Source organism: Burkholderia sp. Bp8992, assembly GCF_003853705.1.
Classification (GTDB): Bacteria; Pseudomonadota; Gammaproteobacteria; order Burkholderiales; family Burkholderiaceae; genus Burkholderia.
Genome location: NZ_QTQI01000008.1, coordinates 110,096 through 222,207, shown reverse-complemented (window position 1 = coordinate 222,207; position 112,112 = coordinate 110,096). Strand labels below are relative to the sequence as shown.

At 66.5% G+C, this 112,112-nt stretch carries 110 protein-coding genes (2 of these 110 running past the window's edge); 78 read left to right on the top strand and 32 right to left on the bottom strand.

What is annotated here, in order from left to right; translation table 11 throughout:
- On the top strand, nucleotides 1–274 hold the 3' portion of the coding sequence (locus tag DIE03_RS14965; protein ID WP_260434889.1) for a hypothetical protein. It extends 242 nt beyond the left edge of the window; the window shows 274 of its 516 coding nt (coding positions 243–516); the start codon falls outside the window, past its left edge; the stop codon is at nucleotides 272–274.
- Between the two features lie 17 nt (nucleotides 275–291).
- Here the strand turns inward: DIE03_RS14965 and DIE03_RS14960 are convergent, their stop codons facing one another.
- Nucleotides 292–1,239: a LysR family transcriptional regulator gene (locus DIE03_RS14960; protein WP_124451537.1), complete on the bottom strand. Its 948-nt coding sequence runs from the start codon at nucleotides 1,237–1,239 to the stop codon at nucleotides 292–294.
- A 226-nt stretch (nucleotides 1,240–1,465) separates the two neighbouring features.
- On the opposite strand from DIE03_RS14960, the gene DIE03_RS14955 reads away from it, so the two are divergent.
- Nucleotides 1,466–2,494 (top strand): DUF1338 domain-containing protein, encoded by a 1,029-nt coding sequence (locus tag DIE03_RS14955; protein ID WP_124451535.1) that lies wholly within the window; start codon nucleotides 1,466–1,468, stop codon nucleotides 2,492–2,494.
- Nucleotides 2,495–2,862: 368 nt separating this feature from the next.
- Here DIE03_RS14955 and DIE03_RS14950 read toward each other — a convergent pair whose 3' ends face one another.
- The 3 genes from DIE03_RS14950 to DIE03_RS38275 all read right to left on the bottom strand — a co-directional run bounded on the left by DIE03_RS14950 (nucleotide 2,863) and on the right by DIE03_RS38275 (nucleotide 3,690).
- Nucleotides 2,863–3,060, bottom strand: coding sequence for a CsbD family protein (locus DIE03_RS14950; protein ID WP_096475163.1), 198 nt, complete (start codon nucleotides 3,058–3,060; stop codon nucleotides 2,863–2,865).
- 53 nt (nucleotides 3,061–3,113) lie between these two features.
- Nucleotides 3,114–3,464 carry a BON domain-containing protein gene (locus DIE03_RS14945; protein ID WP_124451533.1) on the bottom strand — a complete coding sequence of 117 codons (351 nt, stop codon included), beginning with the start codon at nucleotides 3,462–3,464 and terminating at the stop codon, nucleotides 3,114–3,116.
- Nucleotides 3,465–3,525: 61 nt separating this feature from the next.
- Entirely contained in the window at nucleotides 3,526–3,690 is a 165-nt protein-coding gene (locus tag DIE03_RS38275; RefSeq protein WP_185658161.1) for a hypothetical protein, read from the bottom strand.
- Between the two features lie 383 nt (nucleotides 3,691–4,073).
- Here DIE03_RS38275 and DIE03_RS14940 point away from each other — a divergent pair, with 383 nt between their 5' ends.
- The 4 genes from DIE03_RS14940 to DIE03_RS14925 all read left to right on the top strand — a co-directional run bounded on the left by DIE03_RS14940 (nucleotide 4,074) and on the right by DIE03_RS14925 (nucleotide 8,876).
- Nucleotides 4,074–5,630: a PAS domain S-box protein gene (locus DIE03_RS14940; protein ID WP_124451531.1), complete on the top strand. Its 1,557-nt coding sequence runs from the start codon at nucleotides 4,074–4,076 to the stop codon at nucleotides 5,628–5,630.
- Nucleotides 5,631–5,770: 140 nt separating this feature from the next.
- The gene (locus DIE03_RS14935) at nucleotides 5,771–5,962 is read left to right on the top strand and encodes a CsbD family protein (protein WP_124451529.1); all 192 of its coding nucleotides are present in this window, start codon (nucleotides 5,771–5,773) and stop codon (nucleotides 5,960–5,962) included.
- Between the two features lie 425 nt (nucleotides 5,963–6,387).
- Nucleotides 6,388–7,539, top strand: a complete 1,152-nt coding sequence (locus tag DIE03_RS14930) for a branched-chain amino acid ABC transporter substrate-binding protein (protein ID WP_124451527.1) — start codon at nucleotides 6,388–6,390, stop codon at nucleotides 7,537–7,539.
- Between the two features lie 164 nt (nucleotides 7,540–7,703).
- Entirely contained in the window at nucleotides 7,704–8,876 is a 1,173-nt protein-coding gene (locus DIE03_RS14925; protein ID WP_124451525.1) for an FAD-binding oxidoreductase, read from the top strand.
- Nucleotides 8,877–8,972: 96 nt separating this feature from the next.
- On the opposite strand, the gene DIE03_RS14920 is transcribed toward DIE03_RS14925, so the two are convergent.
- On the bottom strand, nucleotides 8,973–10,154 hold the full coding sequence (locus tag DIE03_RS14920; RefSeq protein WP_124451523.1) for a serine hydrolase: 1,182 nt from the start codon (nucleotides 10,152–10,154) through the stop codon (nucleotides 8,973–8,975).
- Nucleotides 10,155–10,430: 276 nt separating this feature from the next.
- Here DIE03_RS14920 and DIE03_RS14915 point away from each other — a divergent pair, with 276 nt between their 5' ends.
- Entirely contained in the window at nucleotides 10,431–11,558 is a 1,128-nt protein-coding gene (locus DIE03_RS14915) for an aminotransferase class V-fold PLP-dependent enzyme (protein WP_124451521.1), read from the top strand.
- A 252-nt stretch (nucleotides 11,559–11,810) separates the two neighbouring features.
- Here DIE03_RS14915 and DIE03_RS14910 read toward each other — a convergent pair whose 3' ends face one another.
- On the bottom strand, nucleotides 11,811–12,269 hold the full coding sequence (locus DIE03_RS14910; protein ID WP_124451519.1) for a GNAT family N-acetyltransferase: 459 nt from the start codon (nucleotides 12,267–12,269) through the stop codon (nucleotides 11,811–11,813).
- Nucleotides 12,270–12,521: 252 nt separating this feature from the next.
- Between DIE03_RS14910 and DIE03_RS14905 the strand changes: the two genes are divergently transcribed.
- Together DIE03_RS14905 and DIE03_RS14900 are read left to right on the top strand one after the other, a co-directional pair.
- Entirely contained in the window at nucleotides 12,522–13,388 is an 867-nt protein-coding gene (locus DIE03_RS14905; RefSeq protein ID WP_124451518.1) for a helix-turn-helix domain-containing protein, read from the top strand.
- Between the two features lie 87 nt (nucleotides 13,389–13,475).
- The gene (locus DIE03_RS14900; RefSeq protein ID WP_124451516.1) at nucleotides 13,476–14,390 is read left to right on the top strand and encodes an alpha/beta hydrolase; all 915 of its coding nucleotides are present in this window, start codon (nucleotides 13,476–13,478) and stop codon (nucleotides 14,388–14,390) included.
- A gap of 39 nt (nucleotides 14,391–14,429) precedes the next feature.
- On the opposite strand, the gene DIE03_RS14895 is transcribed toward DIE03_RS14900, so the two are convergent.
- On the bottom strand, nucleotides 14,430–14,858 hold the full coding sequence (locus tag DIE03_RS14895; RefSeq protein ID WP_124451514.1) for a VOC family protein: 429 nt from the start codon (nucleotides 14,856–14,858) through the stop codon (nucleotides 14,430–14,432).
- Here DIE03_RS14895 and DIE03_RS38745 point away from each other — a divergent pair.
- The 7 genes from DIE03_RS38745 to DIE03_RS14865 all read left to right on the top strand — a co-directional run bounded on the left by DIE03_RS38745 (nucleotide 14,847) and on the right by DIE03_RS14865 (nucleotide 18,612).
- Complete coding sequence (locus DIE03_RS38745) at nucleotides 14,847–14,975, top strand: hypothetical protein (RefSeq protein WP_260434888.1); 129 nt, start codon at nucleotides 14,847–14,849, stop codon at nucleotides 14,973–14,975. The genes DIE03_RS14895 and DIE03_RS38745 overlap by 12 nt on opposite strands.
- 422 nt (nucleotides 14,976–15,397) lie before the next feature.
- Nucleotides 15,398–15,772, top strand: coding sequence for a VOC family protein (locus DIE03_RS14890; RefSeq protein ID WP_124451512.1), 375 nt, complete (start codon nucleotides 15,398–15,400; stop codon nucleotides 15,770–15,772).
- A gap of 30 nt (nucleotides 15,773–15,802) precedes the next feature.
- Nucleotides 15,803–16,009, top strand: coding sequence for a hypothetical protein (locus tag DIE03_RS14885; RefSeq protein WP_124451510.1), 207 nt, complete (start codon nucleotides 15,803–15,805; stop codon nucleotides 16,007–16,009).
- 83 nt (nucleotides 16,010–16,092) lie between these two features.
- Complete coding sequence (locus DIE03_RS14880; protein ID WP_124451508.1) at nucleotides 16,093–16,602, top strand: hypothetical protein; 510 nt, start codon at nucleotides 16,093–16,095, stop codon at nucleotides 16,600–16,602.
- Nucleotides 16,603–16,768: 166 nt separating this feature from the next.
- Complete coding sequence (locus tag DIE03_RS14875) at nucleotides 16,769–17,218, top strand: hypothetical protein (RefSeq protein ID WP_124451506.1); 450 nt, start codon at nucleotides 16,769–16,771, stop codon at nucleotides 17,216–17,218.
- An 87-nt stretch (nucleotides 17,219–17,305) separates the two neighbouring features.
- Nucleotides 17,306–17,854: a GNAT family N-acetyltransferase gene (locus DIE03_RS14870; RefSeq protein ID WP_124451504.1), complete on the top strand. Its 549-nt coding sequence runs from the start codon at nucleotides 17,306–17,308 to the stop codon at nucleotides 17,852–17,854.
- 80 nt (nucleotides 17,855–17,934) lie between these two features.
- Nucleotides 17,935–18,612, top strand: coding sequence for a hypothetical protein (locus DIE03_RS14865; protein WP_124451502.1), 678 nt, complete (start codon nucleotides 17,935–17,937; stop codon nucleotides 18,610–18,612).
- 4 nt (nucleotides 18,613–18,616) lie between these two features.
- Here DIE03_RS14865 and DIE03_RS14860 read toward each other — a convergent pair whose 3' ends face one another.
- Entirely contained in the window at nucleotides 18,617–19,588 is a 972-nt protein-coding gene (locus DIE03_RS14860; protein ID WP_124451500.1) for a LysR substrate-binding domain-containing protein, read from the bottom strand.
- Between the two features lie 135 nt (nucleotides 19,589–19,723).
- Here DIE03_RS14860 and DIE03_RS14855 point away from each other — a divergent pair, with 135 nt between their 5' ends.
- From DIE03_RS14855 to DIE03_RS14845, 3 genes are all read left to right on the top strand, one after another.
- Complete coding sequence (locus tag DIE03_RS14855; protein ID WP_124451498.1) at nucleotides 19,724–22,024, top strand: NADP-dependent malic enzyme; 2,301 nt, start codon at nucleotides 19,724–19,726, stop codon at nucleotides 22,022–22,024.
- A 129-nt stretch (nucleotides 22,025–22,153) separates the two neighbouring features.
- Nucleotides 22,154–22,723 (top strand): GNAT family N-acetyltransferase, encoded by a 570-nt coding sequence (locus DIE03_RS14850; RefSeq protein ID WP_124451496.1) that lies wholly within the window; start codon nucleotides 22,154–22,156, stop codon nucleotides 22,721–22,723.
- A 102-nt stretch (nucleotides 22,724–22,825) separates the two neighbouring features.
- On the top strand, nucleotides 22,826–23,317 hold the full coding sequence (locus DIE03_RS14845) for an SRPBCC domain-containing protein (RefSeq protein WP_185658160.1): 492 nt from the start codon (nucleotides 22,826–22,828) through the stop codon (nucleotides 23,315–23,317).
- A 17-nt stretch (nucleotides 23,318–23,334) separates the two neighbouring features.
- Here the strand turns inward: DIE03_RS14845 and DIE03_RS14840 are convergent, their stop codons facing one another.
- Nucleotides 23,335–23,745 (bottom strand): GNAT family N-acetyltransferase, encoded by a 411-nt coding sequence (locus DIE03_RS14840; RefSeq protein ID WP_124451492.1) that lies wholly within the window; start codon nucleotides 23,743–23,745, stop codon nucleotides 23,335–23,337.
- A 326-nt stretch (nucleotides 23,746–24,071) separates the two neighbouring features.
- Between DIE03_RS14840 and DIE03_RS14835 the strand changes: the two genes are divergently transcribed.
- The 8 genes from DIE03_RS14835 to DIE03_RS14800 all read left to right on the top strand — a co-directional run bounded on the left by DIE03_RS14835 (nucleotide 24,072) and on the right by DIE03_RS14800 (nucleotide 31,028).
- Nucleotides 24,072–25,334 (top strand): DUF6402 family protein, encoded by a 1,263-nt coding sequence (locus tag DIE03_RS14835; RefSeq protein WP_221623689.1) that lies wholly within the window; start codon nucleotides 24,072–24,074, stop codon nucleotides 25,332–25,334.
- 8 nt (nucleotides 25,335–25,342) lie between these two features.
- On the top strand, nucleotides 25,343–25,987 hold the full coding sequence (locus DIE03_RS14830; protein ID WP_260434887.1) for a hypothetical protein: 645 nt from the start codon (nucleotides 25,343–25,345) through the stop codon (nucleotides 25,985–25,987).
- Between the two features lie 340 nt (nucleotides 25,988–26,327).
- Nucleotides 26,328–26,687, top strand: a complete 360-nt coding sequence (locus DIE03_RS14825; RefSeq protein ID WP_124451488.1) for a hypothetical protein — start codon at nucleotides 26,328–26,330, stop codon at nucleotides 26,685–26,687.
- A gap of 30 nt (nucleotides 26,688–26,717) precedes the next feature.
- Nucleotides 26,718–27,245: a pyridoxamine 5'-phosphate oxidase family protein gene (locus DIE03_RS14820; protein ID WP_124451486.1), complete on the top strand. Its 528-nt coding sequence runs from the start codon at nucleotides 26,718–26,720 to the stop codon at nucleotides 27,243–27,245.
- On the top strand, nucleotides 27,232–28,707 hold the full coding sequence (locus tag DIE03_RS14815) for an NAD(P)/FAD-dependent oxidoreductase (RefSeq protein WP_124451484.1): 1,476 nt from the start codon (nucleotides 27,232–27,234) through the stop codon (nucleotides 28,705–28,707). The genes DIE03_RS14820 and DIE03_RS14815 overlap by 14 nt, the downstream gene beginning before the upstream one ends.
- A 226-nt stretch (nucleotides 28,708–28,933) precedes the next feature.
- Nucleotides 28,934–30,133 (top strand): PLP-dependent aminotransferase family protein, encoded by a 1,200-nt coding sequence (locus tag DIE03_RS14810; RefSeq protein ID WP_124451593.1) that lies wholly within the window; start codon nucleotides 28,934–28,936, stop codon nucleotides 30,131–30,133.
- A gap of 12 nt (nucleotides 30,134–30,145) precedes the next feature.
- A complete protein-coding gene (locus DIE03_RS14805; protein WP_124451482.1) occupies nucleotides 30,146–30,340 on the top strand; it encodes a hypothetical protein in 195 nt (64 codons plus the stop codon).
- A 100-nt stretch (nucleotides 30,341–30,440) separates the two neighbouring features.
- Nucleotides 30,441–31,028 (top strand): pyridoxamine 5'-phosphate oxidase family protein, encoded by a 588-nt coding sequence (locus DIE03_RS14800; protein ID WP_124451480.1) that lies wholly within the window; start codon nucleotides 30,441–30,443, stop codon nucleotides 31,026–31,028.
- 25 nt (nucleotides 31,029–31,053) lie between these two features.
- Here DIE03_RS14800 and gcvA read toward each other — a convergent pair whose 3' ends face one another.
- Nucleotides 31,054–31,947, bottom strand: coding sequence for a transcriptional regulator GcvA (gene gcvA / locus DIE03_RS14795; protein WP_124451478.1), 894 nt, complete (start codon nucleotides 31,945–31,947; stop codon nucleotides 31,054–31,056).
- Nucleotides 31,948–32,081: 134 nt separating this feature from the next.
- Between gcvA and DIE03_RS14790 the strand changes: the two genes are divergently transcribed.
- Entirely contained in the window at nucleotides 32,082–32,786 is a 705-nt protein-coding gene (locus DIE03_RS14790; RefSeq protein WP_124451476.1) for an SDR family oxidoreductase, read from the top strand.
- A gap of 202 nt (nucleotides 32,787–32,988) precedes the next feature.
- Complete coding sequence (locus DIE03_RS14785; protein ID WP_124451474.1) at nucleotides 32,989–34,266, top strand: epoxide hydrolase family protein; 1,278 nt, start codon at nucleotides 32,989–32,991, stop codon at nucleotides 34,264–34,266.
- A 105-nt stretch (nucleotides 34,267–34,371) separates the two neighbouring features.
- Here the strand turns inward: DIE03_RS14785 and DIE03_RS14780 are convergent, their stop codons facing one another.
- Complete coding sequence (locus DIE03_RS14780) at nucleotides 34,372–35,205, bottom strand: alpha/beta fold hydrolase (protein WP_124451472.1); 834 nt, start codon at nucleotides 35,203–35,205, stop codon at nucleotides 34,372–34,374.
- 108 nt (nucleotides 35,206–35,313) lie between these two features.
- Between DIE03_RS14780 and DIE03_RS14775 the strand changes: the two genes are divergently transcribed.
- From DIE03_RS14775 to DIE03_RS14730, 10 genes are all read left to right on the top strand, one after another.
- A complete protein-coding gene (locus DIE03_RS14775; RefSeq protein WP_124451470.1) occupies nucleotides 35,314–35,850 on the top strand; it encodes a MarR family winged helix-turn-helix transcriptional regulator in 537 nt (178 codons plus the stop codon).
- Between the two features lie 91 nt (nucleotides 35,851–35,941).
- On the top strand, nucleotides 35,942–36,895 hold the full coding sequence (locus tag DIE03_RS14770; RefSeq protein ID WP_124451468.1) for a LysR family transcriptional regulator: 954 nt from the start codon (nucleotides 35,942–35,944) through the stop codon (nucleotides 36,893–36,895).
- A gap of 208 nt (nucleotides 36,896–37,103) precedes the next feature.
- A complete protein-coding gene (locus DIE03_RS14765; RefSeq protein ID WP_124451466.1) occupies nucleotides 37,104–38,033 on the top strand; it encodes a TauD/TfdA family dioxygenase in 930 nt (309 codons plus the stop codon).
- Nucleotides 38,030–39,505, top strand: a complete 1,476-nt coding sequence (locus DIE03_RS14760) for an AMP-binding protein (protein WP_124451463.1) — start codon at nucleotides 38,030–38,032, stop codon at nucleotides 39,503–39,505. The genes DIE03_RS14765 and DIE03_RS14760 overlap by 4 nt, the downstream gene beginning before the upstream one ends.
- Before the next feature lie 13 nt (nucleotides 39,506–39,518).
- Nucleotides 39,519–40,145 (top strand): thermostable hemolysin, encoded by a 627-nt coding sequence (locus tag DIE03_RS14755; RefSeq protein ID WP_124451461.1) that lies wholly within the window; start codon nucleotides 39,519–39,521, stop codon nucleotides 40,143–40,145.
- A 57-nt stretch (nucleotides 40,146–40,202) separates the two neighbouring features.
- Nucleotides 40,203–41,393, top strand: coding sequence for a multidrug effflux MFS transporter (locus DIE03_RS14750; protein ID WP_124451459.1), 1,191 nt, complete (start codon nucleotides 40,203–40,205; stop codon nucleotides 41,391–41,393).
- A complete protein-coding gene (locus tag DIE03_RS14745) occupies nucleotides 41,390–41,824 on the top strand; it encodes a DoxX family membrane protein (RefSeq protein ID WP_124451457.1) in 435 nt (144 codons plus the stop codon). Before DIE03_RS14750 ends, DIE03_RS14745 begins: the two co-directional genes overlap by 4 nt.
- A gap of 166 nt (nucleotides 41,825–41,990) precedes the next feature.
- Entirely contained in the window at nucleotides 41,991–43,088 is a 1,098-nt protein-coding gene (locus DIE03_RS14740; RefSeq protein WP_409364422.1) for an efflux RND transporter periplasmic adaptor subunit, read from the top strand.
- A complete protein-coding gene (locus tag DIE03_RS14735) occupies nucleotides 43,085–46,171 on the top strand; it encodes an efflux RND transporter permease subunit (RefSeq protein WP_124451453.1) in 3,087 nt (1,028 codons plus the stop codon). The genes DIE03_RS14740 and DIE03_RS14735 overlap by 4 nt, the downstream gene beginning before the upstream one ends.
- Before the next feature lie 47 nt (nucleotides 46,172–46,218).
- Nucleotides 46,219–47,700 (top strand): efflux transporter outer membrane subunit, encoded by a 1,482-nt coding sequence (locus DIE03_RS14730; protein ID WP_124451451.1) that lies wholly within the window; start codon nucleotides 46,219–46,221, stop codon nucleotides 47,698–47,700.
- 72 nt (nucleotides 47,701–47,772) lie between these two features.
- Here the strand turns inward: DIE03_RS14730 and DIE03_RS14725 are convergent, their stop codons facing one another.
- Complete coding sequence (locus DIE03_RS14725) at nucleotides 47,773–47,967, bottom strand: hypothetical protein (protein ID WP_124451449.1); 195 nt, start codon at nucleotides 47,965–47,967, stop codon at nucleotides 47,773–47,775.
- A gap of 82 nt (nucleotides 47,968–48,049) precedes the next feature.
- Between DIE03_RS14725 and fabI the strand changes: the two genes are divergently transcribed.
- From fabI to DIE03_RS14650, 15 genes are all read left to right on the top strand, one after another.
- Nucleotides 48,050–48,859, top strand: coding sequence for an enoyl-ACP reductase FabI (fabI, locus tag DIE03_RS14720; RefSeq protein WP_124451447.1), 810 nt, complete (start codon nucleotides 48,050–48,052; stop codon nucleotides 48,857–48,859).
- Between the two features lie 61 nt (nucleotides 48,860–48,920).
- On the top strand, nucleotides 48,921–51,269 hold the full coding sequence (locus DIE03_RS14715; protein WP_124451445.1) for a DUF3141 domain-containing protein: 2,349 nt from the start codon (nucleotides 48,921–48,923) through the stop codon (nucleotides 51,267–51,269).
- A 19-nt stretch (nucleotides 51,270–51,288) separates the two neighbouring features.
- The gene (locus tag DIE03_RS14710) at nucleotides 51,289–52,227 is read left to right on the top strand and encodes a phosphate acetyltransferase (protein WP_124451442.1); all 939 of its coding nucleotides are present in this window, start codon (nucleotides 51,289–51,291) and stop codon (nucleotides 52,225–52,227) included.
- A gap of 4 nt (nucleotides 52,228–52,231) precedes the next feature.
- Nucleotides 52,232–53,410, top strand: coding sequence for an acetate/propionate family kinase (locus DIE03_RS14705; RefSeq protein ID WP_124451440.1), 1,179 nt, complete (start codon nucleotides 52,232–52,234; stop codon nucleotides 53,408–53,410).
- A gap of 33 nt (nucleotides 53,411–53,443) precedes the next feature.
- Nucleotides 53,444–53,698, top strand: a complete 255-nt coding sequence (locus DIE03_RS38270) for an RNA-binding protein (protein WP_185658158.1) — start codon at nucleotides 53,444–53,446, stop codon at nucleotides 53,696–53,698.
- 279 nt (nucleotides 53,699–53,977) lie between these two features.
- Entirely contained in the window at nucleotides 53,978–55,021 is a 1,044-nt protein-coding gene (locus DIE03_RS14695) for an alpha/beta fold hydrolase (protein ID WP_124451436.1), read from the top strand.
- Nucleotides 55,021–55,563 carry a cytochrome P460 family protein gene (locus DIE03_RS14690; RefSeq protein WP_124451434.1) on the top strand — a complete coding sequence of 181 codons (543 nt, stop codon included), beginning with the start codon at nucleotides 55,021–55,023 and terminating at the stop codon, nucleotides 55,561–55,563. The genes DIE03_RS14695 and DIE03_RS14690 overlap by 1 nt, the downstream gene beginning before the upstream one ends.
- A 279-nt stretch (nucleotides 55,564–55,842) precedes the next feature.
- Nucleotides 55,843–56,190 carry a DUF4148 domain-containing protein gene (locus DIE03_RS14685; protein ID WP_124451432.1) on the top strand — a complete coding sequence of 116 codons (348 nt, stop codon included), beginning with the start codon at nucleotides 55,843–55,845 and terminating at the stop codon, nucleotides 56,188–56,190.
- A gap of 89 nt (nucleotides 56,191–56,279) precedes the next feature.
- On the top strand, nucleotides 56,280–57,071 hold the full coding sequence (locus DIE03_RS14680) for an alpha/beta fold hydrolase (protein WP_124451430.1): 792 nt from the start codon (nucleotides 56,280–56,282) through the stop codon (nucleotides 57,069–57,071).
- Between the two features lie 76 nt (nucleotides 57,072–57,147).
- Entirely contained in the window at nucleotides 57,148–58,548 is a 1,401-nt protein-coding gene (locus DIE03_RS14675) for an amidase family protein (RefSeq protein WP_124451428.1), read from the top strand.
- Nucleotides 58,549–58,926: 378 nt separating this feature from the next.
- A complete protein-coding gene (locus DIE03_RS14670) occupies nucleotides 58,927–59,397 on the top strand; it encodes a rhodanese-like domain-containing protein (RefSeq protein ID WP_124451426.1) in 471 nt (156 codons plus the stop codon).
- Between the two features lie 29 nt (nucleotides 59,398–59,426).
- A complete protein-coding gene (gene epsC, locus DIE03_RS14665; RefSeq protein ID WP_124451424.1) occupies nucleotides 59,427–60,368 on the top strand; it encodes a serine O-acetyltransferase EpsC in 942 nt (313 codons plus the stop codon).
- Nucleotides 60,369–60,376: 8 nt separating this feature from the next.
- On the top strand, nucleotides 60,377–60,598 hold the full coding sequence (locus tag DIE03_RS14660; RefSeq protein ID WP_011356215.1) for a helix-turn-helix domain-containing protein: 222 nt from the start codon (nucleotides 60,377–60,379) through the stop codon (nucleotides 60,596–60,598).
- Nucleotides 60,599–60,734: 136 nt separating this feature from the next.
- The gene (locus DIE03_RS14655; protein ID WP_006479760.1) at nucleotides 60,735–61,667 is read left to right on the top strand and encodes a family 2A encapsulin nanocompartment shell protein; all 933 of its coding nucleotides are present in this window, start codon (nucleotides 60,735–60,737) and stop codon (nucleotides 61,665–61,667) included.
- Nucleotides 61,642–63,651, top strand: a complete 2,010-nt coding sequence (locus tag DIE03_RS14650; RefSeq protein WP_124451422.1) for a family 2A encapsulin nanocompartment cargo protein cysteine desulfurase — start codon at nucleotides 61,642–61,644, stop codon at nucleotides 63,649–63,651. Before DIE03_RS14655 ends, DIE03_RS14650 begins: the two co-directional genes overlap by 26 nt.
- 63 nt (nucleotides 63,652–63,714) lie before the next feature.
- Here DIE03_RS14650 and DIE03_RS14645 read toward each other — a convergent pair whose 3' ends face one another.
- The 8 genes from DIE03_RS14645 to DIE03_RS14610 all read right to left on the bottom strand — a co-directional run bounded on the left by DIE03_RS14645 (nucleotide 63,715) and on the right by DIE03_RS14610 (nucleotide 70,665).
- Nucleotides 63,715–64,608 carry an acetylglutamate kinase gene (locus tag DIE03_RS14645; RefSeq protein WP_124451420.1) on the bottom strand — a complete coding sequence of 298 codons (894 nt, stop codon included), beginning with the start codon at nucleotides 64,606–64,608 and terminating at the stop codon, nucleotides 63,715–63,717.
- Nucleotides 64,609–64,656: 48 nt separating this feature from the next.
- The gene (locus tag DIE03_RS14640; protein ID WP_124451418.1) at nucleotides 64,657–65,178 is read right to left on the bottom strand and encodes a PTS sugar transporter subunit IIA; all 522 of its coding nucleotides are present in this window, start codon (nucleotides 65,176–65,178) and stop codon (nucleotides 64,657–64,659) included.
- A 132-nt stretch (nucleotides 65,179–65,310) separates the two neighbouring features.
- On the bottom strand, nucleotides 65,311–65,529 hold the full coding sequence (locus DIE03_RS14635) for a hypothetical protein (protein WP_260434886.1): 219 nt from the start codon (nucleotides 65,527–65,529) through the stop codon (nucleotides 65,311–65,313).
- Nucleotides 65,530–65,592: 63 nt separating this feature from the next.
- Nucleotides 65,593–65,964, bottom strand: coding sequence for a DUF6697 family protein (locus DIE03_RS14630; RefSeq protein WP_124451416.1), 372 nt, complete (start codon nucleotides 65,962–65,964; stop codon nucleotides 65,593–65,595).
- A 546-nt stretch (nucleotides 65,965–66,510) separates the two neighbouring features.
- Nucleotides 66,511–67,125: a LysE family translocator gene (locus tag DIE03_RS14625; RefSeq protein ID WP_124451414.1), complete on the bottom strand. Its 615-nt coding sequence runs from the start codon at nucleotides 67,123–67,125 to the stop codon at nucleotides 66,511–66,513.
- Nucleotides 67,126–67,295: 170 nt separating this feature from the next.
- Nucleotides 67,296–68,936 (bottom strand): chaperonin GroEL, encoded by a 1,641-nt coding sequence (groL, locus tag DIE03_RS14620; RefSeq protein WP_124451412.1) that lies wholly within the window; start codon nucleotides 68,934–68,936, stop codon nucleotides 67,296–67,298.
- Between the two features lie 12 nt (nucleotides 68,937–68,948).
- Complete coding sequence (locus DIE03_RS14615) at nucleotides 68,949–69,239, bottom strand: co-chaperone GroES (RefSeq protein WP_011356207.1); 291 nt, start codon at nucleotides 69,237–69,239, stop codon at nucleotides 68,949–68,951.
- A gap of 142 nt (nucleotides 69,240–69,381) precedes the next feature.
- Nucleotides 69,382–70,665, bottom strand: coding sequence for a lipase family protein (locus DIE03_RS14610; protein WP_124451410.1), 1,284 nt, complete (start codon nucleotides 70,663–70,665; stop codon nucleotides 69,382–69,384).
- Nucleotides 70,666–71,043: 378 nt separating this feature from the next.
- Between DIE03_RS14610 and DIE03_RS14605 the strand changes: the two genes are divergently transcribed.
- Together DIE03_RS14605 and DIE03_RS14600 are read left to right on the top strand one after the other, a co-directional pair.
- Nucleotides 71,044–71,724, top strand: coding sequence for a class II aldolase/adducin family protein (locus DIE03_RS14605; protein WP_124451408.1), 681 nt, complete (start codon nucleotides 71,044–71,046; stop codon nucleotides 71,722–71,724).
- Nucleotides 71,725–71,844: 120 nt separating this feature from the next.
- Entirely contained in the window at nucleotides 71,845–72,963 is a 1,119-nt protein-coding gene (locus DIE03_RS14600) for a sigma-54-dependent Fis family transcriptional regulator (RefSeq protein WP_124451406.1), read from the top strand.
- Here DIE03_RS14600 and DIE03_RS14595 read toward each other — a convergent pair.
- The 4 genes from DIE03_RS14595 to DIE03_RS14580 are packed head-to-tail and all read right to left on the bottom strand — an operon-like array spanning nucleotide 72,954 to nucleotide 76,794.
- The gene (locus tag DIE03_RS14595; RefSeq protein WP_124451405.1) at nucleotides 72,954–73,742 is read right to left on the bottom strand and encodes an ABC transporter permease; all 789 of its coding nucleotides are present in this window, start codon (nucleotides 73,740–73,742) and stop codon (nucleotides 72,954–72,956) included. The genes DIE03_RS14600 and DIE03_RS14595 overlap by 10 nt on opposite strands.
- A gap of 22 nt (nucleotides 73,743–73,764) precedes the next feature.
- The gene (locus DIE03_RS14590) at nucleotides 73,765–74,580 is read right to left on the bottom strand and encodes an ABC transporter permease (RefSeq protein ID WP_124451403.1); all 816 of its coding nucleotides are present in this window, start codon (nucleotides 74,578–74,580) and stop codon (nucleotides 73,765–73,767) included.
- On the bottom strand, nucleotides 74,580–75,686 hold the full coding sequence (locus DIE03_RS14585) for a PhnD/SsuA/transferrin family substrate-binding protein (protein ID WP_124451401.1): 1,107 nt from the start codon (nucleotides 75,684–75,686) through the stop codon (nucleotides 74,580–74,582). Before DIE03_RS14585 ends, DIE03_RS14590 begins: the two co-directional genes overlap by 1 nt.
- Before the next feature lie 31 nt (nucleotides 75,687–75,717).
- Nucleotides 75,718–76,794: an ABC transporter substrate-binding protein gene (locus DIE03_RS14580; protein WP_124451399.1), complete on the bottom strand. Its 1,077-nt coding sequence runs from the start codon at nucleotides 76,792–76,794 to the stop codon at nucleotides 75,718–75,720.
- Nucleotides 76,795–77,233: 439 nt separating this feature from the next.
- Here DIE03_RS14580 and DIE03_RS14575 point away from each other — a divergent pair, with 439 nt between their 5' ends.
- The 8 genes from DIE03_RS14575 to DIE03_RS14540 all read left to right on the top strand — a co-directional run bounded on the left by DIE03_RS14575 (nucleotide 77,234) and on the right by DIE03_RS14540 (nucleotide 86,344).
- A complete protein-coding gene (locus DIE03_RS14575; protein WP_124451397.1) occupies nucleotides 77,234–78,406 on the top strand; it encodes an LLM class flavin-dependent oxidoreductase in 1,173 nt (390 codons plus the stop codon).
- Between the two features lie 50 nt (nucleotides 78,407–78,456).
- Nucleotides 78,457–79,503 carry an ABC transporter substrate-binding protein gene (locus tag DIE03_RS14570; RefSeq protein WP_124451395.1) on the top strand — a complete coding sequence of 349 codons (1,047 nt, stop codon included), beginning with the start codon at nucleotides 78,457–78,459 and terminating at the stop codon, nucleotides 79,501–79,503.
- Between the two features lie 33 nt (nucleotides 79,504–79,536).
- Nucleotides 79,537–80,358: an energy transducer TonB gene (locus DIE03_RS14565; RefSeq protein ID WP_124451393.1), complete on the top strand. Its 822-nt coding sequence runs from the start codon at nucleotides 79,537–79,539 to the stop codon at nucleotides 80,356–80,358.
- A gap of 41 nt (nucleotides 80,359–80,399) precedes the next feature.
- Nucleotides 80,400–81,116, top strand: a complete 717-nt coding sequence (locus DIE03_RS14560) for a MotA/TolQ/ExbB proton channel family protein (RefSeq protein WP_124451391.1) — start codon at nucleotides 80,400–80,402, stop codon at nucleotides 81,114–81,116.
- A complete protein-coding gene (locus DIE03_RS14555; RefSeq protein WP_124451389.1) occupies nucleotides 81,116–81,526 on the top strand; it encodes a biopolymer transporter ExbD in 411 nt (136 codons plus the stop codon). Before DIE03_RS14560 ends, DIE03_RS14555 begins: the two co-directional genes overlap by 1 nt.
- Before the next feature lie 34 nt (nucleotides 81,527–81,560).
- Nucleotides 81,561–82,625 carry an ABC transporter substrate-binding protein gene (locus DIE03_RS14550; RefSeq protein WP_124451387.1) on the top strand — a complete coding sequence of 355 codons (1,065 nt, stop codon included), beginning with the start codon at nucleotides 81,561–81,563 and terminating at the stop codon, nucleotides 82,623–82,625.
- Nucleotides 82,622–83,839: an MFS transporter gene (locus DIE03_RS14545; protein WP_124451385.1), complete on the top strand. Its 1,218-nt coding sequence runs from the start codon at nucleotides 82,622–82,624 to the stop codon at nucleotides 83,837–83,839. Before DIE03_RS14550 ends, DIE03_RS14545 begins: the two co-directional genes overlap by 4 nt.
- Nucleotides 83,840–84,031: 192 nt before the next feature.
- Nucleotides 84,032–86,344 carry a TonB-dependent receptor gene (locus DIE03_RS14540; protein WP_124451383.1) on the top strand — a complete coding sequence of 771 codons (2,313 nt, stop codon included), beginning with the start codon at nucleotides 84,032–84,034 and terminating at the stop codon, nucleotides 86,342–86,344.
- A gap of 67 nt (nucleotides 86,345–86,411) precedes the next feature.
- On the opposite strand, the gene DIE03_RS14535 is transcribed toward DIE03_RS14540, so the two are convergent.
- Nucleotides 86,412–87,431, bottom strand: coding sequence for an NAD(P)-dependent alcohol dehydrogenase (locus tag DIE03_RS14535; protein ID WP_124451381.1), 1,020 nt, complete (start codon nucleotides 87,429–87,431; stop codon nucleotides 86,412–86,414).
- A gap of 126 nt (nucleotides 87,432–87,557) precedes the next feature.
- Here DIE03_RS14535 and DIE03_RS14530 point away from each other — a divergent pair, with 126 nt between their 5' ends.
- Nucleotides 87,558–88,487 carry a LysR family transcriptional regulator gene (locus tag DIE03_RS14530; RefSeq protein ID WP_124451379.1) on the top strand — a complete coding sequence of 310 codons (930 nt, stop codon included), beginning with the start codon at nucleotides 87,558–87,560 and terminating at the stop codon, nucleotides 88,485–88,487.
- 122 nt (nucleotides 88,488–88,609) lie between these two features.
- Here the strand turns inward: DIE03_RS14530 and DIE03_RS14525 are convergent, their stop codons facing one another.
- Together DIE03_RS14525 and DIE03_RS14520 are read right to left on the bottom strand one after the other, a co-directional pair.
- On the bottom strand, nucleotides 88,610–88,813 hold the full coding sequence (locus DIE03_RS14525) for a hypothetical protein (protein ID WP_124451377.1): 204 nt from the start codon (nucleotides 88,811–88,813) through the stop codon (nucleotides 88,610–88,612).
- Nucleotides 88,810–89,274, bottom strand: a complete 465-nt coding sequence (locus DIE03_RS14520; protein ID WP_124451375.1) for a hypothetical protein — start codon at nucleotides 89,272–89,274, stop codon at nucleotides 88,810–88,812. Before DIE03_RS14520 ends, DIE03_RS14525 begins: the two co-directional genes overlap by 4 nt.
- A gap of 424 nt (nucleotides 89,275–89,698) precedes the next feature.
- On the opposite strand from DIE03_RS14520, the gene DIE03_RS14515 reads away from it, so the two are divergent.
- The 6 genes from DIE03_RS14515 to DIE03_RS14490 all read left to right on the top strand — a co-directional run bounded on the left by DIE03_RS14515 (nucleotide 89,699) and on the right by DIE03_RS14490 (nucleotide 95,785).
- Nucleotides 89,699–90,418 (top strand): SDR family oxidoreductase, encoded by a 720-nt coding sequence (locus DIE03_RS14515; RefSeq protein WP_124451373.1) that lies wholly within the window; start codon nucleotides 89,699–89,701, stop codon nucleotides 90,416–90,418.
- Nucleotides 90,419–90,554: 136 nt separating this feature from the next.
- A complete protein-coding gene (locus DIE03_RS14510; protein WP_124451371.1) occupies nucleotides 90,555–92,513 on the top strand; it encodes an arylsulfatase in 1,959 nt (652 codons plus the stop codon).
- A gap of 16 nt (nucleotides 92,514–92,529) precedes the next feature.
- Nucleotides 92,530–93,579: a formylglycine-generating enzyme family protein gene (locus DIE03_RS14505; protein WP_124451369.1), complete on the top strand. Its 1,050-nt coding sequence runs from the start codon at nucleotides 92,530–92,532 to the stop codon at nucleotides 93,577–93,579.
- A gap of 11 nt (nucleotides 93,580–93,590) precedes the next feature.
- Nucleotides 93,591–94,388, top strand: a complete 798-nt coding sequence (locus DIE03_RS14500; RefSeq protein ID WP_409364421.1) for a MetQ/NlpA family lipoprotein — start codon at nucleotides 93,591–93,593, stop codon at nucleotides 94,386–94,388.
- Entirely contained in the window at nucleotides 94,382–95,380 is a 999-nt protein-coding gene (locus DIE03_RS14495) for a YkgJ family cysteine cluster protein (RefSeq protein ID WP_124451365.1), read from the top strand. Before DIE03_RS14500 ends, DIE03_RS14495 begins: the two co-directional genes overlap by 7 nt.
- A gap of 78 nt (nucleotides 95,381–95,458) precedes the next feature.
- Nucleotides 95,459–95,785 carry an antibiotic biosynthesis monooxygenase gene (locus DIE03_RS14490; protein ID WP_124451363.1) on the top strand — a complete coding sequence of 109 codons (327 nt, stop codon included), beginning with the start codon at nucleotides 95,459–95,461 and terminating at the stop codon, nucleotides 95,783–95,785.
- Between the two features lie 10 nt (nucleotides 95,786–95,795).
- On the opposite strand, the gene DIE03_RS14485 is transcribed toward DIE03_RS14490, so the two are convergent.
- Both DIE03_RS14485 and DIE03_RS14480 read right to left on the bottom strand, forming a co-directional pair.
- Nucleotides 95,796–96,662, bottom strand: coding sequence for a hypothetical protein (locus DIE03_RS14485; RefSeq protein ID WP_124451361.1), 867 nt, complete (start codon nucleotides 96,660–96,662; stop codon nucleotides 95,796–95,798).
- 154 nt (nucleotides 96,663–96,816) lie between these two features.
- On the bottom strand, nucleotides 96,817–97,749 hold the full coding sequence (locus DIE03_RS14480) for a LysR family transcriptional regulator (RefSeq protein WP_124451359.1): 933 nt from the start codon (nucleotides 97,747–97,749) through the stop codon (nucleotides 96,817–96,819).
- Between the two features lie 206 nt (nucleotides 97,750–97,955).
- Here DIE03_RS14480 and DIE03_RS14470 point away from each other — a divergent pair, with 206 nt between their 5' ends.
- The 4 genes from DIE03_RS14470 (at nucleotide 97,956) to pdeR (ending at nucleotide 106,444) form a co-directional block, all read left to right on the top strand.
- A complete protein-coding gene (locus DIE03_RS14470) occupies nucleotides 97,956–98,729 on the top strand; it encodes a putative hydro-lyase (RefSeq protein ID WP_124451355.1) in 774 nt (257 codons plus the stop codon).
- Between the two features lie 82 nt (nucleotides 98,730–98,811).
- Nucleotides 98,812–100,110: an MFS transporter gene (locus DIE03_RS14465; RefSeq protein WP_124451354.1), complete on the top strand. Its 1,299-nt coding sequence runs from the start codon at nucleotides 98,812–98,814 to the stop codon at nucleotides 100,108–100,110.
- Nucleotides 100,111–100,239: 129 nt separating this feature from the next.
- Nucleotides 100,240–103,878, top strand: coding sequence for a hydantoinase B/oxoprolinase family protein (locus tag DIE03_RS14460; RefSeq protein WP_124451352.1), 3,639 nt, complete (start codon nucleotides 100,240–100,242; stop codon nucleotides 103,876–103,878).
- 562 nt (nucleotides 103,879–104,440) lie between these two features.
- Nucleotides 104,441–106,444, top strand: a complete 2,004-nt coding sequence (pdeR, locus tag DIE03_RS14455) for a cyclic di-GMP phosphodiesterase (protein WP_124451350.1) — start codon at nucleotides 104,441–104,443, stop codon at nucleotides 106,442–106,444.
- Between the two features lie 48 nt (nucleotides 106,445–106,492).
- Here pdeR and DIE03_RS14450 read toward each other — a convergent pair whose 3' ends face one another.
- Nucleotides 106,493–107,356 (bottom strand): crotonase/enoyl-CoA hydratase family protein, encoded by an 864-nt coding sequence (locus DIE03_RS14450; RefSeq protein ID WP_124451348.1) that lies wholly within the window; start codon nucleotides 107,354–107,356, stop codon nucleotides 106,493–106,495.
- A gap of 402 nt (nucleotides 107,357–107,758) precedes the next feature.
- Between DIE03_RS14450 and DIE03_RS14445 the strand changes: the two genes are divergently transcribed.
- Both DIE03_RS14445 and DIE03_RS14440 read left to right on the top strand, forming a co-directional pair.
- Entirely contained in the window at nucleotides 107,759–109,729 is a 1,971-nt protein-coding gene (locus DIE03_RS14445; RefSeq protein ID WP_124451346.1) for an APC family permease, read from the top strand.
- Nucleotides 109,730–109,758: 29 nt separating this feature from the next.
- Nucleotides 109,759–110,283 (top strand): OmpA family protein, encoded by a 525-nt coding sequence (locus tag DIE03_RS14440; RefSeq protein ID WP_260434883.1) that lies wholly within the window; start codon nucleotides 109,759–109,761, stop codon nucleotides 110,281–110,283.
- Nucleotides 110,284–110,395: 112 nt separating this feature from the next.
- Here DIE03_RS14440 and DIE03_RS38265 read toward each other — a convergent pair whose 3' ends face one another.
- Both DIE03_RS38265 and DIE03_RS14435 read right to left on the bottom strand, forming a co-directional pair.
- Nucleotides 110,396–110,554, bottom strand: coding sequence for a hypothetical protein (locus tag DIE03_RS38265; RefSeq protein ID WP_185658157.1), 159 nt, complete (start codon nucleotides 110,552–110,554; stop codon nucleotides 110,396–110,398).
- A gap of 165 nt (nucleotides 110,555–110,719) precedes the next feature.
- Nucleotides 110,720–110,908 (bottom strand): hypothetical protein, encoded by a 189-nt coding sequence (locus DIE03_RS14435; RefSeq protein ID WP_124451344.1) that lies wholly within the window; start codon nucleotides 110,906–110,908, stop codon nucleotides 110,720–110,722.
- Nucleotides 110,909–111,203: 295 nt separating this feature from the next.
- Here DIE03_RS14435 and DIE03_RS14430 point away from each other — a divergent pair, with 295 nt between their 5' ends.
- On the top strand, nucleotides 111,204–112,112 hold the 5' end (the start) of the coding sequence (locus DIE03_RS14430; RefSeq protein ID WP_124451342.1) for a DUF3857 and transglutaminase domain-containing protein. It continues 993 nt past the right edge of the window; only the first 909 of its 1,902 coding nucleotides appear in the window; its start codon is at nucleotides 111,204–111,206; its stop codon lies off the right edge, out of view.

Sequence of the window (112,112 nt, the reverse complement as noted above, 5' to 3'; positions counted from 1 at the left end):
CGTCGAGGACGACACATCGGCGCGGCGCTTGCCCGACCCTTCGCAGCGCGCCGGTGTGATCCGGTTCATGAACCAGCGCGATGCACTGCGCTGGCTGCGGTTGCCCGCCGCGCAGCCCGACGGCATGTGCCGGTTCGAGGGGCGCGCGACGCTGGTGATTCGCGACCTGGACACGGTGTGCCCGGGGCTGGAGGAGCCCGATCACGCACAACTGGTGAAGGTCGTGAAGGCCAGCGTGCCGGTGCGGCACGCGTGCGACGCGACCACGCCCTGACGCGCGCGACGGCGCCGTTACTCGACGTCTTCGTCGTCTTCCCCATCGGTGTCGTCCTCCGCGCGCTCCGGCGCCGCATACGCGCTCGCCTGTTCGAGCAGCCAGCCGCGGAACAGCTCCAGCGGCTTGCTGTGGCTGAGTTCCGTCGGATACACGAGGTAGTACGCGGAATCGCCGACCGTCGCCGCGTCGCACGGCACGATCAGGCCGAGCTGCTGCAGCTGTTCCTCGACGAAGAACTTCGGCACGAGCGCGATCCCGAGCCCCGCCGCGGCCGCGCTGATCAGCATCGTGTGCAGTTCGTAGCGCACGCCCTGCATCGTGCGGATGTCCTCGACGCCGTGCGTCTCGAACCACTGCGCCCACGCGCCGGGGCGCGTCGTCGAGTGCAGCAGCGGATATGCGAGCAGATCCTCGACGCGCTCGACGGGCCCGTCGAGCAGTGCGGGCGAGCAGATCGGCACGACTTCCTCGCCGAACAGGTAGTCGGACGACGTACCGGGCCAGGTCGGCTTGCCGTAGTGGATCGCGGCCTCGAAGTGCGTGTCCTCGAACGAGAACAGGTCGGTGCGGCCGCCCATGTTCACGCGCACGTCGGGCGTGCGGTCGTAGAAGCTCTTGATGCGCGGGATCAGCCAGTGCGACGCGAAGGTCGGCAGCACCGCGAGCTCCAGATAGCCGCCGCCGCTGCCGTGCGCGATGATCGACAGTGTGTCGCGGTCGAGCGTTTCCAGCGCACGCCGCACCTGCGTGCCGTACAGCTTGCCGGCGCGCGTCAGCACGACGCGCTGCTTCACGCGGGCGAACAGCCGCACGCCGAGGCTTGATTCGAGCGTCGCGATCTGCCGCGATACCGCGCTTTCGGTCAGGAACAGCTCCTTGGCCGCGTGCGTGAAGCTCTCGTGGCGTGCGGCGGCTTCGAAGGCCACGAGCGCACCCATGTTGGGGATCTTGAATTTACGCATGATGTTCGATTCGTCTGACGATCAGGCCCGCACGGCACAAGGCGGAAGGCGGAGCAGGGGAGCGGCTAATAATTCCAAAAACTCATCACATGTCAATTTAATCTCGCTTTACGCCCGGCTGCAACCCTTTGAATAATGCTCCCCACGCAAGGTCAGGCGCCCGTGGGGCGGCCGGCCGACGAGTTGCCGGCACGTTTGCCGGCGGTCCCCCGAGACGAGAATCCTGATGCGCAATCCGAATATCGAGAGCTTGCTGACGAAGCTGCTGGGACAGGCGAAGACCGACGCCCTGTTCTCGACCCTGAACATGCCGGCCATCCTCGAAGAATGGGAAGACGGCGTCGTGACGCGTGCGGAAATCGCGCAGGCGATGAACATGGCGCTGTTCGAAGGGCTGCTCGAGCGTTCGGCGAACGGCCGCGCGTACACGGCCGAAGCGATCGAAAACGGCGGCTCGGTCTATTTCGACCACGGCGCGCTGCGCACGGTGCGCTGGCCGCACACGGGCGCGCTGCCGCCGGGCGAGGCCGCGTTCACGCGCATCCTGCGTCCGCTCGGCTTCCGGCTGAACGGCCGTTACCCGCTCGACAAGCTCGGCATGACGGGCCGCGCGTATGCGCATGAAGACGCACCGGACGAAATCGCGCAGTTCTTCGTCAGCGAACTGCATCCGGAACGTTTCTCGAAGGAATTCCAGCAGGCCGTGACGAACGTCGTCAGCTCGTCGCGCGATCCGCTGTCGCCAGCGGCCGTCGCGCTGCTGTGGGAAGTCGAGCGCGAAGGCTGGCTGCCGCTGGACGCCGCGCACGCGCTGCTGCCGGAAATCGTCGGCGCGTTCGCGCGCCAGCACGACCTGCCGAACGAACTCGACTACGAAACGCTGCTGATGGAATCGGCGGAAATGGCGTGGATCTCGACCGAAGGCAACGCGTTCAACCACGCGACCGACCGCGTCGCCGACGTGTTCAAGCTGTCCGACGACGAGAAGGCGAAGGGCCGCCCGATGAAGCCGGAAGTCGAGCGTTCGCGCTCGGGCCGCGTGTTCCAGACCGCATATCGCGCCGACACCGTCGAGCGCGAGTTCCGCACGCGCGACGGCGGCACGGTGAAGCGCAACGTGCCGGGCTCGTTCTACGAGTTCATCACGCGCAAGCGCACGTTCGACCAGGCGGCGCGCCGCTGGGTGACCGACCTGCGTTTCGATGCAGGCAACGCGCAAGGCATCTTCAAGATGACGGCGAACGCGGCGAAGTAACGAGCCAGGGGCGGTGCGACGTGCACCGCTGAAGTTGAAGCAGGGGCGAACGGATCGGGCAGGGCGTGCATGCGTCCTGCCCGATTTGCGTTGGGTGGCCGCGATGCGGCGCAACGCGCGTGCGTTCGCGCGCAGCGGCGGTTCGCCGTGTCGCGGTCGATTGCGGAGTCGGGGAAGATGAGCGGGATGCGAAGGCGGCGGGCGCGTGCCGTGCGCCTCGCCGTCAGAAGACGTGCGTGATCAGATAGAACAGCACCAGCAGCCCGAACGGCACGCCGAGCAGCCAGGCGATCAGGTATTTGCCCATGTCGTGGTCCTGATGGCCGCGACGCCAGGAGCGCCGCGGCGGGTTGAGATGGCCGGTTGCGTTACAGCTCGCGATCGAATTCCTTCAACTGCTTCTCGGCTGCGTCGCGGGCGATTCCGTAACGCTCCTGGATCTTCCCGGCCAGATAGTCGCGATTGCCTTCGGCGACCGCGAGGTCGTCGTCGGTCAGCTTGCCCCACTTGGCCTTCAGCTTGCCGGTGATCTGCTTCCACTGGCCCTTGATCTTGTCCTCGTTCATGGTTTGCTCCTTTCGTAAGGGGAGAAAAGCGCGGCGGTCGGCCGCGGGGTAGCTCAGGCCTTCGCCTTCAGGCCGGATGCGTCGACGTGCTTCACGCCCTTCACGGCGCGCGTCACGGCGATCGCCTTCTTTACAGCGATCTTCGTCGGCAGCACGCCCGTGAGCGTGACGACGCCGTCGACCGTCTTCACGCTGACGTCGACGCTCTTCACGCCGTCGGTGGTCGCGAGTTCACCCTTCACCTTGGTCGTGATCCAGGTGTCGGTGACGGGCTGGTTCGATTCGGCCGTCATGCCGCTGTCGGTCGACGAGGCCTGTGCGTGCGCGTTCGTGAGCGGTGCGGCGGAAAGCAGGAAGGCCGCGCTGACTGCGAGCAGCGTCGAAAGGTGCGAGGTCTTGTTCATTGGTGTTCTCCTTCGATTGGCGTGATGGATGGATCAATCGTCGAGCACGGATCGTGCCGCGCTACCGGGCGATCGGCGTGTCGTAGCCGGGTTCGCGCGGCGGCATGTCCGGGCGCGGCACGTCGGGTGGCAGCGGCACCGGCGGATCGGTGCCGGGCGGCGGCTCGGGCGGGTTGTCCGGGGCCGGCTCGGGCCGCGTCGGATCGGGTGTCTGATGCTGCTTCATCCGGTTGTCCTCCTCTGCGGTATGAAAGGGCAGCGCATGAGCGCCGATGCAGTACCAGCGTACCGACGCGAACGCGAGCGGACATCGCGCAAATTCACCGGATCGCCTAGTGCGTTTGCACGGGGACGGAACGGACGGGCGGGAACGGGAAATGCATCATGACCCGGGCAACGCGGGGCGACCGGCGCGCAGGCCGCGCTGCGCCGCTCGGCGGGGCACCGCACGATGCCGGCGCGGCATGCGAATGTACTATCGGGGGTAGTGCATCCGCGTCTGTCGCGCCCTTGCGTGGTACGCAATCATCGCGGCACGCACCGGCGGGGTCTTGCCGGTGCAACGGGCGATCGGCCGGCGGTCATGTTGACGACAGGGACAACGATTCGATGAACGAACAAGTAAACGAACAGGCGCTGAAGACGCATACCGACCGGCGCCAGCTGCATCAGATCATCGCGGGGCTCACCGAGGGCGTGATCCTGGTCGAGCCCGACCAGCGGATCGTCTGGGCGAACGAGGCCGCGCTCGCGATGCACGGCGTGACCGAGCTGGAGGCGCTCGGCGCGGACGTCACCGAATACCGCGAGCGCTTCCGGCTGCGCTACCGGAACAACCATCCGGTGCGCGACGGCCACTATCCGATGGATCGCGTGATCGCCGGCGAGGAGTTCAGCGACGTGACGGTCGAAGTCGAATCGGCCGCCGACGAAACCGTGAGCTGGGTTCACCGCATCCGCAGCCTCGTGCTGACGAACGCGGCCGGCGAACCCGATTGCCTCGCGCTCGTGCTGCACGACGCGACCGAATGGGCGAGCGCCGAGGAGCGCTTCGAGCGCACCTTCAACGCGAACCCGGCGCCGGCCGTGATCTGCCGGCTCGACGACTTGCGCTACGTGAAGGTCAACCAGGGCTTTCTCGACCTGACGGGCCATGCGCGCGACGACGTGCTCGGCCGCTCGGTGTACGAAATCGACGTGCTCGAACAGGCCGAGCGGCGCGACCTCGCGATCGAGCGGCTCGGCGAAGGCGCGACGATCCCGCAGATGGAAGCCGTGCTGAAAGTCGCGGACGGCAGCACGAAGGCCGTGGTCGTCGCCGGGCAGCCGATCGACATGAACGACGAGGCATGCATGCTGTTCACGTTCATGGATCTCGAGCCGCGCAAGCAGGTCGAGCGCGCGCTGAAGCAAAGCGAGGAACGCTTCGCGACGGCCTTCCGGATGGCGCCGGTCGCGACCGCGATCGTCACGGCCGACCGCTTCGAACTGCTCGACGTGAACGGTGCGTTCGCCGCGATGACGGGCCATGCGCAGGACGACCTGCTCGGCAAGTCGGCGGACGAGATCGGGCTGTGGGCCGAGCACGGCGCGTGGCCGCGCATCGAAGGCCGGCTCGCACGCGACGGCAGCGTGCGCAACGCGGACGTGCAGATCCGCACGCGCGATGGCGACGTACGCGATTGCGTCGTGTCGGCCGACCCCGTCGCGATTCACGGCCGCGACTGCCTGCTCGTCGCGCTGCTCGACATCAGCGATCGCAAGCGTACCGAGATGGAACTCGTCTATGCGATCGAGACGGCGATGCAGGATGCGTCGTGGTTCAGCCGCACGCTGATCGAGAAGCTCGCGAACGTGCGGCGCGCGAATGCGCCGGACGCGGGCGCGCAGCTGTCGGACCTGACCGCGCGCGAGCGCGACGTGTTCGACCTGCTGTGCCACGGCCTCGCCGACAAGGAGATCGCGGGCCGCCTCGGCCTCGCGCCGAACACCGTGCGCAACCACGTCGCGACGATCTACGCGAAGCTCGACGTGCACAGCCGCGGCGAGGCGATCGTGTGGGCGCGCGAGCGCGGGATCGTCGGTGCGGCCGAGGTGAACGGTGCGCGCGGCGAGAAGGGCGCCGACAAGGGTGCCGACAAGGGCGGCGCGAAGGGCAAGGACTGACGCCGACGGTACGAATGCACCACGCACATTGGTGCATCCGCATCTACCGCCTGCGGCATTCGCTTGCGATCCTGTCCACTCGGCGGTGCGGCGCAGGCCGTCACATCGCCGGCTCTCCCCAACCATCGCAGGAGACGACCATGGACAGGAATCGCATCGAAGGCAAGCTTAAACAGGTCAAGGGTTCGGTCAAGGAAGCGCTCGGCAAGGTGACGGGCGACCGCAAGGCGGAAGCGGAAGGCATCGCCGAACAGCAGGCCGGCAAGATCCAGGAAAAGGCCGGCGAGGCGGCCGATGCGGTGCGCAAGCACACGGGCACCGATCGGCATTGACCGACGACGCGGCGCCTGCGCGGGCGCATCGCGAAGGCCGGTCGGGCCGTCGGCGCAGCGATGATGCGCGATCGGCATGACCACGGCCGGCCTTTACCCACGGGCGCCGCCGCCGTTTCCCATTCAAGCTTTCGACCCACGGCCCGCCGCTGGGTAGCCGTGGGCCGCCCGCGAACACGGAACTTGATGATAAATCCTCACAACATAGTTCCGATATTTCGTTTGCTGCACGGGTATTGGCTACTCACAATCCATTCACCTCTTTCGCGATGAAAGGTTCTTCGGAGACGGAATCGCGGTGATCGGCCGGCCGGTCGGGCGCATCGAATGGCGCCCCCGGCCGCGCAAGACGTCACCGGCGCGCAAGAGGTCGCCGACGCGCGGCAGGCGCGCGTCGCACCCCGACCCACATAAGAAGGATTGCCATGACGTTCCGCATTCGTTCGCTTTCCGGCGTCGCATTGACTGCCGCGCTCCTCGCAATCCACACGGGCCCGGCCCATGCGCAGGAAACGGTCGTGAAGGTCGGCGTGGCCGGCCCGCTGACGGGCGGCGGCGCCGCATACGGCAAGGACATCGAGAACGGCGTACGCATGGCGGTCGACGAAGCGAATGCCGCGCACACGACGGTCGGCGGCAAGCCGGTGAAGTTCGTGATCGCGTCGCAGGACGACCAGAGCGATCCGCGCACCGGCGTGCAGGCCGCGCAGCAGCTCGCCGATGCGCAGGTCGCCGTCGTGATCGGCCATTTCAATTCGGGCACGACGCTGCCCGCGTCGAAGATCTACGCGAAGGCCGGCATTCCGATGATCACGCCGTCGGCGACGAATCCCGACATCACGCGCGCCGGGCTCGGCACCGTGTATCGCGTGATCGCGACCGACACGCAGAACGCGGGCAACGCCGGTACGTACGCCGCGAGCGTGACGAAGGCGAAGCGCATCGCGATCATCGACGACCGCACCGCGTTCGGCCAGGGCGAAGCCGACGAATTCGAGCAGGCCGTGAAGGCGAACGGCGGCACGATCGTCGCGCGCGAATTCACGAACGACAAGGCCGTCGATTTCAGCGCGCAGCTCACGAAGATCAAGAGCACCAACGCCGATCTCGTGTTCTTCGGCGGCCTCGACGCGCAGGCCGCGATGCTCGTGAAGCGCATGCGCCAGCTCGGCATCCGCGCGCAGTTCCTGGCAGGCGGCGGCGTGATGAACGCGAACTTCATCAAGCTCGCCGGCAATGCGGCGGAAGGCGCGTCGGTGTGGGAATACGGGCAGCCGCTGTCGCGTCTCGCGAAAGGCAAGCAGTTCGAAACGAAATTCAAGCAGAAGTACGGCGTCGACATGCTCGCGTACGCGCCGTTCGCGTACGACGCGACGTGGATCGCGATCAACGCGATGCAGAAGGCGAATTCGACGAAGCCGGCCGATTTCAACGGCGCGCTGAAGGGCACGCGCTACGACGGCATCACGGGCACGATCGCGTTCACGAACACGGGCGACCTGAAGAACCCGAGCTCGACGCTGTATGAAGTGAAGAACGCTGCATGGCAGCCCGTCACGACGAAGTCGGCGGACTGAACGCAACACGCGCGAGCGGACTTTCGCGGCGATGCCGGACGTGCTGAAATAGCCGAAGCGGTCGCCGGGGAAGCCTGCCCGCGCAAGGCCGCGCACGACGCGGCGCAAACAACCCACGGGCGCAGTCGGCAGGCCGCGCCTTTCATGTGCAACCGGAGTCAGTCGTGAGTTCTCAAGTCGTCATCGTCGGCGGTGGTGTGATCGGCAGCTCGATCGCTTATTTCCTGCGCGCCACCGATCCCACGGTCGCCGTGACCGTCATCGAACGCGACCCCACCTATGCGCGCTCGTCGTCGGCGCTGTCGGCCGCGTCGATTCGCCAGCAGTTCTCGACGCCGCTGTCGATCGAGATGTCGCTGTTCGGCATCGACTTCCTGCGCACGATCGGCGAGCGGCTCGAAGTGGACGGCAACAAGCCGTCGATCGACCTGCACGAGGGCGGTTACCTGTTCCTCGCGACGCCGGCCGGCGATGCGACGCTGCGCGAGAATCATGCATTGCAGACGAGCCTCGGCGCCGATATCCGGCTGATGGACGCCGATGCGCTGCGCGCGAAGTTTCCGTGGCTGAACGTCGACGATCTCGTGTCGGGCGCGTACGGCGTGAGCGGTGAAGGCTGGTTCGACGGCTACGGGCTCGTGCAGGCGCTGCGCAAGAAGGCGCAGGCGCTCGGCGCGCGCTACGTGCCGGCCGACGTGAAGGACGTGGTGCGCGACGGCCGCAAGATCACGCATGTCGTGACGGGCGACGGCGAGCGTCATGCATGCGACACGCTCGTCAACGCGGCCGGCGCGTGGACGCGCACGCTGTCGTCGATGATGGGCATCGACATCCCCGTGTTTGCGCGGCGCCGCAGCATCTTCAACGTGTCGTCGCCGGCGAAGCTCACCGACTGCCCGCTGCTGATCGATCCGACCGGCGTGTATTTCCGGCCGGAAGGGCGCACGTATATCTGCGGCACGTCGCCGAGCCCCGATCGCGATCCGGACGACCTGCCGCTCGACGAAGTCGACCACGACCTGTTCGACGAGGTGATCTGGCCGACGCTCGCGAATCGCGTGCCGGAATTCGAGGCGCTGCGTGTCGAGAATTGCTGGTCCGGGTACTACGAGTACAACGTGTTCGATCACAACGCGATCATCGGCTATCACCCGGAACTCGACAACGTCGTGTTCGCGAACGGCTACAGCGGCCACGGGCTGCAGCAAGGGCCGGCGACCGGGCGCGGCGTCAGCGAACTCATCCTGGGCGGGCGTTATGACACGCTCGACCTGTCGTCGCTCGGCTGGGCGCGTGTGCTGGAAAACCGGCCGATCGTCGAAAAGAACGTCGTGTAGCGCGGCGTAACCGCCCGGAAGCGAGATGGGCGGGATTCTCCTTGTGTCTCAAACCCGTTGGCCCGACGCTTGTCGGGCCTTTTTTCGTTTCGCGGGCTATCCGACGCCGTAGACGGCATCGCGCAGGTCGAGCGTGTACTGGCCGTTCATTCCTTCGTAGAGCGTATTCGACAGCGACACGACGGTCAGCCCGCGCGCGCGATCGACGAACCACGAGTGCCCGTAGACGCCGCCCCAGCGCCACGTGCCGACGGACTCCGGCGACGCAGCCGCCTGCGGGTCGCGCAACACCGAGAACCCGATCCCGAAGCCCGCGCCGGGCAGGTCCGCCAATTCGAAGTCGCCGGTCTGCACGCGGCCCATCTCGTCGACCAGATCGGGCGGCAGGATGGCGCCGCCGCCTGCGCGCAGCGTGTCCAGCACCGTCAGCACGTCGCCGGCCGTGCCGACCATTCCGGCACCGCCCGATGCGAACGCCTGCGCATCGAGCGCGCGCGACGGCGAGTACGTGACACCGACGAACCCTTCGTCGATGGGCACGGTTTCGTTCTCGGCGAGCCGGTGCGGCTGCGGCGTGTCGTTGACGTAGGGCGTAGCGAGCCGCGCGGGATCGCGTGCGACGAAAGCCGTGTCGCGCGCACCGAGCGGGCGGAGCACGAGCGCATCGATCGCGTCGGCGAGCGGCACGCCGCAGACAGCTTCGATCAGCGCGCCGATGACGTCGATCGACAGCGAGTAGTTCCAGTTGGTGCCGGGCGCGAACAGCAGCGGCACGTTCGCGATCCGGCGCAGGTTTTCCGCGAGCGTGATCGATGCGCCATCCAGCCCGTCGGACACGCCCGCTCGCGCATAGGGGCCGTTCGCATCGGTCTCGTTGAAGCGATAGTCGAGGCCGGCGGTATGCACGAGCAACTGGCGCACCGTAATCACCGGCACGCGGCCGTCGGGCAGCGCCGGACGGAACTCGGGCAGCCAGCGCGTGACGTCGTCGTCGAGCGACAGCTTGTGTTGCGCGACGAGCACCATCGCGGCGGTCGAGACGATAGGCTTCGTCACCGACGCGAGGCGGAACAGCGTGTCCTCGCGCATCGGCGTGCGCGATTCGCGGTCCGCGAATCCGGCCGCGCGACGGTAGACGAGCTCGCCGTGGCGTGCGACGAGGACCACCGCGCCGACGAGGCGCTGCGTGTCGAGCTGGCGGGACAGGACCGCATCGATGCGCTCGGCGAGCGCGGGATCGGTGGACGGCTGCAGTGACGAAGCTGAAGAGGAGGTCATCGAGGATTCCGTCGCGAGGAGCCTGATCGACATGTTATGGGCTGTCCGCCGCACGCGTCGTTAACCCTTACTCGGAACAGGGCTACGTGCGCTGCACGGGGCGGCGTTGGTGCGCATCGAACCGGACGGCGGACAAAATATGCCCCAATCGGCCGGCGGCGTTCGTTAGAATCTGCTTTCGTCGAAGAGTGACGCATTTGCATTGGTGCAGAGCAGTATCGAGTCGCAGGCGCTGCGCGCCCTGATTCCATCGTTCATTTTTCACCGGAGGCGAGCATGCCAGGTTTACTTCCCGATGTTGACCGCGAGGGCCTCCTCGAATATTCGGTGGTGTACACCGATCGCTCGGTCAACCACATGTCGCAGCGCTTCCAGGGCGTCATGCGCGACATTTCCGCCACGCTGAAAAAAGTCTATAACGCGAAGTCGGTCGTGATCGTCCCGGGCAGCGGGACGTTCGGGATGGAAGCCGTGGCGCGCCAGTTCGCGACGAACAGGAAGTGCCTCGTGATCCGCAACGGCTGGTTCAGCTTCCGCTGGTCGCAGATTTTCGACATGGGCAGCATTCCGTCCGAAACGACGGTGCTGAAGGCGCGTCCGGTCGAAGCGGGGCGGCAGGCTGCGTATGCGCCGGCGCCGATCGACGAAGTGGTCGCCGCGATCAGGGAGAACAAGCCCGACCTGGTGTTTGCGCCGCATGTCGAAACGGCCTCGGGGATGATGCTGCCCGACGGGTATCTGCGTGCAGTGGCCGATGCCGTGCATGCGGTCGGTGGGATGTTCGTGCTGGACTGCATCGCGTCGGGCACCGTGTGGGTCGATATGCAGGCCAGCGGCGTCGACATCTTGATCAGCGCGCCGCAGAAAGGGTGGAGTGCGTCGCCGTGTTGCGCGATGGTGATGTTGAGCCCGCTTGCGCGCGAACGCATCGATTCGACGACCAGCACCAGCTTCGCATGCGATCTGCGCAAGTGGCTGCAGATCATGGAAGCCTACGAGGGCGGCGGGTTCGCGTATCACGCGACGATGCCGACCGACAGCCTCACGACGCTGCGCGACGTGATGAAGGAAACCGAGGCTTACGGTTTCGAGAAGGTGAAGGCCGAGCAGCGCGAGCTTGGCGAGCGCATTCGTGCCCTGCTGGCCGAGAAGGGATTCAGGAGCGTGGCGGCGGCTGGGTTCGAGGCGCCGGGTGTCGTGGTCAGTTATACGGACGATGACGGGATCCGAACCGGGAAGAAGTTCGCGGATGTCGGGTTGCAGATTGCGGCCGGTGTGCCGCTGCAATGCGACGAGCCGGAGGACTTCAAGACTTTCCGGCTCGGGTTGTTCGGCCTCGACAAGCTGCATGATGTCGATGGCGCGGTCAAGCGGTTCGCGGATGCGTTGAATCGGATTCTTTGAGGCGGTTTGGCGGAGTGGGTGCGCGGCGGATCGTTGCCGGGACGGTTCGCGTTGTGATGCATTGCTCTGGTGGCCATCGCTCATTGCAATGAGCGGTGGCCTTTGTACTTGATGGCCGAAGCGTGGGCGCGAAAAATCGCGGAATTCATCGACATGCTGAGTTTTGGCGAAATGTTCCATCCGTAGATACTGCGCTTCTGACGGCGAGAATCCGTAACGGCTGCTTGCCATGCGAGCCAGCGAATGGAAGCCTTATCGCGTCCAGCAATACAAAACATCAGGGCAACCTTCCTCGTTTCTGCTCCCGTCGCTGTATGCAATGGCAACGAACCCGTGTTGCTCATAAAACGCAGCGGCATCGCGGTTCATCTGGAACGTATAGAGCTGGAGCTTGCCATTGGCCTGCGACTTCACCGACTCCAGCAGGGCCGTGCCTATTCCTTGCCGCTTGAACTCAGGGCACACATACAACTGTTCGAGCCATGTCACGCCGTCAGTGACAGCGTGGGCGGCGATGCCGACTATGCGATCGTCGTTCACGGCGACGGTAACGTTGCCCGACGGGACGAGCACGTCGGTAACCCAATCCCGGACGGCAGCATCAGCGTGCACGAGTGGCGCATACGATGCCAGCGTTTTGCGCGACCGCAGATAGACGTCGGCCACCTCTGAAGCATCGGCCGTGGTCGCTCGACGCAAGATCAAGGGCATGTATCGTTCACTCCGAAATCGTCGAAAGGTGCACAACGATAGCAGCACGAAATCGAACGTCCAAGATCGCGCGGAAGGCGGGTGGAGCGGCGAGTTCGGAAAGTCTGCGCAACGTATCGAGTTTGTGGCACGAAGAATCGGCGGTGAGCTTCCACAAACGATTCGCGGCTTCGTCCCGCCATTCCCGTATCATCTGTCCGATTCGCCGGGATCGCATCACCTGACTGTCCCGAACAAGTGAAAGGATGAGCGATGAAGGACGAAGGGAACGGCCACGGTGACGCGATCGAGCGCAACGCGACAGCCAACCCGAAGCGTGCCGGCATCGCATCCATTCAAAAGAGCACCGACCCGCGCGATTACCAGAACGCACCGGGTATCGCAGCGGTCATGCCGAAAGCATTTCCCGACGGTTTCGTCGTCGCAGAGCATCAGCATCCGCGCGCACAACTCGTCTACACGACGACGGGCATAGCCGAAGTCTTCGCCTCCCAGTCGCTCTGGTTGATCCCGCCTCATCGCGCGCTGTGGATCCCGCCGGACCTTCCGCATGCGATGCGCGCACACGGCCTCCTCGAAATGAGAACCGCGTACGTCGACCCGTACGCGTACCCGTCGGCCTATCCGAATCAACCAAGACTGATAGAGGTGTCGCCGCTGCTGCGTGAACTGATTGTGCGCGCATCGTCCCTGCCGATCGACGCGAGTCCCGCCGGACGCGACGCTCTCGTCATCCAGCTCATGCTCGCTGAAATCGAGTGGTCGCCCGAGCAGCCATTAAGGCTTCCGTCGGGCCAGGATCGGCGCCTTGCCCGCGTTTGCGATGCGATTCTGTCGAATCCGGCCGATCAACGCACGCTGACGGAATGGGCCGGTGAAGTCGGTGCGTCCAGTCGAACGTTGGCCCGGCTGTTCACCGCCGAAACCGGCTTGTCGTTCAGCCAGTGGCGACAGCAGGCGCGGATTTCAGCCGCACGCCCGTTGCTGGCATCGGGATGTTCCGTGATCGCCGTCGCGGCCGAACTGGGTTACGAAACGACGAGCGCATTCTCGACCGTGTTTCGCCGCTTCACCGGCATGACGCCGAGCGCTTACGCGAAACTGTCCGATTCCACGTAGCAAACGTCTTACCGGAACACGCGGGATTTGGCGTGCGGGCATATCGTGTCGGTCATCGACCCCACCGACAGAATGAGGCAAGCCGACATGACACGCCACGACATCGAATTTTCGTCCGAATCCACGACGCTGCGGGGCTGGTTCTACGAACCGGCGCAGCGCACCGCCAACGGGAAGGCCCATCCCGCCATCGTGATGGCGCACGGCTTCTCGGCCGTGAAGGAGCAGTATCTGGACCGCTACGCCGAGGTGTTCGCCGCCAGCGGCTTTGCCGTGCTGCTCTACGATCACAAGAACTTCGGTGCGAGCGACGGGCTGCCCCGTCAGGAAATCGATCCCGTGCAACAGAAGCGCGGCTATCGCGACGCGATCAGCTATCTGCTGACGCGCGCAGAGGTCGACGCCGAACGCATCGGTATCTGGGGCACCAGCTACAGCGGCGGCCACGTGCTCGAAGTCGCCGCGATCGACCGGCGCGTCAAATGCGTGGTGTCGCAGGTGCCGACGATCAGCGGGTATCAGTCGGGCTTGCGCCGCACGCGTTCCGATCTCGTACCGGCAATGCTGGCGCGCTTCGATGAAGATCGCAGGCAGCGCTTCGCGGGCGGCGCGCCTGCCATGATGCCGGCCGTCAGTGCCGACCCGTCGGCTGCTTGTGCGATGGCCGGCGCGGATGCGTACCGGTTCTTCACCGAATCGGCCGCGCAGTTCGCGCCGCGCTGGCGAAATGAAGTGACGTTACGCAGTGCAGAGATGTCCCGCGAGAACGAACCGGGCCAGTACGTCGACCGCATCTCGCCGACGCCACTGCTGATGATCGTCGCCGACCAGGACGTGCTGACGCCGACCGACCTTTGCCTCAAGGCATGGGAAAACGCGCTGGAACCGAAGCGGTTGCTGCAGATCAAGGGCGGTCATTTCACGCCGTATATCGAGCACTTCGACGCAACCAGTCGGGCGGCCGTGGAATGGTTCACGCAGCATCTGGGTGGCGCGTGCTGACTTGAGCCCGCGCGCGTCCGACTTGCGCAGCTGCTCGTGCTATGCGTGTCGCTTCGGGTTCCATGCCTTGTGGACGAACTCGAGGCGATTGCCATTGAAGTCGGCGACGTTCGCTGCGTAGTAGCCGCGAGCGAAGTAGGTGCGATCCGCTGGTTTCCCCTCGTCGATGCCGCCGGCCTGGATCGCGGCTGCGTAGGCGGCATCGACCAGTTCGTTGGAATCGCAGACAATCCCGAGGTACAGCCCCGTCTCGCCGGGTTTGCGTTGGCGCAGCCAGATACTTGATCCGACCGCGTTGCCCTTGCCGTACACGTCGTCGCCGATGCCATAGAGATCGGGGACACCCTCGGGGCCCGACGCGGAGTCGTAGTTGCCGAAGATGCGCCAGCCGAGCGGTTTCAACGCTTCGGCGTAGAAGGCCAGCGACTTGTCGATGTCGGTGACGGAGAGGTAGACGTGGTCGATCATTGGGCCGCCTTCTTCGATGTGGGTGAGGAGGGTTGGAGCATCATGCCATCGGACGATAGCAAACCCGGCGATGCGGTGCACGGCGTCGACGATGCCAGCCGTTGCTTCGTCATATGAAGTAATAGCTGTAATCCCGTATGAAATTTACTCTCCGATGGATCGGGCTAGACTGGTCTCGCCTTGTCCCCCCCAAGGTGTTTGGTGACTTCCGCTCGGCCCGCGCTTTCCGGCGCGGGCCAATTTTTTCGAGCGGGTGCTGGCGGCGATCGAATGATCGCGAGCCGGATGCGCGTCGCAGGAAGCCCGGCGTGGCAGTGCTCACTGGCATTTCGAATCCTTTCAGATAAGCAAGCTGACAGACATGCGATCGTCAGGTATCCAACGGATCTCGACAATTTCACGTAGCGCGACGTGACGGCCCGGTATGGGGTGAGCGGGTGAGAGAAGAGGTGTACTGCCGCCGGCAGGGTATGGCACCATCGCGGTGGTCTCGACATCACACCCGGGTGCAGGCCAGCCCATCTATCCGAGGGGATCTCATGTTTGACCACGTCAAATTCGGCGTCAGCGACTTTGCCGCCAGCAAGGCGTTTTTCCTCAAGGCGCTTGCGCCGATCGGTGCAGTGACGGTGGGCGAGGGCGAGCCGTCTTACGGGATCGAAATCAGTACGCCCGCCAAGGCTTCGCTGTGCCTGTTCCAGACGGACGAGAAACCGGCGCATCTTCACATCGCGTTCGTGGCCGACAATCGGCAGCAAGTCGATGCGTTCTACCGCGCGGCGCTGGAGGCGGGCGGGAAGGACAACGGCGCGCCCGGGGTGCGGCCGCATTATCACGCGAACTACTACGCGGCGTTCGTCATCGGGCCGGATGGGCACAATATCGAGGTGGTGTGTCATCAGGTGGTGGGGTGACGCACCAAACACACAAGAGAGCGTGTCGCGATGAGCGAAATGACCATCGAATGGCCTTTCTACATGGTGGTGCTTGCCGCGGGTGTTGAATACTGGCCAGTGACGCTTTGTGTCGGCGTGGCTGGATTGTATTTCGGGTCGGCTCGCCTGCGCAGTGTCCGGCGAGTTGTTTGCCTGGTCATTGCGCTTTTGTTCATCCTCGTTGCTGGCGCCGGGATTTACTTATCCCTCGGTTAGGGGGCCGCGAGTCACGCTTGCACTCGGAATCGAGTCTGCGCCTGACTGACTCGACAGCGCATTTCGAATCGGAACACTTGGTCTTGCGAAAATACCTGCTGCTTTGGATTCTGGTGATGCACACGGTTGATGCGTCTGCGCAGTTTCCCTTTGCTCAACGCCCCTTCTTCGGCGAGCCACCATTTCGTTTTGGTCTTGGGATGATTTTCAGTTTTCCGGCTCCATCCCCCGACGAATCGCCCGAGGCCGCCTACGAATATTGCACGCAGGCGGCGGTATCCGCGTTGATTCGCTTTGACGATTTCCTCGTTGCGAGTACGTCGTCGGTCCTGCCCAGTTCGCCGATCGCACCGCAGCAATTACCGAGGGCCTTTCCGGTGTTTCCTGTTCTGAAACACTCGCCGTCGACATACGAGCTGGATCGCAACCAGTGTATTCGGGGATATGACAGATTGCGAGCGGTGAGGATCGGCATGCCGACGATCGAACATCTCTATGCGGGCTTGTCGACATGCGAGCAAATCTACGGTCGCGATCAGATCGCTGATCATGCGCTGTGCGTTGTCACGATCGCGGAGCATCAAGGGCGGTGAGTCTTGTTGTTGCGAATGATCGGACGCTTCAGCTTCGGACGATCTTTCGAATCGGACAGCGGGTACGCTACACTCAGCCGAAACACACAGAAGAGTGATGTCGGCATGCGGTGCAGACAATAGAAGCACATCCCGGGGCGGGGGCCGTCGGCCTCCCGAAAACACAATGCCAATCAGCAAACTGAAGGCCATGCCGGCGTTTCACGCGGACGCGCCGCCGCAGATCCGTCATGCCGTCGCGCTTTTCGCGATTGTCTGGCTCATCGAGGTCGCGTTTACAGTCTGGCTTCAGATTCAGATAGTGGGTTACAGCCAAATTGGCGAAGTGTCCGCGGAAAAGGCGACGCTTATGCGTCACGGGAGTGCGTTTCTCGCCGTGGTCCAGGCCTTCTGGCTTTTCCTGAACGCCATCCTGATCATCGGCCTTTGCCAACGACAAAAGCTGGCGCGAACGCTGGAGCTGATGCTCACGATTGTCACGACGCTGGCCTTCATCGTGGTGAAGTTCCCGTTCAGGGTGAACCTGATCGAAGTGTCATTTTTCGCTAATGCGATTGCGACCGTGCTGATTTATACGGGCCCGTGTTCGCGATGGTTCCAGGGTACGACTTCTTAAGATCGTCACGTTTGCTATTGCGAATGCTGGGCTGGCGAGATGAAGGCTGTGGTGCCACACCGCGACGACTCAACGGAAAGACAAGCGATGAATTCGAAAAGCATCCGCAGAGCGACAGCAGACGACGTACCGGCGCTTACGCAGATCCGGAACGATGCACATGCAAAGAAAGTCGCGCATGGCGATTATGTGTGGGGCAAGGAGGGCGACGGTTTCTCCGAGCGGTGGGTACGAAACAACGTCGCCGAGAAAGCAGTGTATGTCGTCGAACAGGATGGCACGTTGGTCGGGACGTTCTCGCTCAGTTTCGGCGATGACCAGCACTGGGGGCCTCAAGAACCGGTCGCCGGTTACGTGCACGGGCTATGTGTACGGCAAGGTTTCAACGGGAACGGCATTGGCCGCTTCGTGCTTGACTGGTGCGCTCACGAGGTGAGCGCCTTGAACCGGCGTTTCGTTCGTCTCGACTGTGCAGCGGAAAACACAAAGCTTTGCGCCTATTACGAATCGCTTGGCTTTGTCCGCGTCGGGTTGAAGTCGGACGGCCGTGACTGGTCGTTGTACGAGAAGCCGGCGGATCAACTGTCGACTGGATCACTGACGGGTTTCTCGCAGGCGTCTCGTCAAACGAAGTGAAACCGGCAATGATTTTCGGCACAAGCTTGCCGAATCGTCGACAATCCGCGTCATTCAAAAAATCAAAGAGAGGGTGGTGTATGCGCAGGACCGGTAAGACGCTCGTGGTGATCTTGAGCTTTGCAGTCGTCGGCATCGCCGACGTCCAGGCAGCCCCCAGCGAATCCGCATTCCCGCGCTTCACGCAGACGGAAGGCAAGCTCGACAGCGATGGTCTCCCGCTGTCCGGCGTCAAGCTCTGCATCCTCCCCGACCACGCCCCGTGCTTCGAGATGCCGCCGGCGCCGCTTCCCCATTCTTCGAAGGAACTGTACCAGTTCGGCCTGGATCCGAAGTCCGAGCGGTTGCCGATCGCATCGGGCGGCTCGTGGGTCTTCTTCTCGGGAATGTTCTCGGGCGGCGGCAGCGGAATGCTGGAGCGCGTGGCGATCTTGCGGATCGGCGCGAACGGCAAGATCGAAAACCTGATGCCGAAAGTCACCCAGACGGAGATGGCCGACCGCGCGATGTGGAAGCTGCCGGATGTGTCGCCGTATCCGCTGTTTGTCCGGGCGGACGCCGAGTGGCAAGAGGGCGAAGTGCATTTCGACAAGCACTTCTTCCAAGTCGACGCATGGGTGTTCGATCCTGTCGCCAATCAATACGCGAAGCGCTTTTCTTACCGCACGAGCAAGCGCTACGACAACGGCGAGGGCGGGGACCACGTGCTGGCCTCTGAGCGTCCGGAAATCCTGCGTCGCCTCACCGCCGGCAAGTAGCGCCTTATCGCTGCATGTCCCCGTACGTCTCCTTGCACACTGCGCGAAGCGCCTCGACGAGCAGATCGCGCGCGGGCGAACGCGAATCGGCGGAGCGCGTAAACAGCGCAATCGGCGGAAGCGTCCACACGAGCGAATAAGGCACGATCGCCACGCCGGCGATCCGCACCAGTTCTTCCGCGATATCGGCCGGCACGATCGACACGGCCTCGTCGCTCGACGCGATCATTTCGCCGATCAGCTTCGACGAGTAGCTTTCGACGATCGGCACGGGCGGCGCGATGCCGGCCGACAGGAACAGGTCGGTCACCTGTTCGCGCATCGGCGTATGCGGCGCGCCGAGAATCCAGTCGAGCGCGTGCAGCTTGTGCCAATCCAGCGGCGTGCGCGCGAGCTTGGCCGCAAGACGCCGGCTCGCGATCATGCGCGGCTGCTGCTGATACAGCACTTCGAACGACACCTGGCCCAGATCGATCGCCGACGACGCGCGCCCGATCACGATGTCGACACTGTGGTCCCTGAGCTGCAGCAGCAGCTGATCGCTGGTGCCTTCGTGAATCGTCACGGTCAGCCGCCGCTCCATCCGCGCCTGCAGCCGCTTCAGTGCGGCCGACAGCATCTGCCCGGAGATGAACGGAATCACGCCGATATGCAGATGGGCTGCATGCCCGGCGGCGACGGCCTCCATCTCGCGGGCGAGGTGGTCGAGATCCTTGATCATCGCCTTCGCCCGCTCGAGCACGACCGCGCCGAGCGCGGTGGGCCGCATGCCGCGAGACGAGCGCTCGAACAGCGGCGTGCCGAACATGCTCTCGAGCTCGGACAGCGCGTTCGTCACGGCCGGCTGGCTGCTGGCCATGTGCTCGGCGACGCGCGTCAGCGACCCGTGCTGCTGGATCTGCAGCAACAGCACCAGATGCCGAATCTTCAGACGAGCGCCGAGCCGCCTGACCACGTCGTTTGCGTCAAAATTCATTGACTGGTCATGTATTCATCAGGAAAAAGTGATGGACCGATATTAAAACAGAATCATCACGTTATGGCGGATCCCTAGAATCACCCTCATGGATCGCGCCGGGACTGGCCTGGCGCCCACGCCGGGACCCAAAACATGAAACAGACAGAGACACAGCAGCAGGCCGCGTTCGACTATCACGAGTTTCCGACCCCCGGGAAAATCTCGGTCGTGGCGAGCAAGCCGCTGGTGACCCAGCGCGATCTCGCGCTGGCCTACACGCCCGGCGTGGCGAGCGTGTGCGAGTCGATCGCCGCCGATCCGCTGCAGGCGCACCGCTTCACGAGCCGCGGCAACCTGGTCGGCGTGATCACGAACGGCACCGCCGTGCTCGGCCTCGGCAACATCGGCCCGCTCGCGTCGAAGCCGGTGATGGAAGGCAAGGCCGTGCTGTTCAAGAAGTTCGCCGGCATCGACGTGTTCGACATCGAGATCAACGAGACCGATCCGGACAAGCTGGTCGACATCATCGCGGGCCTCGAGCCGACGTTCGGCGGCATCAACCTCGAGGACATCAAGGCGCCGGAATGCTTCACGGTCGAGCAGAAGCTGCGCGATCGCATGAAGATTCCCGTCTTCCACGACGATCAGCACGGCACGGCCATCACCGTTTCCGCCGCGTTCATCAACGGGCTGAAGGTCGTCGGGAAGTCCATCAAGGAAGTGAAGGTCGTGACGTCGGGCGCCGGTGCGGCCGCGCTGGCGTGCCTGGACCTGCTGGTCGACCTCGGGCTGCCGGTGGAAAACGTGTGGGTGACCGACATCGAGGGCGTCGTCTATCGCGGCCGTACCACGCTGATGGATCCGGCCAAGTCGCGTTTCGCGCAGGAAACCGATGCGCGCAAGCTCGCCGAAGTGATCGGCGGCGCGGATGTGTTCCTGGGGCTGTCGGTCGGCGGCATCCTCACGGCGGAGATGCTGAAGGCGATGGCGGCGCGTCCGCTGATTCTCGCGCTGGCCAACCCGACGCCGGAAATCTTCCCGGAACTGGCGCACGAGACGCGCGACGATGTCGTCATCGCGACGGGCCGCTCGGACTACCCGAACCAGGTCAACAACGTGCTGTGCTTCCCGTACATTTTCCGGGGCGCGCTGGATGTGGGCGCGACGACGATCACGCGCGAGATGGAAATCGCCGCGGTTCACGCGATCGCGGGGCTGGCCGAGGAAGAGCAGAATGAAGTCGTCGCGGCGGCCTACGGTGCGTACGACGTGTCGTTCGGCGCGCAATACCTGATTCCGAAGCCGTTCGACCCGCGCCTGATCGTGCGGATCGCGCCGGCCGTGGCCAAGGCGGCGATGGAAGGCGGCGTGGCGACGCGTCCGCTCGCGAACCTCGACGCGTATGTCGAGCAGCTGCAGCAGTTCGTCTATCACTCGGGCGCGTTTATGAAGCCGCTGTTCGCGACGGCACGCCAGCTGGTGCGTGACGGCGGCAAGGCGCGGATCGTGTTCACCGAAGGCGAAGACGAGCGTGTGCTGCGCGCGGTGCAGGTGATCGTCGACGAGAAGCTCGCGCGGCCGATTCTGGTCGGGCGTCCGGAGGTGCTGCTGGCGCGTATCGAGCGGTTCGGCCTGCGCCTGCGACTCGGTCAGGATGTCGAAGTGACCAATCCGGAGTATGACGAGCGCTTCCCGCAGTACTGGACGAAGTATTGGGAACTGCGCTGCCGCGACGGTATCTCGAAGGAAATGGCGCGCGTGGAGATGCGCCGCCGCCTGACGCTGATCGGCGCGATGATGGTGCAGCTCGGCGACGCGGACGGGATGATCTGCGGGACGGTGGGCGAGTATCACAATCACCTGCGGTTCGTGGACGAAGTGATCGGCAAGAAGCCCGGTGCGTCGACCTACGCGGCGATGAACATCCTGCTGCTCGATCAGCGGACGGTCGCGCTGGTGGATACGCACGTCAACGACAACCCCGATGCGGAGCAGATCGCGGAATTCACGATCGCGGCGGCGCGGCAGATGGAATGGCTGAACCTGACGCCGAAGGTCGCGCTGCTGTCGCGGTCGAATTTCGGGTCGGGGAGTGCGGCTTCGGGCGTGAAGATGCGCCGGGCACTGGAGATCGTGCGCGAGCAGGCGCCGGATATCGAGGCGGACGGCGAGATGCATGGCGACTGTGCGCTCGACGAAGGGCTGCGGGCGAAGCTGCTGCCGATGTCGCCGTTGAAGGGGGCGGCGAACTTGCTGGTCTGTCCGAACGTGGATGCGGGGAATATCGCGTACAACCTGCTGAAGACCGAGGCGGGGAGCAATGTGGCGGTGGGGCCTTTCCTGCTGGGCGTCAATGCGCCGGTGAATATTCTTACTTCCAGCGCCACCGTGCGGCGGATCGTGAATATGGCTGCGCTGACGGTGATCGAGGCTAATCGGGGTGTGGCGGGCTGATTGATTGGTTGTTATGGGGCGGCTAAGGCCGCCCCCTTGTTTATCGGCATTCGGCCATTTTGAAACGCTCGACGCTGCCGATTGAACGGTCGACAATCATCTTTCCCAGACACGCTTCGATCAATCGGCATGAGCGCAATCAAACTGTTGAGGCCTACGACCGCTTTGTTGCCGAGCTACGTTTCAGCGCTTGAGGCCGGATGGTCACCTGACAATGTCCGTAAGGAGATCGCTGCGCGCGAACAATTGGATGCGATTGACGTAGATGCCGAGCGATTCGTGGACGGACTGGACGATCCAACTGCATCTGGCGGTCCGATTCCTTTACCCGATGGCTCGACTATCGCGCGACTCCCGAGCATTGTCCGCTGGATATGGGACGGTGATTTCAGCGGCGCAATCGGATTGCGTTGGCAGGTCGGAACCGCCGAATTGCCATCTTACGTACTCGGACATATCGGCTTCTCGGTTGTGCCGTGGAAGAGGGGCAATGGCTACGCCACGCAGGCGCTCAACTTGATGTTGGGCGAAGCAAAGGTACAAGGTCTGCCCTATGTCGAACTGACCGTCGATCCGGAGAATATCGCCTCGCAGAAGGTAGTCGTTGCGTGCAAAGGTGTATTGATCGAGCGCTTCAGAAAACCGGCAGCCTACGGATTCGCTGAGACGCTTCGCTATCGCATTCAGTTGAACGACTGAGCAAGTTGGCGGACCCTGTTCGGCCGCGGATTCAACCGGTCGAGCGGCGCAGGGCGGCGGCTGGCGACCTCCGGCCAGAGACTGCCCTCGGTGGCCATGCCCATGCCGAACACGAAATATCTCCGAGGCCATATGAGCGCGACATCCGATCATCTGTGTGATGAGCCCGTTGAACGTGCGATCTTCGTCGCCGCGCCCATCGAGATCTTGGCGAGCAGCCTTGCCGAGCCGTCGCGGATGGCCGAGTGGATGGGCGACGACGCCATGCCGGTGTCTGTCGAGCATGAGGGGCGCGCTGGTGGCTCGATCGTCGTACGCGGCCGGCAGCACGTGCCGTTCGAGAACCGTGGCCGCATTTTGCTCTGGGACCCGCCGCGGCGTTTTAGCTGGACGCATCTGAGCACACTGTCAAACCTGCCGGACGAGCCGGCCAGCTACACAACGCTGGATTTCGCGCTGGAGCCCGTTTGCGGCGGCACGACGCTCTCGTTCACGATGCACGGTTTCCCGACGCTCACCATCCGCAAGCATCTGGTGCTCTATTGGGACGTGACGCTGGACGTCATCCGGCGCCATGCAGAGGCCTACGTTTGATCTGACACGAACCCGCGTCATTCAATGCGAAGAAACATACCCGCTTTCTCGGGAAGTACCGACGGCTGGAAGCCATAGCGTTCATAGAACTTCGGCGTCCCGTGATCCGCCATCAGACTGACATAGGCAGTCGGCGGCGCATTCTCGTGAATGTAGTTCATGAGTGCCCGCATGATCAGATCGCCTACGCCCTTCTTCTGGTGAGTCGGCAATACTGCGATATCCACGACCTCGAAGAAACAACCACCGTCACCGATCACCCTGCCGATTCCGACCGGAACGCTACCCCAGTACGCTACGACGCTGAAAAGGCCATTCTTCAATCCGATCGTTGCAGCTTGCTCAGACTTTCGGCTCAACCCCGCAGCAAGACGAATCTCGATATATGTCGATACTGAGGGTACTTCTCGATGGATGTTGTATTCCATGTGAACCCTTCAAGGTGGATGTGCAGGGGATGTGCGGTGCTCGATGAGCATCGCCAGGTCAGACCAACGTGATTGAAGAGCGGCATGCGTGTCCGCATCCAGTCAACGATCGTTGGAGGGAAGGATATCTTGTGCTCCTTGCCATCGCTAGTGTTGCAGCACCAAGGCGGAATAGGCCAATACGGCAACATGCCTTTTGAGAATTGTCCCAATTTTCACGACTTTCGCGTACTTGGACCGATTTAACAGTTTTTTTCATTGCTATTGTGGACTTGCTTGGGTATCGATTATTTTTGCGCCGATTCATTCAGAGGTGCTATCTACCCATGCCAGTTTTCAAGAAAGTCCCGTATTACCAGATGGAACCGCGACTTTTATATTCCGGCAAGCATTGGAAATGCTACTCCGGCGCCGTCGGGTGCGTTCCCATCGACACGCAGCAAAAGATCTCGTTCGCCAGGCTTGCGCCAAATGAGCAGCCACTGCCGCCTCCGCCCAAGGTAGCCGATCCAGTTGCAGCGAAGAAGCCGCCAGCCCGTGCTCCAGCACCGGCCAAACCGCCGGATAAGCTAAAGCCGAGCGACAAGCCTCAAGACGCCGAGCAAGTCGACAAGCTGCCCGAGTTCGATCTGCAGGACATCCCCAACGCGATGGACAAGAAGGGCTGGCCAATTTCGGCCAAGTTGGCGCGAAAGTGGTTGGCGAGCCCCAAGCATGTCTACAACAACAAGCTCAACTCACCGCAGCCGATCGACGACACGACAGTCACTCTGGAATGGGCGTTGAGATTTCGCGGTGCATCCTGGCGATTCAAGCAACTCGTGCGACAAGCGATTTACACGCCGCTCGCTGCGCTAGAAGCCACGAAAACCTTGGTACCCGTGATCGAGACGAGTTTCGCGGCCGGGCAGTTGAACGCGGCAGGTATCGCCGTCGACACTTCACCCTTTCTCAAGGATCTACTCCAGTTTCACATCGCGTGGGGATTCCAATTCCAACCGGTATCCTCCTTCGATACGCTCGATGGTATCGCGGTGACCGATCTGACCGGCGCTCTGGCGAACTTCAGCTTCTACGCCGCCATCGGGAAGGCGACCGTTACTGGCGAGCGCTATTACAAGTACGAGGGCGAGAGCAAGATATTCTGTCTCGATCCGGTGGCGCAGATTACCCACGTCTATGTCTACATCAAGGACAGCTACTCGTTCAACGATGACTCGCCTTCCAAGAGCCAGTACCTCGGTCATTGGAACAAGAACGGAATGGTTTTGTCCTACGTCGCGGTCGCCAACGACCTTTTCGAGAGCAGCAACTTGAACGTTGGAAACTCGAACATTGAGCGGTCGCGTTATCTCCCTGAGGGAGAAGAGGTCGATAAGCCGATCGACAAACGAACCAGTCGCTTTCGGAAATTTCGAGCGAAGGATGTCTACTGGCCGGTGCATAACAAGACGTACCGGGACTGGAGGTCGGTGCATAATCGTGGCGGCGACTTCATGGTCTACAGCCAGCCTAAACTCATCAAGCTGGACAAGCCGATCATTCTGAAAATTGACACCGTATGCAGAACCATTCCGGCCGAGCAATGAAAGCGGCCATGACCATCCTCAAAGTAGTCTTGTCCGTGATCGCCATATACCTTGTGGTCGATATTGGGTGGACGTTCGTGCCGGTTGATGTGCATAACGCGATCACGATTTTCGCGCTCCTGCATACGAAGCTGGCGATCTTCGCCATCCCGTCGATCATCTTCGGGTTCTACCTGTACCGGCTCGTCAGAAATTTCAACCGTTTCAGCCGAGCGAAGCGCGCAGGCGTCGCGATCGTCACGCTCGTTTTTTTGGTGTTCGTCTACTTGGTCGGCTTTCGCGGAATCATGATTGACGGTACCGATTGTCAGCGCTTTGATTACAACGCCGAGCTGAACGGCGGTATCAAACAGGTCGACGGCAGGACCTACATCGTGAACATCTGCGGAAGCGGTAGCCAGCATGGTGGCTTTTTCGCGGATCAAAACGAGCAGATCAAAATCGTCGTAGCCGATGCTCACGGATCGACATTGGCCACTAGGTTGTCGTTCGTTTTCTGGGGCGGGCGACCGGGCGACGAGCCGATCGAAGTCCGCAATGGCAAGTTGACCTACTTCGACGCGTCGGATCGGTATGACGGCATGCGGTCGATCTCGCTGCCGCCCACCACGCTCGATTGGATCGCGGCGAGAATTCCGATTTGGCTTCGCTGAGAACGGTCCCGCTGCAGGGTGGTCGTCGCGTTGATGCGGTGCTGCCCCCGTCCTGGTTTCGCGTATGGCGCATTGCCCTGCGCGCCGCAACTCATCCCCCCTCCGCCATCTTCTATAACTGCCACGGCCGCAAGATCCGTGAGGCCGAACCGCGTCCCGCGAAACGGCGTGCATGGAAATGCAAGAGAACATCACCGACACGTGTTGCCAAATTAATGCACGACGTATACAGTTGCTCGAAGTGCATTAAATGATTGCCTGCAGAGCCGGCCGATATCCATGACGGGCCGCCGCCGCTCGGAACCTTCGACGTTCAACACCCGCCATAGGAGTGACGCTGATGCATCACACGCTATCGCTCTCGCTCAGCGCGGTGTACGACCTCGGCTTCGCGTTGTTCCATTTGACCTTCTGGCGCTGGTTCAGGTGGCCGGAGTCTCTCGAGAAAAGCGGGAGACTCAATCAGGGCATTACGCAGACGCTGAACGTGATGTTGAGCTACGTGTTCGTCGTCTACGCGGTGTCGCTCGTCTCGGCCGCAGTACAAATCCAGAGGCCGCTTGCATTGGCAGGAAGCGGGTTTTGGTTGCTGCGAGCAGTTGTACAACCCGTGCTCTTCGCCAGAACGCGCCTGAGCTGGATCATGGTGGCGGTGTTCGCACTTGGCGCGGGCCTGCACGCCGCGCTTTACTGGTTTTAGAGCTTTTCCCGAAACGCTATCCAACCCACCATGAACGCCGACCAGCTCTTTCAACAAGCCCATGAAATCGTCAGTAACTGCGCGCTCTGTTTCGTGTCGTCGAACGACGCATCCGGTCAGATCAACTCGCGAGTCGTCGAGATCCTCGAAATCGGGCAGGACCTCACGATTCGTTTCATGACCGATTCGAGAACGCGCAAGGCGCTTGAGATTTGCCGTGGAAGTGCGATCAGCCTGTCCTTCCTCAGCATGGCTGATCGTGGATACGTGACGATCGGAACCGTTCCGGTGGTTTCCGCCGACACGGCGTTGAAACAACGTATCTGGAAAGAGTCGCTGTTCACGTGGTTTCCCGACGGGCCGGACGATCCTTACGTGATCGCCGTCACCTGCAAGCCGGTCTGGGTGGAAATGTGGTCGCGCATGCGGGGAATTGCGCCCGATCCGCTGGGCCTCAATTCGGTTCGGCTGATCCAGAAGGACGGCAACTGGCACGTCAATCATACGTTTCCAGCCATTCGCGAATCATCGCGCGAGGGATCGTATGGCGCGCAATGACAAGCAGCCCGTCGTCGTCATCGGCGCCGGCCTGGCCGGCCTGTCTGCTGCGCTGCTGCTGGCGCGCAATGACAGACCGGTCGTCATCGTGGAAGCATCGGACGAAGCCGGCGGCTGCTGTTCCACCACGACGAACGACGGCTTCACGTTCAACAACGGCGCGGTGTATGTCGCGGTGCCGTCGCTGATTCGCGCGTCTTTCCGGCGCCTCGGTCTCGACTTCGATCGCGAGGTTCCGATGGTGGCCGTCGCCCACCCTCACGTTACGCATCTGGAGAATGGAACGGCCGTTCATCTGTCCAGCGTCGACATGTCCCATGTGGAAGGCGACCGGGCGGATTCGCGGACACGGCAACTGCGCGACGGCCTTGGCAGGCTTCATCAGCAATGGGGGCCTGTCTATCGCACGCTGGTTGATGAAGTGCTGCCGCAGGAGCCTTCGCTTCTGCGGACGTTGAGCAAACTGTGGCGCTATCTGCCACGCATGAGCGGGCATGCGAGCCGTCTGATCGAAGCGCACTTTGCCGATGCAGACCTGCAAGCGGCGGTGGCATCGACGTTGCTCTACACCGGGCAAGCCCCCGATCGTCTTCCGGCAACGCAGATCATTGGCCTGATTGCCATGCTGGAGGAGGGATTCCATTTGCCGCGTACAGGGATGGGCGCCATCAGTTCCGCGATGACGCGCGAGCTGTCGAGGCGATCGGTGCCGATCCGGTTCGGTGCCCCTGTCCGCGAAATCGTCGTGGAGAACGGGGCCGCACGCGGCATCGTGCTTGCAGACGGCGAGCGTATCGCGACGGATTGCGTCGTCGCGACGTGTTCGGGTTTCGAAGTGGTGCGCCATTTGTTGCCCGACCACGCGGTGCCACGGCGGCTGGCGCACAAGGCACGCACGGCACCGCTGTCGCATCGCGCGATTTCGATTCAGGTTGGCGGCTCGGGCGCCACGTTGCCACGCGCCTTCATCACCAATCGCGTTCCGCCGATGCGGCAGCAGGGGGCCTTGCATGCATCGACGCCTGGCGTGCCTCAATGGCTTGCCTATACCTGTCCGTCGCTGGTGTTGCCGGAGCTTGCGCCGAACGGCAAGGCCGTACTGGAGTTGTATGCGCCGGCGACGGGCATCCACTCCGCATCGGAATGGACGAGCGCGATGACAGAGGCTGCGGTCAGCGACCATCTCGGCGCAATACGGGCACATCTTCCCGGCCTTTGCATCGAAAGTGTCCGCGTATCGGATCCGCGGGATTTCGCGAACGGGCGGCATTTGTACGAAGGGGCGCTTTACGGGATTGCGCCGGGCACGACACCTGACAAGTTCTTTCCGCATCGCGCAGGGTTGCGCGGCCTCTATCTCGGCGGACAAACGACGTTCCCGGGGTATGGCGTACCGACGGCGATGCTCTCCGGCATCCAGGCTGCGGAAGCGGCGGTGCAGGACATGCGCGGGAATGCGTGACCTCGGGTAGCGCACCCGAAGTCCGCATCCAATCGGCATACCATGCCGCCCCCCAACCCCCATTTAATGACCAAACCGCAAGACCTAGTGCATAGATATCGTTTGCCGAGCCCTTAATGACTATCGACAATCGTGGCTCGAATTCACCGCCGTGGCGCCAGAAGCGCCGCAGCGGCCGGCACTCGACGGCTATCCCGGCCGCCCGCGCCTTCCAGCTCATGACGACATGTACGCGTTCACGCCCTCATTCCAAAATCCTGCCGGCTCGCCGATCCGCGAGTTGTTCAAGTACCTGTCCGAACCGGGCATGATTTCCTTCGCGGGCGGCTATCCGGCCAGCGACCTGTTCGACGTCGACGGCCTGAACGCAGCCGCCGAACGCGCGTATGCACAGCCCGTCCGCTGCCTGCAATACGGCCCGACCGACGGCCTCGCTGAATTGAAGCAGCAATTGATCGCGCTGATGGCGCGTCGCGGCGTCGCGTGCACGCCGGCCGAACTGCTCGTCACGACCGGCTCGCAGCAGGGTCTCGACCTGCTGCTGCGGGTAATGGTGTCGCCTGGCGACGTCGTGCTGACCGAACAGCCGGCTTACCCGGCCACGCTGCAGGCGATGCGTCTGCAGCAGGCGCGCATCGTGACGATCCCCGTCGATGGCGCAGGCCTCGATGTCGATCGTCTCGGCGAACAACTCGCGTCCGGCGCGATCGCGCAGCCGAAGCTGCTCTACACGGTCCCGACCTTCGCGAACCCGACGGGCGCGACGCTCACGCGCGAGCGCCGGCTGAAACTGCTGCGTCTCGCGGTGCAATACCGCTTCCTGGTCATTGAAGACGACCCATACGGCGACCTGCGTTTCGCGGGCGAAGCCGTGCCGTCGATGCTCGCGCTGGCCGGCGAAGTGGACGGCGCGCGCGACTGGATCGTGCATTTCGCGAGCCTGTCGAAGATCGTCGCGCCGGGGCTGCGCGTGGGCTGGACGATCGCACCAGCCGAGATCGCGCGGCGCTGCGTGATCGCGAAGCAGACGGTCGATCTGTGCAGCGCGCCGTGGACGCAGGCCACCGCCGCCGAATACCTGGCCGGCGGCGCGCTCGAACGCCATCTGCCGCGCATCACGGCCGCGTACCAGCGCAAGTGCGACGCGATGTGCGACGCGCTGCGCGACGGGTTCGGCGATGCGATCGAATTCCATCGTCCGGAAGGCGGGATGTTCGTGTGGGCGCGGATCGGCGCGGTGTCGTCGGACGTGCTGCTGCAACAGGCGATCGCCAACAAGATCGTGTTCGTCCCCGGCAAGGCGTTCTTCGCGGACAACGTCGACGCAGCGTCGCTGCGCCTGTCGTTCGCCGCGCCGGACGTCGATGCGATCCGGGAAGGCGTCGCGCGCCTCGTGCGTGCGTATGGTGCGGCGCTCGCCGCGTAAGGAGACATCAACGTGAATCTCACCACCGTCAACGAAACGGTATCGAAGGGTGCAGCGTCAGGCGCGGGCGACCAGCGGCCCGCCAAGCATCGCTCGTCGCAGATCAGCGCGGGGCCGCAGTATGTGGCCGACGTGCTCGGCCGCTTCGGCACGGAGCCGGCAACCGATGCCGGCGACGCCGCGCCGGTCGTGCTCGGCTACAACTGAGCCGGGTAGCGCATACGCGGCGGCCGCATTGCATGCGAGTCGCCGTCGCGGCAAACGGTTAAGCTTGCGTGATCGAAACACTGACGATCGCTGCTGCCTCATGTCCGACTCGACTTCCGAATCGCTCACGCAAACGTACGACCGCGTCTGGTCCAGCCTCGAATCCGGCGTGAGCGAAAGGCGCTCGCCGTTCACGATGCTGCAGGCGGCCACGCTCGGCCTCGATGGCGCGCCGAAGGTTCGGACGATCGTGTTGCGTCAGGTGAGTCGAGCCGATCGCGTGCTGTCGTTTCATACCGACGTGCGTTCGGAGAAAGTCGCGGAGTTGCGTCGCGATTCGCGCATCTCGATCGTCGCGAACGATCTCGACGCACTCGTGCAGATTCGCGCGGAAGGCGTTGCGTCGATCTGCGAAGACGAAGCGCAACGGCGTGCGATCTGGGCGTCCAGCCGTCCGCATACGCTGCTGCTGTACCGCGCGTCGTTGTCGCCCGGCACGTCGATCAACTCACCGGAAGAAGCCCATATCGACAGCACCGCGCCATCCGGCGACGGCTACGAAAATTTCTGCCTGGTCAACATGACGGTCACGCGCATCGACTGGCTCGAACTCGCGCGTGCGGGCCATCGTCGAGCCGCGTTCGACCTGAGCGAAAGCGGCTACGAAGGCCGCTGGATTGCGCCCTGACGCCGACGAAGGACGCTCAAGCCGCTCAAGGCCGCCCGTCCGACGCTGCCTGCCCGGTCATCCACTCGCGCATCACCGCGATCGCATCGTCATCGCGGCGCTCGGCCGGATACACGAGATAGAACCCCACCGACAGCGGAAACGCGAAATCGAACGGCTTGCACAGCCGGCCGGCGGCGATGTCGCGCTCGACGAGCGGATCGGTCGCGAGCGCGATGCCCTGGCCGGCGACCGCCGCATCGATCGCGAGCGACGTCTGGTTGAAGCGCAGCCCTTTGTGCGGGTCGATGTCGACCGGTTCGGGCATCGCTTCGAGGAACTCGGGCCACAGGTCGTGCGCGTCATGCAACAGCACCTGACCGGCGAGCGCCCGCGGCGAAGCCGGCGCGGCCAGTACCGCCGGGCTGCATACCGCACACACGTCGAGCGGGAACAGCGCATGCGCGACGAGATGCTTGCCGAACGGCGGCTTGCCGTAGCGGATCGCGAGATCGACGCCGTCGTGGCGGAACGTCGCGATCTGCGGGTCGGCGATCACGCGCACGTCGTAGTCGGGATGCGCTTCGGTGAACAGCGCGAGCCGCGGGATCAGCCATTTCGACGCGAACGACGGCGTCGTGCTGATCGTCAGCGCGGCGCGGCGCTTCACGAGCTTGTCGGTCGCGTCGGCGATCGCGTGCAGCGCACGCTGCACGTCGGAGAAATACGCAGCGCCGTCGTGCGTGAGCGCGAGGCCGCGCGGCAGGCGCTCGAACAGCTTCAGGCCGAGCACGTCCTCGAGGTGGCGCACCTGCTGCGCGACGGCGCCCTGCGTGACGCCGATCTCGTCGGCGGCGGCGCGGAAATTGAGGTGCCGTGCGGACACCTCGAACGCACGAAGTGCATTCAGCGGCGGCAGGCGGGAAGGGCGTGGCGGCATCGTCAGGCTGTAGAAAAACTATCGGCTGGCGGCAGAAATACTGGTTCGACAGCCGGAATCGATACGCCTACATTACCACCATGGCGCGCCGAATGGCGGCTGCGCGGCGGCAGAACCGGAACGAGGAGCACATCGTGACTGTAGAAAAAGTGGCGTTGATCACGGCGGCGGGCAAGGGCATGGGCGCGGCGATCGCGCGCGAACTGGCGGCGACGGGCTATCGCGTCGCGCTGATGTCGCCGTCGGGCAGCGCGGTGGCGCTCGGCGAGGAGCTGGGCGGCTTCGGCATCAAGGGCTCGGTGACGGAAGAAGCCGATATCGACAAGCTCGTACAGGAAACGGTCGCGCGCTACGGCCGGATCGACGCGGTCGTGAACAACACGGGCCATCCGCCGAAGGGCGATCTGCTGGCGATCACCGACGACAACTGGCATGCGGGGCTCGACCTGATCCTGTTGAACGTGGTGCGCGTGATGCGCCGCGTGACGCCGATCTTCCAGAAGCAGGGCGGCGGCGCGGTGGTCAACATCTCGAGCTTCGCGGCCGACGCGCCCGAGCAGCCGATGCCCGTGTCGTCGGCGCTGCGGGCGGCACTGAGCGCGTGGACGCGCCTGTACGCGGAACGCTATGCGGCCGAGAACATCCGGATGAACGCGGTGCTGCCGGGCTTCATCGACAGCTGGCCGGAAACGCCGGAGATCGTCGCGCGCATTCCGGCCGGCCGCTTCGGCAAGACGGGCGAGATCGCGAAGACGGTCGCGTTCCTGCTGTCGGACGGCGCGGGCTACATCACCGGGCAGAACATTCGCGTCGACGGCGCGATCGTCAAGGCGCTCTGAGCGTCTCGATCGACGAGCGAGCGGCGGCGCGGGCCGCTCGCCGGGCACGGCTACAAACGCGTACAAATCAGACAAATCCGGGATACATCAGACCTTTCAAATGGGCGACGCCGCGTGACGAGGGCGCGCCGGACGGAAAGCCTGGGCGCGATCCCGCGCGCGGCATGTTCACTTTCCACTTCACGAAAGGAGATGCCGAACGATGTCTTCCACACCGTTTTCCCCGATGCGTCGCCACCTGCTGGCCACTTCCGTGGCCGCCGGGGTCTCGGCGATGCTGCCCACCGCGCTGCACGCCGCATCCGGCGCGAGCGGCATACGCCCGTTCACCGCGCACATTCCCGATGAAGCCGTCGCCGACCTGCGCCGCCGCATTGCGGCGACACGCTGGCCGGGCCGCGAGACCGTCGCCGACGAATCGCAGGGCGTGCGGCTCGCGCGCATGCAGGCGCTGCTGCGCTACTGGGGCACCGACTACGACTGGCGCAAGGGCGAGGCGCGCCTGAACGGTTTCCCGATGTTCATCACGGAAATCGACGGGCTCGATATTCACTTCATCCACGTGCGTTCGCGACACGAGAACGCGATGCCGATGATCATGACGCACGGCTGGCCCGGGTCGATCTTCGAGCTGCTGAAGGCGATCGGCCCGCTGACCGACCCGACCGCACACGGCGCGAGCGCGGACGATGCGTTCCATGTCGTCGTGCCGTCGCTGCCGGGCTTCGGTTTTTCGGGCCGGCCGACGAAGACCGGCTGGGGCTCGGACCACATCGCGCGCGCGTGGGGCGAGCTGATGGCGCGGCTCGGCTATACGCGCTTCGTGTCGCAGGGCGGCGACTGCGGCTCGGTGATCTCGCACCGGATGGCGATGCAGCGCGTGCAGGGGCTGGCCGGGATTCACGTGAACATGCCGGCGACGGTGCCGCCGGACATCGCGACGCTGCTCGCGACCGATGCGCCCGCGCCGGCTTCTCTGTCGCCGAAGGAGAAGGCCGCGTACGAGAAGCTCGCGACGTTCTATCGCGACAATTGCGGCTACTCGGCGATGATGGTCACGCGGCCGCAGACGGTCGGCTACGCGCTGGCGGATTCGCCGTCCGGGCAGGCCGCGTGGATGTATGACAAGATCTCGCAATGGACGTACAGCGGCGGCGTGCCGGAACGCTCGATTCCACGCGACGAGATTCTCGACGACATTTCGTTGTACTGGCTGACGAACACCGCGACGTCGGCCGCGCAGATCTACTGGGAGGACCACTCGAACAACTTCAATGCGGTGGATATCTCGTTGCCGGCCGCGATCACGGTGTTTCCGGGGGAGATCTATCAGGCGCCGCGCAGTTGGGCCGAGCGCAGCTATCACAACCTGATCTACTTCAACGAAGTCGACAAGGGTGGCCACTTCGCGGCATGGGAGGAGCCGGAATTGTTTGCGCGTGAAGTGCGTGCCGGGTTCCGGCCGTTGCGGCGCGTGTAAGCGCGAGACGGGCGAGCGAACGCAGGCTGGCGGTCATGCGGCCGGCGTTCGCTTTCGTGGGTGTGACGCGTGGTGTCGAGTATCGGATGGGCCGCGGCAACCGTCTCAATGAGATGCAACAGGGGCGGCATCCAGCTCATTGTGATCCGACAGGAAGCGCAAGAGCGTCCAGTTGAATGTCCTGGCGCTGTCGAGATTCGGATGATGCCCGCTTCCCGGCAGTGCACCGAATCGTGCCCCCGGGATCATGGCGGCAAGCCGCTGGCCCTCGATCGCCGGATGAACGCCATCGTCGTCGCTTTGCAGAACCAGCGTCTCGCTGCGGACGAGGTTCAGTCTTCTCCGCACGTCGTAATTCGCGATTCCCGCGCAAAGTCGGGCGAGGAACGCCGGATCGGTTCCTGCCGCATGGGCATGGCCGATCTGATAAGCGATCTCGCCATCTTCCGTTTGAGCGTAGTCGGCGCTCACCAATAACGGCCACATTTCCTCGAACCAGCGCGTCGCGCCGTCGCCGCGCTGGAACCTTGCCTTCCAGAGTTCGAACCGGCGCGCGACATCGTCGGCAACCAGGCTCGAGAATCCGTTGCAGACAATCAGCTTGCCGACACGCGACGGCGCGTCGATCGCCACCGATAGTGCAATGGCTCCGCCGAGCGACAGGCCGACCAGGTTCGCGCTTTCGAGCCCGAGATGATCCAGCAGGCATTCCAGGCCGCCGGCGAACGCCTGAATGTCGAGCGTGCGATCCGGATAGGACGACGCGCCGTGACCGGGAAGGTCCGGCACGATCACGCGAAAACCGGCCTGACGCAGGAACGACATCTGGCGCGCCCATGCGCGCCCGCAACTGCCTAGATCGTGAATCAACACGACAGGCGTACCACTGCCGACATCAGCGTAGTAGAGATCATGGTCTCCGAATGATAGTTTTGTCATGGGTCTGCTCCGTAGTCGCGCCCAACATGCGCTCTCGCGATTATCTTAATATTGAGATATATTGATGACAAGCACTCACCGAGAACCCCTTCAAATGCGAGGACATTCATGATTGCGTGGGCCAAGGAGGATCATGTCGACCGTGTGGTGGCTCAATGGCGCCACGAACGCCCCGAGCTCGACGTCGCGTCGATGGAGATCTTCGGCCGGCTCGCGCGGCTGACGAAGCACTGCGAGAAGGCGCGGACGGAGGCGCTGTCGCCGTTTGGATTCAAGGAAGGCGAATTCGACGTGCTGGCGACGCTTCGGCGTGCCGGCAAGCCTTACGAGCTGTCGCCGACGCAACTTTATCGCTCGCTCATGATCACGTCCGGCGCGATCACCAACCGGTTGATGCGCCTGGAGCAGGCCGACCTCGTCGAGCGTGTGCCGAATCCGCAGGATGGCCGCGGCCTTACCGTGCGGTTGACGCCGGCAGGCCTCCAGCTGATCGATCGGGCCGTGCACGTGCACGTGGATACGCAGAATCTGCTGCTCGGCGGGCTCGAGGCCGATGACCGGACGATGCTTGCGGCGCTCTTGAAGCAGGCGCTGCTCGCCTTGCCGGGAGAGGCGCTGCCGCAGGACGACGCCGACCAGGCGTGACGGAACAGGGCGATCGACGATCGCCGCGGCATGACCGGGGTATTGCGCGGTACCGGGAAACAGTCCAATGACAACAACAACGAGGAAAATCGTGCTCAACAGCAACGTATTGCGCCAACTCGATCTGCAAGACGTGATGGTGTTTCTGTGTCTGTACGAACACAAAAGCGCCCGCCGCACCGCCGAGGTCATGAGCATCAGCCAGCCCACCGTCAGCTATTGCCTGAAGCGGTTGCGCAATTGCTTCCACGACGTGCTCTTCGATGTCGATCACGGCAGCCTCGTCGCGACGGCCAAGGCCGAGGCGATCGAGCCCTATCTGCGAAACGTGATCGATGCGGTGAACCACTGCGCCGACATGGATGACGACCAGGTGGTCGCAACGACCCGCCGCGTGATGCGCGTCTGCGCGCCGGAGTACTTCGAGCTGCTGCTGCTGCCGGGCGTGCTCGAGTCGTTCATGAAGCGCGGCCGCGAAACCTCGCTGATCGTCGACCGCCTCGGCCGCGAACTGCCGGTAGAGCGGCTGCTAGCCGGAGAAATCGATTTCGCGATCGGCTTCGGTCCCGGCTATCACCGGCTGCATCCCGACCTGCAATGGGAATCGGTCCTTTCCGACACCTTTGTGTGTCTGACCGCGTCGCGCAAGCTCGCGCCGTCGACGCGCGTCTCGCTCGACGAATTCTGCGACATGGACCACGTGTTCCCGACGCCGTGGGTATCCGAGCGCAACATGATCGACGGCTGGCTCGAGAAGCTCGGCCGCTCGCGCAGTATCGTCGCGCGCGCCAACACGTATCAGGCCTGCGTGAACATCGTCTCGCGGCTGCCGGTTGCCTTGACGTTGCCGCGGCGGCTGATCCCGTACCTGTCGATTCCGTCGACCGCGCAGATCTGCGAGGTGCCGCTCGGCTTCCCGACCTTCACGCTGGACGTGATCTGGGCGACGCCGATGGAAAAGAACCCCGACATCCGCACCATGCGCACGCTGTTCAAGGATCTCGCGAGCGCCAACGCGCTCGAGCCGGGGGAGTTGCCCGCATAGCCGCAATCGGCCCGCTCCGGCCGGCGATTGCCGCCGTCCGGTTTATTGCCGGTGAGGAAGCAAAGCCGGGTTTCCTTGCAGTACCCTAAACAAAATTTACATCCACCATTTAATTTTTAAAACGGTGTGCCCAGCCGTGTCGGTAGATTGGTCAGTGTTCGACGAAGCCGTGCTTCGAACGCAAAACTAACCACACTGAGAGGCAACCATGATGGATGTTGTTGACGTAGTCACCGCGCAGGTTCAGCACAAACCGTTGCCGCGTTTCGGCTTCGAGTTGATCGAAAGCCTCGAGCCCGGTCAAAAGGCGATCGACCTTGTCGATACCGACCAGTTGTACGAGCAGCTCGCCCATTCGGGTGTCGTGATCTATCGCAATTTCGCGGATACGCTCGACGATTTCAACCGCTTCGTCAGCCAGCATTCGGCGCGCGTCACGTTCGATCCGGCGCGCAAGACCTCGACGGAAAACACCGCGGAAATCGATGCCGGCGAGCTCGAAATGGGCCTGCACCGTGAGAACGGCAACCTGCCGTTCACGCCCGACCTGCAATGGTTCTACTGCCTCGAGCCGGCTCGCGTCGGCTCCGAGACGACGATCTGCGACGGGCAGCGCGTGCTGCACGAACTGACGCCGGCCGTGCGTCGCCTGTTCGAGCAACGCCAGATCAAGTATTCGCGCCGTATTCCCTGGCCGAACGTGCAACGCTTCCTGAGCGTCGAGCTGCAGGTGCCGGCGCACGAGGTGAACGACTCGCATCTCGAGATCGTCAACCAGCGCGTGCGAGGCCAGCACTATCGCCGCCTCGACCCGTTTCTCGTGTCGTCCGAGCGCGTGACCGATGCGATCACCGCCAGCTGCTTCTCCGGCCGTCGCGCGTTCTGCAACTCGCTGCTCGGCCCGAGCGTGAACTACGAGCCGCCGCTGATCACGTGGGCCGACGGCACCGACATCGATTTCGAGGTGTGGGACGAAATCAAGGACGTGACCGCCCGTTATACGTATGACCTGTTCTGGAACAAGGGCGACATCGTCGCGATCGACAACAGCCGCGTGATGCACGGCCGCCGCCGTCTCGCGGACACGGGGCGCCGCATCTTCGGTGCACAAAGCTATCGCAAGGGAGCAATTGCATGATCAGCGCACTCATCGAACGTCATTTCGCCGAAGCACCGAACCGCATTGTCGTGCGGGAAATGGACGGCCGTGAATACTCGCTGGACGAACTGCGCGCGGACGTGACGCGGATCGCCGGCAAGCTGGAAGATGTATACGGCGATTGCAGCGGTCTCGTGTTCGGTATTGCCGCGCGCTCCAGCTACACGTGGGTGGCGACGATGCTCGCGATCTTCCGCGTGAAGGCCGTGTTGTTGCCGGTGCCGATCGAGTTCTCCGACGAGCAGATCGGCAGCCTGCTGCACAAGGCAACCGCGATTTTCGCGCAGGATGCGAAAACCGCCGCACGCATCGGTTCGATCCTGCCCGGCATCTCATGCATCAACGCCGCGAGCGAGCACGACGGATGGCCTGCGGCGGGTGCACCCACCGGCGAGCGGATCGAGCCGGGCATCTGCGGGATCATCCATACGTCCGGTACGACGTCGAAGCCGAAGGGCGTGAAGATCCGCGACGAGGCCGTCGGCCTGCTCGTGACGAACGTGCTGAAGCGTGTGCCGGCCGGCCCGCTCGACTACCTGTCGATCGTGCCGATGAGCCTGCTGATCGAACAGGTGCTCGGCGTGTTCCTGCCGGTGCTGTCCGGCGGCTCGCTGACGCTGATGCCCGCGAACTACGCCGAGTACGGCGCACGCAGCGGCAATGCGCGCGACTACCTGGACCTGATCGCCCGCGTCGATCCGAATTTCCTGTACCTGCCGCCGAAGCTGCTCGAGGAGGCCGACGCATTGCTGGACTCGACCAGTACGACGCAACTGTTCGGCCGCCGCAATCCGCACATCATCACGGGCGGCGCGAAGATTCCGGCCACCGTGCTCGAATCGCTGGACAAGCACGGCGTCCAGGTCTACGAGGCCTACGGGCTCAGCGAGAACAGTTCGATCATCTCGCTGAACTATCCGGGGCAGCGCCGCATCGGCTCGGCCGGCACGCTGCTCGACGGGATCGTGCCGGTGATCGTCGACGGCGAGCTGCGCGTGCGCACGCCGACGCTCTGCGCGGGCTACTACAACTCGGACGATACGTCGTGCGAACTCACCGACGGCTACCTGCACACCGGCGACATCGCGGAGATCGTCGATGGTTTCCTGTACATCACCGGCCGCAAGAAGCACGTGATCATCCTGTCGACGGCGCGCAACATCTCGCCGGAATGGGTGGAGACGGTCTACAAGGAAAGCGCGCTGATCGACGACATCGTGGTGTTCGGCGAAGGGCGCGAGGAGCCTGCGGCGATCGTGCTGTCCGAGCACGGCGAAGCGGCGGTGCGCGACGAGATGGCGCGGCTCGAACCGCGGCTGGCGGATTTCGCGCGCGTGCGGCGGGTCCGGGTCGTGACGGACATCGAGCGTTTCCGCAAGGATTACTACACGGTCACCGGGCGGCCGCGCCGTCAGCTGATCGAGCGTGATCATGCGGCGTCGCTGTACTGACCGGGAGCCGAACGTGCACATCGTACGAAGCTTTCATCCGGGCCAGGGCGCCTATCGCGAGATGCAGCTCGCGGTCTCGCAGCACTACTACCAGGCGCACGGCGCGCGGCCGGAGCCTCGCCCGGACCAGTTCTGGTGCCTGACCGACCGCGCGATGACGTTGCCCGGCTACGCATGCCTGGGGCTCAGCTGGGGCGACAGCGCCCCGCTGTTCTCCGAGCACTACCTCGACGAATCGCTGACGAGCCTTTACGGGCTGTCGCGTGCGGAGCTGGTCGAGCTCGGGCAGTTCTCGTCGTTCGGCTCGAAGGGCGCGGGGCGCTACCTGATCGCGAACGTGTTCCGCACACTGGCCCAGCATCACTACCGGTACGTGCTGATGACGGCGACGGAGCGGGTGCGTCACATCGTGCAGTCGTTGCAGATCGCCTATGACGACCTCGGCCGCGCCTGCGTGAGCCGGGTACGTGACAGACATGTCGACTGGGGTACGTACTACGACAACGCGCCGCGCGTCATCATGGTGAAGATCGACGACATGGCCAGGCGCAACGATTTGCCGATGTGGAGCCCGCTCGACGATCCGCCGCCGGCACGTATGCCGCTGAGGCAGGTTGAATGCATCGCAAACGGTCACTGATCCCGACGGGCCGCACGCACTCGCGTCGGCCTGTCCCGTCATTTCAGGAACGTCCCCATGTCCGACTCAAACAGATACGAAAACTTCCTCGTGTTCCTGGCGCCGCTGATCAACAGCGTCGGCGGGATCGCGATCGACCTCTATTCGCCGAGCATCCCGGCCATCGGTCGAGAACTCAACGTCATGCCGAGCATGATGCAGAACACGATCACGATCACGCTCGTGTTCTATGCGATCGGCCAGCTCGCATTCGGCATGCTGGCCGACTGGTGGGGCCGACGCCCGTCGGTACTCTTCGGCCTTGCGCTGTTCATCGCCGGTAGTGCGATCGCGGTCGTCGCGCCGTCGTTCGAGGTGCTGATGGCAGGACGCGCGATCCAGGGCTTCGCGATCGGCTCATGCCAGGTCGTCGCGCGCGCCGTGCTGGTCGACCGGCTCAAGGGCGACCGCTTCCGCGTCGCGATCGTCTACCTCAGCCTGGCGTTCGGGCTCGGCCCCGTGATCGCGCCGTATATCGGCGGACACGTTCAGGAGTGGGCCGGCTGGCGCTGGAACTTCGTCGTCTACTGCGGCTACGGGCTCGTCGTGCTGTCGTTCGCGTTCGCGGGCCTGCGCGAGACGCTGCGGCCGGAGTTGCGGCGCACGCCGCGGCAAACCATCGCGGGCTATCGCGAGATCCTGTCCGATCCGCAGTTCCAGTCGGCCGTCGCGTTGCTCGGGATGAGCTTCTCGGCGTTCCTGATGTGGAACGTGATCGGGCCGTACATCGTGCAGTTCCGCCTCGGGCATTCCGCGTCGTACTTCGGGTCGACCGCGCTCGGCGTCGGGCTGTGCTACCTCGGCGGCACGACGCTGAACCGCAGCCTGATCCGGCGCTACAGCGGCGAGCAGCTGATGCGCGGCGGCATTGCGACCTTTGCGCTCGGGGTGGCCTGCGTGGCGTCGAGCGGCGGTGAACTGATCCTGGTGACCGCACTCGGCGGGATCATGCTGATCGCGTTTGCGCAGGGCTTCATCTTCTCCAACGCGATGGCGCGCTCGATGGCCCTGTTCCCGGGCCGCGCGGGCGCCGCCGCGAGCCTGCAGGGGTGCCTGATGCTGGCGCTCGGCTCCATCGTGTCGGGGGTCGTCAGCGCATTGCCCATGGAGACGAACGCGGCGATTGCCATCATGTTCGCGTGTTTGCTGGGCGTGACCATGATCGGTTTCAGGCAGCTGCATCGCCTGCATCCGCAGGTGGCGCGATGAAGACCGCCGTCGCACTCGTGCTGCGGCTCGTACTGGGCGCATTCTGGATCTGGGCCGGCCTGACGAAGATCGTCGGGCACTTCGATGCGGAGCCGTTCCTGACAGCTGCCGTCGCGCGATCCACGGCGGCGCCTGAAGCCGTGCGGCTCGCGCTGACCAGCGCGATCGGACACGTGGCGCTGCCGCACGTCGCCGCGGTCAACCTGGCCGTGCCCTGGCTCGAACTGGCGGCAGGGCTGTCGATCCTGCTCGGCATCGCAACCGCATGGGGCGTTGCCGGCGCGGCGGCGATGTCGGTGCTGTTCCTGATGTGCGGGGCGGTCAGTACCAATCCATTGCTGCTGTTCGGTGCCGTCCTGTTGGCCATGTCACACCCGTATGCGCGCGCATGGACCCTTCATGCGTCGCGTTCGCCTGCCGCGACCATCTGACTTCGTGGCGGGTGTCTTTTCACCGCATGTCCCGTTCGTCCCGGGCATGCGGTTTTTTTTCGTGTCAGGCATGCGAAATATTTAAACAGGGATTCAAAAAATTGACATCCCGGCCGGGCCGCTCCACACAAACTGACGTCATGACTGATTCATTGGGGAGATATCAGTGAGACGCTCAATGTTTTTTACCGCAGGCGTGTTGATTGTCCTGTTCGGCGCGTTGTTCCTGTGGCGCACCGAACGTGTATCGGCCGCCGATCGGCCTGCACCGCCACCGGCGCCATTGCCGGTCGAGACCGTCGTCGTGAATCCGCAGGCGACGGCGCCGACGCTCGATGCGGTCGGCTCGCTCGAAGCGGTGCGGCAGGTGACGATCGCGCCGGAAGTCGCGGGCCGCATCGTCGGCATCCAGTTCGTCGCGGGCTCGCGCGTGAGTGCCGGGCAAACGCTCGTGCAGCTTTACGACGCGCCCGAACAGGCGAAGCTCGCCGGGCTGCAGGCGAAGGCCGACTATACGCGCCGGCAGTTCGCACGCGCCGAGCAGCTCGTGCCGAACGGGGCCGAGCCGAAGGCGGCATTCGACGCACGCCGCTACGAGCTCGACGCCGCGCGCGCCGATATCCGCGAGACCCAGGCGGTCATTACGCAGAAGTTGATCCGCGCGCCGTTTTCCGGCGTGATCGGCCTGCGCCGCGTCAACCTCGGGCAGTACCTGAACTCGGGCGATGCGATCGCGACGCTCACCGATCTCGACGAGTTGCACGCGAACTTCACGGTGCCGCAGAAGGCATTGAGCCGCGTGGCGCTCGGCCAGACCGTGCGCGTGACGGCGGATGCGTATCCGGGCCGGGCCTTCGAAGGGCGCGTGACCGCGATCGAGCCGCAGGTCGGCGACGAGACCCGCAACATCACCGTGCAGGCCACCGTGGCCAACACCGGCCAGTTGCTGCGCCCGGGGATGTATATCGACGCGCACCTGGCGCTGCCGGGGCGCGACGCGGTGATCAGCGTGCCGGATACCGCGGTGCAGACCTCGCAGGCGGGCGACACCGTGGTCGTGGTCGAGCAGCGCGACGGGCACGGTGTCGGCATTGCGCGCGTGCGCCAGGTGCGGACCGGTGCGCGCGAGCGTGGCCGCATCGTCATCGACGACGGGCTGCGCGCGGGCGACGTGGTCGTGACGACGGGGCAGTTGCGCGTTGCGCCGGGCGCGAAGGTGCAGGTGCTGGCCGATGCGTCCACGCAACGGGAGACGGTGCGATGAGCCAGACCACGCAAGGCGCGCGTTTCACCGACATCTTCGTGCGGCGGCCGGTGCTGTCGCTCGTCTGCAGCCTGCTGATCCTGCTGGTGGGCCTGCGCTCGCTCGGCGCGCTGCCGGTGCGCCAGTATCCGATGCTGGAGAGCGCGACGATCAGCGTCGAGACGGCCTATCCCGGTGCGTCGCAGGCGTTGATGCAGGGTTTCGTGACGACGCCGATCGCACAGTCGATCGCGACCGCGGACGGCATCGAGTATCTGACCTCCACGTCGACGCAGGGCAAGAGCGTCGTGAAGGCGCGGCTGCGCCTGAATGCGAACGCCGACCGCGCGATGACGGAAATCATGGCGAAGGTGCAGGAGGTCAAGTACAAGATGCCCGAGGGCGCGTACGACTCCGTGATCACCAAGCTGACCGACGCGCCCACGGCCGTCATGTATCTCGGCTTCTCGAGCGATACGTTGTCGATCCCCGAGATCACCGACTACGTGGTCCGGGTCGCGCAGCCGCTGGTCACCACGGTGCCGGGCGTCGCGTCGGCCGAAATCGTCGGCGGGCAGAATCTCGCGATGCGGGTCTGGCTCGACGCGTCGCGGCTCGCCGCGCACGGGCTGTCGGCCGCCGATGTCGCGGCCGCGCTGAAGGCGAACAACGTCCAGGCCGCACCGGGCCAGTTGAAGGGCGCGCTGACCGTTGCCGACATTTCCGCGAACACCGACCTGACCGACGTCGGTGCGTTCGGCAACCTCGTCGTGAAATCGGCTGCGAACGGCAGCTTCGTGCGCTTGCGCGACGTCGCGACGATCGAGCTGGGCAGCCAGCAATACAACGCGAGCGCGCTGATGAACGGGCACCGCGCCGTCAACATCGCGATCAACGCGACGCCGTCGGGCAACCCGCTCGACATCGTGCGCGGCGTCCAGGCGCTGCTGCCGACGATGGAGCGCAGCAAGCCGGCCAGCATCAGGATCGGCGACGTGTTCGACGTCGCGCGCTTCGTCAACGCGTCGATCGACGAGGTGCGCGAGACGATCATCGAGGCGATCGCGATCGTCGTGGTCGTGATCTTCCTGTTCCTCGGCTCGTTCCGCGCGGTCGTGATCCCGGTCGTGACGATTCCGCTCGCGCTCGTCGGCTCCGCCACGCTGATGCTGGCCGCAGGCTTCTCGCTGAACCTGCTCACGCTGCTCGCGATGGTGCTGGCGATCGGTCTGGTCGTCGACGACGCGATCGTCGTGGTCGAGAACATTCACCGGCACATCGAATCCGGCGAGCCGCCCGCGCGCGCGGCGCTGCTCGGCGCGCGCGAGATCGCGTCGCCGGTGATCGTGATGACCATCACGCTCATTGCGGTGTATGCGCCGATCGGGCTGATGGGCGGGCTGACCGGCTCGCTGTTCCGCGAATTCGCTTTCACGCTCGCAGGGGCGGTGTGCGTGTCCGCGGTGATCGCGCTGACGCTTTCGCCGATGCTGAGCTCGCTGCTGCTCGACAGCCGGATGTCGGAGGGCCGCGTCGCGCGGGCGATCGAACACACGCTGTCGCGCGTCACGCACGGGTACCGCCGCCTGCTGCACGCGAGCCTCGCGGCACGGCCGGCGGTGCTGGTGTTCGGCGCGGGCGTGCTGCTGGGTATCGGCGTGCTGTTCAGCGGCGTGAAGCGGGAACTGGCGCCGCAGGAGGACCAGGGCTCGATCATGCTGCAGGTGAAGGCGCCGCAGTATGCGAACCTCGACTACCTCGAACGCTACGCGCCGCAGGTCGAGAAGGTGTTCCGCTCGTTGCCCGAAGCGGATACGAGCTTCGTGCTGAACGGCGTCGGCGGGGCCAATCTCGGCTTTGCCGGCGTGAACCTCGTCGACTGGTCGAAGCGCACACGCGGTGCGGCCGACCTGCAGGCGCTCGTGCAGGCGCGCGCGAACGCGATCGCCGGCGACCAGGTGTTCACGTTCCTGTTGCCGTCGCTGCCCGCGTCGAGCGGCGGCCTGCCGATCCAGATGGTGCTGCGCGCGCCCACGGACTTCAAGGACATCTTCGCGACGATGGACAAACTGAAGGCCGCCGCGTCGAAGAGCGGGCTGTTCGCGGTGGTCGACAGCGATCTGACGTTCGACAGCCGCGCGGTCGGCGTGACGATCGACCGCAACCAGGCGAATGCGCTCGGCGTGACGATGAAGGACATCGCCGATACGCTCGCGGTGCTCGTGGGCGAGAACTACGTGAACCGCTTCGACCACAACGGCCGCTCGTACGACGTGATTCCGCAGGTCGCGCGCGCGGAGCGCCTGTCGTCGGAGATGCTGAACCGCTACTACGTGAAAACGCGCGGCGGCAAGATGGTGGCGCTGTCGACCGTCGTGCGCGTGTCGAACGGCAGCCAGGCGAACGCACTCACGCAGTTCAACCAGTTGAACTCGGCGACCCTGTCGGCGGTGGCCGCGCCCGGCGTGACGATGGGACAAGCGGTCGAGTTTCTGCAGAAGCAGCCGCTGCCGGCCGGCTATGACATCGACTGGCTCGGTGAATCGCGGCAATACGTGCAGGAGGGCAATCGGCTGACGGTCACGTTCGTGTTCGCGCTCGTCGTCATCTTCCTGGTGCTTGCCGCACAGTTCGAGAGCCTGCGCGATCCGCTGGTGATCCTCGTGTCGGTGCCGCTGTCGGTGTGCGGTGCGCTGGTGCCGCTGTACCTCGGCTTCGCGACGCTGAACATCTATACGCAGATCGGGCTCGTGACCCTGATCGGCCTGATTTCCAAGCACGGGATCCTGATGGTGAGCTTCGCGAACGAGCTGCAACGCACGCAGCACCTCGACCGGCGCGCGGCGATCGAGCACGCAGCCGCGGTACGGCTGCGGCCGATCCTGATGACGACGGCCGCGATGGTCGCCGGGCTCGTGCCGCTGATTTTCGCGCGCGGCGCGGGTGCGGCCAGCCGCTTCGCGATCGGGATCACGGTGTCGACCGGCATGCTGGTCGGTACGCTGTTCACGCTGTTCGTGCTGCCGACCGTGTACACGCTGATCGCGAAGCGTCATCGCGAGGCGGCGACCAGCGAGCGCGCTCGCGTGCTGGAGGCCGTATGAGCGTGCAATCTGAAACGCGTGCCGCGGCGGTGCGCAACGGGAGCAACATGAGTCGAATTCGCATGGCGGCGGTTGCGGCGGCCGCGCTCTTCGCCGCGGGCTGCACGATGGCGCCGCACTACACGCGGCCCGACGCACCCGTCGCGCAGGCGTACCCGTCCGGCGGCGTCTATGCGACGCAGCCGGGCGCCGCAGCGGGTGCGCGCAGCGCGAACGGCCAGGCGGCGACCGCCATCGGCTGGCGCGAATTCTTCGCCGATCCGCGCCTGCAGCGGCTGATCGAGATCGCGCTGTCGAACAATCGCGATCTACGTGTGGCGGTGCTGAATATCGAGGCGGCGCGCGCGCAGTACCAGATCACGCGCGCGGCACTGTTTCCGACGCTGGACGGTATGGCGACGGGAAACATTCAGCGCTATCCGCAGGGTGTCTCGCCGACCAGCCAGGCGATCATCTCGCGCACCTATGACGTCGGCCTTTCGGCATCGTGGGAGCTCGACCTGTTCGGCCGCGTGCAGAGCCTGAAGGACCAGGCGCTTGCACAATACCTGTCGACTGCATACGCACGGCAGGCATCGGAAATCTCGCTGGTGTCGCAGGTGGCCGATCAATACCTGACGCTGCTGTCGACCGACGATCTGCTGCAGGTCACGGAGAACACGCTGAAGACCGCGCGGGCATCGTATGGCCTGACGAAGCTGCAGTTCGACAACGGCACCGGCACGGAACTCGACTTGCGTCAGGCGCAGACGGTCGTCGAAACGGCGCTCGCGAACCAGCAGGCACAGGCGCGTGCACGCGCACAGGCGCTGAATGCGCTGGTGCAACTGGTCGGCGAACCGCTGCCGGAAGACTTGCCGCCGGGCTTGTCGCTCGATGCGCAGAACCTGCTCCCGGACGTGCCGGCCGGTTTGCCGTCGGACCTGCTGACGCGTCGTCCGGACGTGATGCAGGCCGAGCAGGCGCTGCTGGCCGCGAACGCGAACATCGGTGCGGCCCGCGCGGCGTTCTTCCCGAAGATCTCGCTGACGGCCGCGTTCGGCACCGCGAGCCCGACGTTGGGCGGTCTGTTCAAGGCCGGCACGGCGGCGTGGTCGTTCGCGCCGAACATCGCGCTGCCGATCTTCGAAGGCGGCTCGAACATCGCGAACCTCGATCTCGCGCACGTGCAGAAGCGCATCGAGATCGCCAACTACGAGAAGGCGATCCAGTCGGCGTTCCGCGAAGTGGCGGATGGCCTCGCCGCACGCGGCACGTACGACCAGCAGATCGCGGCGCTCGAGCGCAACGAGCACGCGCAGCAGCGACGTTTCGACCTGTCGGACCTGCGCTACAAGAGCGGTGCCGACAGCTACCTGTCGGTGTTGACCGCACAAACCGACCTGTACGCGGCGCAGCAGTCGCTGATCAATGCGCGTCTGGCGCGCTGGACGAACCTGGTCGACCTGTACCGTGCGCTAGGGGGCGGATGGATCCAGCATCGTGGCGAGATGCCGCGTCCGGCAGATCAGCCGATCGCATTCAGATAGCCGGGGATGTCCGGGCGCGGCCCGGACGCAACCAGCCGGAGGCATGACATCGACGAACGCAGGCCCGCGCAGTCAGGCGGCTTGCGTTCGTTTCTGTTTTACGGCGAAAACAGCGGTGACATGAATGATCGCTGTCTGCGGAAGCACCACGCGCTTTCGCACACGATTGAATGACATATCGATGAAATGCGCCATCCCGCGTTGAAACATTTCGCCGTAATTATCTGATTCAAAAGCGATTTTGATAAAAATCAAAATATGTCGCATGAATGATCGGGCGTAATTAAACCCTCAATACAATGATTCGCGACGGAAAGACCAATTCAAAAATACGACCCGAGGTTTCGCGATGACGAACAACGACGTGCGCGAGTCGCGTGTGTCTTGCAATGGCACGCGGTTGCTTGAAGGCAAGAGGGGAATCGTCGTCGGACTGGCGAACGAGCAGAGTATCGCCTGGGGATGCGCGCGCGCCTTTCGCGCCGCGGGTGCCGAGCTGGCCGTGACCTGGCAATCCGACCGCGCGTTGCCGTACGTCGAGCCGCTGCTGGAACAACTGGAGCCGGCGATTGCGATGCCCGTCGACGTGAGTCGCGCCGACCAGATGCGCGAGGTCTTCGACACGATCGGCGAGCAGTGGGGCAGCCTCGATTTCCTGCTGCATGCCGTTGCTTATGCACCCAGGGCCGATCTGCACGCGCGGGTTGTCGACAGTTCGCCGGAAGGGTTCGCGCTCGCGATGGACACCTCCTGCCATTCGTTCATCAGGATGGCGAAACTTGCCGAGCCGTTGATGACCTCCGGCGGCAGCCTGATGGCGATGACCTACATCGGCGCCGACCAGGTGATCGCCGAGTACGGCGTGATGGGGCCGGTCAAGGCGGCGCTGGAAGCCGCCGTTCGCTACCTGGCCGTCGAGCTTGGGCCGGCAGGCATTCGCGTGCATGCGGTCTCGCCCGGCGCATTGCCCACGCGGGCGGCCTCCGGGCTGCCGAACTTCGATCGCCTGCTCGACGACACCGCCCGGCGTGCGCCATTGCGCCGGCCGCTCGACATCGACGATGTCGGCGCGTTGTGCACCTTTCTTGCCAGCGACGCCGCCCGCGCGATGACCGGCGGCGTTCACTACATCGACGCGGGGATGCACATGCTCGGCTGACGCGAGGCGGCCGCTCCCGGAATGCGTCGAGATTCACCTTGCCCCTCTGGAGAACAGTGTTATGGATGCTGCCACGCAACTGGCGCGCAGTCACGAGATCGCCGCGGAGATTGTCCATGTGCTGCAAAAGCGCACGCAGCACGCGATCGAACAGTACGGGAAGCGGCTGGGCGAAGCACTCGACGGCAGCGATCGCGACAGTCGCGACCCGGGTGCCGCTCTCGTCGGCACGCCTTTCTCGCCGCTGAGCGCATGGCATTACGCGGTCGACGCCGTGCAGCGCTCGCTGCTGTTCTGGGACACGCTGCGCGAGCGCGGCACGCAATACGTCGAGCGCACGGCCCGGGGGCTCAAGCCGGTGCTGCATTTCGACTACGAGGTCGTGCTCGACGGCCGGCAGTTCGCGCAGCCCGTCAATTACGCGCTCGTTCACATCCAGCCGCCGGACGGCGTGATCGTCGATGCCGCGAAGCGGCCTTACCTGATCATCGATCCGCGCGCGGGGCACGGCCCCGGCATCGGCGGCTTCAAGGACGATTCGCAAGTGGGTGTGGCGTTGCGCGCGGGCCATCCCGTGTACTTCGTCGTGTTTTTCCAGGAGCCCGAGCCCGGCCAGACGTTGCTCGACGTGTGTGCGGCGGAACAGGCGTTCGTCCGGAAGGTGCGGGAACTGCATCCGGACAGCCTCAAGCCGGCGATCGTCGGCAACTGCCAGGGCGGCTGGGCCGCGATGATGCTCGCGAGCTCGTCGGCGGACGATACGGGCCCGATCGTGATCAACGGCGCCCCGATGTCGTACTGGAGCGGTGCGTGGAGCGAGGGGCCCGGCGACAATCCGATGCGCTATGCCGGCGGCCTGCTCGGCGGTACCTGGCTCGCATCGCTCGCGTCGGACCTGGGCAACGGCAAGTTCGACGGCGCCTATCTCGTGCAGAACTTCGAGAACCTGAACCCGGCGAACACGTTGTGGGACAAGTATTACCACGTGTACGACAACATCGACACCGAGCCGCCGCGCTTCCTCGAGTTCGAGCGCTGGTGGGGCGGTTACTACCTGATGAACCGCGAGGAGATCGAATGGATCACGCGCAACCTGTTCATCGGCAACAAGCTCTGGTCCGGCGAGGTGCGCGACGGCACGGGCAAGGCGTTCGACCTGCGCGAGATCCGCTCGCCGATCATCCTGTTCGCGTCGATGGGCGACAACATCACGCCGCCGCAGCAGGCATTCAACTGGGTCGCGGACATCTACGGCAGCACCGAGGAGATCAAGTTGCGCGGGCAGGTCATCATCGGGTTGATGGAAGAGGACGTGGGGCATCTCGGCATCTTCGTGTCGGGCAAGGTCGCCAAGAAGGAGCACGCACAGATCGTCAGCGTGCTGGATGCGGTCGAGACGCTGCCACCCGGCCTCTATGCGATGTCGATCGAGGAGGTGAAAGGCGCCGACGGGAAGGTCGCCTACGACGTCACCTTCGCCGAGCACCGTCTCGAAGAGATCGCGCAGCACTTCAACCGCTTCGGGCGCAAGGACGAACAGGCGTTCGAGGCCGTCGCCGAGCTGTCCGAATTCACGCAGCGCGCCTATGAACTGTTCTTGCAGCCGTTCGTGCAGCAGGCGTCGAACGAAACCACGGCCCGCCTGTTGCGCGATTTTCATCCGCTGCGCTTTCAGCGCTGGGCGTTTTCGGACCTGAATCCCTGGCTTGGCTGGCTGAAGCCGGCTGCCGACACGGTCAAGGCCCAGCGTCAGCCGGCCGACGATATCGAGCCGTGGCGCAAGCTCGAACGCCGCGGCTCGGACATCGTCAGCGCGTCGCTCGATTTTTTCCGCGCGATCCGCGATGCAAGTACCGAGTCGCTGTTCTTCTCGCTGTACACGCAGCCGTTCATGCTTCATTTCGCGGAGCAGTATCACGATCGTCACGCGGCTTCGCCGGTCGTGACGGACCCTCGCGACCTGCCGTTCGTGAAGGATGCGCTCGCATCGATCGACCAGGGTGGCTACACCGAGGCGGTGGCGCGCGCGGCATTCCTGCTCGAACGTAGCGGCGAACCGCTTCCGCTGGCGCAGCTCGCGACCGAGCGTGAACTCGCCGAAGCCTACGCCGAGTATCTGCCGGACCTGCCGCCCGACCAGTGGCGCCGCATCTATGGCGAGCAGGAGCTCATCGCGACCTACGCGCCGCACCAGGCCGTCGCCACGCTGCCGGCGCTGCTGGCCCGGCCGGAGGATCGCCTGCGGCTGCTGACGCTGCTGGACAAGCTGCTGGGCGATCCGCGCGTGCAAAGCGCGTCGGTGAGCGAGCCACAGTGGGCGGCCCTGCAACGGATCCGCGCGGTGCTGGGTGCGCCTCCTGCAATACGGCCGGCCACGGGGCCGGTAGCAGCACTCGATCGTGTGCAGTGACGGACAGCAAGGAACCGCGATGGAAACCAGACACGAGAAATACCGCCGTCTCATCGAACACTGCGAGGCGCTGGCGCCGATGCCGACTGCCGTCGTCCACCCGTGCGATCGAAGCTCGCTCGAGGGGGCGCTGGAGGCGGCGCGCAAGCGGCTGATCGAACCGATCCTGGTCGGCCCGCGTGCACGGATCGAAGCGACCGCCGCGGGGTTCGGGCTGTCGATCAGCGATCACGAGATCGTCGATGCGCCGTACAGCGAGGCATCGGCGGCGGCCGCGGTGCGGCTCGTCCGCGATGGCCGGGCTTCCGCGCTGATGAAGGGCAGCCTGCACACCGACGAGCTCATGGCCGAAGTGGTGCGGCACGATGCCGGATTGCGCACCGGCCGGCGCATCAGCCATTGCTTCGTGATGGACGTGCCCGCGCATGCCGATCCGCTGATCGTGACCGACGCGGCGATCAATATCGCGCCGACGCTCGAGGAAAAAGCCGACATCCTGCAGAACGCGATCGATCTGGCACATGCGCTGGCATTTCCGCAGGTCTACGTGGCGATTCTCTCCGCCATGGAGACGGTCAACCCGAAAGTGCCGTCGACGCTCGAAGCCGCCGCGCTGTGCAAGATGGTGGATCGGCGGCAGATTACCGGCGCGCTCGTCGACGGCCCGCTCGCGCTCGACAACGCGATCGATCCCGAGGCCGCACGCATCAAGCAGATCGATTCGCCGGTGGCCGGGCACGCGAACGTGCTGATGGTGCCGGACCTCGAAGCGGGCAACATGCTCGCCAAGAGCCTGTCTTTCCTGGCCGGCGCGGACGCGGCCGGGATCGTGCTCGGCGCGCGCGTGCCGATCATCCTGACGAGTCGTGCCGATTCGTTGATTACCCGGCTCGCTTCATGCGCGGTCGCGATGCTTGTCGCGAACGGCCAGCGTGAAGCGGCCAGCCGCGCGGGGTGACGCCATGGCAGACGTGATCCTGGTGCTGAATGCCGGCTCGTCGAGCATCAAGTTTTCCGCGTTCGACGTGCAGCGCGATACGCTCGGGCTGATCGTGCACGGTCAGGTCGATGGTCTCTATACGGCCACCGCGCACTTCAGCGCCGTCGACCATCACGCGGAGCGTCACGAGCAGCAATGGGCCGGCGGCGACACGTTCGGCCATCAAGAGGGGCTCGCGCAGATCGCCGCGTTCCTGGAGGCCCACCAGGAAGGGCACCGGCTCGCGGCGGTGGGCCATCGTGTCGTGCATGGCGGGCAGCGCTTCAGCGGCCCGGTGCGCGTCACGCCCGAGATCGTGGCCGAGCTGGAAAAGCTCACGCCGCTCGCGCCGTTGCATCAACCGCACAACCTCACGCCGATTCGGATCCTCGAAGCGGTGCAGCCCGGTATCGAGCAGGTCGCCTGCTTCGACACGGCGTTCCACTGCACGCAGCCCGCGGTGTCCCAGGCGTTCGCGCTGCCCGAGTCGATCACCAGCCAGGGTGTGCGCCGCTACGGTTTCCACGGGCTCTCGTACGAGTACATCGCGAGCGTGCTGCCCGACGTCGCGCCACGGGCGGCGCGCGGGCGCACGGTCGTCGCGCATCTCGGCAACGGCGCGAGCATGTGTGCGCTCGTTGCAGGCAAGAGCGTCGCGAGCACGATGGGGTTCACGGCGGTCGACGGACTGCCGATGGGCACGCGGTGCGGCAACCTGGATCCGGGCGTCGTGCTCTTCCTGATGGAACAACTCGGGATGGACGTGCGCGCGGTCGAGGATCTGCTTTATCGGCGCGCCGGACTGCTCGGCGTATCCGGCATCTCGAGCGACATGCGGACCTTGCTCGCGAGCGACGATCCGCATGCGCGCTTCGCGATCGAGCTGTACGTCTACCGCATCGCGCGCGAACTCGGGTCGCTTGCCGCCGCCATGGAGGGCATCGACGCCATCGTCTTCACGGCGGGGATCGGCGAGCATGCGCAGGCGATTCGCGAAGGCGTGATGCGCCGTGCGGCGTGGCTCGGCGTCGAGATCGACGTCGAAGCGAACAGCACGGGCGGGCCGCTCGTCACGACGGCGTCGAGCCGCGTACCGGCGTGGGTGATCCCGACCAACGAAGAACTGATGATCGCGCACCATACGCGCCGGTTGATCCGCTGACGGACGGACGAACACACAACGAAAGGAGCCGTCATGGCCGAACTGTTGCTGGTCAATGTCGAAGAACACGCACGCGACGACGAGGTCGGCGCGTTCCTGACGCGGCATGGATTCCCGCTGTTCGATTCGATCGAACGCGTGCCGGCCGGGATCGGCGACCCCATCGCGCTGCTCAGGTTCAGTACGCTGTCGTCGGTGGGGCTCTACACGCTGCGCGCGCGGATCGACCACATTTCGTGGCGGGGGCGATCGATTCGTGCGCATATCCTGCCGGATCGGAAGGCGTGAACGGATTCGCGCGTCGGTGTGGTTCGAACGTCGATTGCGGGCCGACCGTCATGCGGCCCACCGCCGATACGCGTTTCCCGCACGATTTTTGAATCGCCGTGTGTCGTGTTCGCACCTGGATACGTTGGGATACAAAGCCTCCAGATGGTTCGGATATAAATCCGGTGAAGCGATTCACACGGCGGCGCGGTGCCATGCGCCGCCGCTGCGAACGGCGAAACCGGACTGCCCGCACGTGCGCGGGCCCCTTCCTTAGCGATCGACACTGGAGAACGAGTCATGCCTGATACCGTGAATACCCGCCGCCGCCTGATCCTGGGCTCGACGCTGGCGAGCCTGAGCCTTGCCGACCGTGGGTTCAGCGCGCTCGCGCATGCGCAGTCGGCCCCCGATGCCTCGACTGCGAAGCGCGCGGCCGGCGTCGCGTCGCTGGGCACGATCCACCAGATCGACGCGGGCGTGCTCAACGTCGGGTATGCCGATCTCGGCCCGAAGAAAGGCCCCGTCGTGTTCCTGCTGCACGGCTGGCCGTACGACATCCATAGCTACGCGGAAGTCGCGCCGCTGCTCGTCAAGGCCGGCTATCGCGTGATCGTGCCGTACCTGCGCGGCTACGGCTCGACGACGTTCCGCTCGGCCGACACGGTGCGCAACGGCCAGCAGGCCGTGACGGCCGTCGACATCGTCGCGCTGATGGATGCGCTGAAGATCGACAGCGCCGTGTTCGGCGGCTACGACTGGGGCGCACGCACGGCCGACATCATCGCGGCGCTGTGGCCGCAGCGCGTGAAGGCGCTGGTGTCGGTGAGCGGCTACCTGATCGGCAGCCAGGCGGCAAACGCCAAGCCGCTGCCGCCGCAGGCCGAATTCCAGTGGTGGTATCAGTTCTACTTCACGACCGAGCGCGGCGAACTCGGCTACGCCGCGAACCGCGATGCGTTCAACAAGCTGATCTGGCAGCTCGCGTCGCCGAAGTGGCAGTTCTCCGACGAAACCTATGCGCGCTCGGCCGCGTCGTTCCAGAACCCCGATCACGTGGCCGTCGTGATCCACAACTATCGCTGGCGCCTCGGGCTCGCGAAGGGCGAGGCGCAGTACGACGACATCGAGCGGCGCCTGGCGGCCGGGCCCGCGATCACCGTGCCGACGATCACGATGGAAGGCGACGCGAACGGCGCGCCGCATCCGGAACCGGCCGCGTATGCGAAGAAGTTCACGGGCAAGTACCAGCACCGGACGATCTCCGGCGGCATTGGCCACAACCTGCCGCAGGAAGCGCCGCAGGCGTTCGCCGACGCGATCCTGCAAGTGGAGCATCTGTGATGCGGGCACGCATGGGGGTGTGGCGGCGCGGTGCGCGCCGTGCGCTCGTCGCAGGCGTGTTGCTGGGCGGCGCGTTGTCGGCCAGCGGCCCGGCCGCGTTTGCGGAGCAGCCGAAGCCGGCTGCAGCCGCATCGCCGATCTACGGCGTGACGATCCCGCCCGGCTACCGGAAGTGGGAAATGGTCGCGCCGGCCGAGGAAGCCGTGCCGCTGGATGAATTGCGCGTGGTGCTCGGCAACCCCGTTGCGATTCGCGCGCTCGAACAGGCAACGCTGCCGTTCCCGGACGGCACGATCCTCGTGAAGCTCGCGTACAAACGCAAGCAGTCCGACGAGTTCGCGCCGGCGACGGTGCCCGGCCAGGCGACGACCGTGCAGGTGATGGTGAAGGACTCGCGCCGCTATGCAGCGACGGGCGGCTGGGGCTTCGGGCGTTTCATCAACGGCGTGCCGGCCGATATCGGCCAGCATCAGACGTGTTTTGCGTGTCACCAGGCGCGCGTGAAGAACCACGACTACGTGTTCACGCGGCTCGCGCCCTGACGCGCGAGGGCCATGTGAAGTGGAAGGAAAGGCGTGCCTTGCGAGGCACGCCTTTTTTCATGGTGCGTGGGGTGTGGCGAAACGCATCGGCAAGCGGGTTTGTATCGCACTGTATCTGCGGCCGTTCCTGAAAAACTGGCATGCAGAAAGCACCGGTTCCGGAAACATGCCGGATACGTGGGCGGGTTCTACTGTCGACATGCAGCAAACGTTCGGTGCCAGACGTTCGCACCGGATGCCAGGTGATCGATACCCCAACTTCCTTCCAGGAGAACTGTCATGAAAGCCGCTCGAATCCTCGCCGTTGCCGTCCTCGCCGTCGCTCCCGCGTTGTCGTTCGCCGATACCGGTCACGGCCTCACGCGTGCCGACGTGCGCGCAGAACTCGTCCGTCTCGAGAAGGCCGGCTACAGCCCGGCCGGCAGCGAAGCGCATTACCCGGACGATATCGCCGCCGCGCAGAACGCCGTCGCGGCCGCCGAGCAAGTTGCGCGTTCCGACCAGAACGGCCCGTCGAAGTCGCAAGGCGACAACGTGGCCGATGCGTCGACGCCGGCCGGCCATCGCGATGCCGCGCAATCGCGCGCCGCACGCAACGCCGCCGACGACCTGTACGCGCATTCGTGATTCCATGCCGCGCCGCGCCTGCCGCATGCAGGCGCGGCCGCCCAGGCAACACTTCACTTCAACGACACGATAAAGAAAGGAGCATGATGATGGCCGGTTTGATGAAACGCGTCCTGGTATCCGCCGTGGTGATCGGCGGACTGTTCGGTGCAGCCGCGGCGCAGGCCGCGCCGAAGGAGGACCTGAAGGGCACGAACGTCGTGCTCGTGCACGGCGCGTTCGCCGACGGGTCGAGCTGGAACCGCGTGATTCCGCTGCTCGAGGCGCGCGGGCTGCACGTGGTGTCGGTGCAAAATCCGCTGAGCTCGCTCGCCGACGATGCTGCCGCGACGAAGCGCACGATCGACGAGCAGAAGGGGCCGGTCGTGCTGGTCGGCCATTCGTGGGCCGGCGTCGTGATCAGCGATGCGGGCAACGACGACAAGGTGAAGTCGCTCGTGTACGTCGCGGCGTTCGCGCCCGACAACGGCCAGTCGATCGCCGACGTCACGCAAGGGCTGCCCGCGCCGGCCTGGGCCGGTGAACTGCGCAAGGACGCGGGCGGTTTCACGCGCCTGTCGGACAAGGCGATCGCGCAGGATTTCGCGCCGGACCTGCCGCCTGCGCAGCAGCGCCTCGTTGCGGCGACCCAGGGGCCGTGGTATGGCGGTTGCATCTCGGAGAAGGTCACGCAGGCCGCGTGGCACGCGAAGCCGTCGACGTTCGTCGTCGCGACGCAGGACAAGATGATCGACCCGAAGCTGCAGGAAGCGATGGCGAAGCGGATTGGCGCGACGGTTGCTCGCGTGAACAGCAGCCATGTCGCGATGCTGAGCCAGCCGAAGGCCGTGGCCGACGCGATCATCGCGGCGGCCGAACGCGCGAAGCAGGATACGCAGTGAGTGAATGCGGTGCCGTGGCTTCGCGAGGAAGCGCGGCGCCGTGAGCGTTTGTGATGCCTTTCCACCAGGAGAAGTCATGACCGAACTCTGGCAACTGTCGGCAACCGAACTCGCGAAACGCGTGCGTCAGCGTGACGTGTCTGCGCGCGACGTGGCGGACGCCGTGCTCGATCGTCTCGATGCGGTGAATCCGGCGATCAATGCAGTGGTCGAACACCGCCCCGACGACGTGCGGCGGCAGGCCGACGAAGTCGATCGCGCGATCGCGCGCGGCGACGATCCGGGGCCGCTCGCGGGCGTGCCCGTCACCGTGAAGATCAACATCGATCAGGCAGGATTCGCGACGACCAACGGCACCCGCCTGCAGGAAAACCTGATTGCGCACGCCGACAGCCCGGTGGTCGCCAACATCCGGAAGGCCGGCGGGGTCCTGCTCGGCCGTACCAATTCGCCGGCGTTCGCATTGCGCTGGTTCACGTCGAATCGCGTGCACGGCCGCACGCGCAATCCGCGCAACGCGTCGCTGACGCCGGGCGGATCGAGTGGCGGTGCGGCCGCCGCAGTAGCTGCCGGGATCGGCCCGCTTGCGGTCGGTACGGACATCGGCGGCTCGGTGCGTTACCCGGCTTATGCGTGCGGCGTGCACGGGATCCGGCCGTCGCTCGGCCGCGTGCCGGCGTTCAATGCGTCGTCGCCCGAGCGCGCGATCGGTGCGCAGCTGATGTCGACGGCGGGGCCGATCGCGCGCACGATCGACGATCTGTCGCTCGCGCTGCGCGCGTTCGCTGCGCCGGATCCGCGCGATCCATGGAACGCGGCCGTGCCGTTCGACGGCCGCGAGGTGCCGAAGCGCGCGGCGCTGTGCGTGCGCCCGCGCGGCCTGGAGGTCGTGCCCGAAGTCGAGGCCGCGTTGCGCGACGCCGCGCGCCGGCTGGTCGATGCAGGCTGGACCGTCGACGAGGTCGACGATACGCCGCCGATGCGGGAGGCCGCGCTGTTGCAGGAACAACTGTGGCTCGGTGACGGGTTCGATGCGTTGGCGAATGCGGTCGAGCAGGATGGCGATCCGGGTGCGGCCGCGGTGATTGCCGCCGTGCGCGGGAAGGTGCGCGACCTGCCGGCCGACGTGATCAGCCGCGCGCTCGTTCGGCGCACGACGCTGACGCGGCAATGGCGACTGTTTCTCGACGAGTATCCGGTGTTGCTGCTGCCCGTTTCATCGGAATTGCCGTTCGCCGATGATCTCGACCGTCAAGGGCTGGACGGCTTCGACCGCGTGTGGGAAGCGCAGCTCACGTTGCGCGCGCTGCCCGCGATGGGGCTGCCGGGGCTGGCTGTCACGACGTCGCTCGCGAACGGCACGCCGGTGGGCGTGCAGGTGGTGGCCACGCATCATCGCGAGGATCTGTGTCTGCTCGCAGGGCGCGATATCGAGGCGCGTGGCGTGCCGATCGTGCCGGTCGATCCGGTGCCGTGACGGGCTGACGGCGTGTGCATCGGCGATGCACGCGCCATTCGCGCCTGCCCATGCCTGCCTGGACATTCCATTTCGGATTCCATGGCAACGCGGCTCGCGCCGGGTTGATCATCTCGCCCCCTTTCCTTTCAACTCCCTTCGATGCATGCCATCGAACGGCCCCCTCCCGCCTTTCCCACCCGCCAGCGACCGCGCCCCAATAGCGCGCGTCTGCTATTGCATTCCCCGCGGCGCTGATTAGGAAATGAATTTTTATTGGTTCAGCTTCCCCGACCGCACTCGCATAGTGGTGCTGACGGCTATAGACAGCACGCAAGCTGCAACAGCCGCATTCCCGGTGTTTTTGTTCATACGAATCTACGAAAACAAGGAAGTGTCATGACGGTTGAACTGCAAGAACGAACCGCTGCACAGCAGGCGCTTGAAGACGCGCGCGCGGCGGCAGCGGAGGCCGGTACGCCTTATGCGGGCGGCGTTGCGCCGGAAGCCGCGTGGGCGCTGTTCTCGGCGGGAGACGCATTGCTGGTGGACGTACGCACGGCGGAAGAACGGAAATTCGTCGGCCACGTGCCGGAGTCGCTGCACGTACCGTGGGCGACCGGCACGAGCCTGACGCGCAATCCGCGCTTCGTGCGCGAGCTGGAAGCGAAGACCGGCAAGGAGGCCGTCGTGCTGTTGCTGTGCCGCAGCGGCAACCGCTCGGCACAGGCGGCCGAGGCCGCGACGAAGGGCGGTTTCACGCAAGTATTCAACGTGCTCGAAGGGTTCGAGGGCGACCTCGACGAGCGGCAGCATCGCGGTGGCCAGAACGGTTGGCGCTTCCGCGGCCTGCCGTGGGCGCAGGACTGATTCACGGCCGTTACGGGGAGAACAGCAGCATGGCCGCATTCGACATCGACGACATCGTTCAATCGCTGCAGACGGTGCGCCGCGCATGGCGCGAGAAGCAGCGGCGCTCGCTCGAACCGGGCGGGCGCGACCTGCCGGCGCGCGAGGCGCTTGCGCAGATCATCGGCGCGCTGAAGGGCGTGCTGTTCCCGATGCGTCTCGGGCCGCCCGATTTGCGGCAGGAGAGCGAGAACTTCCACGTGGCCCATGCGCTCGACGCGGCGCTGAATGCGCTGCTCACGCAAGTGACGCTCGAGTTGCGCTATGCGGCGCGCCAGCGTAATGCCGACGGGCCGCCGCCCGACAACCTCGACGAAGTCGCGTCGAAAGCCGTGCAGGCCTTCGCCGCGCGGTTGCCCGAGATCCGCCGGCTGCTCGACAGCGACGTGCTGGCCGCGTTCCACGGCGATCCGGCGGCCGGCAGCGTCGACGAGGTGCTGCTGTGCTACCCGGGCATCCTCGCGATGATCCACCACCGGCTCGCGCACGAGCTGTACGGGCTCGGGCTGCCGTTGCTCGCGCGGATCATCGCCGAGCAGGCGCATGCGGAAACGGGCATCGACATTCATCCGGGCGCACGCATCGGCGCGGGTTTCTTCATCGACCACGGCACGGGCGTCGTGATCGGCGAGACGGCGATCATCGGCGAGCGCGTGCGCGTGTACCAGGCCGTCACGCTCGGCGCGAAGCGCTTCCCGCGCGATGCGGCCGGCCATCTGGAGAAAGGGCTCGCACGCCATCCGATCGTCGAGGACGACGTCGTGATCTATGCGGGCGCAACGATCCTCGGCCGCGTGACGATCGGGCGCGGCGCGGTGATCGGCGGCAACGTGTGGCTCACGCAGGACGTGCCGGCCGGCGAAAACGTCACGCAGGCCGTGCTGCGCAGCGAAGCGAACGCCGTGCCGCGTGCAGCGGCGCGCGTCGCCTAGGAGGCGCGATGAGCGACCTCATCCATCACTTCGGCGCCAACGTGCGCAAGCTGCGCGAAGCGCGCACGTGGTCGCAGGAGCAGCTGGCCGAGCATGCGGGGCTGAACCGCTCGTATGTCGGCGAGATCGAGCGCGGCGAGGCGATCGCGTCGATCGTCACGGCCGACAAGATCGCGCGCGCTTTCGACGTGTCGATCTCGACGCTGCTGCCGGGCGCGTACGTCACCTGAGGCCGCTTCGCGACATTTCCCTTTCGGTTGCATGACCTGACGGCTATAGCATGTTGAGCCGGCAGGCGCGTGCTTCCGATAATCACCCAGCGTCATAAGCAATCCCGTTTTTCATCTTAAGAACCCGGAGCCACACATGTCGACCGTTGCAAGCGGCACGGCCGCGCTGAGCGATCACGCCGCCCGCCAACTAGCGAACGCTACCAAGACCGTCCCCCAGCTTTCCACGATCACGCCGCGCTGGCTGACCCATCTGCTGCAGTGGGTGCCGGTCGAGGCCGGCATCTATCGGCTGAACCAGGTGAAGAACCCGGAAGCCGTGCGCGCCGCGTGCACGCAGCTCGAGGACGAAAGCGTGCTGCCGCAGACCTTCGTGCCGTACGAGGAACAGCCGCGCGAGTACTTCCTGAATGCGGTCAGCACGGTGCTCGACGTGCATACGCGGATCTCCGACCTGTACAGCAGTCCTCATGACCAGATCAAGGAACAGCTGCGCCTGACGATCGAGACGATCAAGGAGCTGCAGGAAAGCCAGCTGATCAACAACCCCGACTACGGCTTGCTCGCGAACGTGACCGACGAACAGCGGATCTTCCCGCTGACGGGCGCACCGACGCCGGACGATCTCGACGAACTGCTGACGAAGGTGTGGAAGGAGCCGGCATTCTTCCTCACGCATCCGCTCGCGATCGCCGCGTTCGGCCGCGAGTGCACGCGGCGCGGCGTGCCGCCGCCGACGGTCAGCCTGTTCGGCTCGCAGTTCCTCACGTGGCGCGGCATTCCGCTGATTCCGTCGGACAAGGTGCCCGTTGCGGACGGCAAGACCAAGATCCTGCTGCTGCGCGTCGGCGACAAGCGCCAGGGCGTCGTCGGCCTGTATCAGCCGGGCGTCGCGGGCGAGCAGGGGCCGGGCCTGTCGGTGCGCTTCATGGGGATCAACAACCAGGCGATCGCGTCGTACCTGATCTCGCTGTATTGCTCGCTCGCGGTCCATTCGCCGGATGCGCTGGCTGTCCTCGATGACGTCGAAATCGCCAAGTTCCATGACTATCCCGACACCTACCGTTAATCCCGGCCTGGCCGGCGGCGACGCGCACGCGCTGCCGCACGCGCCGCTGCCGGCAGGGTTGCCGGACCCGGCGACGCTCGCGCGGCTCGCGTCCGAGTTCTTCGCGACGCCGCCCGGGCAGGCCACCGCGCCCGGGCTGTCGGCCGGCAGCGGCGCGGTCGGCGGCGTGCCGTCGGCATTGCCGGCGGCCGCGCCGATCCTCGCGTCGGTGAGTAACCCGGTGCCGGGCGGTTCGCCGCTCGCGGGCCCGGGCGGCGCGGGTACCGGCGTGCCGGGGCTCGCGCTGCCGCAGGGCAAGGTGCCCGGCGCGAACCTCGCGCCGTCCGCGCCGACGCACGTGCTGTCGCTCGGCAACCGCGCACCCGCGCTCGCGCCGCATGCGGCCGCGCAGAACGGGCTGCCCGACAACGCCGTGTCGATCGCGCCCGCGCTCGAACCGCGTGTCGGCGGCGCGGCGCTCGGCGTGCCGCAGGTGAATGCGCCGGCACCGGAAAGCGCGGCGAAGGCGTCGCCGTACTACTTCACCGACGGTTCGCTGCAAGGCTGGCAGGCGACGCCGCAGGACATCGTCGTGCCGTCGAACGGGCTGGCATCGCCGGAAGCGTTCGGGCTGCCGGGCGACGATGCGCTGCGCGAACTGCTCGCCGTGCATCGCGACGTGCCGGTGTCGCGCGCATCCGGCGCCGACGTGCCGCGTTACTTCATCGACGACTCGCACGCCACGCACGCAGCCGAGCCGCAAGGCCAGCTGTATCGCGGCGCGCACCCGCCGTTCGACGTCAATGCGATCCGCCGCGATTTCCCGATCCTGCAGGAGCGCGTGAACGGCAAGCAGCTCGTCTGGTTCGACAACGCGGCGACGACGCACAAGCCGCAGGCCGTGATCGATCGTCTCGCGTATTTCTATGCGCACGAGAACTCGAACATTCACCGCGCGGCGCACGCGTTGGCCGGCCGCGCGACGGATGCGTACGAGCATGCACGGGAAACGGTGCAGCGCTTCATCGGCGCATCGTCGCCGGACGAGATCGTGTTCGTGCGCGGCACGACCGAGGCGATCAACCTGATCGCGAAGTCGTGGGGCGTGCAGAACGTCGGCGAAGGCGACGAGATCATCGTGTCGAATCTCGAGCATCACGCGAACATCGTGCCGTGGCAGCAGCTTGCTGCGCTCAAAGGCGCGAAGCTGCGCGTGATTCCGGTCGACGATTCGGGGCAGGTTTTGCTCGACGAATACCGGAAGCTGCTGAACGACCGCACGAAGATCGTGTCGGTCACGCAGGTGTCGAATGCGCTCGGCACGGTCGTGCCGGTGAAGGAGATCGTCGATCTCGCGCATCGCGCGGGCGCGAAGGCGCTCGTCGACGGTGCGCAGTCGATCTCGCACATGCGCGTCGACGTGCAGGCGCTCGATGCGGATTTCTTCGTGTTCTCCGGGCACAAGATCTACGGGCCGACCGGGATCGGCGTCGTGTACGGCAAGCGCGCGATCCTCGACGACATGCCGCCCTGGCAGGGCGGCGGCAACATGATCGCGGACGTGACGTTCGAGCGCACGGTGTTCCAGCCGCCGCCGAACCGCTTCGAAGCCGGCACCGGCAACATTGCGGATGCCGTGGGGCTCGGCGCCGCGCTCGACTACGTGAACCGCGTCGGCATCGAGAACATCGCGCGCTACGAGCACGATCTGCTTGCGTATGCAACGAGCGTACTCGCGCCGGTGCCGGGCGTGCGGCTCGTCGGCACCGCGCGCGACAAGGCGAGCGTGCTGTCGTTCGTGCTGAAGGGCTATGAAACCGAGGAAGTCGGGCAGGCGCTGAACGAAGAGGGCATCGCGGTGCGCTCGGGGCATCACTGCGCGCAGCCGATCTTGCGGCGCTTCGGGCTCGAGGCCACGGTGCGGCCGTCGCTCGCGTTCTACAACACGTGTGACGAAGTCGATGCGCTGGTGCGTGTCGTGAAGCGGCTCGCCACGCGGCGTTGATGGCGATGTTGTCCGCTTGCGGCGGCCCTCGCGGGTCGCCGCAAGCGTTTTCCTGCTACCCGGTCAGAACCGCACGACCGGCTTCTTCTCGACGCTGAATCCGTCGCGCAGCACGCACGCGGAATCGGCGAAGTAGCGGCGCGTTTCCGACAGCAGGTCGGTGTTGCCGCGCCGGCAGAACACCACGCCGGATCCTTCCTCCGTCAGCAGTTCGTCGATCAGCGATTCGGGTTGCCCGAGATCGGCGAGGTGGACGTTCTGTACGCCGTGCGCGAGCGCATCGAGCGCTTCCCGCACGCAAGGCGCCGCATCGGCGGCCGGATGTTCGGCAAGCCATTGCTCGAGTTCCGTGATGCCGTACAACCCTGCAAGCTCGCCGAGTTCGTGCAGCAATGTGCTGTCGACCATCATCACCAGCGTGACGGCGCCCGTGCGTTGCGCCAACAGGCTGCCGACGCGTTCCGGGCGCAGCAGATGGTCGTGGCCCGCGTCGTCCGGTGCGACCGGCATCACGACGGGCACCAGTCCGTTTTCCAGAAATGCATTCAGCGCGGCGCCGTCGAATCGTGCGACCGCGCTCGTGCGGGTGCGGTCGGGTTCCGCGCTGGCGACCAGCAGGCCGCCGTCGTGACCGTCGATGCCGATCGCCTTGGCACCGTGACTGCCGATCAGGCGCACCAGTTCGTGATTGACGGCGGCCATCGCGGCGTGCGCGGTGTGAACCGATTGCGTATCGGTCGCGGCCGGCCCGGCCTGGACGACGATCGGACGAACGCCGGTGAGTGCGAGCAGTGCGACATCCTGCGCGAAGGTGGCGCGGGTGCGCGCATCGTTCGCGGCGCCGCCGTCGACGATGACGACGGTCTGGCCGTGCAGCGCCTGCATGAACGGCAGCGAGCGGGCCAGGCCGGCGACGCGCCGCGACGTGAGAGTGGGACTTTCAGGGTCTGGGAACATGGGAATCCGAAAGAGTGAAGGGAGTGCCTGTCGCCGCGCGGTGCGGCGTCAGTGCGTACGTTGCATCAGCCGGTGAATCTCGTCGGGCGTGCGCGCATCGCGCGACGCCTGCCGGAACGGACGTTCGCTGAAGCACCGCGCCGCGTCGGCGAGCAGTTCGAGATGCGCGCGGTCGTCCGCTTGCGGCAGGACCAGCACGATGAATTCGTGCACGGGCTTGCGGTCCGGCGCATTGAACGCGAACGGGTATAGCGCGCGAACGAACAGTGCGACGGCCGTGTCGAGCCCGTCGACCCGCGCATGCGGAATCGCGACGCCCTGGCCGAGGCCGGTCGAGCCGAGCTGCTCGCGCTTGACGAGTTCGGTCCGGATCCGTTCCGCAGGCACCCTGCTGCTGCGCTCGATATGGCGCGCGACGAGATCGAACAACTGGATCGCGCTTTCCACCGGCACGTCGAGCAGGATGTGCTCGGGCGGACAGGCGTCGGCCAGCCGGGTCGCGAACGGTGTGCCGCCGCGTTGGTGGGGAAGGTCGGGTTGGCCGCCGACGGCGGCCTGCTGCGTTTGCATGCGGATCTCTCCGTGTCGGGATGACAGGGAAATCCTAGACAAAGCCGCGTAAAGACGGTGTCAGAGACACGGGGGCCCGGTATTAAAATTTCGTATCGATCGTCGATGGAACCGGGCCCGACACGTGTGCCCTCAGGTACCCGACAGCACGAACGGCAGTGTCGTCAGCAGAAAGACCGAAATGCCGACGACCGGCGCACCGAACGCGATCGCCGCGAATGCCACCGCGGCGCTGGTCAATACGAGCGTTCTCGACACCCGGCGGTGCCGGTCGTGCGCGATCGTCCTGTTGTCGCGGTTTGCATCGGTTCGCGCACCGATCACATGTTTCCAGAACGTCAGGCCAAGCATGATTGCTCCTGTATGAAAGAGGACCACGGCACGGCACGGCGCGCGCCGTGCCGTGCAAGCGTGTCAGGTGCGTTTGAGCTTGAGCACGCGCGAGATCTGCGCGGCCGTGAAGCCGCTGTTGCGCACGTAAGGTGCGCAGTCGAGCGGTGCCGTGAGCGATTCGCTGACGACGTACCGGCCGACGAAGCGGTAGGCATCGGTTGCCATCCTGATGAATACCGGAATCGCATCGCGTTGCGCGGCGAGCGTCCTGCCGGCCGAGCGCGCAGACGCGCTGCCGTCGCAGAGGATCACGTCGGGTGCGTGCGGGTTGAGGTCCGTGCGCAGGCAGGCGGCCACGACCTTGCCGTTCTTCGTCGGCAGGAATCCCTGCTTGCTCCCGCCGCAGGCGCTGTGGATGAATTCGCGTGTGTACTGCTTGTCGATCTCGAACATGACCGGGCTCCGGTATCGGAAATTTCCGTGAATGAAATCAGGTATGCAAAATAAATGGATTGGATCGGCGGGTCGATGATGCGTCGTTACACGGGATGTGCCGCGTGCACACGATCCAGCACACGCGTTGCGATGCGCGATGGGCGCATCGACATCGTGTTCAGGCATGCACGGGAATGACTACGGCGCGCACCGTCCGCCAGGTGGCAGGACGGTGGCTCGGGGAAAGCGAGACGCAGGCGTCCTGCCCGTCAGGCAGAGAAGCAACTCGGAGGACGAGGACTTCGGATGCGCATGTCGCGTGCTCGGTGGTGGATGGCGAACCCATTCTAGTGAACGTATTCGCGGGCGCAAGTAAAAAGGTCGTAAAGGCGTGCGAATGGCCCGTTACGTGCACTGCCAGGGATGCGCGCTGGTGCGGCGGGGTGGGCACCGGAACGTGTAGCACCGCTGCCTCACGACGATCCTCCGTCGTCGACAATGGTTTGCACGGCTGGTTTGACGACGAGCGGAGAGGATTCGACGGAAGCGGGGGCGTGCGGCGGATCAACGTCCGGCCAGCATCCGACCGCCCACCCCCATCAGCAGCAGGCCGGCCGTCGTATCGAGCACGGCCTTGCGCCGGACCAGCAACCCACGCACGGAAGGATGCGACGCGAGCAGCGCCATCGCGCAATACCACGCGGCCGAGATCGAGACCGACAGTACGACGACCACGAGATCGAGCCACGCCGGCGCATGGGCTGGCACCATCAGCGCGAAGATACTGCCGTAGAACGCGACGGATTTCGGGTTCGTCATGCTGACGACGTAGCCCTTTTTCGCTGCGTTCCAGTCGGACGCAGCAGCCGGCGCGGAAACGGGCAGCGGCTTGCGTGCGGTCACGATCATTTTCAGGCCGAGCCAGATCAGGTACGCAGCGCCTGCGAGCCGCAGCGCGGTGTGGACCCATGCGACGTGCGTCACGAGCAGGCTCAACCCGGCGATCGCGATCGCGGCCCAGGTGCCGGACGCGGCAGCGAGGCCGAGCCCCGTCATCACGCCCGCGCGGCGCGACACGACGGCGGTCGCCGTGACGATCACGAAGTTCGGGCCCGGGCTGGCAACGCTCAGCAGCAGGACGCCGGCGAGCGGAAGCAAGGTGTTGAGGGTGGTTGACATGGCGTGGCCGGCGGCGCGGGTGGACGGGCTTTCATCTTACCCGAGCGCGGTAACGGCCCCGCATACGGTCGATCCCAAAGAAAAACGCGTGACGACTTCCGTCGCCACGCGTTCCCTGTTCCTGCAGGAGACCGTACGCACGCCGGCGAACCGACGCGCGCAGGCCGGCCTCAGAAGTCGAACCCAGGCCCGCCCGCACCCGGGCCGCCCGGCCCGGTGACCGGCGCCGCATCCTTCGGCGCTTCGAACACGGTCGCATCGGTCGTCAGCAGCAGGCCGGCCACCGACGCCGCGTTCTGCAGCGCCGTGCGCGTGACCTTGGTCGGGTCGAGCACGCCCGATTCGACGAGGTCGCCGTACTCGCCGGTCTGTGCGTTGTACCCGAAGTTGCCCGTGCCTTCCGCGACCTTCGCGACGACGACGCTCGCTTCCTCGCCCGCATTCGTGACGATCTGGCGCAGCGGTTCCTCGAGCGCGCGCAGCACGATCTTGATGCCTGCGTCCTGGTCGGCGTTCACGCCCTTCAGTTCGCGGATCGCCTGCCGCACGCGGATCAGTGCGACGCCGCCGCCCGGCACGATGCCTTCCTCGACGGCCGCGCGCGTGGCGTGCAGCGCGTCATCGACGCGATCCTTCTTCTCCTTCACTTCGATCTCGGTCGCACCGCCGACCTTGATCACCGCCACGCCGCCCGCGAGCTTCGCGACGCGTTCCTGCAGCTTCTCGCGGTCATAGTCGGACGTCGCTTCTTCGATCTGCACGCGGATCTGCTTCACGCGCGCTTCGATGTTCTTCGCATCGCCCGCGCCGTCGATCACCGTCGTGTTTTCCTTGCCGACCTCGATGCGCTTCGCCTGGCCGAGTTCGGCGAGCGTCGCCTTTTCGAGCGTCAGGCCCGTCTCCTCGGCGATCACCTGGCCGCCGGTGAGGATCGCGATGTCCTCGAGCAGCGCCTTGCGGCGATCGCCGAAGCCCGGCGCCTTGACCGCGACCGTCTTCAGGATCCCGCGGATGTTGTTCACGACGAGCGTCGCGAGCGCCTCGCCTTCGACGTCTTCCGCGATGATCAGCAGCGGGCGGCCCGACTTCGCGACCTGTTCGAGCACCGGCAGCAGGTCGCGGATGTTCGAGATCTTCTTGTCATGCAGCAGGATGTACGGGCTCTCGATCTCGGCGACCTGCTTGTCCGGATTGTTGATGAAGTACGGCGACAGGTAGCCGCGATCGAACTGCAGCCCTTCGACGACGTCGAGTTCATCCGCGAGCGACTTGCCGTCCTCGACGGTGATCACGCCTTCCTTGCCGACGCGGTCGATCGCTTCGGCGATGCGCTGGCCGATCGATTCCTCGCCGTTCGCGGAGATCGTCGCGACCTGCGCGATTTCCTTGCTCGTGGTGGTCGGCTTGCTGATCTTCTTCAGCTCGTCGACGGCCGCGGCGACGGCCTTGTCGATGCCGCGCTTCAGGTCGAGCGGGTTGAGCCCGGCCGCCACGTATTTCTGGCCTTCGCGGACGATCGCCTGCGCGAGCACGGTGGCCGTCGTCGTGCCGTCGCCGGCTGCGTCGCTGGTGCGCGACGCGACTTCCTTCACGAGCTGCGCGCCGATGTTCTGCAGCTTGTCCGCGAGTTCGATTTCCTTCGCGACCGACACGCCGTCCTTCGTGACGACGGGGGCGCCGAAGCTGCGTTCGAGCACGACGTTGCGGCCCTTCGGCCCGAGCGTGACCTTCACCGCGTTCGCGAGGATGTTCACGCCTTCGGTCAGCTTCGACCGCGCGATGTCGCTGAAAATGATTTCCTTGGCTGCCATGATTGCGCTCCGTTATTGATTGACGACCGCGACGATGTCTTCCTCGCGCAGCACGAGAAACTCGTTGCCGTCCACTTTGACGGCTTGCCCGGCGTATTTGCCGAACAGCACGCGCTCGCCGACCTGCAGGTCGGGCACGATGCGCTGGCCGTCCGCATCCTTGCGGCCGGGGCCGACGGCAATCACTTCGCCCTGGTCGGGCTTTTCGGCGGCGCTGTCGGGGATCACGATGCCCGACGCGGTGGTGGTTTCCTGGTCGAGACGCTTCACGATCACGCGGTCGTGCAAGGGGCGTAGGCTCATCTTTTCGTCCTGTGCTGATCTGTCGGATTGGGCTGGCACTCTTTAACAGAGAGTGCTGACGAGTATAAAAATGCGCGGCGGCGCGATCCAATAACGGATTTGCACAAGCATTCGCGCCGTGGTGCAAAGCGCCGGAAGCCGGCTATTGCGACACGGCCTGCTGCGCGACCGGCGAGCAGACCGGGCGAATCGTCTCGCCGGCCAGCACGCGCTTCACGAACGGAATCGAATCGGCGAGCGATGCGTTCACGGTGCCGTTATGCTCGCGGCCGGCATACAGGTGCGCCTCGACGGTCGTGCCGGCCGCGCACGCATCCTTCGCGAGCGCGAGTTCGAGCGGCGCCAGCCCGTCGTCGGCGCCCGCGCCGATGAAGACGGGCGTGGCGATCTTCAGCGTCGGGTATTTCAGGAAGTCGTCCCACCATGCCTGCAGCCGCGCATCGCCGCCCGGCTTCACGGTGCTCGCGTGCGTGAGGTGGGCAAGTGCCGCGTCGTCCTCGAGCGATGCAAGGCAGCTGATACGCGCCTGTTCGAGAATCGGCAGCGCGCGCTCGGTCAGCACGTCGTCGGCGCGCACCGACGGGTCGACCTGCTGCGCGGACAGCACCGAATAGAACTGGTACGCGAGCGTCGGATCGACGCGCTCGGGATCGCGCCGGTACGTCGTCTCGAACTTCGGCAGCGATGCGAGCGTGGCGCGTGAAGCGTTGTAGATCGTGCCGGTCGCGACGGTCGCACGGATCGCGAGTTCGGGCGCATAGGCGGGCGCGTAGCCGGCTGCCGCGATCACGGCCGAGCCGCCTTGCGACTGGCCGACGAGCACGACTTCGTTCGCGAGGCCCGGCACGCCGCCGAGCACCGCGCGCACGCTGTCGAGCAACGTGTAGCTGTTCGAACGATTGTTGAGCTGCGGGTTCGGGCCGGGGGTGCCGAGGCCCTGGTAGTCGGTCGCCACGACCGCGAACCCTTGCTGAAGCCACGCATTCAGGTAGCGCACGTCGCGATACGATCGGCCGAACCAGGACGGCGCGCAGATGTCGGCCATCCCGAACGTGCCGTGCGCCCATGCGACGATCGGCCAGCCGCCGGCCGGCGGCGTGCCGCGCGGCACGAACAGCGCGCCCGACACGGCGATCGGCGTGTGGCCGCCGACACCGTCGGTCGATGCATACAGGATGCGCAGTTGCCGCGCGGCGCTCGCGAGCCCGAGCGTCGCGGGCAGCGGTTCGGAACGCAGCAGCGCGCCTGGCGTGGCCGGAATGTCGCGATCCCATGTGTAGAACGCGGACACGCGGCCGTCGCCCTGCAACGGATCGGGTGCGGGAACACGGCCGGGTGAAGCCGCGTGCGAAACGACGGAAGGCACGGCGAGCGCCGATGCGAGCAGCGTGCGTGCGGCGAGGCCGCGCAGGGGAAGGAGCGTCATGATCGGAAGGAGGTCGGTGAGAGCGAATGAGCCAGCCATGCAGGGCCGGCGCGGGCCGACCACGATGCAAGTTTCGAACCAGCGTGCTCGTTGCATACGCCGCACGCGGCGTGGCGGGCAATCGATCGGTGCGGCGCGGGGCGTGCACGCGCACCGGCTGCGCGTCGTGCAGCAATCCCGGCCGGCACGTTGTTGCTCCCGCAACAGACGCACGCGTCCGGTCGGCACCGCGCGTGTCGTCCGGGCGCGCCCGCGCTGCGTCGGCCGGCCTGTGCCGCCTGCATCGCCGGCTGGCACGATTGCTGCTGATCCGGTGGTCGTGCGTCGCTGCGTTGCGACGCGAGTCCATCCGTCCACCCGATCAAGGAAACCGTCTTCATGTCCGTCACCCAAGCCATTGACAGCGGCGAACTCGTGGCATTCGTCGAGCGCGCGACGCGCGAATTCACGCAGGCCGAGCGTGTGCTGAAGGAAACGCGCACGCTGTCCGCGACCAACACGTTCCAGGCGTTCCAGCGCGTGCCGGGCACGGAACTCGTCGTCGCGCTGTCCGCACCGAGCCCGTGGGCTGCATCGCAGGAGATCCAGCCCGTCGTCGTGACGCTCGACGGCGACGTACTGCACGGCGACGCGCGCGCGGGCGGCAACGGCCCGCGCTACGCGGGCGTGTTCCGCGAGGCGCCGGAAGTCGACGTCGTGATTCACGTCCACGGTCCGTACCTCGGCGCATGGGCGAGCGCGCATCGTCCGCTGCCGATCCGCTACGCGCCGGCCGCGCGCTACACGCGGGCCCGCGAAATCCCGGTCTATGTCGATCGCCGTCCCGGCGAGCCGCGCTTCATCGTCGATACGATCCGGCGCGATCCCGACGTGCCGGCGATCATCGAGGCGAACGGCGGTGCGACGTTCTGGGGCAAGTCGATCCTCGACGTGTCGAAGTACATCCTGATCCTCGAGGAAGCCGCGTACTTCCAGGCGCTCGCCGAACCGCTCGGCGGCTCGCTCGACTTCGGGCCGGGCGCGCTCGAACAGCAGTGGAAGATGACCGGGCTGGCATGACGCCCTGCTGCGGCCGGCGCAATCCGGCCGCCGTCATACCGATAGCTCGATGAATTGGTTCGTGGCCGGCGCGCGTCTTGCTATCGTCGAACCTTCCCCGTTCAACACGCCGGTCGTGCCATGGCCATCTTCAGCTTGCCGGACCCGACTTCGCACGCGATCACGATCCGCGCGAAGGCACTGACGTTCGACGACCCCAAATCGCGGGTGCTGCTCGAACGCATCCAGCTCGTCGCCCCGAGCGATGCGACGGTGCTCGTCACCGGCGAAAGCGGCACCGGCAAGGAGCTGATCGCGCGCCTCGTGCATTCGCTGAGCGAGCGCCGCGACGGACCGTTCGTCGCGGTCAACTGCGGCGCGTTCTCCGAGACGCTGATCGAAAGCGAGCTGTTCGGCCACGAACGCGGCGCGTTCACCGGCGCGATCAACAGCCAGCCCGGCTGGTTCGAATCCGCGAATCGCGGCACGCTCTTTCTCGATGAAGTGGGCGACCTGCCGCTGTCCGCACAGGTCAAGCTGTTGCGCGTGCTGCAGGAGCGCGAGGTGACGCCGGTCGGCTCGCGCAAGACCGTGAAGATCGACGTGCGGCTCGTCGCGGCGACCAACGTGAATCTCGAAGCCGCGGTGCGCGCGGGCAATTTCCGCGAGGACCTGTACTACCGGCTCAACGTCGTGAAGCTGAGCCTGCTGCCGTTGCGCGAGCGGCCCGGCGACATCGCGCCGCTGATCGAGCATTTCATCGACACCTACGCGAAGCGGCTGCGCGTGAGCGCGCCGACGCTGACCGACGCCGCGCGCGCCCGGCTGCACGCGCACGCGTGGCCCGGCAACATTCGAGAACTCGAAAACGTGATCCACCACGCGGTGCTGATCTGCGCGGGCGGTGCGATCGACGTCGGCGACCTGCAGTTCTCGGCGCTGTCGCTTGCGCCCGACATGGCCGATTCACCGGGCGTGGCCGCCGCACCGCCGCGCCGCGCGCGCGACGTCGCCGAAGCAACCGAGGCGCTGCGTCACGCGGTGATCGAGCTGCTGGATCTCGGCACGCCGGCGCTGTGGCAGCACATCGAGGACACCGTCTACCGCAGCGTGTTCGACTACAGCGAGCACAACCAGCTGCGCATGTCGCGCCTGCTCGACCAGTCGCGCAACATCGTGCGCGCACGGCTCGCGCAACTCGGCATCCTGAAGCCGCGCGACGCGGGCGATGCCGACGCGCGCCTGCGCCGTCAGGCGTGATCGCGCCAGCGCAGCGCGCGCTGCGCGACCCGCTCGCATAACGCGCTCATCGCGACGGCCAGTGCCGTCACACCCAGCACACACACCAGCAGCACGTCGGCGCGCGCGCCGGCCTGCGCGTTCTGCATCAGGCTGCCGACCCCGGCGCCCGTATTGAACAGCAGCTCGCTGCTGGTCGCGGTGATCCACGCGAACGGCACGGCCTGCAGCACGCCCGCGAACAGGTCGGGCAATGCGCCCGGAATCAGCACGTCGCGCCACAGGCCGGCACGCGTCAGCCGATACGACTGCGCGAGTTCGACATAGCGCGGATCGACGCGGCCCAGCCCGTCGAAGCTGGCGGTGGTCATCGGATAGAACGCGGCGAGCGCGATGATGAACACCTTCGCGAATTCGCCGGTGCCGGCCCACAGGCTCAGTAGCGGAATCAGCCCGAGCAGCGGCACGTAGCGCAGCGCCTGGAACGCCGGTTCGGCGAGCTTGCGTGCGAGCGTCGAACGCGCCATCGCCGCGCCGAACACGAGCCCGGACGCGACGCCGAAGCCGAGCCCGAGCGTCGTGCGGCGCAGGCTCGCGCCGAGATCGGTCATGAGTTCGCCGCTGCGGGCGAGTTCGACGAGCGCCGCGCCGACCTGCTGCAGCGGTACGAATGCGTATTGATGGGCCGCGTCGCCGGACGACGCGACTTGCCACGCGGCAACCAGCAAGGCCGGCACGACGAGGCCGCGTGCGCGACGGCGCAGCGGGGCGAGCGAGAAAGCGCGGGATGCGAAGGTCATGCCGAAGCGGTTCCAGTCAGGGTCAGCGCGAGGGTGTCTGCCAGCGCAATGCATAGCGCTGCACGAGCGCGATCGATCGGTCGAGCGCGAAGCCGATCAGCCCGATCACCGCGACGTCGACGAGCACCACGTCGAGCCGCAGCATCTGCCGCGCGAGTTCCATCATCTGGCCGATCCCGCTGTCGGCACTGAGCAGCTCGACCGCGACGAGTGCGAGCCACGCGCGCGCGAGCGCGATTCGCACGCCCGTCAGCAGCGGCGGCAGCGCGGCCGGCAGCAGCACGTCGCGCAACAGCGCGAAACGGCCGAGCCCGTAGTGACGTGCCATTTCGACGAGATCGCGCGGCGCATCGTGTACGCCCGTGTACGCGGCCAGCGCGACCGGGAAGAACACGGCCTTGCCGACCACGACGAGCTTCAGCGGCTCGTCGACGCCGATCAGCAGGATCAGCAGCGGGATCAGCGTGAGCGTCGGCACTTGCCGCAGGAGGTCGAACGTCGGCCGCAGATAGTCGGCGAACAGCCGGCTGCGCGCGAGCAGGATGCCGAATGCGGCGCCGCCGGTTGCGCCGATGGCGAAACCGAGCACGAGGCGATGCAGCGTGATCAGCAGGTTGTCGCGCAGTTCGCCGGTGTCGAGCAGCGTGCGCAACGTCGCCGCGAGGCGCTCGGGCGGCACGACGAGCTGCGGCGGAAACCAGCGCTGCGCGCTCGCGAGCCACCACAGCGCGGCGAATGCGACGGGCGTGACCCACCACAGCGCATGCTCGCCGAGCCGCGCGACGCCAGGCAGGCGGACTGCGCGCGAGCCGTTCGGCGTGAGGGCGCGTGCCGCCATCAGCGGCTCGCGACGCGCGCGGCGTCGGCGCGCCAGTAACCGTCGAGGCCGAGCTGCTTGAGCGCGGTCGACACGAAGGTCGGCGCGAGCAGCGCGTTCACGTCGACCGGCGCGGACGTCAGGCCGGCCTGGCGGCTGTACGCGACGACGTCGCGGTAGTGGCCGGTCAGCGCCGGCGTGAAGAGCGGCGTCCATTGCTCTTTCCACGGCGTCGATTCGTCCGCGTATTCACGGCGCACGACGCTTTCGGGCTGGCCCGACGCACTCAGGATCTTCACGTACGCATCGCGGTTCTGCGGCTGCGAGATCCAGTGCGCGGCGCGCACGTAGGCGGTCGCGACGAGCTGCGTGATGTCGGGGTAGCGCCGCACGAAATCGTCGGACGCCCATAGTTCCGCGCGCATCTTCCAGTCGTCGGGTGCGGTCTTGGTCGACCAGATGATCTTGCCGACCTGCTTATCGACGAGCGAGTACGCGTCGGACAGCGTGAAGAAGCCGTCGACGCGACCGGCCGCGACGGCCGCCGCGCCGGCCTGCGGATCGAGGTTGTAGATCTTGAAGTCGGACAGCTTCAGCCCGTTCTCGGCAAGCAGCTTGCCGAACGTGACTTCCCACGGCCGGCCGCGATTGAGCGCGATGCGCTTGCCCTTCAGGTCGACGATCGACTTCGCGGTCGAGCCGGCGGGCACGACGAGATACGTGTTGCTGCCGGCGCCGCCCGGCACGATCAGCCGCGTGTGCGTGCCCGACGCGTTGACGACGACCGACGGCAGGTCGCCGTAGCCCGCGAAATCGATGCTGCCGTTCGTGAATGCCTCGTTGACGAGCGTGCCGACCGCCGCGGTCGACACGGGCACCCATTGCAGCTGCACGTGCCTTGCGGCGAGCGCTTTCTCGAGCGACTTGTCGGCGTCGATCAGCGCGGAGGCGCCCGCGTATTGCGTCTTGCCGCCGCTCGAATACGCGACGACGGCGATGCGCACGACCTTGGGCGCGTCCTGCGCATGGACGGCCGGTGCCGCGAGCGACGCGGCGGCCAGCGGCAGCGCGGCGAGCAGCGCGCGCAGCGGGCGGCGCAGCGAGGCGAGGGAGAGCGTGTGTTTCATGATGGTCCCGGGCAGTGAACGGTAAAGGGGCTCACGCGCGTTTCTGCAGCGACGGCCGCAGCACGTCGGCGAGCGGGCGCGGGTCGATCCAGTCGGCGACGTCGAAGTCGGCTTTCAGGAAGCCGTGGTCGTGCAGGAACGTCTTGAACTCGTCGAGCGCGGCGACCGATTCGTCATCCAGATTGACGCCGAGGTGGCGATGCAGCTGGTTGCCGTACGCGGCGCGTACCCAGTCGATCGACGATGCGGTTTCGCCGGCCACGTAGTGCGCGGTTTCGTCGGGATGCGTGCTCGCCCATTCGCCGGCGGCGACCACGAGCTTCAGGAAGCCGGCGACGATGTCCGGGTGGTTCGCGAGCACGTCCGCGTTGACCGTCAGCGGGCGCGGCGTGCCGTTGTTGTTGCGGATCGAGCGCTCCGGATGGAAACCGAAGTCGATCACGACGTGCGCGCCGATCAACTGCGCGATCTCGAGGCCCGTCGAGCCCTTCACGTAGATCGCGTCGACTTCGCCGCGCAGCAGCGCACCGGCCTCGGCTGCGTACAGCGCGCGGCTCGAAAAGCCATGCGGCGACGCGAACAGGTCTGCCGCGCGTGCGGGCCCGACGGCCTGCAGCGTGCGTGCGCGCACGTCGACGAGCTCGACGTCGCGCGTGGTCAGTCCGTCGAGGCTCAATGCGTTGACGAAGCCGCGCAGCGCCGATGCGCGAAAGATGTCGATGCGGTCGTCGGGGCGGCTCGGGATCGCGATCCGGCGCCCGCGCAACGCCTTCACCGAGCGGATGCCCGACTCGGGCCGTGCGAGGATCAATTGCGATTCGTCGACCCACGACAACCCGATCACGCGCGTGTTCGCGTCGCTCGAGCGTGCCCACATCGCGGGGATGCTGCCGCCCTGGCGGAACGACTGCGCGAGCGTGTGATCGCTGATCGACGACACGTCGTGCCGCGTGGCGCCGCGCGGCGAGCGGATCGCGACGCCGTCGGCCGACGTCTCGCCGTTGAGCCAGCCGAGGTGCACGGCGATGCCGAGCGGCGTCGGCACGGGCGATCGGGCGTACCAGAACGTCTGCTGCTTGTCCGATGACGAATCGGGCCTGTCTGTCATGTGTGTGATTCCCCTGTCTGGGTAAGCATGGTCGATGCGCGGTGTCGCCCGCGCGGGCCGTGTCACGTTGCAAGTTCCGGGCCAGTGAGCGGAAACGGCCGTGCGGCACGCGGCGCGGGCATCGCGTGAGATGCGTCGCGCATCGGCCGGCGTATCGGCTGTTGCGTGAGCAACAGTCGCATCGGGTGCTGTTGCGCGGGCAGCACCGGTGTGCTCGGTGCAGCAGCACGGCGACAGTTCGCTTTCGTGACGTCGGCCCCGCCGGCGTGTGTGCGTCGATGGCCGTCGACGCCCGGCCCGCAAGGCGCCGCGCATACCGGCCGGCGGCTGCGCACGCGCGTCGGCGAGTGCGTTGGCATACCGCGTGCTTTACAGCGCTGCATACGCGCGGCACGCCGGTGCCGCACGCAATCCGAACGGGCCGACAAGGAGAATCCCGATGGCTGTTGAATTTCTGTGGCGCCTGCCGATGCACGGCGACGGCCGGCGCGCGCACGATCTGCATACGCGCGGCGAATGGAACCGCCAGCGCGCGTCGCGCGTCGCGCCGAAAGTCGACGACGACGATTTCGGCTATATCGACTATCTGTCGCAGGTCGCCCGCGCGGCCGACATCGCCGGCTTCCATGGCGCGCTGATTCCGATCTTCCGCTTCACCGAGGAGCCGTGGGTCGTCGCGGCCGCGCTGGCGCGCGAGACGCGCCGGCTGCGGCTCCTGATCGCGCTGCAGCCGCATTTCGTGCATCCCGTCTATGCGGCGCAGATGGCCGCGAGCCTGCAGCGGATCAGCCGCGGCCGCGTCGAGTGGAACGTCGTCACGGGCGGCGGCGGGCCCGACCAGCGCGCGTATGGCGACTTCATCGACCACGACAGCCGCTACGCGCGCACCGACGAATTCCTCGATGTCGTGAAGGGCGTCGCGGCCGGCGCGCCGTTCACGTTCGACGGCCGCTTCTATCGCGTCGAGGCCGGCGGCCTGCTGCCGCCGCTGAGCGGGCAGAAGCCGCCGCGGATCTATCTGGCCGGCGCGAGCGACGCCGCGCTCGCGGTCGCCGCGAAGCACGGCGACGTGCACCTGAGCTGGGGCGAGCCGCTCGCGAAGCAGAAGGAAGTGATCGATGCGGCGCGGCGCGCGCTCGACCGGAAGAACGCCGAGCGCGACCTGCGCTTCGGCATGCGCATCGACATCCTGGCGCGCGAAACCGAGGAGCAGGCGTGGGCCGAATTGCGGCAGATGTTCGCAACCGTGGGCGACACGACGCGCAACGGCTTCGGCGGGCGCGGCGAATCGTCTGAGTCGGTCGGAGCGAAGCGCCAGTTCGCGCTGCACCAGGGCAATACGCAGCACTTCGACGACCTGATCGTCGGCCCGAACCTGTGGGCCGGGATGTCGCAGATTCGCGGCGGCCCCGGCTGCGTGATCGTCGGCAGCCACGAGCAGGTGGCCGAGCGGCTCGCGGAATACGTCGACATCGGCGTGTCGACGTTCATCCTCGCGAGCAACCCGCATCTCGAAGAGGCGTACCGCGTGGGCGAGGAGGTGCTGCCGCTCGTCGACGGCGCGCTGAATGCGCGCGGCACGCAGGCGGCGCTGCGCGTGGCCGGCGCCTGAGCGCGGCTGCTTCCCCGCGCGTCACAACGACATCGACAAGGACACTCACCATGACGACACTCGCAGCGCAGGCCACGGCCTGCGACGCACTCTGGTACACGCGCTGCCCGGTGCCGACCGCGCTCGGCATCGCCGTGCATCGCGGCTGGTTCGACGAGGAGTTCGGGCCGGAAGGCATCGTGCTGAATTCGCTGCAGGAGATGGCCGATGCCGACAAGCGCGAATCGCACTTCGATCACAGCCTGCCGCACTCGTTCCGGCAGGGCGGCAACATTCCCGCGCTGTGGGCGCGGGCACGCGGTGCCGATACGCGCGTGATCGGCCTGTCGTGGACCAACGAATTCCAGGCGATCGTCACGTTGCCGGAGCGCGGCATTCGCACCGCGCGGGATCTGCGCGGCCGGCGGCTCGGGTTGCCGCGCCATGCGATCAGCATCGACTTCTGGCGGGCCGCCGCGCTGAAGGGCTTCCTGAGCGCGCTCGAGCTGGAAGGGCTCGGCCACGGCGATGCCGAATGGGTCGACCTGCCCGACACGCGCGAGCGCCGCACCGGGCCCGCGTCGTTCACGCGCGGCCCGCACGAGTATGGAATCGAGATCGCGGCGCTCGTGCGCGGCGACGTCGACGCAGTGTTCGTGAAGGGCGTGGCCGGGCTGGAAACCGTGCACCTGATCGACGCGCAGGTCGTCATCGATCTCGGCGCGCATCCCGATCCGCTGGTGCGGATCGGCAACGGCACGCCGCGCACGCTGACCGTCGACCGCGCGCTGATCGACACGCGCCCCGATCTCGTGAGCCGCTTCCTGTCGGTCGTGGTCGGCGCGGGCGACTGGGCTGCGCGCCATCCGGCGGAGACGGTCGCCTATATCGGCCGCGAAACGCGCGCGTCCGACGAATGGGTGCGCTACGCGTACGGTGCGGACGTGCATCGCCATCTGGAGACGGGGCTCGCGCCGACGTCGATCGACGGCCTGGTCGCGTTCAAGGATTTCCTCGTCGAGTGGGGGTTTCTCGAACGCGATTTCGACGCGCGCGCGTGGATCGATCCGGCGCCGTTCACGCAGATCGACCGGCACCGCCATGCGTGGGTCGCGTAGCGCGCCGCGGCGCGTCATTGCAAGGAGGCGAACATGACAGGGCTGACGATCGAATACGGCGCACCGCCGGCGCGCCGGCATGCGGCGCGTGCTGCGCCGCGCGCGGCTGCTGCGGTTGCTGCAGTTGCGGTGGTTGCGCGGCCAGCTTCGGTGGCGCCGTCTGCGCACGCTGACGCGCGGCCGGCAGCGGCGAGCGGATGGCGCGGCGCGGGCGCGATTGCGCTCGCCGTCGCGGCGCTGCATGCGGGCGTCGCGCTGCTGGTTGCGCACGCACCTGCCGCACCGCCCGTGCAGCCGCCAAGGCCGCTGCCGATGACGGTGGAGCTGACGCGGCCGCCCGAGCCGCTGCCGCAAGCCGCGCATCCGCCACCGCCGGTCGTGCCGCCGAAGCCGTTGAAGCAGGCGCCGAGTTCGCCGAAGCCGCCGACGCCGCGCGCGGCCGTTCCGCATCCGGCGCCCGCACCGGTCGCGGTGCCGCAGGCGTCGCGCGACACCGCACCCGTGCCGACGGCGCCGGCCATTGCCGCCCCGGCGGCCCAGGCTCCGGCGCCAACGCCCGCCGCACCCGTGCGCGAAACCGCACCGATCGGCGACGCGGCGTACCTGCGCAACCCGGCGCCCGACTATCCGGCATTCGCGCAGGACCAGGGCTGGGAAGGGCGCGTCGTGCTGCGCGTGCACGTGCTCGCGAGCGGCACGCCCGATTCCGTCGACGTCCGCACGAGCAGCGGCCGCCGCGTACTCGACAACGCGGCGGTGGCCGCCGTGAAGCGCTGGACGTTCGTGCCCGCGAAGCGCGGCGACGAAGCCGTCGACGGCTGGGTCAACGTGCCGATCGATTTCAAGCTGGGCTGACCCGCCGGGCCGCCCGCCACTTTTTTCAAGGAACTCACATCATGAACGGTATCCCGACCACCTTCATCGTCCAGGGCGCGCTCTGGCTGCTCGTCGTCTTCTCCGTCGTCACATGGACGCTGATCGTCGTGAAGGCAATCCAGAGCCTGCGCTCGAGCGCGCGCAACCGGCGTTACGTCAGCGCGTTCTGGGCCGCGAACAGCTTTCACGACGCGGCCGCGCTCGACGGCGCGAACAGCCCGGTGGGCGAGCTCGCCGCGACGGGCTTCGACGCGCTGCGGCGCGCCGACGAGAGCAGCGCGCACGATCTCGAACACAGCTGGAGCCGTCACGACCTGCTCGAACGCCATCTGCGGCAGCAGATCCACAACGCGCGCCGGCGCGAGGAAGCGGGGCTCGCGGTGCTCGCGTCGATCGGCAGCACCGCGCCGTTCGTCGGCCTGTTCGGCACCGTGTTCGGCATCATCCACGCGCTGACCGCGATCACGCACAGCGCATCGGCGAGCATCGACGTCGTCGCGGGGCCGATCGGCGAGGCGCTCGTCGCGACCGGGATCGGCATCGCGGTCGCGGTGCCGGCCGTGCTCGCATACAACTTCTTCGTGCGCCGCGTGAAGGCTGCGTCGGCCGATCTCGACGCGTTCGCGACCGACTTCGTCACGCTCGCGCAGAAGGCCGGCTTCCGCGTGCCGGCGGCCGTGCCCGCTGCCGCACCGGCACGCCGTGCCGGCGACACCCGCCAGGAGGCCTTCGCATAATGGCTTTCTCGTCCTCTTCCGACAACGACGACGTGCTCAGCGAAATCAACATCACGCCGCTCGTCGACGTGATGCTCGTGCTGCTCGTCGCCTTCATCGTCACCGCGCCGCTGCTGAACAACGCGGTGCACGTGAACCTGCCGAACACCGTCGCCACCGCGCCGGCCGACCGCAAGCCGAACGTGACCGTGAGCGTCGACGCGAAGGGCGTCGTGTATCTCGACAAGCGCGCGGTCGCGCTCGCCACGGTGCCGGCCGAGCTGGCCGCGCTGAAAGCGGGCCGGCCCGACGTCGCGCTCGATCTGCAGGCCGACGAGCACGTGCCGTACGGCACCGTCGCGAAACTGATGGCCGCGATCGAGCACGCGGGCATCACGCGACTGTCGGTGCTGACCGCGCCGCGCGGCTGACGCGCCTTTCACGACTTCCTTTGCGAACGCATCCATGAGCACCACGGCTTCACACAACGTTCAGTCGATCTGGTACACGCGCTGTCCGGTGCCGACGCCGCTCGGCATCGCCGCGCATCTCGGCTGGCTCGACAGCGAATTCGCCGGCGACGGCATCACCGTGCGTGCGCTGCAGGAAAGCCAGCACGCGGCGCTGCATCACGCGCACGTCGATCATTCGCTCGACAACGCGTTCCGGCAGGGCGGCAGCATTCCCGCGCTGTGGGCACGCGCGGCCGGCGCCGACACGCGGGTGGTCGCGCTGACCTGGGTCGACGAGGCGCAGGCGATCGTCGCGCTGCCGGAAGCCGGCCTGACGCGACCGAAGGACCTGCGCGGGCGCCGCATCGGCCTGCCGCGGCGCGACGGCGAGCGCATCGACATCTTCCGCGCGGCCGCGCTGCGCGGCTTCGTCAGCGCGCTGTCGCTCGACGGGCTCGGCCCCGGCGATGTCGAATGGATCGACGTCCCGGCATCGAACCTGCGCGCGCCGGTGTCGACGCCGGCGACGCGCGACGCGGCGTTCAGCCATCCCGCGAGCCTGTCGAGCCGGCGGCTCTATGCGGCGGAGGCGGCCGCGCTCGTGCGCGGCGACGTCGACGCGATCTACGTGAAGGGCTCGCTCGGGCTGGAAACCGCGCACCTGATCGGCGCGCAGCCGGTCGTCGACATCGGCTTTCATCCCGATCCGCAGATCCGCATCAACAACGGCTCGCCGCGGCCGCTGACCGTCAATGCGTCGACGCTCGAGCGCCATCCGGACATCGTCAGCCGCTTCCTTGCGCGCGTGACCGACGTCGAAGGCTGGGCGCGCGAGCACGAGCAGGAAGTGCTCGGCTATCTCGGTCGCGAGACGGGTTCGGGCCACGACTGGCTGCGGCTTGCGTACGGCGCCGACGTGCACCGGCGGCTGCGTACGGATCTCGACGAAGCGTCGATCGCCGCGCTCGACGATTTCAAGCGCTTCCTGGTCGACTGGCGGTTCCTGCCGGCCGACTTCGACGTGCGTGCGTGGATCGACCGGCGCGCGCTCGACGGCATCGCGACGCTGTCGCGGTGAGTACGCCGGCGCGCGTCGCCGACGCATGGCGGCGCGAGCGCTTCACCGGCGGCTTCATGCTGCTCGCGCTCGCCAGCGGCACGACGATCAGCATGGCGCAGCTCGCGACGACGCTGTATGCGCTCGCGCTCGGCGTCGACAGCGCGCGGCTCGGCATCATCGCCGCGATGGAGCCGCTCGGCATCGCGCTGATGACGTTGCCGGCCGGGCTGCTGGTCGCGCGCTACGGCGCGCGGCGCGTGTATTTCGCCGCGAGCATGGGGCCGATGCTGCTCAATCTCGTCGTGCCGTTCACCGGTGCATGGCCGCTGATCGCGCTCACGCAGGCGCTGATCGGGCTGTGCATTCCGTTCCGGATCGTCTCGATCAACGGCGTGTTCCTCGCGCGTCTCGCGCGGATCGGCCTCGCCCGCGCAGGCTGGTATCGCGCGGCGATGTCGGTCGGAACGGGCATGGCCGGGCCGTGGCTCGCGAGCTGGCTGATCGGCGCACATGGCGCGGTCGCGACGTTCTGCGCGGCGTCGGCGAGCTTCGCGGGCATGGCGTGGTTCAGCCGGGTGCTGCTCGGCGACGCGCAGCCGCCGCCGCGCGGCGCGCAACCCGCAACCGGCGGCCTGCGTGCGTTGCTCGCGCTTGCCTGGAGCCGCGATGTGCGCGAGCAGCTTGCGCTGGAAGCCGTGAACAGCGCGACGCGCTCGCTCGCCGGCACCTATACCGTCGTGCTCGCCATCCAGTCTCTCGGGTTGTCGCAATCGGGCGCCGTCGCGCTGCTGACCCTGCAGGGCGTCGTCGCGGTGATCGCGCTGTTCGGGCTCGGGCATGCCGCGCAGCGGATGACGGCGCGCCGCTGCCATGCCTTCAGCCTCGCGGGCGGCGTGGCCGGGCTGGTCGCGCTCGGCCTCGCGCATGACGCTTGGATCGTCGGCGCAGGGCTCGCCGCGCTGTGTGCCGGGTCGTCGCTGCTGCATCTGGTCAACATGCAGCATCTCGGCCGCCACCCGGCCGACAAGAGCCAGGTGTCGAGCCTCTACAACCTCGCGTCGATGACCGGTGCGTTCTGCGGCCCGCTGGCCGGCAGTGCGCTCGTGCCGATCGTCGGGTTGCAGGCCATGTTTCTGTGCTGGCTGCCCGTCGTCGTGCTGGTTGCGCTCGCGCTGCGGATCGCTCATCGGCGCCGTGAGGCAACGCAGCAGATACCTGCCAAGCTGTCCTGACGATTTTCGGCGCCGGTGTTGCGTGACAAGCAGTTTGCTTCCCTTCACAGATGCGCATGCAGCAACACCGGCACCGCACGTGCGCCGGAAGGCCCGTACGACGGGCTCGTCGATGCTGGCATCCGAATTGCAAGAGAGAACCCGTGCGCAGGTCGCACGTGCGTTCAACCGATCAAACAGGATGACTCATCGATGTTCAGGAAAAAACTCATCGTCACCACGCTGGGGGGACTGCTGACGGGCGGCGCCGTATCGTTGCCGGCGTGGGCAGAGGACGGCGCGGCGACGGCGGCGCCGGACGCGAAGCCGGCGCAACAGGCACCGGACGACACAGCCGCGGCTGCGCCGAAGCCGGTACGGGCGAACCGCGGCGCGGCCATACGCGAAACGAACCTCGGCACGGTGACCGTGACGGCGCGCCGGCGCAAGGAGAGCATCCAGGACGTGCCGGTCGCGGTGAGCGCGTTGAGCGGCGATGCGATCAAGAACAACGAACTGCGCGTGATCAACGACGTGACGAAGTACGTACCGAATTTCACCGGGCAATCGACCGAGGGCCGCGAACGGCCGCGCTGGTTCTTGCGCGGCGTCGGCAGCAACGATCCGTCGGACCTGTCGCTGAGCCCGATCGGCGTGTACTTCGACGACGTGTACATCAACAGCGTGTTCGGACAGGGCTTTCCGCTGTTCGACCTCGATCGCATCGAAGTGCTGCGCGGGCCGCAGGGCACGCTGTGGGGCAAGAATACCGTCGGCGGCGCGCTCAGCATCACGTCGCAGAAGCCGACCTTCGACGTGAGCGGCTACGGCAAGCTCGGGCTCGGCCAGTACAACAGCCGGCTCGCGGAAGCCGCGATCGGCGGCCCGATCGGCAAGAACGACGTGCTGGCCGCGCGCGTGTCGGTGTATCACGAGAATGCCGACAGCTTCTACACGAACACCGTTCAGCACGGGCGCTTCGGCGGCTTCCACGACAACGCGGTGCGCTTCCAGGTGCTGGCGGTGCCGACGTCGGACACCGACTTCCTGTTCAACATCCACGGCCGCAACTACACGGGCGGCGGCAATGCGTGGCACGCGCAAGGCGCGGGACGCGGCGGCGCGAACCAGTTCGGCTTCGTCGGGGCGAGCGATCCGTACACGGTGTCGCTCAATGCGCCGTCGAGCGATCACATCTCGTCGTGGGGCACGTCGCTGACCGCGCACTGGCGCATCAACCCGGCGGTGTCGCTGACGTCGATCACCGCGTTCGAAGGGCTGCATCGCTGGTACCAGGACGACGAGGACTATTCGCCGTTCGATGCGGCGCGTTCGCATGACCGCCTGTCGAGCCGCCAGTTCTCGCAGGAATTCCGGCTCGAATCGCCGCAGGGCGACCGCCTGAGCTGGCTGGTCGGCACGCACCTGTTTACCGAGCAACTGGCCGAGCAGGGCGCCGGCGGCGGGCTACCGGGTTCGCCGTCGCCCGCGTACTACCACCTGACGGACCTCACGCAGCACACGCAGAGCGCGGCGATCTTCGGCAGCGTGAAGTACCGGTTCACCGATCGCTTCAACGTGACGGGCGGGCTGCGCTATACGATCGAGCGCAAGACCATCAACCTGACCGGGCTGCAGGATACCGGCAACGTGACGTTCAGCGATCCGAACAGCTGGTGGGCGCCGTCGTCGGTGTCGTCGCCGCTCGCGGTCAGCGCGCGGCAGAACCAGACGAACACGTGGCGCGCGCCGACCTGGGATCTCACGCCCGAATATGCGCTCAGCAACAACGTGCGCGCGTATTTCCGCTACGCACGCGGGTTCCGTTCGGGCGGCTACAACGGCAATGCGTATACGCAAAGCACGCTGTCGACCGTGTCGCCGGAGTACCTGACCGATTACGAAGCCGGCATCAAGAGCGAATGGTTCGACAAGCGGCTGATCGTCAACGCGAGCGTGTTCCACTACGACTATCGCGACATCCAGGTGTTCGCGCTCGCGCCGAACCCGTTGGGCGGGCCGCCGGTGTCGACGCTGTCGAATGCGGGGCAGGGGCGCGCGGACGGCTTCGAGCTGGAGCTGAAGGCGCAGCCGGTCAACAGCCTGTACCTGTTCGCGAACCTCGGGATGCTGAACACGCGCTACACCGAGTTCCGCTACGTGCCGACGGCCGTCGGCAACTCGTTCGCGCGTTCGCCGCACACGACGCTGAATGCGGGCTTCGACTATCGCGTGCCGGTGTCGTTCGGCACGCTGACGGCCGGCGGCGACGTGAACTACCGCAGCCACGAGTACTTCAGCGCGACGCGCCAGACGATGCCGCAGCTTTGGCAAGGCGGCTATACGGTGCTGAACGCGCACGTGTCGTACACGACGCCGAACCAGAAGTACATCGTGACGGGCTACGTGACGAACCTGACGAACAAGGTCTACAAGAAGCTCGAGCTGCTGCCGTCGTACGGCGCGTATCCGGCGCTGTACGGCGATCCGCGCACGGTCGGGATCACGCTCACCGCGAAGATCTGACGCGTGAGGCATGCCGCGGCACCGGCGTGGGGCGGGCCGGTGCCGCGGCAGCCGATTCGGTCGGCGGCTATTGCGCGACGCGAATCACGACCTTCCCGAAATGCTGCCCCGACTGCAGGTGCGCATACGCCTGCGGTGCTTCGTCGAAGCCGAACGCGCGATCGACCACCGGCTTGATCCGCTTCGCCTCGACGAGCCTGACGACGTCGTCGAGCATCGCACGACTGCCGACCATCAGCCCGTGCAGCTGGCGGATGCCGCCGATCAGCGACAGCAGCCCCAGTTCCGGCCCGCTGAAACTGCTGAGGCCGCCGATCACCGACACGATGCCGCCCATCCTGGTCGCCGCGACCGAGCGCGGCAGCGTATCGCGTCCGCCGACTTCGACGACCAGATCCGCGCCCACGCCACCGGTGAGCCGCAGCACCTCGCGCTGCCACTCGGGCGTGGTGCGATAGTTGATCGTTGCGTCCGCACCGAGTGCGCGGGCGCGTTCCAGCTTCGCGTCGCTCGACGAGGTCACGATCGTGCGCAGCCCGGCCGCATGCGCGAGCTGCAGCGCGATGATCGACACACCGCCGGTGCCGAGCAGCACGACGGTCGCGCCCGGCCCCAGCCCGCCATCGACGAACAGCGCGTTCCACGCGGTGACGCCCGCGCACGACAGCGTTGCTGCTTCGTCGTAGTCGAGATGCGCGGGAATCGCGGCCAGCGCGGCTTCGTCCGACACGAAGCGTTCGGCGAGCACGCCGTCGAATTGCGCGCCGGGCGAACCCGATACCTTGTGCGGCGTCGGCGGCCCGTCGATCCAGTGCGGGAAGTAGGTGTTGATCACACGGTCGCCCGGCTTGAAGCGCGTGACGTCGCGGCCGGTTTCGACGACTTCGCCGGCGCCGTCGGCGACCGGAATCAGCGCTTCCTTGCCGATACCGAGATAGTCGCCGCGCGCGAACATCAGGTCGCGATAGTTCAGCGCGGCCGAATGGATCCTCACGACGACGTCGGTCGGCCCGACCGCGCGCTGCGTCGCGTCGACGCGCCGGAGCCCGGCAATGCCGTCGCCCGGTTTCACTTGCCATGCATGCATGTCCGCTCCTTTTCGAGATAGTCAGGACTATCATAGTGTTGCGTGAGGGGACGCATTGGCGAGAATTCGGCCAACGATTGTCGCCGGCGCGGACACAAGCCAGTCATCCCACCGGAGCGGAATTGCATGGACGAGCGGTTGAGGGGCGTCGCCGAATTCGTCGACGTCGTGGAGTCGGGCAGCTTCGCGGCGGCGGCGCTGCGTCTCGGCATGACACGCTCGGCGGTCGCGAAGATCGTCGCGCGGCTCGAACAGCGTCTCGGCGCGCGGCTGCTGCAGCGCACGACGCGCCAACTCGGGCTGACCGACGAAGGGCTCGTTTATTACGAGCAATGCCGGCGGCTGCTGGCCGAACTCGGCGAGACGGAGGCCGCGCTCGACGCGGGGCGCCGCGAGCCGGCCGGGCGCGTGCGGATCAGCGTGCCCGTGCTGTTCGGGCGCCAATGCGTGGCCCCCGTCGTGCGGCGTCTCGTCGAGCGGCATCCGCGGCTCGAAATCGACCTGTCGTTCAGCGATCGCGTGGCCGACCTGGTGAACGACGGCTTCGACATCGCGGTGCGGATCGGTGAATTGGCCGACACGAGCGCGCTCGTCGGCCGGAAGCTGGGCGTGCAGCGCATGGGCATTTGCGCATCGCCCGCGTATCTGGCGCGTCACGGGCGGCCGTCTGGGCTCGACGAGCTTGCGTCGCACGTCGGCATCGCGTATTCGCGCGGCGGGCAGCCGACGCCGTGGCGGGTCATCGGCGCGGACGGCGCCGTGCGCGAGCATCGCGCGGCCGGCCGGCTGCGGTTCGACGACCTGCAGGCGATCGCCGACGCCGCCGCCTCCGGCGCAGGCCTCGCGTGGCTGCCGTGCTGGCTGATGGCGCCGTATGTGCGCGACGGCCGCCTCGCGCTCGTGATGGACAGCAACAGCGTGTCGGGTGCCGAGGTGTATGCAGTGCGGCCGGCGTCGCGCCATGTGCCGTCGAAGGTGCGGGTGGTCATCGATGCGCTGATGGACGAGATTCCGGGCATGCTGGCGTCGGACGATGCGAACGGCGAGCGCGGATGACGGCGACCGATTCCCCGATGGCGACGCGCTAATCCGGTTGGATGCGCATCGCGCTCGCACGCATCTCGCATATACGGCAGAACTGAGTAAGGAAACGCCAGCAAGTCGCTTTTTTCGAGCGACTAGCGCTTGCGTCGTCGCGGATCGATGCCGTTCTGTTCGAGCAGCTTGCGCAGCCGCGTGTTGTCGATCCATAGCGTAGCGAATGCGGCCACCGTCATCAGGGTGGGGAACCATTCGCCTGTCGCGCTGATGATCACCCAGCCTACGGCCGTGACAATCAAAGCCGTGACGATGAGAAGCAATCGGTCTGCAAGCCAGTTCATTGCGCACCCCGGATCGCGGTGTTCGCCATCAGGCCGAGATAGCTGTGCGAGCCCGGTGTGAGCACTTCGGGATGGCGCAGAATTTGAGCCATGACCAAAGGATGAACCGTGAGTCCGTAACGTGTGCCCCATCGAGCGACCGCCAAAGACATATTGATTCCTCGCTTGCCGACTCCGCAGGCCAATGACGCATCCGTTGCGACCATCAAGCTCCCGATGATCGCGCCCAGATAGATGCTGGCGAGAATCGAACTGCCGATGGTGACGACTTCCAGCTTCGTCGTGGCGCCAATCAGTTCACCGACCGTTGCATTTGCACCTAATGTCTTCAAGACATCCATCATCGCGGCAACGCTAACGATGGACGTTTGCAGTGTTGCGAAAAGAGTTGTTGGAACGGGCATATGCAACGCGGTCATGTTTGCATGGAAGGCTGTGGAAAAACTCGGACATTTCGACATCTGGACTTTCTCGGGATAAGTCGTGCAATTCTTACATATCCCTTTCTTCAGATTGACCAGCAACTCTAGCAGGTTGTCGAGCAGACCGATCGAGTTTAGATCAGATGATGGCGCCGGTGATATCCCCGCCAATCGCGCCGGGTAGCGTTGATGCCGGCATGTCGACCGGTCGCGGCAACCTCCGCGATTGTCGCGATCGACGTAGTTTTGCCGCTCTGCTTGACCGTCTTGAGACCTTTTCTAACGTTTTTACGCCAAGGACGGCAAGGGTATGGAGAACGTTGCAGCGACCGCTCGACGCAACGCCGCCGACGACCATACGCGTTTCGCGTCACTGCGGCACAATCGGCCGGAGCACGCGCGCGCCGGGCGACCCCAGGCGCGTCGCGCCGTTTCCTCCGGATTCCTCGTCAAAGGCATGCCCATGTCATCCCGCACTTTTCTCGTCACCGGCGCATCGCGCGGCATCGGCCTCGCGATCAGCGCCACGCTCGCGCAACGCGGCCATCGCGTCATCGGTCTCGCGCGACATGCGCAGGGCATCGACTTCCCCGGCGAATTGCTGGCGTGCGATCTTGCCGACATCGAACAGACGGCCGCGACGCTCGCGCGGATCGGCGAGCGGCACGATGTCGACGGCATCGTCAACAATGCAGGCATCGTGTTGCCGCAACCGCTCGGCAAGATCGATTTCCAGTCGCTGCAGACCGTGTTCGATCTCAACGTGCGGGCTGCGATCCAGGTCACGCAGCACTTCGCCGATACGATGAAGGCGCGCGGCTACGGGCGCATCGTCAACATCTGCAGCCGGGCGATTTTCGGCAGCCTCGATCGCACCGCGTATTCCGCCGCGAAGAACGCGCTGGTCGGCTGCACGCGCACGTGGGCGCTCGAACTGGCCGAACACGGCGTGACCGTCAACGCGGTGGCGCCGGGGCCGATCGAGACGGAACTGTTCCGCCAGACGCGGCCGGTCGGCAGCGAAGCCGAGCGCATGGTGCTCGCGACGATTCCCGCACGCCGGCTCGGCACGGCCGCCGACGTCGCGGCGGCGATCGCCTTCTTCCTGTCCGACGAAGCCGGCTTCGTCACGGGGCAGGTGCTGTCGGTGGACGGCGGCGGCAGCCTCGGCGGGCGCAGCTGACGCACGGCGGCGCGCTGCGCGCCGAGCGGTGCGCAGCGCATATTCCCGCATCCCGTTAGCATGTGACGAATCCGACTTTGGGCGCCGCGCGGGCGACGCTAAGATCGCCGATTCCGTAGATCGAGCGTCAACAAGAATGAAAAAGTCCGCTTCGCCGTTGCATGCTTTCCGTTTCCGTGTCGTCTGCGCCGCGATTGCCGGCGCGGTATCGCTCGCCTCGTGCGGCGGCGTCGACAGCGATTCGCCGCCGCCGCAGGCCAATACGACGCCGCCGCAGGCCGCGAAACGCCCGAACATCCTGTACATCATGGCCGACGACCTCGGCTATTCCGACATCCATGCATTCGGCGGCGAAATCAACACGCCGAACCTCGACGCGCTCGTCGCATCGGGCCGCATCCTGTCGAACCACCACACGGGCACCGTCTGCGCGATCACGCGCGCGATGCTGGTGTCCGGCACCGATCACCATCTGGTCGGCGAAGGCACGATGGGCGTGCCGACCGACGAGCGGCGCGGGCTGCCCGGCTACGAGGGCTACCTGAACGATCGCGCGCTGTCGTTCGCACAACTATTGAAGGATGCGGGCTATCACACGTATATCGCGGGCAAGTGGCACATCGGCTCGGGGATCGTCGGCAGCGCGACGGGCAGCGGGCAGACGCCCGACCAGTGGGGTTTCGAGCGCAGCTACGTGCTGCTCGGCGGCGCGGCGACGAACCACTTCGCGCACGAGCCGGCCGGCTCGTCGAACTACACGGAAGACGGCCGCTACGTGCAGCCTGGCCAGCCCGGGCAGCCGGGCGGTACGGGCGGCAGCCCGGCCGTGTTCTATTCGACCGACTTCTACACACAGAAGCTGATCTCGTACATCGATTCGAACCAGCGCGACGGCAAGCCGTTCTTTGCATACGCGGCGTACACCTCGCCGCACTGGCCGCTGCAAGTGCCCGAACCCTGGCTGCACAAGTACGCGGGCGTGTACGACGCCGGCTACGACGCGATCCGCAACGCGCGGATCGCGCGGCAGAAGGCGCTCGGCCTGATTCCCGCCGACTTCAAGCCGTTCGACGGCCTGCCCGAGACGACGGCCGCGTCGCCCGCGACCGCGAACAACGGCACCGCGAACGCGAAGTACATCAGCGCCGTGCATACGGCCGCGGACGGCTACAGCGACTACGGCCCCGGCAAGGTCGACAAGCTGTGGGCGAGCCTGTCGCCGGCCGAGCGCCGTGCGCAGGCGCGCTACATGGAGATCTACGCGGGGATGGTCGAGAACCTCGACTACAACATCGGCCTGCTGATCCAGCACCTGAAGGACATCGGCGAATACGACAACACGTTCATCATGTTCCAGTCGGACAACGGCGCGGAAGGCTGGCCGATCGACGGCGGCGCGGACCCGACGGCGACCGATACCGCGAACGGGCAGGACCCGATCTATTCGACGCTCGGCACCGACAACGGCAAGCAGAACGCGCAGCGTTTGCAGTACGGGCTGCGCTGGGCCGAAGTGAGCGCGTCGCCGTTCCGGCTCACGAAGGGCTATTCGGCCGAAGGCGGCGTGTCGACGCCGACGATCGTGCGGCTGCCGGGCCAGTCGCAGCAGTTGCCGACGCTGCGCACATTCACGCACGTGACCGACAACACGGCGACGTTCCTCGCGGTCGCGGGCGTCACGCCGCCGTCGCAGCCGGCGCCGCCGCTCGTCAACACGCTGACGGGCGTCGACCAGAACAAGGGCAAGGTGATTTACAACAACCGCTACGTGTATCCGGTCACGGGCCAGTCGCTGCTGCCGGTGCTCACGGGTTCCGCGACGGGTGAAGTGCACACGACGCCGTTCGGCGACGAAGCGTACGGGCGCGCTTACCTGCGCAGCGCGGACGGCCGCTGGAAGGCATTGTGGACCGAGCCGCCGCTCGGGCCGCTCGACGGTCACTGGCAGCTGTACGACCTCGCGTCGGATCGCGGCGAGACGACCGACGTGTCCGCGCAGAACCCGTCGGTGATCGGCACGCTCGTCGACCAGTGGAAGACCTACATGAGCAACGTCGGCGGCGTCGAACCGCTGCGTCCGCGCGGCTACTACTGATCGCGGGGACGACACGATGCGGTTCCGCTTCTGGACGACCGGCGCGGCGCTTGCCGCCACGCTGTTCGCCGCCGCATTCGCGGTGGGCTATGCGAATTCGGCGGCGCCGCCAGGCGGCGCATTCGACGACCTGAATCGCGGCCGCGCGCTTGCGCCGCTCGGTTCGGAACGCCAGTGCGAACGTTATTCCGGACTGCCGGCGAAGTGGCGCGACGACCCGCAGGCGGGGATGGTGCACCTGCGCGGCGGCGCGTTCGTGTTCGGCAGCACGCGCGGCTATGCGGACGAGCGTCCGGTCGGCGACGGCCGCACGCGCGTCGGCGGCTTCTGGATCGACCAGACCGACGTGACGATTGCGCAGTTCGCCGCGTTCGTGCAGGCGACCGGCTACGTGACCGAGGCCGAGCAGCAGGGCGGCGCGGCGGTGTTCCACGTGCCGACGCGCGACGAGATGAATGCGCGCGACCTCGCATGGTGGTCGTGGGTGAAGGGCGCGTCGTGGCGTCATCCGCGCGGGCCGGGCAGCGACGTCGAAGGGCTCGGCAACCTGCCCGTCACGCTCGTCACGCAGCGCGACGCGCTCGCGTATGCGCGCTGGCTTGGCCGTGACCTGCCGACCGAGGCGGAATGGGAATACGCGGGCAAGGCCGGCCGCGACGATGCATCGCTCGATGCGGCGCCGCGCGATGCGCAGGGCAAGCCGGCCGCGAATTACTGGCAGGGCGCGTTTCCGGTGCTCGACACGGCCGAGGACGGTCATGCGGGGCTCGCGCCCGTCGGCTGCTACGCGGCGAACGGCTTCCGGCTCTACGACATGATCGGCAATGCGTGGGAATGGACGAAGGACGCGTACACGGGCCCGCATCAGTCGCACACGAACGGCGACACGGCGGCCGTCGCGCCGCCGACGCGCCGTCACGATACGCCGATGGTCATCAAGGGCGGCTCGTTCCTGTGCTCGCGCGATTACTGCGTACGCTACCGCGCGTCGTCGCGCGAGCAGCAGGAAGCCGATCTCGGTGCGTCGCATATCGGCTTTCGCACGATTCTGAGGGATGCTTCATGACGAAGGGCTTCGTGCGATTCGCTTCCGTGTGGTTGCTGGCTGCGTGCGGTGTCGTGCATCAGGGCGCGGCCGTTGCGGCCGAAACCGTTGCACCGGCGGTGCGCGTCGGCGTGACGCGCGGCGTGCATGCGCAGATCCTGGACGAAGTGAAGCGGGTCGCCGCTGCGCGCGGACTGGGTATCGACGTCGTCGAATTCGACGATGCATCGCGTATCGACGCGGCGCTTGCCGACGGCCGGATCGATGCGGCCAGCTTCGAGGACGCGCAACAGCTTGCCGCGACACGCACGCATAAGCGCTACGCATTGTCCGAAGTCGCGCCGACCGTCACGCTGCCGATGGCGTTTTACTCGCGCAAGCTGACAGGCCTGAGCGCGTTGCAACCGGGCGCGACGGTCGCGATTCCCGCCGATCCGCGCGGCATGGCACGCGCGCTCGTGCTGCTGCAGAACGACACGCTGGTGACGCTGCGCGAAAAGGCCGGCCTGCACGCGACGCTGCGCGACGTGACCGGCAACCGGCTCGGGCTGAAATTCGTCGTGCTGCGCCGTGATCGTCTGTATGCGGCGCTCGATACGGCCGCGTTCGTCGCGATCGACAGCGACGACGCCGCCCGCGCCGGGCTGCAGCCCGCGCGCGACAGCATCAGCCTCGAGGATGCGCGCTCGCCGTATGCGAACGTGCTGACGGTGCGCGACGCCGATCGCGCGAAGCCATGGGTTACGCAGCTTGTCGCCGCGTATCACTCGGACGACGTCGCGCGTTTCATCCTCACGCGCTACCAGGATTCGGTGCGGCGGCCGTGGTAGATAGCTACCTGCTTGCATGCAGCGCATGCGGACGCTGCTGCAACAGCCCGCCGACGCTGTCGTTGCGCGAACTGTTCCGGCATCGGCATCGCTTCGTCGGTGCGCTGACGATCCGTCGCGTGCCGAAGCGGCGGATCGGCGAGCGCTGGCGCGCGGGCGGACGCGAGCACGCGCTCGATGCCGACGATGTCGCGGCAGCCGATGCGCTGGCCGACCGGCTGTTCCATCGCGTCGGCGGTGCGAATGGCGAATGGATCGCGCTGACGCTGCAGGGCTACGACTATCCGTCGCTCGACCGTTGCGCGGCGCTGGCCGACGACGGCCGCTGCAGCGTGCACGCGAACAAGCCGTCGATCTGCGGCGCGGTGCCGCTCGATCCGATGCTGCCGGACCGGTTGCAGTCGCGCGTGCTCGCTGCGCGGCGCGACGATGCGGGATGGCTCGGAGCGAACTGCATCGTCGAAGCGGGAGCGCCGCAGGCCTCCGCCGGCTCTTTCTTTCCGGTTCCGCTGGTAACGGCCGGGCAGGTCGCGGACCGCGCGGCGCTCGACGCCCATCGTCATGCGCTCGCGTTCGAGCGTGCGGTGTGGCGCGATGCCGTGTTCGCGTCGTTGACCGACGGCGGGCAGGACGTGCGTCACGCGCTGTCGCGGCTCGCACCGGGCGGCTACCTGACCGTGTCGATAGTGCCCGTGCTGCTGGCCGTCGCGTCGATTTCCGCGCATTGCCGCGCGCTGTGTATCGACTTCATCGACGCGCAGCTTGCATTGATCGGCGCAAACATAGAAGCGGCGCTCGCACGCCGACGTACCGACGACCGGCCCGCGACGCACGAGCTGCGCGGTTTCGTGCAGGCGCTCGAGCGCGCACGACTCGCGCTCGCGGCGATGCCGTCGCCCGCAGCCGGCGCGCATGCAGATGCGCCGCGGATCGACGCATGGCTCGACGACCGGCTCGACGACCGGCTCGACGCCGATCCGCTCGCCGCATAACAACCGTCGCATGACGATCGCGGCACGCCGCGCGTGCCGTACACTTGCGCTCTTTCAACCGTCTTCGATGGAGCGTGCATGTACGCGTCGACCTTCATTTTCCGTGCCGGGCAATACGACGACGAATTCCACCGTCTCGACCGGCAGATCGCCGACATGGCGCGCGCGACGCCCGGCTATCTCGGCGAGGAAACGTGGGAGAACGCCGAAGCGGGGCTGATCCAGAACGTCTACTACTGGGAATCCGAGGCGGCGCTGCAGCAGTTGATGCAGCATCCCGCGCATCTCGAAGCGAAAGCGAAGCACGCGCGCTGGCTGGACGGTTATCGCGTCGTGATTTCGAAGGTGCTCCGCGAGTACGGCGACGGCAAGCTGACGCAGCCGCATGCGGGGCAATCGGCGTGAGTGTCGCCGGTCAAGCGGTCGCTCCGGTTTCATCCGGCGCGGCTGGTTCGCTTCCCGCGCGCGCCCAGACCGGAAACGTCGCATTCCGGATCGACGTCTGCGCGTCGATGACCTTGCGGTGATCGATGCCGGGCAGGTCGAGCAGCCGGTCGACCGCCGCCTTCGCGCCTTCGGCGTCCTGCGGGAATCCGCACGCGAGCTGCTCGTTCGTGTCGAACAGGAGCCACCAGACATCCGACACGAACGGCCCCTGGTCGTTGGTTTCGATCACGACCGCACCGAGGTCGGACAGCGCGATCCCGTGCGTTGCACCGGTCTGGTCGGTCGATTCGATGCGTGTGCCGGTCGCCGTCACGGTCCAGCCGCTTTGCCGGTCGGGCGGGCGGCCCGGTGACGGTGCGGTATCGGGTTGTACCGGGCGGCGCATGCTTGCCGCTTCGAGAGCGACCGTCGCTTCGGCCGCAACACGGTCCTTCCGCTGGCGCCCGTCGATCCACGGCAACGCGGCGCCGCCAATCATCGCCGCGATCCACAGGTAGTACCCGGCGCCGAACGTGCTGATCTTTTCGTAGTTCGCGTCGGTCGGTATCGTGTGCCACCCGATCGCAAAGGCCACGGCCGCGGCGAGCAGCGCGGATACGGTGCGGTTCGGCCTGGTCAGCGCGACGACGAGCAGCGGATTGCCGAGCCACGCGAACTGGAGGTCGAGGATCGCGAGCGGCCCGAGCGCGAGCACCATGTAGCCGCGCCACCAGCTCACCGCGCCGGCCGCATTAGGCGGTTCGGCTGCGACGGGCAGCAGCAGCGACGCGACATACAGCGCGACGATCACGGCGCGCGCGAGGTTCAGTCGGGTGGAAGCGGAGCGGATCTGCATGTTGCCTTCTGTCGAGCACGGGCATGCGAAGCGATGAATGCCGGTCGGCCGCGCCGTCATTCACGATGCGTGGCGCGAAGGTGCCCACGCGCCGAAGGCGATTGTGGGCGATTCCCGCCGCGATGTCGAACGCGCGTCGACCCGCGCGGCACCGTCAAAGCGCTTCGACCAGCAACCGCTTGCTCTTTTCGCAGTACTCGTGACACGCGGCCCGCGCGGCGATCGACGCGCCGTGCACGAACCGCGGCGCGTCCGCGCGCCGCGACATCGACACGACGATCGACGGCGGCGACGGCTGCAGCGGCAGCTCGACGACTTCGCCGCTTTCGATCAGCGCATCGACGAACAGCACCGGAATCGCGGCGACGCCGAAACCGTCGCGCACCAGCTGGACGATCACCGAGATCGACGGCGAGCCGGTGATGCGTGTTTCCGACAGCGGCACGCCATGCGCATGCGCGAGCGCGCGGACGATGTCTTCCAGCGCGCGATGCGGCGCGGTGCCGCGCCCGTACGTGAGGATCGGCTGGCGCAGCACCTGCCGCGCGAGGCCGGTGCGCGTGTTCGGCAGCAGCCCCGCGCGCGCGATCCAGCGCACCGGGTAGTTCGCGAGCGCGTCGCACACGACCGACGCCTCGTCGCTGCCCTCGACGCGGATGATCAGGTCGAGCTCGCCGGCCATCAGCCGGCGCTGCAGCACGACGCTCACGTCGACGGTCAGGTCGATTTCCAGCTGCGGATAGTCGGCCGCCAGCCGCCGCATGTAGTGCGGCAGCCAGCTGTGCACGACGGTTTCGATCACGCCGAGCCGCAGCTTGCCGCGCAGCGCGCTCTCGCCGGACGCGGCGGCCTGCAGCTCCTGCGTCGCCTCGACCACGGCCTTCGCATAGCCGAGCAGGTACTCGCCGTTCGGCGTGAGCCGGAATTCGCGGCTGTCGCGATCGACGAGCACCGTCTGCAATTCGTCCTCGAGCGCCTTCAGGCGCTGCGAGATCGCGGCCGGCGTCGCGTGCAGCGCGGCCGCCGTCGTCCGGAAATTGCGCAGCTTCGCGAGCGTGACGAAGGTTTCTAGAAAACGCGTGTTCATGGCGGATCGGGCGAGCAGTGGATGCGCAGCTTGCCGGCGACGAAAAATGAACGGGACCGGGGAAAACCCGCGGATCCGTTAAGAAATTCTATACAACAGACGCAAAAAAACTCGTTGGCGTCAAAATTTTTTCCTTTCTATTCTTCGCCATATCCGATGACACACCACCGTCATCCCGACGACATCCCGATCTGCGACGACTCATCATGACGCCTTCCGAATTCCGCCAGTCCGTGCGCCGCGGCGCGTTCCGCGGCCCGACCGCCGGCCATTGCGGCCCGTTCGCGCAAGCGAACCTCGCGATCCTGCCCGACGCGTACGCGCACGATTTCCTGCGTTTCTGCCAGGCGAACCCGAAGGCCTGCCCGCTGCTGGGCGTCGGCGAACCGGGCGCGTTCCGGGTCGACGCGCTCGGCGAGGATCTCGACATCCGCACCGACGTGCCGAGCTACAACGTATACAGGGACGGGCGCCTGACCGAGCGCGTCGAGTCGCTCGAAGCGCTGTGGCGCGACGATTTCGTCGTATTTGCGATCGGCTGCTCGTTCTCGTTCGAGGACATGCTCAGCCGCGAAGGCATCGGGCTGCGCCACGTCGAGGAGGGGCGCAACGTGCCGATGTACCGCACGTCGATCGCGAACCGCCGCGCGGGCATCTTCGGCGGCCAGCTGGTCGTGTCGATGCGGCCGATGCGCGGCGCCGACGCGATCCGCGCGGTGCAGATCACGAGCCGGTTTCCGGGCGTGCACGGCGCGCCGATCCATATCGGCCACCCGCGGGAGCTCGGTATCGCCGACCTGAACGCGCCCGAATTCGGCGATGCCGTGACGATCCGCGACGGCGAGCTGCCGGTGTTCTGGGCGTGCGGCGTGACGCCGCAAACTGCGCTGATGGACGCGAAGCTGCCGATCGCGATCGCGCATACGCCCGGCCACATGCTGATGACCGACATCACGAACGCATCGCTGGCCGTATTCTGAATTCCGGGCCGGCAGACGGCCACGCAAGACACACCGCACGCACGATCGCCATTCGAACGCGCATAACGACAGGAGCACCACCATGGAAAGCAAGACCCTCGCGGCACCCGCCGCCGAGCCCGCGAGCCGAGCGAGCAGCGGCCTGTTCTCGTGGTACGCCGATGCGCAGCCGCGCGAGCGCCGCGCATTCTGGAGCTGCAAGGTCGGCTACATGCTCGACGGGATGGACACGCAGATGCTGTCGTTCGTGATCCCGACGCTCGTCGCGACGTGGGGCATCTCGCTCGCGGACGCGGGCTTCATCGGCACGGTCACGCTGCTCGCATCGGCGCTCGGCGGCTGGATCGCCGGCATCCTGTCCGACCGGATCGGCCGCGTGCGCACGCTGCAGCTCACGGTGCTGTGGTTCGCGGTGTTCACCGCGTTGTGCGGGCTCGCGCAGAACTACCACCAGCTGCTCGCGGCGCGCGCGCTGATGGGTTTCGGCTTCGGCGGCGAATGGACGGCCGGCGCGGTGCTGATCGGCGAAGTGATCCGCGCACGCGATCGCGGCAGGGCGGTCGGCCTCGTGCAGTCGGGCTGGGCGATCGGCTGGGGGCTGTGCGCGCTGTTGTATGCACTGCTGTTCTCGGTGCTGCCGGCCGAGCAGGCGTGGCGCGCACTGTTCCTCGTCGGCCTCGCACCCGCGCTGCTGGTCGTCGCGATCCGCCGCTACGTGAAGGAGCCGGACGTCTACGAGAAGGAGAAGGCCGCGCAGGCAAAAGTGGCCGACGCGCCGCGCCTGACCGAGATCTTCGCGCCGAAGCTGATCACGACGACGCTGCGCGCGGCGCTGCTGACGACCGGCGCGCAGGGCGGCTACTACGCGATCACGACGTGGCTGCCGACCTTCCTGAAGACCGAGCGGCACCTCACGGTGATGGGCACCGGCGGCTATCTCGCGATGATCATCTTCGGTTCGTGGGTCGGCTACCTGACGAGCGCGTACCTGACCGACCGACTCGGCCGCAAGCCGAACTTCATCCTGTTCGCGGTCGGCTCGATGGTGATCGCATTCGCCTACACGTCGCTGAACCTGACCAACGCGTCGATGCTGTGGCTCGGCTTCCCGCTCGGGTTCTTCGCATCGGGCATCTTCTCCGGGATGGGCGCGTTCCTCACCGAACTGTTCCCGACCCGCGTGCGCGGTTCCGGCCAGGGCTTCTGCTACAACGTGGGCCGCGCGATCGGTGCGCTGTTCCCGTTCCTGATCGGCGCACTGTCGAAGCAGTACGGGCTCGGCACGAGCATCGGCATCTTCGCGGTCGCCGCCTACGGCGTGGTGATCGTCGCCGCGCTGACGCTGCCCGAGACCCGCGGCCGCGAACTCGACGCCGCCTGACCGACGGCAGCGGCGGGCCGGCCGGCCCGGCGTTTTTCTTCCCCTTTCATCGAGACCGTGACACGGCGTGCGACGCGCGCCGTGCGGCGGCGCTCGTCCCTCGATTCAACGACGCCTCGACCCGACATCATGACTGACCGACACCTTTCCCCCGTTCCCTCCGACGCTGCGCGCTGGCAATTCTGGATCGACCGCGGCGGCACGTTTACCGACATCGTCGCGCGCCGGCCCGACGGCACGCTCGTCACGCACAAGCTGCTGTCGGAGAACCCCGAGCAGTACCGCGACGCGGCCGTGGCCGGCATCCGCCACCTGCTCGGCCTCGCGGCAGGCGAGGCGATCACGCCCGCGCACGTCGACATGGTGAAGATGGGCACGACGGTCGCGACCAACGCGCTGCTCGAACGCAAGGGCGAACGCACCGCGCTCGCGACGACGCGCGGCTTTCGCGACGTGCTGCGGATCGCGTACCAGAACCGGCCGCGCCTGTTCGATCTCGACATCGTGCTGCCCGATGCGTTGTACGAGACCGTCGTCGAGATCGACGAGCGCGTCGGCGCGCATGGCGACGTCGTCGTGCCGCTCGATGTTCAGGGTGCCGAAGCGTCGCTGCGCCGTGTGTTCGACAGCGGCGTGCGCGCGCTCGCGATCGTGCTGATCCACGGCTACCGCTACACCGCGCACGAACATGCGCTGGCCGAACTCGCGCGCCGCATCGGCTTCACGCAGGTGTCGGTGTCGCACGAAGTGTCGCCGCTGATGAAGATGGTGTCGCGCGGCGATACGACCGTCGTCGACGCGTACCTGTCGCCGATCCTGCGCCGCTACGTCGAGCAGGTCGCGCACGAGATGCCGGGCGTGAACCTGCAGTTCATGCAGAGCAGCGGCGGGCTGACGCGCGCCGACGCGTTCCAGGGCAAGGACGCGATCCTGTCGGGCCCGGCCGGCGGCATCGTCGGGATGGTGCGTGCTGCGCGTGCGGCCGGCTTCGGCCAGGTGATCGGCTTCGACATGGGCGGCACGTCGACGGACGTGTCGCACTACAACGGCGAGTTCGAGCGCGAGTTCGAGACGCAGGTGGCCGGCGTGCGGATGCGTGCGCCGATGATGAGCATCCATACGGTCGCGGCGGGCGGCGGGTCGGTGCTCGGCTTCGACGGTGCACGGTTGCGCGTGGGGCCCGAATCGGCCGGCGCGAACCCGGGGCCGGCCGCTTACCGGCGCGGCGGCCCGCTGACGGTCACCGACTGCAACGTGATGCTCGGCAAGATCCAGCCCGACCATTTCCCGCGCGTGTTCGGCCCCCATGCGGACGAACCGCTCGACCGCGACGGCGTGGTCGCGAAGTTCGCGGCGCTCGCCGACGAGATCCACGCGGCGACGGGGCGGCGCGAGACGCCCGAGTCGCTGGCCGAAGGCTTCCTGGACATCGCGATCGGCAGCATGGCGAACGCGATCAAGAAGATCTCCGTGCAGCGCGGCCACGACGTGTCGCGCTACGTGCTGACGACGTTCGGCGGCGCGGGCGGCCAGCACGCGTGCGGCGTGGCCGATGCGCTCGGGATGACGCAGGTGTTCGCGCATCCGCTCGCGGGCGTGCTGTCCGCCTACGGGATGGGCCTTGCCGACCAGACCGCGATGCGCGAGCGCGCGGTCGAGGCCGTGCTGTCCGACGCGTCGTTGCCGGCGCTGAATGCGGCGCTCGACCGGCTGGCCGACGAGGCCGTCGGCGCGCTGCTCGAACAGGGCGTGCCGCCGGAGCGGATCGCGACCGAGCGGCGCGTGCACCTGCGCTACCAGGGCACCGACTCGGCGCTCGACGTGCCGGCCGGCAGCGTCGACGCGATGCAGCAGGCATTCGAGGCCGCCTACCGGCAGCGCTACGCGTTCCTGATGCCCGGCACGCCGCTCGTCGCCGAGCTCGCGTCGGTCGAGGCGATCGGCCGCTCGGACGCGCCGGTCGACATCGCGCCGCTCGCACCGCGCGGGGCGGGCGCGGCGCCGCAAGCGCACGCGGCCGTGCGCTTCTATTCGGGCGGCCAATGGCACGACGCGGCGCTGGTCGTGCGCGACACGCTGCTTGCCGGCGACGCGATCGACGGCCCGGCGATCGTCGCGGAGAAGAACGGCACGACCGTCGTCGAACCCGGCTGGCGCGCCGACATGACCGCGCAAGGCAACCTCGTGCTGACGCGCACGACGCCGCTGCCGGCGCGCCGCTCGCTCGGCACCGACGCGGACCCGGTGCGGCTCGAGATCTTCAACAACCTGTTCATGTCGATCGCCGAGCAGATGGGGCTGCGGCTGCAGAACACCGCGTACTCGGTGAACATCAAGGAGCGGCTCGACTTCTCGTGCGCGATCTTCGACGGCGACGGCAACCTGATCGCGAACGCGCCGCACATGCCCGTGCACCTCGGCTCGATGGGCGAAAGCATCCGCACGGTGATCGAGCGCAACCGCGGCCGCATGCGCGACGGCGACGTCTTCATGCTGAACGACCCTTATCACGGCGGCACGCACCTGCCGGACGTGACGGTCATCACGCCGGTATTTGCCGACGGCTCGGACACGCCGCTGTTCTACGTCGGCTCGCGCGGCCACCACGCGGACATCGGCGGCACGACGCCGGGCTCGATGCCGCCCGATTCGACCCATATCGACGAGGAGGGCGTGCTGATCGACAACTGGCAGCTCGTGTCGGCCGGCGTGCTGCGCGATGCCGACACGCGCGCGCTGCTCGCGTCGGGCCGCTACCCGGCGCGCAACGTCGAGCAGAACATGGCCGACCTGCGCGCGCAGGTCGCCGCGAACCAGAAGGGCGTCGACGAACTGCGCCGGATGGTGGCGCAGTTCGGCCGCGACGTTGTGCTCGCGTTCATGGGGCACGTGCAGGACAACGCCGAGGAAGCCGTGCGGCGCGTGATCGGCGCACTGCAGGACGGCGCGTACCGTTACCCGCTCGACAACGGCGCGGAGATTCGCGTCGCGATCCGCGTCGACCGCGCGGCGCGGCGTGCGGAAATCGATTTCACCGGCACGTCCGCGCAGCTCGATAACAACTTCAACGCGCCGAAGGCCGTCTGCATGGCCGCCGTGCTGTACGTGTTCCGCACGCTGGTCGGCGACGACATACCGCTGAACGCCGGCTGCCTGAAGCCGCTGACGGTCATCGTGCCGACGCGCTCGATGCTGAACCCCGAGTATCCGGCGGCCGTCGTGTCGGGCAACGTCGAAACGTCGTCGGCGATCACCAACGCGCTGTACGGCGCGCTTGGCTGCGTCGCGTCGAGCCAGGGAACGATGAATAACTTCACATTCGGCAACGCTCGCTACCAGTACTACGAGACGATCGCGGGCGGCAGCGGCGCGGGTGACGGTTTCGCGGGCGTCGGCGCGGTGCAGACGCACATGACGAATTCGCGGCTGACCGATCCGGAGGTGCTCGAATGGCGCTACCCGGTGCGGCTCGATTCGCACCGGATCCGCGCCGGGTCGGGCGGCAGCGGGCGCTGGCGCGGCGGCGACGGCGCGGTGCGGCGGATCCGCTTCCTCGAGCCGATGACCGCGTCGATCCTGTCGAACAACCGGATCCACGCGCCGTTCGGCGCGGCGGGCGGCGGCGCCGGCGCGCTCGGCCGCAACACGATCGAGCGGGCCGACGGCACGGTCGAGGCGCTCGACCATATCGGCCGCGCGCAGATGGCGCCGGGCGACGTGTTCGTCGTCGAGACGCCGGGCGGCGGCGGCTACGGCGTGGCGGGATGACCGCTGCAACCGGCGCGGAGGCCCGCGCCGGTTGCACGGGAAACATTGCAACGGACTGTGGAATAAAACAACGAATTAACGCACAAACGGAATCAAAAATGACCGAAATCCGGATCGTCGGAACGTGATCCGACCCTGTCCGGACGGCACCGGGAGCACCCTCGTCCCGATCGCTCGGAACCGACCGCAAACCCACGACCACAAAGGCGCTCAGCCGATTCCGCCGATGCCGTTCCACACGGCGCGTCCGGTCTTTTACTTGCCGCCAATCATGAAAAATCCGGCTTGCCAATCGAGTCCCGATTCCTTGACACTCCGCTCTAAATGTGAGTGCCAATCTTCATCGTCATTTGATAAGATGGCTCTCATCATTCGTTAGGCAGAACCTGCGCGCATCGCGCGCGAACGCCGGGTCGCATTAGCTGGAAACAAGTACGGGACGAGGACTGCTGTCACGGCAATCGCGGCTACCCTGCCGGGTACGCGCACTGTACGTGCCCGGGAGGGCGGTTGGCCTTCTCCTCCGTCTAAACTGTGCGTTTTTTCTGGATCGGGGCGCTCCATGGATGACGAAAACGATAGCGCGGTACTCGAGGCGCACGTCGGTACGCGCAGCCCCTGCTGGCGTCTCGGCAGCGACAGCAATGCGCTCGAGCTGGCCGCCGTGCGCGGCCTGACCAACGTCGCCATTGCGCTGACGGGCGAGCAGGCCACACGCATCCGGGCGCTGACAGGCGTCACGTCGCACCTCGTGCTCGACATCGTGCTGTTCGGCAGTCCGGTCAGCCTCCATCTCGTCGGCAGGAAGGTCAACACGACCGACTGGGCCGGCACGGCCTCGGCCTATTCCGATACGGTGTCCGTCGCGGGCGACCTCTCGCACGGGCTCGCGTTCGCCGAGCAGGTCGTGTCCGAGGTGAATTCGCTCGTCGTGATCCTCGACCGCAACGGGATGGTGCAGCGCTTCAACCGCCTGTGCGAGGAAGTGACGGGCAAGCGCGAGGTCGACGTGATCGGCCGCAGCGCGTTCGAGCTGTTCATGAGCCCCGAGCAGGGCGCGCAGTCGCGCACCAACATCACGGGCTTTTTCGCGAGCAACCAGTCGTACGCGGTCGAGCGCTACATCAACACGGTCAACGGGCCGCGCCTGTTCCAGTTCCGCAACAAGTTCGTGCAGAGCGGCAGCGGCATCGAAGAGCAGTTCCTGATCTGCTCGGGCATCGACATCACCGAGGAGCGCAACGCGCAGCATCGGCTCATCGAGCTCGCGAACACCGACGTGCTCACCGGGCTGCCGAACCGCCATGCGATCAGCGAGCGGATCCGCGCGGCGATCGACGCGGAGAGCCCCGACACGCGCGGCCAGGTCGGCATCCTGTTCCTCGACCTCGACAACTTCAAGCGCGTCAACGACCACTACGGGCACATCACCGGCGACCGCCTGCTGCAGGACGTGTCGGCGATCATCAGCGGCTGCCTGCCGTCCGGCGCGACGCTCGCGCGGCTCGGCGGCGACGAGTTCCTCGTGCTGTTCGAGCACGGCACGCGGCCGTTGCTCGAAGCGACCGCGCAGATCATCCTCGAACGGCTGCGCACGCCGATCCACCTCGGGCTGATGGAGGTGTACACGAGCTGCTCGATCGGCATCGCGATGTATCCGCAGCACGGCGATTCGCTCGAGACGCTGATCCGCAGCGCCGACACCGCGATGTACGTCGCGAAGGAAGAGGGCAAGCATACGTACCGCGTGTTCTCGCTGGAGATGAACCAGAAGGTCGCGAAGTACATGTGGCTCGACACGAACCTGCGCAAGGCGCTCGAGGAAGAGCAGTTCGTGCTGCACTACCAGCCGGTCGTCGACATCGCGACGGGCGACGTGCACGGCGTCGAGGCGCTGATCCGCTGGCAGTCGCCCGATCGCGGGCTCGTCGCGCCGGTCGAGTTCATCCGTTTCGCGGAGGAGTCGGGGCTGATCGCGCCGCTCGGGCGCTGGGTGATGCGCACCGCGGCCGCGCAGGCCGCCGCGTGGAAGGCGAAGGGGCTCGGCATCCGGATCGCGGTGAACCTGTCCGCGCGGCAGTTGCAGGACATGAACATCGTCCACCAGTTCGCATCGATTCTCGACGGCGCGGGGCTGAAGCCCGGCCTGCTCGACATCGAGCTGACCGAGAGCTGCTTCATCGAGGACGAGGAGGCGGCGATCGGGCTGATGCGGCAGTTCCGCCAGCTCGGCGCGGAGATCCACCTCGACGATTTCGGCACCGGCTATTCGTCGCTGTCGCAGCTGTCGCGCCTGCCGCTCGATGCGATCAAGCTCGACCGCACCTTCATCACGGGCATCGACCGCAACCCGCGCTCGCAGGCGCTGGTGCGCTCGGTCGTGTCGCTCGCGAAGGCGCTGAATTTCGCGGTGATCGCCGAAGGCGTCGAAACGCATGCGGAAGCCGATTTCCTCAAGCAGCTCGACGTCGATCACGCGCAGGGCTACTACTACGCGCGGCCGATGCCGGCGCAGGCGTTCGAGGCGTGGCTGGCGGAGACGAGGAAGCTCAGGCTGATCGCCTGAGCCTCGTGCCCGCCCAGGCGCCGCCGGCACGCGGCGGCGCCTGTTCCGTTACACCGTGCGCAGCTTCGACACGCGCCGGTTCTGCAGCATCACCAGGCGTTCCATGTACGCGAGGTCCTTCGGCTCGATCGTGAACGCCGCATGGACCCACGCTTCCGTGATGTCCATCAGCTCCGAGCGCGACAGCTGGAACACCCGCTCGCGGGCGCGCAGCATTGCACGGATGCCGTTCAGCTTGGGCTTCGCCACGTCGATGAAGGTCCGCGTCGCCAAATACGCATCACCGGCGTCGAACGTCTCGTCGATCAGCCCCTGGTCTTCGTACCACTCGGCCGCATGCGCTTCGCCGGTCGCGATCAGCGATTCCGCGAGGCCGCGGTTCGTCTTGCGCGCGACCAGCGAATAGCCGCCCATGCCCGGGAACAGGTTGAACGCGATCTCGGGAAACCCGAGTTTCACGCCCTTCTGCGCGAGCACGTAGTGATGCGCGAGCGCGGCCTCGAAGCCACCGCCGAGCGCGCTGCCTTCGACCATCGCGATCGAGATCGCACCGGTGCCGAAGCCCGTGTAGATCTCGTACACGCCGTCGATGCACGAGCGCGCGTAGGCCATCAGCTGGTCGCGCCGGCCGCTGCGGATCGCGTCGACGAAGAAGCTCAGGTCGCCGCCGACGTTGAACAGCTCGGGGACGAGCGAGCCCGTCACCCAGAAGTCGAACGTGAGGCCCGAGTCGCGTGCGACGCGCGCGAGATGGATGATGTCGGTAACGAGTTGTTGGTTGAAGCACGGCCGCGGCTCCGATCGCAGCATCATCCACATGACATTACGGCCTTCTTCGTAAAAGGCGGTCAGTTGCGACAGTTCGCCGGCTTCGTAAAACGGGCGGCACGCCGGATGGGATTGGAGTTGCATGGTATGTCCTCGTGAGATGTGGTTTTTGAAAACCATCGCGCCCGGTGTCATGCAGGGAATCGGGTTGCCCGCAGGGCGCCGGGCGCGAGGCATCGCCATTGTTGCGCGCGCACAAAAGACGAACTGCGGGGAACAACGCACGACCGGGACGCGGGCAGCGATTGCGTTCAGGCGGACGGGACGGGCAGGACGCACGGCCGGCGGCGGGTTCGCCGGCTCGCGCCCGCGTGTTCAAACGGGCGTTCCGGCGCGTGGCCGCCGGCGCCATGCGCTTACACGCTGAAAGCGGCGCCGTGCCGTCGGCCGCGGCTTATGGAATGTGCGGACTGGCGCCGCGCGCGTGCGTCGATTAGCTTTAAAGGATCACGCCGCGCGTGGCGCCCGGCGTTCCGGGAGGGGACCATGACCGCATTCCAGAAGGTGTGGCAGCTGCTGGTCGGCAAGCCGCTGGATCCGCTCGATCCGCGCACGCGGCATGCGATCGCCGTGACGCCGCTGCTGGCCTGGGTCGGGCTCGGCGCCGATGGCTTGTCGTCGTCGTGCTACGGCCCGGAAGAGGCGTTTCTCGCGCTCGGCCAGCACCATGCGCTCGCGCTGTTCCTCGCGCTGGCGACGGCCGCCACCGTGTTCATCATCGCGATCGGCTACAACCAGGTGATCGAGCTGTTCCCGACGGGCGGCGGCGGCTACCGCGTCGCGACCTCGCTGCTCGGGTCGAAGCCGGGTCTGGTATCGGGCGCCGCGCTGCTGGTCGACTACGTGCTGACGGTTGCGACGTCGCTCGCGAGCGGCGTCGACGCGTTCTTCAGCCTGCTGCCGGTCAGTGCGCAGGCGTTCAAGCTCACGACCGAAATCGTGCTGATCCTGATGATGACGGGGCTCAACTTCCGCGGGATGCGCGAGTCGATCATGGTGCTGCTGCCGATCTTCATCGGCTTCGTGATCCTGCACTTCGGGCTGATCGTGTATGGCGTCGCCGCGCACGGCAGCAGCCTCGCGATGGTCGTGCCCGACGCCGTGCACGAGGCGCACGGGATGTCGCAGTCGCTCGGCCTGTTCGTGATGCTCGCGTTGCTGATGCGCGCGTTCTCGCTCGGCGGCGGCACCTATACGGGCCTGGAGGCCGTATCGAACAACGTGAACATGCTCGCCGATCCGCGCGTGCCGAACGGCAAGGTGACGATGTGGTACATGTCGACGTCGCTCGCGTTCACGGCCGGCGGCATCATCCTGCTGTACATGCTGTGGCACGCGCGGCCCGTCGAAGGCCAGACGCTCAACGCGGTGGTGTTCGGCAGCGTGATCGACCATCTCGGGCTCGGTTCGGCGTTCGCGCGCCACGCGCTGCTCGCGGCCGTGCTCGCGTTCGAGGCCGGGCTGCTGCTGGTCGGCGCGCAGACGGGCTTCCTCGACGGCCCGGCCGTGCTGTCGAACATGGCGTCGGATTCGTGGGTGCCGCGCCATTTCCGCGACCTGTCGACGCGCCTCGTGCGGCAGAACGGCATCATCGTCGTCGGCCTGTCGAGCCTGCTGATCCTGCTGTGGACGCACGGCAACGTCGACGTGCTCGTCGTGCTGTACAGCATCAACGTGTTCCTCACGTTCAGCATGTCGCTGCTCGGGCTGTGCACGTACTGGTGGCGCCACCGCAGCGAGCGCGGCTGGTTCAAGCACTTCTTTCTCTCCGCGCTCGGGCTGAGCGTGACGGCGACGGTGCTCGTCATCACGCTGGTCGAGAAGTTCACGGCGGGCGGCTGGCTCACGGTGCTCGTGACGAGCGCGGTGATCGCGCTGTGCTTCATGATCAACCGCCACTATGCGGATACGCGCACGCAGCTCGCGAAGGAGGACGCGCTGTTCTCCGGGAAGCCGCCGGAAGTGGACGAGGCCACCGCGCCGGGCAAGCCCGATCCGTCGCAGCCGACGGCCGTGCTGCTGGTCGGCAAGCATCGCGGCGCGAGCATGCATGCGCTGCTGTGGGTCAACCGGCTGTTTCCCGGCCACTTCCGCAACGTGATCTTCCTCGCGGTCGGTGAAGTCGATGCGAAGGCGTACGACGGGCACGAACATCTCGAACGGCTGCGGCACGCGATCACCGAATCGCTCGACTACTATGTCGCGCACTGCCGTCGCAACGGCATCGCGGCCGACTACCGGATCGCATTCGGCACGAACCCCGTCGTCGAGTTCATGAATCTTGCGTCGTCAACGCTCGACGACTATCCGAACGCGGTGTGCTTCGCGAGCAAGCTGATCTTCCGGCGCGTGAACTTCCTGACCGCGTGGCTGCACAACCAGACGCCGGTCGAACTGCAGGCGCGGCTGCACGTCGAGGGCAAGCAGATGGTGCTGCTGCCGATGAACGTCGGGTAACGGTGCGGGCGAAGCGACGTCGTGGATCGATGACGAACCTCGCGAAGCTGCCGCGCGCGTCGGGCGATGCGTACGTGTTCGTTCACGTGATGGACGATTCGGCATCGAACAAGCGCACGCTCGTCTACGAGGAAGTCGTGGAGGTGAAGCCGATGCAGACGGGGCAGGTGAAGGTGCTCGATGCTGGTGCGCTGCAGAAGGGGCTGGCCGCGACGGGCAAGATCGCGCTGTACGGCATCTACTTCGACACCGACAAGGCGCAGGTGAAGCCCGAGTCGAATGCGCAGCTCGACGAGATGGCGAAGCTGCTGGCCGCGAACCCGGCGCTGAAGGTCTACATCGTCGGGCACACCGACAACCAGGGGCAGCTCGCGCACAACGTCGACCTGTCGCAGAAGCGCGCGGAGGCCGTCACGCAGGCGCTCGCGACGACGTACCGCGTCGCGCCGGCACGCCTGGTCGCGAAGGGCGTCGCATCGCTGCCGCCGGTCGCGTCCAATGCCGACGACGCGGGCCGCGCACAGAACCGCCGCGTCGAACTCGTGCAGCAGTAATTCTCGACGTCAGCCGGATGCCCGCGTCACCACGCGGGCGTCGCTCGATCGGGACGGCGTGCGTCGCACGATTCGACCGACGAATTGCCGGGTGCGTGCCGAGCCCGCGCGATCACGGGCGGTGGTGCGGATGCGAGCGCGCCGAGCGCCGCGAGGCGCGGTGGATCAGCCGGTCGCGCGTGCGGTCGCGGCTGCGCTGGATCGAGAAGAACAGCACCGCGAACACGAGGACCGCGAGCAGTACGAAGGACTGGACGATACCGTTTCCCATGTTGCCTCCGGCACGGTAGGGACGGGAAATGCGCAACCGGCCGTCAGCCGGCGGGCATCGCGACGCCGGCGAGCGGCGTCGCGATGAAGCACCTGGCCAGCGCATGCGGCGTGGCGCGTTCGGCGCGGCGATCGTTTCCGACCCCGTGCGAATGACGGATCGCCGTCACGTCAGCATCGGCACGGCTTCGACCAGCAGGAGACCGATCAGCGCGCCGATCGCGGCGCCGATGAGTCTCGGGTGCCACCGTTCGAGATGCAGCTTCGTCAGCAGCGCGCCGAACAGGATCACGCCCAGCAGCGTGAACAGCACCACGAGGAAGCCGGTTTCGAAATCGCTGTTGATCACCGCCATGATGCCTCCTTGCCCATGTCGGGCGCGCCGCGTTCGTCGAGACGGCGCTTGTCCTGGCGAGGTCGCGCATGCAATGCGTGCCTGTCTTGATTATAGGTTGCGCCAGCCCGTCGATCGCGCGTGGCCGAGGCGCTTCGCGGCGCCGCCGTGCCGCATCGCCGCGCGTGGCTTGACGCTCGCCGGTGCGTCACCCACACTGGGTTGCAAGGCGGTGCGCGACTGGCTCGCGTGAGCGTCGCGCGGCGCGGATCGTCCGTGCCGGTGTGTTGCCGCCGTGTTCCGAGACGAGTGCGACGTGGTGCGTTTTCTTTCCCGATCGGCCGGTTTTGCGTTTGCGTGCGCCGTTGCATTCGGCGTTGTTGCGGCCGTGCGGCCGGCCGCGGCCGACACGGTCGATGCGGGCGGCGAAGCGCCCGTCACGCTCGTCAGCGACGTCCACGAATTCGTGATCCAGCACGACGGCTCGCTCGACGAGCACGACGATTCGACGCTGCGCGCGAACAACGCGAACGGCATCGACGCCGTCGCGCAGCGCTACGTGTGGTTCGACAAGAATCTCGAGAAGGTCGACCTGCTCGCGGCCGAGACGATCGATCGCGACGGCGTCGCGCATCCGGTCGGCGCGGACGGCATCCGCGACGTGCAGGAGCCGCGCTCGGCCGGCGCGCCGACGTTCCAGGACGGGCTGTTGCGCACCGTCGTGTTTCCCGGCGTCGAAGCCGGATCGAGCACGCGCGTGGCGTTCCGCAAGACGCGCACGAAACCCGTCAACCGCGGCTACTTCGGCTACTACGTCGAGCCGTCGCGCGAGCCCGTCGACAGCCAGCGGCTGATCTTCGACGTGCCGGCCGACATGCCGCTGCATGCGGATGCGCGCGGCTACGTCGCGCTGCCGCCGGTCACGGCGAACGGCCGCACGCGCTACGAATTCGATTACCGGCACGGCCCGTACGACCGCATCGAGAGCGGCGCGGTGGGCTACCCGACCTACGGCGACCGGCTCGTCGTCTCGACGCTGCCCGACTATGCCGCGTTCGCCGCGCGCTACCGCAACGCGGCCGTCGACCCGAGCGTGAGCGATCCGGCCGTCGTGCAACTGGCGCGCGCGCTCACCGCCGATGCCGCCGATCCGCGCGACAAGGCGCGCATCCTGTACGACTGGGTGCAGGCGAACGTGCGCTACGTCGGGCTGTTCCTCGGCGAA

Excerpts from the sequence above, each read along its gene's own strand:
- DIE03_RS14960 (WP_124451537.1), bottom strand. The coding sequence starts at position 1,239 with ATGCGTAAATTCAAGATCCCCAACATGGGTGCGCTCGTGGCCTTCGAA.
- DIE03_RS14955 (WP_124451535.1), top strand. The coding sequence starts at position 1,466 with ATGCGCAATCCGAATATCGAGAGCTTGCTGACGAAGCTGCTGGGACAG.
- DIE03_RS14950 (WP_096475163.1), bottom strand. The coding sequence starts at position 3,060 with ATGAACGAGGACAAGATCAAGGGCCAGTGGAAGCAGATCACCGGCAAG.
- DIE03_RS14945 (WP_124451533.1), bottom strand. The coding sequence starts at position 3,464 with ATGAACAAGACCTCGCACCTTTCGACGCTGCTCGCAGTCAGCGCGGCC.
- DIE03_RS38275 (WP_185658161.1), bottom strand. The coding sequence starts at position 3,690 with ATGAAGCAGCATCAGACACCCGATCCGACGCGGCCCGAGCCGGCCCCG.
- DIE03_RS14940 (WP_124451531.1), top strand. The coding sequence starts at position 4,074 with ATGAACGAACAAGTAAACGAACAGGCGCTGAAGACGCATACCGACCGG.
- DIE03_RS14935 (WP_124451529.1), top strand. The coding sequence starts at position 5,771 with ATGGACAGGAATCGCATCGAAGGCAAGCTTAAACAGGTCAAGGGTTCG.
- DIE03_RS14930 (WP_124451527.1), top strand. The coding sequence starts at position 6,388 with ATGACGTTCCGCATTCGTTCGCTTTCCGGCGTCGCATTGACTGCCGCG.
- DIE03_RS14920 (WP_124451523.1), bottom strand. The coding sequence starts at position 10,154 with ATGACCTCCTCTTCAGCTTCGTCACTGCAGCCGTCCACCGATCCCGCG.
- DIE03_RS14915 (WP_124451521.1), top strand. The coding sequence starts at position 10,431 with ATGCCAGGTTTACTTCCCGATGTTGACCGCGAGGGCCTCCTCGAATAT.
- DIE03_RS14910 (WP_124451519.1), bottom strand. The coding sequence starts at position 12,269 with ATGCCCTTGATCTTGCGTCGAGCGACCACGGCCGATGCTTCAGAGGTG.
- DIE03_RS14905 (WP_124451518.1), top strand. The coding sequence starts at position 12,522 with ATGAAGGACGAAGGGAACGGCCACGGTGACGCGATCGAGCGCAACGCG.
- DIE03_RS14900 (WP_124451516.1), top strand. The coding sequence starts at position 13,476 with ATGACACGCCACGACATCGAATTTTCGTCCGAATCCACGACGCTGCGG.
- DIE03_RS14895 (WP_124451514.1), bottom strand. The coding sequence starts at position 14,858 with ATGATCGACCACGTCTACCTCTCCGTCACCGACATCGACAAGTCGCTG.
- DIE03_RS14890 (WP_124451512.1), top strand. The coding sequence starts at position 15,398 with ATGTTTGACCACGTCAAATTCGGCGTCAGCGACTTTGCCGCCAGCAAG.
- DIE03_RS14885 (WP_124451510.1), top strand. The coding sequence starts at position 15,803 with ATGAGCGAAATGACCATCGAATGGCCTTTCTACATGGTGGTGCTTGCC.
- DIE03_RS14875 (WP_124451506.1), top strand. The coding sequence starts at position 16,769 with ATGCCAATCAGCAAACTGAAGGCCATGCCGGCGTTTCACGCGGACGCG.
- DIE03_RS14870 (WP_124451504.1), top strand. The coding sequence starts at position 17,306 with ATGAATTCGAAAAGCATCCGCAGAGCGACAGCAGACGACGTACCGGCG.
- DIE03_RS14865 (WP_124451502.1), top strand. The coding sequence starts at position 17,935 with ATGCGCAGGACCGGTAAGACGCTCGTGGTGATCTTGAGCTTTGCAGTC.
- DIE03_RS14860 (WP_124451500.1), bottom strand. The coding sequence starts at position 19,588 with ATGAATTTTGACGCAAACGACGTGGTCAGGCGGCTCGGCGCTCGTCTG.
- DIE03_RS14855 (WP_124451498.1), top strand. The coding sequence starts at position 19,724 with ATGAAACAGACAGAGACACAGCAGCAGGCCGCGTTCGACTATCACGAG.
- DIE03_RS14850 (WP_124451496.1), top strand. The coding sequence starts at position 22,154 with ATGAGCGCAATCAAACTGTTGAGGCCTACGACCGCTTTGTTGCCGAGC.
- DIE03_RS14845 (WP_185658160.1), top strand. The coding sequence starts at position 22,826 with ATGCCGAACACGAAATATCTCCGAGGCCATATGAGCGCGACATCCGAT.
- DIE03_RS14840 (WP_124451492.1), bottom strand. The coding sequence starts at position 23,745 with ATGGAATACAACATCCATCGAGAAGTACCCTCAGTATCGACATATATC.
- DIE03_RS14835 (WP_221623689.1), top strand. The coding sequence starts at position 24,072 with ATGCCAGTTTTCAAGAAAGTCCCGTATTACCAGATGGAACCGCGACTT.
- DIE03_RS14830 (WP_260434887.1), top strand. The coding sequence starts at position 25,343 with ATGACCATCCTCAAAGTAGTCTTGTCCGTGATCGCCATATACCTTGTG.
- DIE03_RS14825 (WP_124451488.1), top strand. The coding sequence starts at position 26,328 with ATGCATCACACGCTATCGCTCTCGCTCAGCGCGGTGTACGACCTCGGC.
- DIE03_RS14820 (WP_124451486.1), top strand. The coding sequence starts at position 26,718 with ATGAACGCCGACCAGCTCTTTCAACAAGCCCATGAAATCGTCAGTAAC.
- DIE03_RS14815 (WP_124451484.1), top strand. The coding sequence starts at position 27,232 with ATGGCGCGCAATGACAAGCAGCCCGTCGTCGTCATCGGCGCCGGCCTG.
- DIE03_RS14810 (WP_124451593.1), top strand. The coding sequence starts at position 28,934 with ATGTACGCGTTCACGCCCTCATTCCAAAATCCTGCCGGCTCGCCGATC.
- DIE03_RS14800 (WP_124451480.1), top strand. The coding sequence starts at position 30,441 with ATGTCCGACTCGACTTCCGAATCGCTCACGCAAACGTACGACCGCGTC.
- gcvA (WP_124451478.1), bottom strand. The coding sequence starts at position 31,947 with ATGCCGCCACGCCCTTCCCGCCTGCCGCCGCTGAATGCACTTCGTGCG.
- DIE03_RS14785 (WP_124451474.1), top strand. The coding sequence starts at position 32,989 with ATGTCTTCCACACCGTTTTCCCCGATGCGTCGCCACCTGCTGGCCACT.
- DIE03_RS14780 (WP_124451472.1), bottom strand. The coding sequence starts at position 35,205 with ATGACAAAACTATCATTCGGAGACCATGATCTCTACTACGCTGATGTC.
- DIE03_RS14775 (WP_124451470.1), top strand. The coding sequence starts at position 35,314 with ATGATTGCGTGGGCCAAGGAGGATCATGTCGACCGTGTGGTGGCTCAA.
- DIE03_RS14765 (WP_124451466.1), top strand. The coding sequence starts at position 37,104 with ATGATGGATGTTGTTGACGTAGTCACCGCGCAGGTTCAGCACAAACCG.
- DIE03_RS14760 (WP_124451463.1), top strand. The coding sequence starts at position 38,030 with ATGATCAGCGCACTCATCGAACGTCATTTCGCCGAAGCACCGAACCGC.
- DIE03_RS14750 (WP_124451459.1), top strand. The coding sequence starts at position 40,203 with ATGTCCGACTCAAACAGATACGAAAACTTCCTCGTGTTCCTGGCGCCG.
- DIE03_RS14745 (WP_124451457.1), top strand. The coding sequence starts at position 41,390 with ATGAAGACCGCCGTCGCACTCGTGCTGCGGCTCGTACTGGGCGCATTC.
- DIE03_RS14735 (WP_124451453.1), top strand. The coding sequence starts at position 43,085 with ATGAGCCAGACCACGCAAGGCGCGCGTTTCACCGACATCTTCGTGCGG.
- DIE03_RS14730 (WP_124451451.1), top strand. The coding sequence starts at position 46,219 with ATGAGTCGAATTCGCATGGCGGCGGTTGCGGCGGCCGCGCTCTTCGCC.
- DIE03_RS14725 (WP_124451449.1), bottom strand. The coding sequence starts at position 47,967 with ATGCGACATATTTTGATTTTTATCAAAATCGCTTTTGAATCAGATAAT.
- fabI (WP_124451447.1), top strand. The coding sequence starts at position 48,050 with ATGACGAACAACGACGTGCGCGAGTCGCGTGTGTCTTGCAATGGCACG.
- DIE03_RS14715 (WP_124451445.1), top strand. The coding sequence starts at position 48,921 with ATGGATGCTGCCACGCAACTGGCGCGCAGTCACGAGATCGCCGCGGAG.
- DIE03_RS14710 (WP_124451442.1), top strand. The coding sequence starts at position 51,289 with ATGGAAACCAGACACGAGAAATACCGCCGTCTCATCGAACACTGCGAG.
- DIE03_RS14705 (WP_124451440.1), top strand. The coding sequence starts at position 52,232 with ATGGCAGACGTGATCCTGGTGCTGAATGCCGGCTCGTCGAGCATCAAG.
- DIE03_RS38270 (WP_185658158.1), top strand. The coding sequence starts at position 53,444 with ATGGCCGAACTGTTGCTGGTCAATGTCGAAGAACACGCACGCGACGAC.
- DIE03_RS14695 (WP_124451436.1), top strand. The coding sequence starts at position 53,978 with ATGCCTGATACCGTGAATACCCGCCGCCGCCTGATCCTGGGCTCGACG.
- DIE03_RS14690 (WP_124451434.1), top strand. The coding sequence starts at position 55,021 with ATGCGGGCACGCATGGGGGTGTGGCGGCGCGGTGCGCGCCGTGCGCTC.
- DIE03_RS14685 (WP_124451432.1), top strand. The coding sequence starts at position 55,843 with ATGAAAGCCGCTCGAATCCTCGCCGTTGCCGTCCTCGCCGTCGCTCCC.
- DIE03_RS14680 (WP_124451430.1), top strand. The coding sequence starts at position 56,280 with ATGGCCGGTTTGATGAAACGCGTCCTGGTATCCGCCGTGGTGATCGGC.
- DIE03_RS14675 (WP_124451428.1), top strand. The coding sequence starts at position 57,148 with ATGACCGAACTCTGGCAACTGTCGGCAACCGAACTCGCGAAACGCGTG.
- DIE03_RS14670 (WP_124451426.1), top strand. The coding sequence starts at position 58,927 with ATGACGGTTGAACTGCAAGAACGAACCGCTGCACAGCAGGCGCTTGAA.
- epsC (WP_124451424.1), top strand. The coding sequence starts at position 59,427 with ATGGCCGCATTCGACATCGACGACATCGTTCAATCGCTGCAGACGGTG.
- DIE03_RS14660 (WP_011356215.1), top strand. The coding sequence starts at position 60,377 with ATGAGCGACCTCATCCATCACTTCGGCGCCAACGTGCGCAAGCTGCGC.
- DIE03_RS14655 (WP_006479760.1), top strand. The coding sequence starts at position 60,735 with ATGTCGACCGTTGCAAGCGGCACGGCCGCGCTGAGCGATCACGCCGCC.
- DIE03_RS14650 (WP_124451422.1), top strand. The coding sequence starts at position 61,642 with ATGACTATCCCGACACCTACCGTTAATCCCGGCCTGGCCGGCGGCGAC.
- DIE03_RS14645 (WP_124451420.1), bottom strand. The coding sequence starts at position 64,608 with ATGTTCCCAGACCCTGAAAGTCCCACTCTCACGTCGCGGCGCGTCGCC.
- DIE03_RS14640 (WP_124451418.1), bottom strand. The coding sequence starts at position 65,178 with ATGCAAACGCAGCAGGCCGCCGTCGGCGGCCAACCCGACCTTCCCCAC.
- DIE03_RS14635 (WP_260434886.1), bottom strand. The coding sequence starts at position 65,529 with ATGCTTGGCCTGACGTTCTGGAAACATGTGATCGGTGCGCGAACCGAT.
- DIE03_RS14630 (WP_124451416.1), bottom strand. The coding sequence starts at position 65,964 with ATGTTCGAGATCGACAAGCAGTACACACGCGAATTCATCCACAGCGCC.
- DIE03_RS14625 (WP_124451414.1), bottom strand. The coding sequence starts at position 67,125 with ATGTCAACCACCCTCAACACCTTGCTTCCGCTCGCCGGCGTCCTGCTG.
- groL (WP_124451412.1), bottom strand. The coding sequence starts at position 68,936 with ATGGCAGCCAAGGAAATCATTTTCAGCGACATCGCGCGGTCGAAGCTG.
- DIE03_RS14615 (WP_011356207.1), bottom strand. The coding sequence starts at position 69,239 with ATGAGCCTACGCCCCTTGCACGACCGCGTGATCGTGAAGCGTCTCGAC.
- DIE03_RS14610 (WP_124451410.1), bottom strand. The coding sequence starts at position 70,665 with ATGACGCTCCTTCCCCTGCGCGGCCTCGCCGCACGCACGCTGCTCGCA.
- DIE03_RS14605 (WP_124451408.1), top strand. The coding sequence starts at position 71,044 with ATGTCCGTCACCCAAGCCATTGACAGCGGCGAACTCGTGGCATTCGTC.
- DIE03_RS14600 (WP_124451406.1), top strand. The coding sequence starts at position 71,845 with ATGGCCATCTTCAGCTTGCCGGACCCGACTTCGCACGCGATCACGATC.
- DIE03_RS14595 (WP_124451405.1), bottom strand. The coding sequence starts at position 73,742 with ATGACCTTCGCATCCCGCGCTTTCTCGCTCGCCCCGCTGCGCCGTCGC.
- DIE03_RS14590 (WP_124451403.1), bottom strand. The coding sequence starts at position 74,580 with ATGGCGGCACGCGCCCTCACGCCGAACGGCTCGCGCGCAGTCCGCCTG.
- DIE03_RS14585 (WP_124451401.1), bottom strand. The coding sequence starts at position 75,686 with ATGAAACACACGCTCTCCCTCGCCTCGCTGCGCCGCCCGCTGCGCGCG.
- DIE03_RS14580 (WP_124451399.1), bottom strand. The coding sequence starts at position 76,794 with ATGACAGACAGGCCCGATTCGTCATCGGACAAGCAGCAGACGTTCTGG.
- DIE03_RS14575 (WP_124451397.1), top strand. The coding sequence starts at position 77,234 with ATGGCTGTTGAATTTCTGTGGCGCCTGCCGATGCACGGCGACGGCCGG.
- DIE03_RS14570 (WP_124451395.1), top strand. The coding sequence starts at position 78,457 with ATGACGACACTCGCAGCGCAGGCCACGGCCTGCGACGCACTCTGGTAC.
- DIE03_RS14565 (WP_124451393.1), top strand. The coding sequence starts at position 79,537 with ATGACAGGGCTGACGATCGAATACGGCGCACCGCCGGCGCGCCGGCAT.
- DIE03_RS14560 (WP_124451391.1), top strand. The coding sequence starts at position 80,400 with ATGAACGGTATCCCGACCACCTTCATCGTCCAGGGCGCGCTCTGGCTG.
- DIE03_RS14555 (WP_124451389.1), top strand. The coding sequence starts at position 81,116 with ATGGCTTTCTCGTCCTCTTCCGACAACGACGACGTGCTCAGCGAAATC.
- DIE03_RS14550 (WP_124451387.1), top strand. The coding sequence starts at position 81,561 with ATGAGCACCACGGCTTCACACAACGTTCAGTCGATCTGGTACACGCGC.
- DIE03_RS14540 (WP_124451383.1), top strand. The coding sequence starts at position 84,032 with ATGTTCAGGAAAAAACTCATCGTCACCACGCTGGGGGGACTGCTGACG.
- DIE03_RS14535 (WP_124451381.1), bottom strand. The coding sequence starts at position 87,431 with ATGCATGCATGGCAAGTGAAACCGGGCGACGGCATTGCCGGGCTCCGG.
- DIE03_RS14530 (WP_124451379.1), top strand. The coding sequence starts at position 87,558 with ATGGACGAGCGGTTGAGGGGCGTCGCCGAATTCGTCGACGTCGTGGAG.
- DIE03_RS14525 (WP_124451377.1), bottom strand. The coding sequence starts at position 88,813 with ATGAACTGGCTTGCAGACCGATTGCTTCTCATCGTCACGGCTTTGATT.
- DIE03_RS14520 (WP_124451375.1), bottom strand. The coding sequence starts at position 89,274 with ATGTCGAAATGTCCGAGTTTTTCCACAGCCTTCCATGCAAACATGACC.
- DIE03_RS14515 (WP_124451373.1), top strand. The coding sequence starts at position 89,699 with ATGTCATCCCGCACTTTTCTCGTCACCGGCGCATCGCGCGGCATCGGC.
- DIE03_RS14510 (WP_124451371.1), top strand. The coding sequence starts at position 90,555 with ATGAAAAAGTCCGCTTCGCCGTTGCATGCTTTCCGTTTCCGTGTCGTC.
- DIE03_RS14505 (WP_124451369.1), top strand. The coding sequence starts at position 92,530 with ATGCGGTTCCGCTTCTGGACGACCGGCGCGGCGCTTGCCGCCACGCTG.
- DIE03_RS14490 (WP_124451363.1), top strand. The coding sequence starts at position 95,459 with ATGTACGCGTCGACCTTCATTTTCCGTGCCGGGCAATACGACGACGAA.
- DIE03_RS14485 (WP_124451361.1), bottom strand. The coding sequence starts at position 96,662 with ATGCAGATCCGCTCCGCTTCCACCCGACTGAACCTCGCGCGCGCCGTG.
- DIE03_RS14480 (WP_124451359.1), bottom strand. The coding sequence starts at position 97,749 with ATGAACACGCGTTTTCTAGAAACCTTCGTCACGCTCGCGAAGCTGCGC.
- DIE03_RS14470 (WP_124451355.1), top strand. The coding sequence starts at position 97,956 with ATGACGCCTTCCGAATTCCGCCAGTCCGTGCGCCGCGGCGCGTTCCGC.
- DIE03_RS14465 (WP_124451354.1), top strand. The coding sequence starts at position 98,812 with ATGGAAAGCAAGACCCTCGCGGCACCCGCCGCCGAGCCCGCGAGCCGA.
- DIE03_RS14460 (WP_124451352.1), top strand. The coding sequence starts at position 100,240 with ATGACTGACCGACACCTTTCCCCCGTTCCCTCCGACGCTGCGCGCTGG.
- pdeR (WP_124451350.1), top strand. The coding sequence starts at position 104,441 with ATGGATGACGAAAACGATAGCGCGGTACTCGAGGCGCACGTCGGTACG.
- DIE03_RS14450 (WP_124451348.1), bottom strand. The coding sequence starts at position 107,356 with ATGCAACTCCAATCCCATCCGGCGTGCCGCCCGTTTTACGAAGCCGGC.
- DIE03_RS14445 (WP_124451346.1), top strand. The coding sequence starts at position 107,759 with ATGACCGCATTCCAGAAGGTGTGGCAGCTGCTGGTCGGCAAGCCGCTG.
- DIE03_RS14440 (WP_260434883.1), top strand. The coding sequence starts at position 109,759 with ATGACGAACCTCGCGAAGCTGCCGCGCGCGTCGGGCGATGCGTACGTG.
- DIE03_RS38265 (WP_185658157.1), bottom strand. The coding sequence starts at position 110,554 with ATGGGAAACGGTATCGTCCAGTCCTTCGTACTGCTCGCGGTCCTCGTG.
- DIE03_RS14435 (WP_124451344.1), bottom strand. The coding sequence starts at position 110,908 with ATGGCGGTGATCAACAGCGATTTCGAAACCGGCTTCCTCGTGGTGCTG.